Origin of the sequence: Pseudomonas sp. E6002, from assembly GCF_013385565.1 — a bacterium.
GTDB lineage: Bacteria > Pseudomonadota > Gammaproteobacteria > Pseudomonadales > Pseudomonadaceae > Aquipseudomonas.
The window spans coordinates 57,522-171,622 of sequence record NZ_JACAPT010000023.1 but is presented as its reverse complement, the minus strand read 5'-3'; the positions used below and the strand labels follow the sequence as shown (position 1 = coordinate 171,622).

Sequence of the window (114,101 nt, the reverse complement as noted above, 5' to 3'; positions counted from 1 at the left end):
CTGCTGGTCCCACAGGCGCGTGCCAAGGCCTCGGGTAAAGCTCAGGGGCGACGGTTGATAAGTGGTCATCAGGCAGGCGGCGGTCATGGCATCAGGCTCCAGTGCATCGTAGTGATGGCACCAGTATCGTTAGCCACCCGAGCTGGATAAACTGCACAACACTGCGATCACTTTAAATCAGGGCTTGATAATGGATCTGTTCCAGGCGATGACGGTGTACGTAAAAGTGGTGGAAGCCGGCAGCATGACGGCGGCAGCGCAGGCGTGCGGCATGTCCACCACCATGGTCGGCAATCACCTGCGCGCGCTGGAACAAAGGCTGGGGGTCAGCCTGCTCAAGCGCACCACGCGCAAGCAAAGCCTGACCGAGTTTGGCGGGATTTATTACCAGCGTTGCCTGGAGGTGCTGGGCCTGGTGGCCGACTCCGAGCAGATGGCCGAACAAGCCAACAGTGACGTACCCAAGGGCCTGCTGCGGATCACCGCACCACCGGCCTTTGGCACCGAACGCCTGGCACCGGCGCTCAGCGAATTTTCCCAGCGCTACCCACAGATCAAGCTGTACGTGGTGCTGAGCAACCAGCGGATGGACATGGTCGACAGCGGCTTCGACGTGGCCATCCGCTTGGGCGACCTGGACGCGCCAAGCCTGATTGCCCGCCCCATGCAGGATTACACCATCACCCTCTGCGCCTCTGCGGAGTACCTGGCGCGCCGTGGCACACCTCAACGCCCCGATGATCTGCAGCAACATGACTGCCTGGCGTTCGCTTACCCGGCGACCGACGATTGGCGCAACGCCGACAAGTTGTGGCGAATGCGCGGCGCAGAGGGCGAAGTGGAAATTCCGGTTTCCGGCTCATTGACCATCAACAGTTCGCAGGCCTTGCGCCAGGCTGCCCTGGAAGGCATGGGCATCGTGATGCTGCCTGACGCCCTGGTCGAGCCAGACCTGCGGGCCGGGAAACTGGTGGCATTACTGACGGACTACCAACTGCCCAGCCGGCCCATGCATTTGCTGTACGCCCAGGACCGCTATCGCCTGCCCAAGCTGCGGGCGTTCGTGGATTTCGTCATGGAGAAATGGGCGCGCTAGAGGCTCACCCCCAGCTCGATCAAGCGCTCCCGGGTCTGCGCGGCAGACACGTGGTGAATCCCCTGCCAACCCAGCGCAGTAGCCGCCTCGGTATTGCCGGCTACGTCGTCAATAAACACCACTTCACCCGGCTGGATATCCGGCAAATGGGCGCGCACCTGCGCCAGGCTGGCGTGGTAAATAGCAGGATCGGGCTTGATCAGCTTGATTTCGCCGGACACCACAATGTCGCGAAAATACTGCAGGAAGGGATAGTGGGCGCGGGCATAGGGAAAGGTCTCGGCGGACCAGTTGGTCAGGCCGAACAGCGGCATCTTCGCCTCATGCAACGCTTCGAGTATCGCCACGCCCTCCGGCAATGAACCACGCAGCATCTCGTGCCAGCGGTCGTAGTACGCCTGAATCAAAGGCTCGTGCTGCGGATGTTCGGCGATCAGCGCGCGGGTGCCCTCAGCCAGACTGCGCCCGGCGTCCTGCTCGGTGTTCCAGGCCTGGGTGCAGACGGTGTCCAGGAACCGTTGCCGCTCCCGGTCGTCGGTAATCAGCTGGCGGTAGAGATGGTGCGGGTTCCAGTCGAACAGGACACCGCCGAAATCAAAAACGACTGCACGAATCGTCATGTAGATCCTCCGTTAGCGTGGGTGTGATAACGGCCGCAGTCTGGCATGACGCGCACAAAAAAGCGGCCCCTGGAGGCCGCTTCTTCGTTACCGCAAGCGCTTAAGCCTGAATCAGGCCCTTGATCTTCACGGTCGGATTCACGTCAGCGTCGTAGTCCACGCCGTCGATCTCGAAACCGAACAGGCGCAGGAATTCCGCCTTGTAGCCGGCAAAATCGCTGATCTCGTTGACGTTGTCATCGGAGACCTGATTCCACAGGGCCGCTACCGCGTCCTGGACCTTAGGCTCAAGTTCCGCGAGGTCGGCACGCAGGCGGCCGTCGGCGTCGAGCTTGGGCTCTTTGCCATACAGGCTGTCCTTGAACAGGCCGTAGACCTGCTCGATGCACCCTTCGTGGGTGCCCTGCTCTTTCATCACTTTAAACAGCAACGACAGGTACAGCGGCATGATCGGGATCGCCGAGCTGGCCTGGGTAACCACAGCCTTGAGTACCGACACACGGGCGTCGCCTTTCAGCGCCGCGAGGTTTTCGCGCAGGGTCAGGACTTTCTTGTCCAGGTCCTTCTTGGCTTCGCCGATGGAGCCGTTCCAGTAGATGTCCTGGGTCAGCTTCTCGCCGAGGTAGGTGAACGCAGTGGTCTTGGCGCCTTCGGCCAACACGTCGGCGTCACGCAGGGCGTCGATCCACAGCTGCCAGTCTTCGCCGCCCATGACTTTCACGGTGCCGTCGATTTCTTCCTGGGTGGCCGGCTCGAGGGTGGTGTCGACCACGACGCCCTTGTCGGTGTTGATGCCGCGCAGGGTCACAGCCTTGCCGATCGGCTTCAGGGTGGAGTTGTGCACCACGCCTTGCGGGTCGGTACGGCGTGGCGCGGCCAGGCTGTAGACCACCAGGTCGATCTTGCCGAGGTCTTTCTTGATGGTTTCGATGGTCAGGCGCTTGATCTCGTCCGAGAACGCATCGCCGTTGATGCTCTTGGCGTACAGGCCTTTTTCCAGCGCAAACTTCTCGAAGGCGGCGCTGTTGTACCAGCCGGCAGAGCTGAGCTTGCCTTCTTCGCCTTCTTTCTCAAAAAACACGCCCAGGGTGTCGGCGCCGCAGCCAAAGGCAGCGCTGATGCGCGCGGCCAGGCCGTAGCCGGTGGAAGCCCCGAGGACCAGCACCTTTTTCGGGCCGCCTTCAATGGCACCGTGTTCGGTCACGTAGTCGATCTGCTCTTTGACATTCGCTTCACAGCCAACCGGGTGAGCGGTCACACAGATAAAGCCACGAACCCGCGGTTTGATGATCATAAAATTTCTGCCTCTTCCAAGGTGCCGAAGGCCAATGGTGGCCATTACAGCGTCAATCGTACGGGTCTATGACGCCCGGAAAACCGAAGCGTCACGATAGTCGCAAATCTTCTGTTCACAAAATGCTATCCGCAACACCGCCAGCCTGGCCATCCGCCGAGGCATTTTAGGGGGACAGCGGTAAAAATCTGTGCAGTGACTTCACAAATTTCCAGCATTTAAAACGCCACGTGAGGGCGATAACACCCTATCATGACCATATTATTTCGATATGTTTCGGCTCGGGCATGATGCCCACGGGTTGACTGACTCCTTTGCCTGGCCTGCCAGTCAACCGCGGACGGTTTTGAAGCAATCGAAAACCGTCTGATGGAGCCCAGTTTCATGAGTAAGAGTGTCATCCGCAAACGCCTGGCGTCCGCCGCCTGGGTCCTTGGCGTCTTGCTGTTCATTTATTGCTTCCCCAAGACCACCCTGGTGTTTCTGCTGCTGGTGGTGTTCTGCGGCCTGTACGATTTCCTGCGCAATGGCCTGTACGACGGCGCGACCATCAAGAAGTATTTCATCGGCAACGGCCGCAATACCTGGTTGCTGGCGCCGTTCAACACGCTGTTTGACCTGTTGAGCCAGCGCAATCGCCACGTTTATAAAATGAACGACCTGCCGCCGGCCTGGCGCGAAGACCTGCAAAAGGTGATCGACGACGCCATGGCCAACAAAGACGAGATCATCCAGTACCTGGACGAGCGCATGGCCGAGAAAAAACGCGGCATGCTGTTTTTCCAATGGTACGGCCGCCCGATCGAGACCACCCTGGATATCCCGCAACTGCGGGAAAAACTGCCCTACGTGAAAACCATCGGCGTGTCGGTATTCAACGAAAACCGTTCCACCTCGTTTCACTTCGGCCCGCTGCGCATGATGTTCCGCGTGCTCTACAACATGGCACCGGCGCCCCATCACGACGGCGTCTACATCCAGGTCGGCAAGCACAAACACTACTGGCACGATGATCCGCTGTTTATCTTCGATGACACGCTGATGCATGCCTCCTTCAACAAGAACGACGCCAAGCGCTACTGCCTGTTCATCGACATCGTGCGGCCAACCCTGGTGCCGTCGGTGCTCAACGGCCTGATCGCGGCCTTTGCCGGAGCAGTCTTTACCCTGCGTCGGTTTTTCTACAAAAACTGGAAGCTGATTCAGTAACTTCTGCGGCATGATGGTGCGCGACGGTGTTTGCGCTCGGCTCCAGTGCCGGGGAAAATGCCAGTCCAATGCGACCGAAAACGGCGCGCACTATCCTCAAGCCACTGGCCATGCCTGGTCCGGTGGCTGTGCTTTCAGGGAATCAGAATGCCCCAAAGACAAGTCATCAATGCCTCCGTAAGCCCTAAAGGCAGCCTTGAAACGCTGTCGCAACGTGAAGTCCAGCAACTGAGCGAAGCCGGTACCGGCAGCATCTACACCCTCTTCCGTCAATGCGCCCTGGCCATCCTCAACACCGGCGCGCACATCGACAACGCCAAGACCATCCTCGACGCCTATAAAGATTTCGAAGTGCGCATCCACCAGCAGGACCGTGGCGTGCGCCTGGAACTGTTGAATGCACCGGCTGACGCGTTCGTCGATGGTGAAATGATCGCCAGTACCCGGGAGATGCTGTTCAGCGCCCTGCGTGACATCGTCTACACCGAAAACGAACTGGACAGCCAGCGCATCGACCTGAGCAGCTCCCAGGGCATCACCGACTACGTGTTCCACCTGCTGCGCAACGCCCGCACCCTGCGCCCGGGCGTCGAGCCGAAGATCGTGGTGTGCTGGGGCGGGCACTCGATCAATACCGAAGAATACAAATACACCAAGAAAGTCGGCCACGAGCTCGGCCTGCGCAGCCTCGACGTATGCACCGGCTGCGGCCCCGGCGTGATGAAAGGCCCGATGAAGGGCGCGACCATTTCCCACGCCAAGCAACGCATTACCGGCGGGCGCTACCTGGGCCTGACCGAACCGGGGATCATCGCCGCCGAGGCGCCGAACCCGATCGTCAATGAGCTGGTGATTTTGCCGGACATCGAAAAGCGCCTGGAAGCCTTCGTGCGCGTCGGCCACGGCATCATCATCTTCCCGGGCGGCGCCGGCACCGCCGAAGAGTTCCTGTACCTGCTGGGCATCCTGATGCACCCGGACAACCGCGACGTGCCGTTCCCGGTGATCCTCACCGGGCCGAAACACGCCGCGCCGTACCTGCAACAGCTGCACGCGTTTGTCGGCGCGACCCTGGGCGAAGCGGCGCAGGCTCATTACCAGATCATCATTGATGACCCGGCTGAGGTGGCACGGCAGATGACCGTCGGCTTGAAAGCGGTCAAACAGTTCCGCCGCGAGCGCAACGACGCGTTCCACTTCAACTGGCTGCTGAAGATCGACGAGGGCTTCCAGCGCCCGTTCGACCCGACCCACGCCAACATGGCCAGCCTGCAACTGAGCCACGCGCTGCCGCCCCATGAACTGGCGGCCAACCTGCGCCGGGCGTTCTCGGGGATTGTGGCGGGCAACGTCAAGGACAAGGGCATCCGCCTGATCGAGCAGAACGGGCCGTATGAGATTCATGGCGACCCGGCGATCATGAAACCGCTGGATGAGTTGCTGAAGGCGTTCGTAGAGCAGCACCGGATGAAACTGCCAGGCGGCGCCGCCTACGTGCCGTGCTACCGCGTGGTGCAGTGAGTCAGCGCTGAACCGCTACGCACTTGATCTCCAGCAGCAAGCCTGGGTTGGCCAGTTCTGATACGCCAATGACCGTCCAGGCGCACAACCCGCGAGGGAACAGGCGGTTTTTCACTTCACGGAAAACCGCCATGTGCTCGCTCATGTTCACGTGGTAGGTGGTCATGTCGACCACGTCTTCAAACGTACAGCCCCCCTCCTCCAATACCAGGCGCAGGCTCTCCCAGGCGGCGACGAACTGTGCCTCGGGATCGGTGATGACTTCCAGGTGTTCCGTGCGGCCCACCTGCCCTGCGCAGTACAGGGTCTTGCCGACTTTTACGGCCGGGACGTAGCCGGCGCGCTCGACGATGGGGTGCATGGAGGTGGGGATGATGAGGTGGCGGTCGGTCATATGTTGTATCTCTTAAGGCTGGTTTCAGGCGTGTCGACGGGAAACGTTCGGACTATCGTTTTACCTGTTCCGACCCACCCACGCCAGATGAGTAACCTATGGACCAATGGATCTTGCCCTCCACTATTCCTTACCCTAAGGTAAGGAGTATCACGAGAGAGGCTTTCAACATGGCTACCGCCACACTCACTTCAAAAGGCCAAATAACCATTCCCGTTCAAGTCAGGGCCGCACTTGGGCTGAACACTGGCGACCGGGTCGAATTCGTCGAAATGGAAGAGGGCAAGTTTGCGATCATCGCGGCCAGCAAGACTGTGTTGGACCTCAAAGGGCTGATCCGCAAACCCGCCAAGCCCGTCAGCATCGAAGAAATGAACCTGGCCATCGCTGCACAGGGAGCCAAAGCACGATGATTGGACTGGATACCAATGTGCTGGTGCGTTACGTCACCCAGGATGATCCCGTCCAATCGCCAAAGGCATCCAGACTGATCGAGTCGCTCACCACTGCCTCGCCGGGTTTTGTCAGCCTGGTTTCAGTAGTGGAATTGGTGTGGGTCCTGCAGTCCAGTTACCAGTCAGCCAAGAGTGAAGTGGTTGCGGTCCTGGAGACGCTGCTGCGTACCCGCGAACTGACCGTAGAGCACGCCGACGTTATCTGGCAGGCACTCCGGCGATTTACAAGCACCAGGGCCGATTTCGCCGACTGCCTGATTGAACGCTGCGCCCACGCAGCAGGCTGTGAATATACGGCGACATTTGATGTCAGCGCGGCCAAGGCTACCGGCATGCGGCGGCTGACCTGAGGCGTCGCGTTGCAGAAGCGTCAAGGCTTTGGTAGAAAATGCCCTTACTGACTTTATCCAGAGACAAGACCAACGTGCGCACGCTTTTTCTCGCCGGCCTGGCATTAACGTCCCCATTGACCCTCGCCGAAGCCATCGCCTGGCCCGACCTGCCCGACACCTGCTTCGTCAGCGGTCGCTCCGCTACCAGTCAGGATGTGGATACCGGTTGTGCGGCGTTTCTGATCAATGTGAAGGGCAAGGCGGCAGGCACGCCGATCAAGCTGGATATCCCGCAGTACGCCATGCATGTCGACGAAGGCACCGGCAAGGAAACACCGGTGATCCTCATCCAGGCGGAAGAGAATGGCGATGTTAAAGCGGTAGGTTACAAGGAGCTTGGCACCGGCCAGTTGGGCGCGGCGCTGCTCAGGGAAGTTCGGCTTCTGGGTACGAAGAAGCCGATTTAAGCCATCGGATAACGGTCAGCGAACCCAACCGCCGCCCTGCCAGTGATAGCCGTCGTTACGCTGCTCCCAATGCGGGTGAACATAACGATAACCTGGCCGTACCGGCTCCCAGTGGCCGTGAACCGCCACATAGCGCCCGCCTTCCCAACGCCAGTAGCCACGCGACCACAGGTAACCTGGCCGCCCTTCGGGCTCGACCTCGATGACCTGCACCGGCGGCGGTTGCGGCGCGACGACTTCTACATATTCACGCTGCACCGGTCGTCGATCATGCACGACCCGCTCCTCTACACACCCGGAAGCCGCGACGACCAAAGCCGCCAATGCCGCATAACGTAACAACATACAGAATCCTCGGGCGTAACCGCCCAGCGTTTATACCGGTAAAAAAAATGCCCCCTTGTTCCAGCCGCGCTCCTGCTTGGCCATAAGACTTTTTAACAGGTGCCAACTGTCAGCTTGCTGAACCCACGGGCAGACAGCAGGTAAAGAAAAACTGACCTTTTCAAGAGGCACAGACTGCGACCGGCTGTTTCAGTCGCACCAGAATCAGCCCGGCCACCACCACGGCGATCCCTGCATATGTCGACGCATGAATCTCATCGCCAAACATCAGTGCCGCCCACACCAGTGTCACGGGAGGCTCCAGGTACACCAATGTCGCCACATGGGTAGCCGTCATTACGCGCAACAACATCCACAGGCTCAGGTAAGCCACGAAAGTAGAGAACACCGTCAGCCAAACGATGGAGATCAATACGTCGGGGGTCCGCGGAATGCTCAGCGTATCGGTGTACAGCACCGCTGCAGCAAAGCCGATCAAGGTCAGCAACGACTGGACAAACAACGCCAGGCTCAGGCCGCCGGAGTCAGTGCGGGCCGCCCGCCGTTCGTACAGCGTGGCCACGGTCAGACCGAGTGCCGACACCAGGGGCAATGCATACATGACCCACCCGACTTCGGCCCCGCTGTTGCGGTATTGCCCGAAGATGACGATCGACACGCCGGCAAAACCGATCATCAACCCCAGCCACTGCCAGCCGCCGCTGCGTTCGGCGTGGCTACCCGATGACAGCGCCGCCGTCATCAATGGCTGCAGGGCCGCGATGATCGCCGCAATCCCCGGCGGCAAACCGTTCTGGATCGCCACGTAGACACAGGTCAAATAGAGAAACTGCGAGAGGAAACCCACCACCGCGTGATGGCGGATCTGTGCCCAGGAAACCTTCAGCAGCCGCACGTTCAAAAACAGCGCCAGGCACAACGACACCAGCAAGAAACGCCAGAACAGCACGTTGAACACGCCATCACTCCGGGTCGCCAGTTTCGCGCCGATAAACCCCGAACTCCACGACAGCACGAACACCGCCTGTAACAGCAGCCGCCCCACGGTTGATCGCTTCATTGAGCCTCCGGTTCGCTTGATTGACCAAAAGGCTAAGTGCCGCGCATGATTCTGTATATTTGAATAATCTGTACCACTAATCCTTAAAAGTGGAATCATGAGCAAACAACTGAATATTGATCTGTTGCGCACTTTCCACGCGGTGGCGCGCTTCCAGCGATTCAACGAAGCGGCCAATCATGTGCACCGCAGTGCCTCGACGGTGACCACGCAGATCCAGAAGCTCGAAGACCAGGTCGGCCAACGCCTGTTCAGCCGCAGCAACCAGGGGGTTGAACTGACGATGTACGGCAAAAAACTCCTGGGCGAAACCACCGAATTCCTCAAGAGCCACGACCGCTTGCTGGCCTCCCTCACGCCGCAACGCATGCAGGGCAAGATTCGCCTGGGTTTGCCTGATTCTTACGCGCCAGACTTCATGCAGGAGTTCCTGCCCCGCCTGGTCGCCGACAACCCACTGCTGGAACTGGAGGTAGAAGCGCGCTCCAGTGGCGAACTGCTCACGCTGTTCGCCAGCAGGCAGCTGGACCTGGCCCTGATTGTCAGCGCCCAGCCGTTGGAACAAGGCGAGCGCCTGGGAGAAATCCAGCCGCTGTGGGTGGCCGCCGAACACTTCAGCTGCCCACCGCAGGCGCCACTGCCGATTGCCGTGCAACTGACAGGTTGCCCTTATCGCGCTGCAGCGATTCGAGCGCTGAAGGAGCACGGCACTTACTATCGGGTGCTGCTGGAAAGCGCGAGTTCGCCCGCTGTTGAAGCGTGTATCCGCAGTGGCATGGCGGTGGGGTTGGTGGAAGAAAGCCGCATGGGTAAGGGATTGACGCGCCAGATTGCTGGAGCTGAACTGCCGCCGCTGCCGCTGCATCACCTGTACCTGCTTGGCGACAGCAGCAACCTGTTGGCACTGCATCTGTATGAGCAGGTCAAGGCCGGCTTCAGCGTCTAGGGTGGTCCGAAACGCAACAGCACCGCATCGACAAATCGCCGCAGCTTGGCGGTGCGCTGGCGATTCGCGGTGTAGAGCAAATGCATCTGCCGACTTGGCGCCTCATAGTCCGGCAGCACTCGCACCAACTCACCGCTCTTGAGCGCCGAGCGTAAGAAATCCTCAGGCCCCAGCACAACCCCGAAACCATCCCGCGCGGCCGACATCAAGGCCCGGCTTTCATTCACGTGCAGGCGGCTGGCGACCTGGGCCTTGTGCAGGACGGCGCCTTGGTAGAACGACCATTCGCGATCAGCCGGACGTGACCAGTAGGCGTATCCCAGGCACTCGTGGTGTTCAAGGTCAGCGGGCGTCAGCGGCGTGCCGCGCTCGGCCAGGTATTTGGGTGCCGCACAGACCACCAGGCGGTAGGGCTGCAGCGGCCGGGCCGTGAGGCTGCTGTTCGCCAGCGGGCCGATACGGAACGCCACTTCGTAGCCCTCCTCCACCAGGTCGACAAACCGGTCGGTCAGGTGCAGGTCGATTTCCACCTCGGGGTTGTCGCGTAAAAATTCGGTCACCAGTGGCATCAGGCTGTAGGAGCCAAAAGTCACTGGGGCGCTGATCTTGAGCTTGCCCCGTGGTGTGTCATTCATGATCTGGGCGAGGGAGTCTGCGGCCTCTGCCTCTGTCAGGATATGTTTGCAGCGCTCGTAGTACGCGCTTCCCAACTCCGTCAGGCTTTGCCGGCGTGTGGTGCGGTTGAGCAGGCGTGCGCCCAGCCGCCGCTCCAGCGCCGCCACATGCTTGGCTACCATCTGCGGCGACATTCCCAGGCGTTCGGCAGCACGGGCGTAGGACCCCAGTTCGGCAGCCATCACAAAGGCACTCATGCTTGAAAGGCGGTCCATCATTCACCACTCCCAGTAACAACACCAAGACCAGAACGGCCATTTATCCTCATCCAGTAGCCAATCATCATAACGTCTCTCTCAACTCAGGAGCACCGACATGAAAATTGGCATTATCGGAGCAGGCTTTATCGGACGCGCCGTTGCGCAGTTGGCGTTGGCGGCCGGCCATGAAGTGATGTTGAGCAACTCCCGCGGCCCGCAGTCGATGAGCAGCGTGCTGAGTGGCATTCGTGGGGTTCAAGTGGGTACTGCGCAAGACGCCGCGCAATTTGGCGAACTGGTCCTGCTGGCGATTCCGTTCGAACATTACCGCAGCGTGCCGGCGCAGTGGCTGGAAGGCAAAACCGTGATGGATGCCAACAACTACTACCCGAACCGCGACGGCCATATTCCCGTGCTCGACCGCTTTGAAACCACCACCAGCCGGTTGGTGGCCGAGCACCTGTCGCAATCAAATGTGGTGAAAGTGTTCAACGCTATCCTGGCGCCGGACCTGACCCAGGATGCTCGCAGCCGCGGCGCACCCGACCGGCGCGCGCTCCCGGTCGCGGCGGATGACCCGGCAGCCAAGGCGCAAGTCATCGCCCTGCTGGACGAGATCGGCTTCGACGCAGTAGATGCCGGTGGGCTGGATGAGAGCTGGCGGTTTGAACGCGCCAAGCCGGCGTACTGCATACCTCTGGATAAAGAGGGACTGAAGGCAGCGTTGGCAGCTGCAGAGCGGCAGGTCGAAGTACCCGCTCATTGGTGACACCTGCAAAAAAGCCCGCTGACCGTCACCGGTTCAGCGGGCTTTTTACGTTGCGCAGGCCCTGAATCAGGACCTCACCAACGTCTTACAGCGCGAGGTCAGAAGCTGGCTTGCTCGGCTCAGCCGCAGGCTTTGCAGCCTCGGTGGCTTTCGGAGCAGTCAGCTGCGGAATCGCAGGTGGAGGCGTCAGCTGCAGAATGTTGGCGGTGTAGGCCCATTCTTTAGCCACAGCTTCAGGGCTGTCGTTCAGCTTGGTGCCGTAGCTAGGCACGATCTGGTGCAGCTTTTCCTGCCAGGCCGGGGAAGCAACCTGTTCCTTGAACACTTTCTGCAGCACGGTCAGCATGATCGGAGCCGCGGTGGACGCGCCTGGCGATGCACCCAACAGGCCGGCGATGGTGTTGTCGGCGGAGCTGACCACTTCGGTACCGAGTTTCAGGACGCCGCCCTGCTCTTCGTCACGCTTGATGATCTGCACACGCTGACCGGCCTGCCACAGGCGCCAGTCTTCTTTCTTGGCGTTCGGGAAGTACTCTTGCAGCGCCTTGAAGCGGTCGTCATCCGACAGCATCAGTTGGCCGGCGAGGTACTCGACCAGTGGGTATTCGCGGATACCGACTTTGGTCATTGGCCAGATGTTGTGGGTGGTGGTGCTGGTCAGCAGGTCCAGGTACGAGCCTTCTTTCAGGAACTTGGTCGAGAAGGTAGCGAATGGGCCAAACAGAATCACGCGCTTGCCATCCAGCACGCGGGTGTCCAGGTGCGGAACCGACATCGGCGGTGCGCCAACGGAAGCTTTACCGTAGGCCTTGGCCAGGTGCTGCTCGGCAATCGTTGGGTTATCGGTGACCAGGAACGAACCACCAACAGGGAAACCCGCGTATTCCTTGGCTTCAGGAATGCCCGACTTCTGCAGCAGGTGCAGTGCACCGCCGCCCGCGCCGATGAACACGAACTTGGCGTCGGTTTCAGTCTTGGTGCCGTCTTTCAGGTTCTTGTAGCTGACACGCCAGGTGCCATCGGCGTTCTTGGTGATGTCCTGCACTTCGCTCGACAGTTTCAGGTCGAACTTCGGCGTAGTTTGCAGGTGAGCGACGAACTGGCGCGTGATCTCGCCGAAGTTCACGTCCGTACCGATCGGGGTCCAGGTGGCCGCGATTTTCTGGTTCGGGTCACGCCCTTCCATCATCAGCGGAACCCATTTGGCGATTTGCGCCGGGTCTTCGGAGTACTGCATGCCGGCGAACAGCGGGCTCGCCTGCAGCGCTTCGTAACGCTTCTTCAGGAACTTGATGTTGTCATCCCCCCACACGAAGCTCATGTGCGGAGTGGAGTTGATGAACGAACGTGGGTTCTTCAGGACGCCCTGCTGAACCTGCCAGGACCAGAACTGACGGGAGATCTGGAACGCTTCGTTGATCTCGACCGCTTTCGGGATCTCAACGTTGCCGTTCTTGTCTTCCGGGGTGTAGTTCAGCTCAGCCAAAGCCGAGTGACCGGTACCGGCGTTGTTCCAGCCGTTGGAGCTTTCTTCGGCCACGCCATCGAGGCGCTCGACCATCTCCATCGACCAATCCGGTTGCAGCTCATTGAGCCACACACCCAGGGTTGCACTCATGATGCCGCCGCCGATCAGCAGCACATCGACTTTCTTTGCCTCTTCCGCGTGAACGGAAGTGATCCCCATCGACAAAGCCAGCCCCAGCAGGGCAGTGTTTACTTTTTTAAACATCAGTAGCACCTATGATAAAACGCCATCCGCCCCACTGCCCCTGATCATGGGCAACCCTCAATCACGCTGCGCCAGGCAACGCACCGCGGGGTGTGCACATTCATTCGGGGACCGCAGGGTGGGCACACAAGGCCGACGTATCGACCTCACTTTTATGTCCCTTCTGCGCTGACTTCTTATCATTATTGGCTTCAGCTACCTGGGCGCCAGCTAACCACCGGGACGTATACGGGTGTACGTACTCGATAGAGGCTAGACCAAGATGGCGCGCAGAATATCACGCTCGGCGCCTTATATGGACTCAGCGGTCGGGCGGCCATCAGTTCGCCAGTTTTTAAGATTCGTCTCATGTGCCTCTAAAACACAGCATTGCACTATGGATTGGCTTACCTGACGGGTAGGCAGACAACCTTCCTTCTCTTAAAAGAGGCACTGCAATGCTGAACAAACTGAGCCAACTCACCCTCGCCTGCGGCGCTTGCTGGTTGCTGGCCGGCACCGCTCAGGCGGCGGACGGGCAGATCGAATTCACCGGTTCCGTCACCGATAACGCCTGCACCATCACCACCGGCGACGTGAACAAGTCGGTGACTCTGGACCCGGTGCGCATCGCTGACTTCGCGCCCACCGTGGGTTCGGTGCTCACCGATAAAGCCAAGCCGTTTTCCATCAGCCTGGACAACTGCAGCACCGCGACCCGTAAAAACGTCGCGATCACCTTCAGCGGCCAGCAAGACGCCAGCGACCCGACATTACTGGGCCTGACCGGTGAAAACCAGGTGCGCGGCATCGCGATCCAGATCACCGACTCCCGTAACGGCAACAAACTGCCACTGAACACGCCGACCGCCGATTACGACCTGCGTGCACAGTCCAATACCTTCGACTTTACCGCTGCCTACGTGCGCACCGTCGCCGACACCACCACCGGTGAAGGCGACGACGCGGTGACCACCTCCGGCATCAGCACCGGTCAGGTGCACGCGCTGGCCAGCTTCGACGTTACCTACAAGTAATTGCTCGTCAACACCGTGGGCCAGGCGTTCGCGCGCCGGCCCGCGGGCTTCCGGAGGTCCCCCTGTCATGCGTTTGAAAGTCTATCTTCTGCTCGCCCTGCTGCCGCTCTGGCACAGCGCCGCCAACGCCGCCGTCACCGTCGGCGCCACGCGACTGATCTACGACGGCGCTTCCAACGAAGCCAACCTGAGCGTCAGCAACCGCGACGACACCTCGCCTTACCTCGTGCAGTCCTGGGTCAGCCACTTCGGCAGTGGCAACGAGGAAAGCGTCGATAACTTTATCGTCACGCCGCCGCTGTTCCGGCTGGATGCCGACAAGGAAAATATCCTGCGCATCATTTTTACCGGTGGCCCAGAAGTGCCCCAGGACCGCGAAAGCCTGTTCCTGATGAACGTCAAGGCAATCCCGGCCATGAGCGACGATCAAAAAGGCAAGAACGTGCTGCAGATCGCGCTCAAGACCACGATCAAACTGTTCTACCGCCCGGCCGGCCTCAAAGGTTCGCTCAAGGACGCGGTGGCGCAAGTGAACTGGAAGGCCCAAGCGGGTGCATTGGCCGTCAATAACGCCTCCAAGCTGCACGTGGTGGTCAGCGAACTGAAGCTCAACGGCCTGCCGATCACCCAGGCGCCGGATGTGCTGCGCCCAGGCGAAGCGCGTGAGCTGCCGATCCAGGCAAAGGCCGGCGATGAAGTGCAACTGAGCTACATCGATGACTACGGCAGCATCGTGACCGCCCCCGTCATCCGCATTCACTGATACCCACGCGACAACCCCGGAACGCCTTTTCAGGAACGACCATGCTCCGTTCATTCCCATTCATGCGCCGTCGGGCCGTGAAGGCTTTCGGCTGCCCGCTCGTGGCCGCCGCCGCCTTGCACCTGGCCCCCGCACACGCCGGCTACGAGTTCGATGCGTCGTTTCTCGAAATCGGCGGCGGGCAGAGTTCGGCCGCTGTGAAACAACAGGTCAGCGCCATGAGCGACGGCCAGTTGCCGGGGATTTACCGGGTGGATATCCAGCTCAACCAGCGCTCGATCGAACAGCGTGATGTGCGTTTCATCCGCGCCACCGGCACCCAGGAACGCTCGAGCACCGGCCTGTTCCCCTGCCTGGATGTCGAGTTCTTCCGCGCCCAGGGCGTGGCCGACACGGCCCTGCAAAACCGCACCGACGCCGACCCCACCTGCATTGCGTTCGATCAGGGCCTGGCCGGCGTGAGCTACGACTACGACTTCAACCGCCAGATCCTGTCGATTGAAATCCCACAGGCCTACCTGGGCAGCATCCCTTTTGAAGTGCGCCGTCGGCAATGGAGTAACGGCGAACAGGTGGCCTTCACCAACTACAGCTTCACCGGCAGCACCGTGGAGTCCGATACCGGCCGCCGCCAGGACCAGTTCGGCAGCCTGAGGAGCGGCGTGAATGCCGGGGCCTGGCGCCTGCGCAATTTTTCGACCTGGCAAAAAGGCAGCACCACGCCCGGGCGCTGGGAGTCGCTGGAAACCTACGCCCAGCGCGACATGGGCAATATGATGGCGATCGCCACCCTGGGCGATTCCACCACCGAAGGCGACCTGTTTGACGCGATCCCCTATCGCGGGCTGGGCATCGCCTCTGATCTGGACATGCTGCCCGACCAGGCCCGCGAATTCGCCCCGGTGATTCGCGGCATTGCCAATGGCCGCTCGCGGGTGATCATCCGCCAGCGCGGCTATGTGATCCATGAGCAATGGGTGCCGTCGGGGCCGTTCGCCTTGACCGACCTGTACCCCACCGCCAGCAATGGCGACATCGAAGTCACCGTGGAAGGCCCGGACGGCCAGCGCCAGGTCTACACCCAGTCGTTCTCGTCGGTGCCCTACATGCTGCGCGAAGGCCAGCAAAGCTATTCGGTATTCGCCGGCCAATACCGCCCGGCGCAATCGTCCTTTGTGCAGCAAACCCCAACATTTATCCAGGCCTCCCTACGACGCGGTTTGAGCGGCAGCACCACGCTGTTTGGCGGCAGCCTGCTGAGTAATCAATACAACGCCGGCCTGCTGGGTTTTGCCCACGACTTTGCCGGCTTTGGCGCGATCTCGGTGGACGTGACCCACGCCCGCAGCGACGCCGTGGCCCGGGAGAAAACCACGTCCAGCGGCCAGTCGTTTCGCTTTCGCTATTCCAAGTCCCTGGCGGCCACCGACACCAACTTCAGCCTGATCGGCTACCGCTACTCCACCGGCGGCTACTACTCGTTCAACGAAGCGCTGAACAGCCGCAGCACCGAGCAAACCCTGGACACGTACCGCAGCGGCCACATGAAAAGCAACTTCACCGCCAACGTGTCGCAGCAATTGGGCGGCTACGGCGGGGTCTATGCCAACGTGTCGAAAACCGCCTACTGGGACAAGAGCAAGGCCGACACCTCGATCCAATTGGGATACAGCGCGAGCGTCGGGGACATTTCCTACTCCCTTGGGCTGGGCCTGAACAAAGGCGCCAACAGCGACGACCGCAGCCTGTCCCTGAGCATCAGCATGCCCCTGGGCGGCACGCGCAGCCAGCGCGTTACGGCCAACATGAACCAGAGCGCGCGGGGCTCGGCATCACGCACCGCGACCCTGAGCGGCAACGCGTTCGAGGACGATACGCTGGCCTACAGCGCGGGTGTGTCGCAGCAAGTCAGCGGCGCGCAACGCCAGACCGGCGGCACCTTCGCCGCGCAATACGACGCGCCCAACGCGATTGTGCGCGGTGCCTATAACGAGACCACCGGCAGCCGCCAACTGGACATGGGCGTCGAAGGTTCGGTGGTGGCGTATGGCAGCAACCTGATGTTCAGCCAGCCATTGGGCGAAACCAATGTGATCGTCGCCACACCGGGCGCCGCCGACGTGGGCATCAGCAACAAGCGCGGTGTGCGCACCAACAGCAATGGCTACACCGTGGTGCCGCAGGCCCTGCCCTATCGCAAAAACCGCGTGTCGCTGGACACCCAGTCGATGCCGTCTGACGTCGACATCGCCGAGCCGGTGCAGGAAGTCACGCCAAACCGCGGCGCGTTTGTACTGGCCGACTTCGACACCCGGCGCGGCCAACGCATCCTGTTTCGCATCAGCGACACCCTTGGCGAAGCAGCGCCGTTTGCCGCCCGCGCCGAATTGCTTGCCCCGGATGGCCGCGCCCTCGGCAACACCCTGGTGGCCGACAAAGGCCGCGCGTTCCTGACCGGCGTGCCGCCCGAGGCGCGGTTGTTGGTCAGCGTCGACGGCCAGCCGTGGTGCAGCCGTGAATTGAAGCTGGACGAAACAGCGCCTGCCGACGGCGGCATCACCCAAATGAATATTCAATGTGAGCGCGCGGCCGGTGGGTCGGGTGCCAAGGATTCCTGACATGATCGTTAAAGCAACACATAAGGTGCGTGGACGGCTGATGCTTGCGCTGTTGTGCGCAGTATTGAGCTGCCTTTCACAACAGGCGCAAGCGTTGGTCGAAGGGAATCTCAACTGCACAGTGCCAGGCGTTCCGAGCGGCGGCTACACGTTTACACCGGGCCAGGCGATCAGGATCGTCTTCGAGGGCACGTGCACCGTTCGCCGCGCATTCCCCTATTCAGCCGGTTTAAATACGCGAATCAACTACATGAGCGGCCCGAATCAAGCCCCGTTGAGATGGTCCGACCCGTATAACAACATCTATTTATACGATCTGAATATCGGCCAATACAGCCGCAATTGCCTGGGCGGCTACTGCCGGCCTCTACCCCTTAATACTGTGGTGCCTTACCGCTACATTCTGGTGGGCACAGCACCCCAAACTGCAGGCACACGTTGGATAGGGGTGTTGCTGGGCGTTACCTCGGAAAACTGGCTGGGTTATGGCGAGTGGTTTCTTAACACAGGGTTTTCATACACCGTAGTCCCGCCTGCCTGCAGCCTGAGTTCACCCGGCAGCGTCAACCTGCGTTTCGGCTCTATCAGCAACAGCGACCTCAATAACCAGATGCAGTCGACCACAGTGTCAATTAAATGCTCGGCGCAGATGCGAGCCAACGTCTACCTGCTTCCAAACCAGACGGTAGTCAGCCCTACTACCGGTGTGACGCGCACCTCGCTGGCAGGTTTGAACATGCAGGCGCTGTGGACCGACACCCTGAACCCGGTGAACTTCACTACCCCGCGCTTTATGCAGTTACGCGTGGGCAGCAATGACGTAAACCTGAGCTTCAAGCCACAACTGGCGGCCGGGCAATCACCGACGGGTGCGTTTCAGAGCCAATACACGCTGAACATCGACTATCAATGAGGGCCTTGCCATGAAAACTCCACTGCTCGCCCTGATGCTGCTCAGCAGCACCGCTCACGCTGCCGACGTGGTGAATATCACCGTCAGCGGCACCCTCACCCGCCCACCGTGCGTATTGAGTACCGGCACAACCCTGACCGCCGCATTTGGCGACGTGCGTACTGACCAGGTGGCGACCACCGGCACTGTGGAAGTGCCGGTGCGCTTGAAGTGCTCGTCGGGTTCTTCGCTAAATGTCAGCTTCACGTCCAATAACGGCACCTACACCTCCACCGTGGCCAAGACCACGGCGGATAACCTCGGTGTGTCGTTGCTGTGGGCGGACAACACGGCGGCAAACCTCAATGGCACCGTCAAGAAATACACCAACCTCAGCGGCGACGTGGATATCAGCCTCAAGGCGCAACTGGTCGAACGCGGCACGCTGGCGCCGGGCGCGTTCACCTCGTCGATGGTCATGACCCTCAATTACCTATGAAAGCGCTCGCCTGGATGCTGCTGGCCGTAGCCAGCACCGCCCTTGCGCAAGCGGCGGAAGAAGCGCAGATCGACGTCAGCGGCAAGCTGACCGCACCGCCGTGCACCGCAAGGTTTCCGAGTACGCAACAGGTGGACCTGGGCAAGGTCAACCTCAACCAGTTGGCCGACGGCAGCACCGTCGCCACCGATGTGCCGCTGGTCTTCGACTGTCAGGCGGGCGCTCAGGTCGAGCTGAGTTTGTCGGCGGGCATGGCCCGGGCCCTCACCGTCAGCCCGGTGCTGCTCACCAATCTCCCATCCCTGGGGTTGCAGGTGCAACTGCGTGACAAGACCGACAAGCCGGGGATCGGCCTGGGCCAAACCGGCACCTGGCCGGTAGAAGACGAACCGTTGGCGCTGACCCTGCGCGTCAAGCCCGTGTCCCTGGGCGAGCTGCCCGAGGCGGGTAGCTACAAAGCCACCCTGTTGATGCAGATGACGTACCGCTGATTACTGAAACTGCCGGGCTTCGATGCAATAGGTCAGCAGCGCCTGGTCACTGTCCACCTCCAGCTTGCGCATGGCCGAAATCTTCTGCGCGCTGACGGTCTTGTTGCTGCGGCTCAACTGCCGCGCGATATCGCTCACGCTCATGCCCGTCACGAATAAACGCAGCACTTCCATCTCCCGTGGCGACAGGCTCTGGAAGCGCGCCTGCACCTGGGTCACATTGGCCAAGACCGAAGTCGCGGCGGGCTCCGGTGCGCGGTAACTGCGCTGGGCACTGATCGCGCCGAGGGCCTTTTCGATCTCGCCGTGCAGGTGGTTCTTCTGGATCACCCCGGCCACACCCAACTCCTGCAAGCGGGTGAGAATCAGGCTGTTGGAAATCATGGTCAGCACCAGCACCTGGGTCGCGGGAAAGTGACGCAGGATGTACTCGATCAGCTTCAACCCATCGCCATAGGTGTCGTCACCCGGCATGTTGAAATCGGTGATCAGGACTTGCGGCCGGTGCTTGCGCAACTGCTCGATCAGTTGACTGGAACTGACCGCCTCGCCCACCAGGCTGTAGCGTGAATCACGCTGCACAATTTCGCGCACGCCCACCAGTACGATCGGGTGGTCATCGGCGATCACAACGTTCATTTCTCGCATTCTTTATCTTCCTTGTAATGGGCTTTCATCAAGTTTGCGACTCTGCCAGCAAGCACTGCGCAACCGCTGTAAGCCGTGCGCACACGCCTCGAATCTGCGTGGTGGCGTATGTATCCAGCGGTGCGTCGTACAGGGTGTTCTCCCATGCCTGACAAGCGCTGGACAGTTCCCCGGCACGCACACTGGCCAGCGCGCCGTTGAGGCTGTGCAAACGCTCACGTACGAGGGTGGCATCGCCGGCCGTCAGGCCTTGTTCGATCTGCTGCACATCCACCAGCAACGTGTCGGCCATCAGTTGGCGCATGGCCGGGGAAAGCTCGATCCAGCCTTCGCGGTCCCGGTCCACCTGCACCACCGGCAAGGCCGTGGCTCGCCGGCAGTGCGCCATTAACGCCTGGCGCAGCATGCTCAGGCTCAGCGGTTTGACCACCCACGCGTTCATGCCCACCGCCAGGCAACGCTCGCCCTCCTCGCGCAGGGCATTGGCGGTGACGCCGATGATCGGCACCTGGACGCCTTGTTCACGCAACGCGCGGGCCAGGTCGTAGCCGTTGAGGCGCGGCATATTGATGTCGGTGATCACCAGGTCGAACGGCTGCGAACCCCAGATTTGCAGCGCATGCTCGCCGTCACGCGCTACGGTGGGGTGGGCGCCAAGGGCCTCGAGCTGTTCTTGCAGCACGGCCTGGCTGACCGGGTTGTCTTCGGCGACCAGCACGCGCACGTTCAGGCACGGTGCGTCCAGGCACGGCGGCATCGGCGGTTGTTCCGCAGAGGGCAGGGTTTCCTGAAGCACCGGCAAGGTGATGAACAGCGAAAAACTGCTGCCCAACCCTGGCTCGCTGACCACGCGCATGCTGCCGCCCATCAACTCACTCAAGCGCGAGCAGATAGACAGGCCCAGGCCGGCGCCATTGCCGTCCTGGTCGCCCGCTACCTGATAAAACGGCTTGAACAACTGGTCCAGCGCCTTTTCCGGAATGCCCACGCCGGTGTCAGTGACCTGCCATTGCAGGGTCACTTTATCGTCAAGTAGTTGCTGCACCATCAGGCGCAAACGCACGCGCCCGGAGTCGGTGAACTTGATCGCGTTGCCCAGCAGGTTATGCAGGACCTGCCGGATGCGGCCAGCATCGCCAAGCAGTTGCGGCGGTAGCAGCGGGTCGATCTCGGCATCGATCTGCAAGCCTTTATTGCGCGCGGTCGCGCTGAACGCCAACACCGATTCCGCCACCAACTGGCCCGGGCTGAACGGCGCCGCTTCCACGGCCATTTGCCCGGATTCGATTTTCGATACATCCAGTACGTTGCTGATCAACTGGAACAGCACAGTGGACGAACCCTGGATAATTTCCAGGTAGTGGCGCTGGCGCTCGCTCATGTCGGTCAGGGCCATCAGTTCCAGATTGCCGAGCACGCCGTACAGCGGGGTGCGGATTTCATGGCTCATGGTTGCCAGGAACACGGTTTTGGCCTCGTTGGCTTCGGTGGCTTCCTGGCGCGCCTGGGTCAGCAACTGGGCTTCGTCCACGTGTCGGGTGATGTCGTTGCAGCCGCAGAGGAACACGTCCTCACCTTCGTACCGCGCCGCCACCACCACGACCTGCAAGTACCGCCCCTCCACCGCCAGGCACATCTCGCCGGGGGTGTCCGGGCCATCGTTGGCCTTGAGCACGTCGAGCAGCGGTGCGGTGCCCTGCAATTGCAGCGCGCGCTGGTTTTCCAGGAGTAACTGGTGATCGCTGCGGCGCACTACGCACAATCCCACCGGGGCGTTGTGCAGCATGATGCGGTTGAATGCCTCGCTCTCGAACAGACGCTCCTGCGCGCGTTGCGCCGGGCTGACGATGCGGGTCTTGTACCAATGGTTGATCCACCAGCCCAGCAGCACGGCCGCCAGAAACGTCAGGCCAAGGCCCAGCAGCGGCCATTTGGCGTAGCGCAGGAAATCCTGATAGCTGATGGCGTACAGGCCGGTCCAGTGCTCGCCACCCTCGCTGAGCATCTTGAAGCGCAAACCCTGGCTGTTGAAGCTCAGGCCCAGGGGCGCCATGTGTTCATCGCCGAGGCTGCCGAGCAACACGTCGCCCTGGGGCGAGATCAGGGTGAACTGGTTGTAGACCGACAGTTGCAGTACTCGCTCGATTTCGTCGACCTGCGAGGTGTCCACCACCGCCGCCAGCGTGAGCAGGCCCTGAGGCTGATTGGCCGGCAATACGGCGGCAGGCGCGTCGAGGCCGATCATCGCGACCACGCTGCGGCTGTTCTGGTACAACTGCGGCGGCGCACGCATCCAGCGCACGCGGCTGTCGGTCAGCAGGAGGCTTTGGCTCTGTTGCAGTTGCTGCAAGCGGCTCACCACGTCGCGGTACTGCTCGCGCAACAATGGCTGGTGCTGGCGCAAGCCGCCCACGCCGGGCACGGCCAGGCTGGCGACGGCATTGGGGGTGAACACGAACAGCTGCGGCGAGGCGTAAAACGAGCTGGCCCAGTAGCCGCCGTAGTAGTCAGTCAGTTGCACGCCAAACGCCAGTGCCCGGCGCGTGTCATCCGCCGAGAACGTCTCGGCGTGGGACAAGGTGAAGGGTAGCGACATCGCAAACCCCTTGGCCTGCAACACCACCTGCCCGCCTTCGTGCTGCAACTCCACCACCGAGGTCGACTGCACGGCCGGCAGCGGCGGCGCGTTGCTGCGGCTGTAGCCACTGGCCACGTTGCGCAGGAACGCCTCGTGCTCATGGATGATCTCCACCACGCGGGCGAAGTGGAACTCGACCTTTTCCTGTTCAGCGTCGAGCAACCGCGACACCGCCCAATAGCAACTGCTGGACAGCAACAAGGCGAGCCCCGTGAGCAATAACAGGGCTTTGTTCAAGCGTTGAGAGCTTTGCGCCAGCTTGTCCAGGCGCAGACTTGCATGTTTCATCGTCAGTACCGCAGAAGCCTGAATCAGGATATGGGGCCTATGCTTGATCCCGGCATTGGCCAATAACGCCCGGCTGACCGGGCGACCCTTCCTTCGGGCTTCTTGACTGTGTGACCCTGGCCACTCACATAAGTGCTGGCGCAGGGCCATCCTCGATTAACAGGGCGCTGAATTTTTCCGCCGCCACGGCATGGGAGATCAGGAAACCCTGCACCTGATCGCAGCGGATACGCCGCAACACCGCCAGCTCCGCCTGGGTCTCGGCGCCCTCGGCGATGGTGGTCAGCCCGAGTTTGCGGCCCAGCTCGACAATGCTTTGCAAGGCCGACGCCAGGCTTTCGTTCTCGGCACAGCCATGCACCAGTGACCGGTCGATCTTGACCTCGTTGAACGGCGTCGACACCAGGTTGAAGTAGGAACTGAACCCCTTGCCGAAGTCATCCTGCGCCAACCCAAAGCCCATCATGCGCAAGCGACATGCTCCAGCGTAGTAGTTACTGGGCAGCCGTGTGGTGGAGCTTTCCATCAATTCGAAGGTAATTTGCCGGGGTTCGGCGTCGCGGCTTTGCACCTGGGCAAGCAGGCGGTCGACCAGGTCGCTCTGGTCGAGCAAATGCGTGGGCAGGTTGATCGACACCGGCAGCCGGTAACCGAGTTGCGCCCACTGGGCCTGGGCGATGAGGGTTTGGCTGAGAATGCAGGTGAGCAAGCGGGTTTCCAGGTCAAGGCGCTCGATGTCGTCAAGAAACGCGCCGGGCATCAATAACCCTTCCACCGGGTGCACCCAGCGTGCCAGGGCTTCGGCGCCCACGATGCGCCCGTCATGCAGGGATTTTTTCGGCTGGAACCACGCCTGGATTTCACCATTGGCCAAGGCGCGCTCAAGGTTCTCCCGGGCATGGCTGACACCCCGGTGGCAACACGGCGTGCGCGCCTGCTCGGCGAGTTTGTCGAGGCAATCGCGCAGGGTGCGCACCTCGCGTTCGCGCACCGGCTTGGAGATTAGCCCGGCGACGGTCAGGCCGAGGTTCCCGGCCACCTGCCCGGCGCCCACCAGCATGCGCCGCGACGCCACGCTCATCAGCGCCAGCGCAGGCGGCGCGTGCATGCGGGCCAAGTGCTGGATCAGTTGCACACCGTCCATCCCCGGCATCATCAAGTCGCTGAGCAGCAGATCGTAGCGCTGTCGGGCCAGGCGTTGCAGCGCGGTGGCGCCATCCCAGACCACATCGACGTCAAACCCGCCGATGGCCTGGAAGACGTTGATCAAGTACTCATGCTGGAAAGGATGGTCTTCCACGATGAGTACGCGATAGGCGCTCAAAGCACCCTCCTCTGATAGCGATGCAGGCACTGGTAGAGGGCGCGCAGGGTGAACGGCTTGACCAGGCAATGATCCATGCCAGCGTTCAGGCAGCGCTCGGCTTCGTCGAGCATCGCGTTGGCGGTGGCCCCGATGATCGGCAGTGAGCAACCCAGGCGACGCAGTTGTTCGGTGAGTTCATAGCCGTTCATGCGTGGCATGTTGACGTCGGTGAGAATCATGTCGAACGCGGTATCACCCCACAATGACAGCGCTTCAATGCCGTCGCCGGCCAGCACCACGCTGCAGCCGAGCTCTTCCAACTGGTCGCGCAGGATCAACTGGTTGATCAGGTTGTCTTCGGCCACCAGCAGGCGCAGGTTGAGGCTGAACTCGGTGGGCTTCTCGCTGATCCTCGGCGACAACAACTCTTCGCTGCCCTGGGCGCGGCTGACCGCGCGGTTGAGCGCCTGCAGGTTGTTCAGGCCGATCTGCCAGGGATAAGCGCCATGCTCGTCGACCGCGGCCATCACCCGCGGCCCGGACCAATGCAGCAACTGGTCGGGCTCGGTCGGGCCGGGATACAGCTCGACCAATACCGCGCCGGGGTCGGCCTCGGCGGACTCCGGCGCACCGAGTTGCGCGCGCGCGCCCCAGCGACGCAACCAGCCGCCAACACTTTCCGCCAGCTCACGCACCGGCGACACCACATACACCCGCTCGCCGAGCAGCGGCTGCGCCCAGGGAGCCTGGTCGTCGTCGTTGACTTGCTCCAGCGGCAAGGTGAAGGAAAAGCTGCTGCCCAGGCCCGGTTCGCTGACCACCCGCAAGGTGCCGTTCATCAAGTGCATCAGGCGCTTGCAGATCGACAAGCCCAGGCCGCTGCCGGCGACCACATTCGCATTGCCGCTGACCTGGAAGAACGGCTCGAACAGGTACCGCTGGTCTTCCTCGGCGATGCCCTTGCCGGTGTCGACTACCTGCCACTGCAACATCGTGCGCTCGCCTTCACGGCTTTCCAGGCGCAGACGCAAGACAATCCGGCCGCTTTCGGTGAATTTCAGCGCGTTGTTCAGCAGGTTATTCAGGATCTGGCGGATGCGTGTGACATCCCCGCTCACGTGGTCGGGCAACTGCGGGTCGAGGCAGGCGAACAACTGCAGGCCCTTGCTTTGGGCGGCGCCTGCGTAGCCCTGGATCACTTCCTGCACCAACTCGATCGGTGAGAACGTGCTGAACTCTAGGGACAGTTGTCCCGCTTCGATTTTCGACACGTCCAGCACATCGCAGATCATTTGCAGCAAGTTCGCCGACGAGCCCTCGATGGCATTCAGGTAGCCACGCTGCTGGCTGTTAAGGTCGGTGCGCGCAAGCAATTCCAGGGTGCCCAGCACGCCATACAATGGCGTGCGGATTTCATGGCTCATGGTTGCCAGGAACAGGGTCTTGGCCTCATTCGCCGCGTCCGCCAGCGTGCGCGCCTGCTGCAGGGCCAACTCCACCTGCTTGCGTTCGGTGATGTCGCTGAAGGCGCAGATCAGCACCTCCTCACGCTGGTAACGGGTTGGCGCGAAACTCAGGTACAGGTGACGACCGTCGGCCATTTGCAGCTCGTCGGTGCTGCTTTGTTCCGACTCATCGAACGCGCGGCGAATCCAGCCGTGACACAGTTGCTGGCGCTCGTGGCCGTTGCCCAGCCATTGCCGGGACAGGGGGTTTTCCAGCACTACCTCGCCGTCGCTGCGGCGCAGCACGCACAAGGCCACTGGCGCGATGCGAATCACCGCACTGCTGAATGCCTCACTCTCCACCAGCGCTTCGATGCGATTGGCTGCCGGGATAATCAAACGCTGATCGATGCGCCGCACCAACCGCACCATCAACAAGCTGGCCGCTGCGCACAACAGCAGGCACAGCAACAACGGCATGGCCAGGCTGGGCAACAGTGAACTCAGCTCCAGGCTGTAGACGATCTGCCACTGGGAGTAACCCAGGTGCTTGCGAATGGCCAAGCGATCCGGCAGCCAGCGGCTGCCTTCCCAACCAAAGCTGGCCGTGGCGTGATACTGGCGCAGCACCTGCGCAGCCGACGGTTGATGAGGCGTGCTGCTGAAAATCAGCTGCCCGGCGCCGTCAAGCAACATGAAGTCCCCGGCTTTTTCATGCTGCAGGGCGTTGATCAGGTCCGGGCCGTCCACCTCCAGCCCGAGCCAACCCGACGTGGGGCTACGGTCGTCGAGGCGGGTGAAGATGTATAGCGGTGAATCCAGGCGGCTCTGCTCAGTCAGCCACAACTCATCGCTGACCGAGACCTTGCCGGTGTCCACCGCCATCAACCGCTGCAATACCGGCTGCGGCACATTCTCCGGGGCCGCCCCAACGGTAAACAGGCGCTCCACCACCGGCTCGGCGCGCTGCGCGACGTAGATCAGGTTGACCTGGTTGACCTGCAGGTAATCAAGCAGGCGCCTAGTCAGCCAAAGGCTCCAGATATTGCCCGCCTCGCCCAAGGTGATGTGCAACTCTTCGGCCGGCACATTATTGAGGTTGCCCACGGGTGGCGTGACATGACGAACCGTCGACAGGCCGAGGCTTTTGAGCAGCGTCTGGCGGCTGACAAAAAAACTCTGCGCATCGGAAATCGCCTCATTCATATAACTGCGCCGTAGCGAAATTTCCTCATTCAACGCCGCACGCAAGTAGCTGTAGGCACCCACATACACGCCGAGCACCAATGCCAGGGCAAACAGCCGCAACAACTTGCGCGCGGCCTTGGGCGTCGAAAAAGAAGAGTCGAGTGGTTGCAGGAAATGTTTGAGCTTCATCGCCAAAAGAGTAAGCGTGGCGAGAGGGTAGTTGAATAAGACGGATCTCAAAGCCCCGCACTGCTTGCGCCGATGGAACTCTCGCGCAACACGCTGTTCTAGACACCTTCGTCGCTGCTTGCGTAGCATCGGCGGCTGTCCTTCGTGCACTTCATCAAACAGAGTTACCCATGACTATCCAGCAAACACCCGGGCACGTGCTGCCCGCGCGCAGCGCCGCCAAAATGGAAGCGGCCATGGCCGTGGGCGCCTTTGCGATCGGCACCGGCGAATTCGCCATCATGGGGCTGATGCCCGACATCGCCCACAACCTCAATCTCAGCGAACCGCAAGTGGGCCACGCCATCAGCGCCTATGCGCTGGGCGTGATGGTCGGCGCCCCGCTGCTGGCCATCCTCGGCGCCAAGTTGCTGCGTAAACACATGCTGCTATTGCTGATGGGCCTTTATGCCCTGGGCAACCTCGCCACGGCGTTTACCCCAACCTTCGGTTCGCTGGTGGCCTTCCGCTTTATCAGCGGCCTGCCCCACGGCGCCTACTTCGGCATCGCCGCCGTGGTCGCCTCCAGCATGGTGCCCAACGACAAACGCGCTGGCGCCGTCGCCCGCGTGATGATGGGCCTGACCCTGGCCATGCTGCTCGGCAACCCCATCGCGACCTTCCTCGGTCAACACTTGGGCTGGCGCTCGGCGTTCGCGCTGGTCAGTGCCATCGCCCTGTGCACCATCGCGCTGGTCTGGCAATTCGTACCGGACCGCCACGACGAACCCCGCAGCGACCCGCGCAAAGAACTGCGCGCCTTCACCAAACCGCAGGTGTGGATGGCGCTGTCCATTGGCGCTATTGGTTTTGCCGGGATGTTCTGCGTATTCAGCTACCTGGCGCCGACCATGCTCGAAGTGACCAAAGTCTCGCCGCAGTGGATCCCATTCGGTCTGGCCGCGTTTGGCGTAGGCGGCATCATCGGCAACATCGCCGGCGGCAAGCTGTTTGATCGCCTGCAATTTCGCGCAGTGGGCTGGATTATGGTGTGGTCGATGGCCGTGCTGATTTTCTTCACCTTCGCCGCCAGCTCGCTGTGGAGCGTGCTGCTGGGCATCGGCCTGGTCGGCACCATGATCGCCATGGCCGCGCCGCTGCAAATCCGCTTGATGGACATTGCGCATGAAGCACCGAGCCTGGCGGCGGCGTCCAACCACGCGGCGTTCAACCTGGCGAATGCGCTGGGGCCGTGGTTCGGTGGGATGGCGATTACGGCGGGGTATGGGTGGACCAGCACGGGCTACATTGGCGCGGCTACGGCGCTGGTAGGCTTGGGCATCTACCTGATCGCCCGCCGTATGAAAGGCGGTCACTAAAGCCCTCCCACGATCCAATGTGGGAGCGGGCTTGCTCGCGAAAGCGGTGGGTCAGTCACTGAGTAAATGACTGCCCCACCCGCTCAGTCAGTCATCATGCATCAACCCCGAACCATACTCCCCGTAACTGCTCCCCAGCGCGTTGCCGCCAAAGTTCATCTTGGCGGCCTTGCTGGGGCTGTGGTCGCCAAACGCCTGGCATCCCCCTGAATAACAAGGGTCGCTACTCATGCCAGATGAACCCGACGAACAAGCGGCCAAGAGCAACGTGCCTGCGACCATCACGACTTTGACGAGATTGGAGATCATTTTTCAGTTCCCTTTGGACTGGAGGCGTATGGGTCCTCTCTTAAGGAGGATCCTAGACCTCAAAAGCGCAGGGAATTATGAAACTTTGCTGGATGACAGTATGCGTTCAGGTTGCCGCCTTGGGGTAAGGCGGCAGGGTTCGGCATCAGGCGGTGGCCGTGCTGCCTACAGGCGCGACTTGCTCCAAGGCTCGGTCAACGAGTAGAGCACTCAGGTCGATTAGCTGCTGGATGCCCAAGACTATGGCGCGATGGGGCTCATCGAGGTCGAAAGCCAAGGTCGCGGCCATTTGGTTGGCGGATTCCAGGTTTTCAGCGGCGTTGGCTAGGAGAGTTTCGGTGTCTATGTCAGGGCTGACGACGAATAGGTTGTTGCTTGACTGGTCGGCGGGTGCATCTTCATCAGATGACGGCAAGTAATGATGGATAGCACGCTGAGCCGCAGCTTGAAGCTTGGCGTCAGTGGGTGCAGCAGTTGAGGCATGAGGCGGATTCGGCGTGACTTTGTACATGGCGAAGCTCCTTAACTATTCAGGAACTGCCAATCTCACTTCCACATGAGGGTGGCAGCTGTACGCAGGTGTGGAAGACCAGGGCTAAGGACCCGGCGCACCGAAGTGCCCCGCGCACAGCCGCCAAAACACATGATACAGGCGTGAAAAAACGCCGGCTGGTGTTTATAGGCGATTGCGTCTTAGCTGGTACGGACTTCCACATCCGGCCGCTGTTTTTCCAGCGGTTTGAGGAGGTTAGCGATGCGAAGTCTGAGGGGCAAGCTGAAAAAAGCGTGGGAAATTTCCCGGAGATTTTCGGACCACTTTTTCTCAGAACACACATCAAGTAACATTTCCACGAGAAAAGGGGACAGATTTATTTACTATTGATCTAGCCTCGCACGATCAACCCCAGCCCCTCCAACCCATTCCTGATAAACTGCTTACCCTTCGCAATCTCCATCCCAGATCCCAATGCCCTCAGACATAGCGCCACCGCAAGCCCTGTCCCATCGCTTCAGCGTTGCACCCATGATGGATTGGAACGACTAATCCTAAAACCCTTAAAAAACGGGCACTAGAGCACCTTCGCCACCCACCTGTACCACTTTCGTACCAGCACTACTCCCGCTCACTTACACCGCCTCCCTTTTTCGCTGGCTTTCGCAAATCCGAGAGCTGCCACTGCTATGCTTGATTTCTCTCAAAACGAGCCGCATACCATGGCAAGCGAATACTCACTGACGGACGTGCTGGAACGGATTTATCAAAATCAAATGGCCCTGGAAGCCGCCTTGATGGAGCTGACTCTTTGGGCTGGGCAGCAAAACGCTTTAGAAGTGGGTAAGAATGTTCGAGGGGCGCATCACACGATTGGTGAAAACGCGGGCCACATAAAACAAGGCTTGGCTCGATTGGAAAGGGCAGACCGCACCTAAATGTCAGTTATCAGCCAAGAGCAGTCATTCATTGCTCTACAAAATCAGGGACGATTCACAGTTCAATCTACTCACCGATAACAAATGAGCCACTATCATGGAAGGTATCCCAACCAAACAAACCAAAAATCGCCGCCCCCAAACGTGGTCGCGGAACGAGTTGATACTAGCTCTTGACCTTTTCATGCGTCACCCAGGAGAAAATCTTTCAGAAGATCACTCCGATGTTGTAGAACTGTCCAACTTCTTGAAACGGATGGGGGAGCTAATGGGGTGGTCTATGCCCCAAAATTTCCGTAGTCCAAATTCGATTGGAATGAGGCTTGCGAACTTCAGCCATCTCGATCCCTCGCACATAAACGCGGGTCTTCAGGGGCTTCCCAATGGGGGCAAAGGGTGCGAACTCGTATGGAAAGAGTTTTTCGGTTTCCCCGATAGATTAGCGTCAGAAGCCGCGACTATCCGAGCTGAAGTGGAAGCGGGCCATATCAACTTAATTAGCCACAATTCGGCCACAACGACAGTAACGAGTTATATCACCCGCCTCTGTCAAAATGGATCCAATTGGCAGTACCCCACCAGGAGCGCAGCCGAAGCATCCAATACTTTTTTCTCAAGACACAGCTACGGCCATGAGGAATGGCTTTTTCGATTCGAATGGCAAATTGGCGGCTGGCAATATGGTTTTCTTCAAGGAGTAAATAAGGGCTGGGAGTCACGGCTAGCCCGTGGTGAGCGTGCAGGTGATGTAGTGCTTTACACCCTTACTCCCGATGGGCGCCGCTATGTGGCCCGCATTCGCCATATCGAGTTCCTAGATGAAGCACAGGGCATTGCGGCCTTGGATCACTACAAGCGCGTAGGGTGGTATGACCGCATGCTGGAGGAAATAGACATAGTAGATGGTGACAGGAATGGCTTAGGAAACGGTGAATGGGCCCCTTACGTATTGAATGTTCGTTTTCGCCCAGAAGATGTTGAGTGGTATCCGCCAAACACATTTGCCAAGGCTGGGGATCCCGTGCAGCACTACAATCGATATCAGCTCTTTGAACTCAATCACGAAGATTCCCTGCCAGAAACAGTTAATACACGCCGTCCGGCGCGGAAAGGACAGAATCTCCCTCCCATTCAAGATAGCTATTTCAGGAGTGGCAGTTCCGGACGAGAGTGCTCGCCAGAGCATGGAATAATGCAGGCTACCCTGCATGAAGAGCTGAAGATTGAATACCCTGAGGCTAGCATCGTCTTTGAAGAAAATTTTGTAGATGTCACCGTAACAACGAAAATGGAGAAAATCCTCTTTGAGGTTAAATCAGATTTCTGCACCCGCAGAGTTTTGCGCTTGGCAATTGGTCAACTGCTCGAGTACGCGTACTACTGGAATGAGTTACCAGAAAAAGCGGTTAGGCTGGTTGCGGTTGGTCGGACTGCACTGAGTCCTGAGGACGAGACATATCTCAGATACCTGACGGGAAAATTGAACCTCCCCCTTGAGTATCGCCAGGTCAAGCTGCCGTCTGAGACTTAAGAATGTCTCTAAATCAGTGCCGATGCTCAATCCCATCGGCACTCCTGGAGGCCTTCTCGCTTTTTGATGATGGATTGGAACTACTAATCGTGCAGAGCCTGAAATCCGTGGCATTAAAGCCCTCTCAGAGAAGGCTATACCACTTTTTTACCATCTGCCGTTTCTTCCCTCAGAAAAAATACTTTCTTAAGGCCCCTTCTAGTGGCATTCTGCCCCCCCAACGAACAGACCCAAGCTCGCTTAGAAAAGCTAATGGTGTGACTTATCGGAGCTTTAATTATATTAAACTCCAAAAAATCTAGCCCTACAAACTATAAGACACGGAATTCACATGTCAGCAAAAGTATTAAAGAAATTTGATAGAAGATTTGAATTAAACGAAGAAAGCATTAGAAGAATTTATTCCGACATCAAAAAAAGAGTTCCAGAGGAAAATCATAAGGAAATCATATTTGAGATTTTCAGAGAAGACTCTCTCATTTATAGGACATCTGAGATAGACAGAATCATGTCTGAGGACAACGATTCAACTCGAAAAATAAAAAGCATAAAAATCGAGTACACTGATAACAACCTCAAACTAGAAATATCCTTCGACTCTGAAAATGGCACTCAATTTAGCGTATCCGGGGAAGATAGAGACGCGGTATATCTCCTATCCTCAGAACTGAAAGAATACATACAAAAAGAAGTAGCAAACATCCCTACCCCTAGCGCACCAGTACATAAAATCTTTGTATTTTCATTCACAATAATAGCGCTAATTTTGCTCGCATATCTTTTAACAAAAATCAACAACACTGAAAACACAGAAATCTTGAAATCAATATTAGAAAGCAACGACACAAATGAAAAAATTAATTACCTGATAAACTCAAGAGATTCAAAACAAAATGTCTCCAAACCGTTATTTATCATGTTTGTGCTGCCAATACTTCTATCACTTCAACTACTAATACCTTTCAGAAAAATTTTTTACTTTCTCTATCCTGGCAATATATTTCTTTTTGGCAAACAAATCAGCATCATTGCCAACAGAAGGTCTACGTCGAAGAATATTTTTTGGGGAGGAATAGTCGCATTCATCATCGCCATTTCAACCGGGTATTATTTTTTCTGGCTAGCCAAGTAATTTACCATTAAAAAATGGCCTGTGATATATGAGCATGCACACCTCCCCCTTTGCTATTTTTTTCAGCGAGGGGGAACATTAAAGAGGGTATTAGGGGCACATGACGAATTCCGAAGCAATGAAAGTCTCTTGTCTTGTTCCAAAGCATAAAAGGATTGGAGGCCGTAAAACACACCTCCCAAACATTAGAGACACATGCCTCACAGACTGCGCTATTTCCCTCGTTAGCCCTGAAAAAACAACATGCTAATTTCCCGTTGGTTCTCCGTCATCCGCATGATGGATTGAAACTACTAAATTCAGGAGTCTTTAAAAACATGGCCTTCGGAAACCTTCAACTATTCTCGTACCAATTCTGTACCTCCAAGGCCCGCCCCTCTTGTTATGAGGTAATAGCCGGCTACGCTCTGTGGGTGACTGCTTTACATGAGGCAGATAACGGCCAGAAGCGAAAGCTGAAACATTTCATTGCAATAAGTGGCTTTTCGATATAAAACGCGCGAACCACCTCAACACACTTCCTCAACACTCGATAAATATTAATAAAACATACTAATAAAGGATAAACAATATGTTTTCTTCTAACATTAACGAAGATGAAATTAGAAAACGCATTTTGGATTTCCGGGCCCTCGCGCAAAAAGGAATCAGCGATAAGGACTGTATAAACGCTGTATCTTCAATCTTTGGAAATGTGTACTCATATGTCACAGAAACCAGAACATACGAACAAGGAACAACCTTTTTCCGCGCAAGGGCAATTCCGTCGAATGATACTATTACTCCACCCCGAACAATCCAAAAAGTTGGTGATGCCTGGGAACCACCCCCGCATATAGTTAAAGTGCAAGGGCGACTTAACTCGATCAACCAAAGCATTTTATACTGCTGTGCGGGCGATCCTAACTTGGCAATTGATGAAGCCAGAGCAAGAGATCACACGCATGTCGCAATTATGGTCTATAGGTCGTCCCGACCAATAAGCGTTGCGGTTCTCGGTGATTATAACGGATCAACGCTACCGAAAGATCATAGATCAAATTTGTTTTATTCGTTTTTAGACGAAGAATTTTCAAGAGTTGTACCGACTGGTGAAGAGGCGTGCTACTCCATTACTCGTGCAATCGCCGACACCTATTTTAACTATCCAGGACAAGATGCTTGGTGCTACCGTTCCGTTCAGTCACCAGAAAAATTCAACGTGGCTTTTCTGCCTGGAAGATCAAAATTCAAACTAGATTTGATCGGAGTATTGATTTGCGATCTTAGTGCGTCATCCAATGACGCTCTGAGCGTCAAATTCGTTGTTGATTTCGACAAGAACTCAGGAGACGCCCGCTATCATACAATTGGCTCAGAGGAGCAAAAAAAAATATTTCCTGAGATATCATAAAGGTAAGAACAGCCACCCTCCAAGCCAGCCAAATGCGATATCTCCTGAGCCCCCTCGTTTGTGAGGAGGCTTATTTTCTCTTGAAATGACGGGGTCGTACGGCGACGACAGAGAGATTCGAAAGTACCCGCACCCTCAATCGCTAAGCCGATGCCCCTGAATACAAGGGCTCAAGGGGAAAGGGGACAGATTTATTTAATATTGATCTAGTCTCGCGCGATCAACCCCAGCCCCTCTAACCCATTCCTGATAAACTGCTTACCCTTCGCAATCTCCATCCCAGATCCCAATGCCCTCAGACATAGCGCCACCGCAAGCCCTGTCCCGTCGCTTCAGCGTTGCACCCATGATGGATTGGACAGACAGACACTGCCGCTTCTTCCTGCGCCTTCTCTCCAAAAACGCCCTCCTCTACACCGAGATGGTCACCACCGGCGCGATCCTCCACGGCGACCACGAACGCTTCCTGCGCCACAACGAGGCCGAGCATCCACTCGCCCTGCAGTTGGGCGGTAGCGTCCCCGCCGACCTGGCCGCCTGCGCCCGCATGGCCCAGGACGCCGGTTACGACGAGGTGAACCTCAACGTCGGCTGCCCCAGCGACCGGGTGCAAAACAACATGATCGGCGCGATCCTGATGGCCCACCCGGCCTTGGTGGCGGATTGCGTTAAGGCAATGCAGGACGCCGTCTCGATCCCAGTAACGGTTAAGCACCGCATCGGCATCAACGGCCGGGACAGTTACGCCGAGCTGTGCGATTTCGTTGGCCAAGTGAAGGACGCGGGCTGCACCAGTTTTACCGTGCATGCGCGAATCGCCATTCTGGAAGGGCTGTCACCGAAGGAAAATCGGGACATCCCGCCCTTGCGCTACGACGTTGCCGCCCAGTTGAAGCAGGATTTCCCTGAACTGGAGATCATCCTCAACGGCGGCATCAAGACCCTCGAACAGTGCCAGGAGCATCTGCAGACCTTCGATGGCGTGATGCTGGGCCGCGAGGCTTATCACAATCCGTATTTGCTGGCCGAGGTGGATCAGCAGCTGTTTGGCAGCACGACACCTGTGATCACCCGCGCCGAGGCGTTGGCGCAGTTGCGTCCTTATATTGCCGAACACCTGGCGACAGGTGGCTCGATGCATCACATCACGCGCCACGCGCTGGGGCTGGGGACGGGTTTCCCGGGGGCGCGGAAGTTTCGGCAGTTGTTGTCGGTGGATATTCATAAGGCCAGTGATCCGCTGGCGTTGCTGGATATGGCCGGGGAGTTGTTGGAGGGGCGGTGATTTGGGTGTCAGTGGGTTTATTGGGTGGCTGACACGACGCCTTCGCGAGCAAGCCCGCTCCCACATTTGGATGGGGGGGGATGTCAGGAAGATGGGGCAAGGCTGCTCCCACCGTTTGATCGGGTGGTCATCGGGCAGTTGGGTTGAACCTGCTGGCTGTTTTGGCCTCCTATTGAGCATTGGCCGGTGATTCAAACGGCTGTTTTCAGGTTGTTGCCCTCGCAAACGATCGAATGCATTTGCGCCCTTGAGCGGCTGTCAGCGCTCGGGTAATGTCATCAGACCCACAGGACAGAGCACGCCCATGACTTCCAAGCTGGAACAACTCAAGCAATTCACCACTGTAGTAGCCGATACCGGCGATTTTTCTACCCTCGCCAAGCTCAAGCCGCAAGACGCCACTACCAACCCTTCCCTGCTGCTCAAGGCCGCGTCGATCCCAGGCTATGCCAAGCTGCTGGATGAGGCTGTTGCCGACTGCAACGGCGATGTAGGCCTGGCCAGCGACCGTTTTGCGGTAGCCGTCGGCCAGGAAATCCTGAAAGTGGTGCCCGGCCGCATTTCCACCGAGGTGGATGCCCGTCTGTCGTTCGACACTGACGCCGTCCTCAAGCGCGCCCATCGCCTGATCGACCTGTACGACAAGGCCGGCATTGGCCGTGACCGCGTGCTGATCAAGATCGCTTCCACCTGGGAAGGCATCCGCGCCGCCGAGCAGCTGGAAAAGGAAGGCATCCAGACCAACCTGACGCTGCTGTTCTCCTTCGCCCAGGCCGTGGCTTGCGCCGAAGCCGGCGTGTTCCTGATTTCGCCGTTCGTGGGCCGTATCTACGACTGGTACAAGAAGGCCAACGGTAACGATTACACCGGCTCCGAGGATCCGGGCGTGCAGTCGGTGACGCGCATCTACAACTACTACAAGGCCAATGGCTACAAGACCGTAGTAATGGGTGCAAGCTTCCGTAACCTGAGCCAGATCGAAGAGCTGGCCGGTTGCGACCGCCTGACCATCAGCCCGGACCTGCTGGAAAAACTCGCAGCCGACAACGGCAAGCTGGAACGCAAATTGTCGCCAGGCCATGCGGGCGAAGCTCGTGTGCACCTGACCGAAGCGCAGTTCCGTTGGGAATCCAACGAAGATGCAATGGCCACCGAGAAACTGGCCGAGGGCATTCGTCAGTTCGCCCGCGACCAGGAAAAACTCGAAGCGCTGTTGACCGCCAAGCTCTAAAAACGGCGGCGACAAAAAGGGCGGCACCTGTGAGGGTGCCGCCCTTTTTTTGTATTAGCCGATTTCGAGCCGAACTCAGTTAAAAATGCGGGAGGGGGCTTGCTCCCGAATACAGGTCCTCAGTCGCTACATTCACTACTGACCCGCCGCTTTCGGGAGCAAGCCCCCCTCCCACACTTTGACAGTGTTTCAGCTGGAAATTAGTGCCGCTCCAGCGCATTCACCAGGTCGTGGAACGCCTCGCGGTTGGAGTCGTTCAAGCCCATCAGGATCTTGTGGGCTTCCAGTACCTTGACCCGTACCACTTCCTCGGACTGGTCCTGGGACGGCAGGTCGGTCAGGCATTCCGGGCACGGGATCGGGCGGTCAACGATGTTGAACACTTGATCGAAGCCCATGGACTGCAACAGACGGGTGATGTCTTCGTGGGTGGTGACGACGGTCGGCAGCAGTCCGACCTTCTGCCGAGACAGAATGGACAACTTGGCCAACAGCCCAAGGGTGGTGCTATCGATGCTGCGGGTTTCGGTCAGATCGATCACGATCGCCGAGAAATTCAAGGCTGTGAAGATCCGCTCAATCGTCGCATCCAGCGCCGAACACAAGGTCAGGCGCACTTCACCGACAAACTTCAGGACAAAAGTCCCGTCTTGCTCGGCGAATTGGATTCTTCCGGTACTCATCAAAGATTCCTGCTCAACACCAATAGGGCGATATCATCCGGCATCTCCCCTAGCGTGGCCAATCCAAAAACCTGCCGCAGGCCATCCAGGCTGCCGCCCGCCGACCTGACCCGTTGGGGCAAGGCGGCTTCTTTCTCTTTGAGTGTAGGCTCTGGCAAAAGGTCCAGGATACCGTCGGACATCAGCGTCAGGCTGAACGTCGGCGGCAATTCCAGGATGTGGTCTTCGTAGGTGGCTTCATTGAACAAGCCAACCGGCAAACCACGCCCTTCCAGGTAGCGCACACTGTCTGGAGTGTATAAAACCGGCAATGGCAGGTGACCGCCAATGCTGTAGGTCAAAAGACCTGTTTCTTCATCAATCACGCCGCCGACCATCGTCACGTGCTTGCCCAGCTTGCAGCTGATCAGGCCCCGGTTGATGTGGCCCAGCACTTGCGAAGGGGTGAACTCCGGCAAGGTGCCATTGCGCTTGGACTCGAACAACAGCCGTGTAGTCATGAACTTCAACAACACGGTCACGAATGCGGAGGAGGCGCCGTGGCCGGAAACGTCGGCCAGGTAGAACGCGACACGCCGCTCATCAACGCGGAAGTAGTCGACGAAATCACCCGACAGGTACAGCGACGGGATGATCTGGTGGGCAAACTTGAACTCGTCGATGCTCCACGGGCTCACCGGCAGCATGTTCATCTGCACCTGGCGACCGGCGTTCTGGTCTTCCTGGAGCAGGTTCAGGCTGGCTTCGAGTTCGCGGTTGGCGGTTTCGAGCTTTTCACGGTAACGCTGGTTTTCCAGCAGCAGCCGTGCACGATCCAGGGCACGACGCACCGAGTGCTCCAGCACAGCCAGGTCTTCCAGGGGCTTGATCAGGTAGTCGGCAGCGCCGAGGCGCAAGGCCTCGACGGCATCGTTCATCACGCCGGCACCGGACACGACAATCACCGGCGTCTGCGGGGCGATGTCGGTCACCTGGCGGATCAGCTCAAGGCCGCCCACCTGGGGCATGCGCAGGTCGCAGATCACAAGGTCGGGCTTGTCGCGCTCGAATACCTGGAGACCCTGGAGGCCGTTGCTGGCCTGCAGGACGCTGAAGCCACTGTCTTCCAAATAGGCCGCAAGACTCGCGCGCACTACTTCGTCGTCATCGATTATCAGCAGCGTGGCACTGGTTTTCTGCATGTGGGCAAACGGCGCCAGAATTAGGTTGGCGTAGGCAGCTCGACAATGGCCGGGCTTACTACTGGATTCGCTTTCTAGCCTCTCTGTCCTACAAAACGCCGAGTTATTGCCGACGCACAAAGGTAAAGCAGAGGTGCCCTTCTAAGGCGCAGACGGTACTCCCATCCGCCAGGGGTTTCAAGCTCACGGCGATGGTCGCCGGGCGTCTTTACATCGCAAATCACCAGTAGTTATAAGAACACATAAAACCGCGACTTAAAGTAAGCACGTAACCCACGGATAAACCTCGAATGCCGCCCACAAAAAAGGCGACCCGAGGGCCGCCTTCTTCTTTCAAGCCTGGGGCTTAAAAGTCGTCTACAACCTTGCCATCCTTGACCTTGAACTCGCGATTCTGCAAGTAGGCGTTGCGGATGAAGGTGTATTTGTCGCCGCTGATCAGCTTCTCGGAGGACAGCAGGCTGGCACGCGTGTCGACGATATTCAGGCCGAAGGTGCTGTTGCGCCAGCCGATATCGTTCATGTAGCGGTACGGCTGGGTGTAGCTGTCCACGTATTTGGACGGCGCGTCACGCAGGGTGCTTGGGCCCAGCAGTGGCAGCATCACGTAAGGACCGCTGTCGACGCCCCAGTAGCCGAGAGTCTGGCCGAAGTCTTCGTCGTTGCGTTGCAGCCCCATTTTGGTGCCGACATCAACAAAACCCAGCACGCCGAACGTGGTGTTCATCAGCAAGCGAGCAGTGTCGACGCCTGCAGCGTGGGGCTTGAGTTGCAGCACGTCGTTGGCAAAGTTGCCGACGTCGCCGATGTTGCGGAAGAAGTTGTGGATCCCGTCCTGCACGAACTGCGGGGTCACGAACTGATAGCCTTGAGCCAATGGCTTGAGGGCATAGGTATCAACGGTATCGTTGAAGGTGAAGATCGGGCGGTTGACGCTTTCCCATGGATCATCTTCCGAGGCCGCCTGGGCTACGAAAGGAACCAGCAAAATACTCGCACATACGGACAGCTGAGCTAGACATTGGCTCCAGCGCATAGCTTGAACTCCTTGAATGGTCTGTCATGGGCGCTATGCCCTGAATGAGGCCGTCAGTATATGACGGAAGTGTCAGATTAGGCAGCCTTGCAGAAATGTCATTCAGCAAATGCACAAAATTCCTACAATTGCTGCGGGTGTAACTTGCTTGTCACCCAAGTCCGGTAGCGTCACTGCTATTTCAGGGACGTCGAAATGCCACACGCCGAGATTGTTAGTGCCAGCACCCCGTCCTTGACGGCCGTACTGTTCGGGCTTAGTGGCTGCCTGGTGGACTTTGGTTCCCAGGCCCGCGCCGATTCCGCGCCTTCCAGCGATACCCATGCCACTGTCGGCGCCCTGAAGATCCTGCGCAGCCTCGAAGAACAGCGCGTCCCTTGTGCATGGCTGGACGAGTTGCCGGCGTCGGTTTCCACACCGCTGGCCGCCGGGCTACCCCGCTGGATCAAGGCTGCCAAGCCCTCCTCCACCCGCTGGCCGGCGCCTCACGCCTGCTGGCAGGCCCTGATGGAACTGAATATCGAACGCCTGGAAGGCTGCGTCCTGGTCAGCGGCGAGCCACGCCTGCTGCAATCGGGGCTCAATGCCGGGCTGTGGACCATTGGCCTGGCATCCTGTGGCTCATTGTGCGGGCTTTCGCCGCAGCAATGGCAAGCACTCAGCGAGAAGGAACGCGAGCATAAGCGCGCCAAAGCCACTGTCGCGCTCTATGGCCTGGGCGTGCATTCGGTGATTGACCACCTGGGCGAACTGCAGACCTGCCTGGCCGACATCAGCCTGCGCCAGCTCAAAGGCGAGAAGCCCTGATCGAGATCATGCACAGTAGGCGCCAGTGGATTAATCTACAGGTCAGCCCATAGACCTTTCCCGGCGTGCCGCGGTCTATGTCAGTGCCTATCGATAAAAGGAAGAACGCCATGCCTGCCCGCGAACAACTGCAAGAACAGGTCAAAATTTTGCGCGAGCAATTGGATCAGAATCCAGAAATGCCCCTCGAACAGCGCGAAGAGCTGCAAACATTGATTGCTGAACTGGAAGTTCAGGAGCCACTGGAAGGTGCCATTCAGGATCCAAGCATCGCCGATGGTGTGAACCTGGCGGTAGAACGCTTCGAACTCGACCACCCGGGTATTGCCGGGACCTTGCGCAATATTGTGGTGACCCTGGGTAACATCGGGATTTAATAGCCCGACACCTATCAAATGTGGGAGCGGGCTTGCTCGCGAATGCGGTCCGTCAGCTGATACATATGCTGGCTGATACACCGCTTTCGCGAGCAAGCCCGCTCCCACATTTATTTTGGGTGAAGGCTACTGTCGAGCCAGCCGCAGGTTCTGGAACTGCAGATCTTCCGTACTGCGGTACGGGTTGATATCGAGCCCGCCACGCCGCACATACCGCGCATACACCGTCAGTTTCTCCGGCTTGAGCAAGCGCTGCAGGTCGAGAAAGATCCGCTCCACGCACTGTTCATGGAAGTCCGAATGCTGGCGGAAGCTCACCAGGTATTCCAGCAGGCTGGCATGATCCAGCGCCGCGCCGCGGTACTCCACCGCCACACTGCCCCAGTCAGGCTGGCTGGTCACCGGGCAGTTGGACTTGAGCAGATGACTGTGGACGCTCTCCTCCACCACGCGCGAATCGTCGCAACGCAGCAGTTCCGGGCGCGGGTGCTCGTAGTTGCTGACGGTAATGTCCAGGTCATCAATGCACACACCCGGCAACGCGACCACGCCTTCGGCTTCAACCTCGCCCAGGCTGCGGATGCGCACGCCAACCGGCTTGCCGGCCGCTGCACTCAGGTCGGTGCGCAAAGTCGCTTCAAGGCTTTGCACATCGGCAAACGCGGTTTGGTTCAGCGAGTTGAGGTACAACTTGAACGACTTCGACTCGATGATGTTCGGCGAGTCGGCCGGGATACTGAATTCACCGATGGCCACCACGGGTTTGCCGGATGGCAGCAGCCAGGACAGTTCGAAGCAGTTCCAGAAATCCACGCCTTTATACGGCAGGGTCTCGGCACTCAGGCCCAGCTCGGCCCACTTGGCGGCGCGAGGAATCGGGAACAGCAACGACGGGGTGTAGGTGGAGATGTATTCACTGGACTTGCCCAGCGGCGAATGTTCGGCTGCGGGATGCATGGCGGAAACCTGGCTAAATAAACGCCGCCATTCTACCCGCCTTTGCCCGTCAATGGCTTACTGGCTGACGGTCAGCTTGCCGACCATGCCCGCCTGGTAATGCCCCGGAATGTTGCAGGCAAACTCCAAGCCGGTGGCCTTGGTGAAGGTCCAGGTCAGCTCGGCGGTCTTGCCTGGCTCTACCAACACGCTGTTGGGGTCGTCGTGCTTCATGCCTGCCATATCACCATGCCCCATCGCACTGTGGTCCATTTTGCCCATGCCGGTCGCCGTCAGCATGCCGCTGGCCTGCATCTGCAGCATCTCTTTCTGATGCGCTGCGTGCATGGCGGCATCGCCAAGGTTGAATTCATGAAGCAACTGGCCTTTGTTGACCAGCACAAAGCGCACAGTCTCACCGGCTTTTACATCAATAGCCTTGGGCGAAAAGGAAATGTCCTGCAGCACCACTTCCACGGTGCGCGTGGCCTTGGCGGCGGGCGCGGCCTCACCGAAGGCGAAGGTTTCAGCCGGGGATGCCAGCACCGGAAGACTCATCGCCATCAGGCAGCCCGCCAACAACCAGGATTTACGTAAAAACATGCTCACACTCCAAAGGTTCGGAATCAGTCTGTGGGACACTTTACGAACGCGCCGCTGCCAGCCAGCTGACTGCCAGATTACAACTTTGTCAGCTTGAGCCGGCTGCCGGATGTGCGCGGTATAACGTCTGTGTTCCCGTAAAACCATGAGCCGCCCATGAAACTGCTGATCGTCGAAGACCAACCGAAAACCGGCCACTACTTGCGCCAGGGGCTGGCCGAGGCCGGGTTCAACACCGAGCTGGTGGCCGACGGCACCAGCGGCCAGCACCTGGCGCTGACCGGTGACTACGACCTGTTGATCCTCGATGTGATGCTGCCGGGCCGCGATGGCTGGCAGATCCTCCAGGCCGTACGCAACGCCGGGCTCGACATGCCGGTACTGTTCCTTACCGCGCGGGACGCCGTGGAAGACCGGGTGCATGGCCTGGAACTGGGCGCCGACGATTACCTGGTCAAGCCCTTCGCCTTCTCCGAACTGCTGGCCCGGGTGCGCAGCCTGTTACGCCGTGGCAGCAGCCCCCCCCAGGAAACCAGCCTGCAACTGGCCGACCTGCGCATGGACCTGATCCGCCGCCGGGTAGAGCGCGACGGCCAGCGCATCGACCTGACGGCCAAGGAGTTTTCCCTGCTGGAACTGCTGCTGCGCCGCCAGGGCGAAGTACTGCCCAAGTCGCTGATTGCCTCTCAGGTGTGGGACATGAACTTCGACAGCGACACCAACATCATCGAAGTCGCGATCCGCCGCCTGCGCCTGAAGGTCGACGATAACTTCCCCAACAAGTTGATCCACACCGTGCGCGGCATGGGCTACGTGCTTGAGGAGCGGTTCAGTTGATGAAACGGATTTCCCTGACCAGCCGCCTGGCACTGCTGTTTGCTGGCTGTACCGCCGTGGTTTCATTGCTGGCCGGCGTGCTGTTCAACCATGCCAGCGAGGCGCACTTTATCGAGCTGGACCAGCAGTTGCTCGACGGCAAGCTGATAGCGCTGCGCAGCACATTGCAAGGTGCCGACACGCCAGAACGATTTGCCTTACGAGAAACAACGCTGCGAGAAGAACTCAATCGCCAGCCTGACCTGGCCTTGCGCATCACCGCAGGCGATCAGCGCTGGTTCGACGGCGCTCCCGGCATCACCCTGCCCCAGGCGCCTGGCCTGCACAGCGTGCAGAACGCCGGCACCGATTACCGCGTGTACAACGCGCCGCTGATTCCTGGAAACACTGACTCGCCACGCCTGACGCTGATGCTCGACATCACCCACCATCAACACTTCCTGCAACGCATGCAGCATCTGATCTGGCTGACCGTCGGTCTCTCCGCCCTGGCCACCGCCCTGCTCGGCGCCTGGGCCGCCCGCAGCGGGTTGCGACCGCTGAGGCGCATGAGCGAAGTCGCCAGCGGCGTGTCTGCCCACTCCCTGACCCAGCGCCTGCCCCAGGAGCAAATGCCCGCCGAACTGGAGGAACTCGCCCAGTCCTTCAACGCGATGCTTGGCCGCCTGGACGATGCCTTCCAGCGCCTTTCGGCGTTTTCTGCCGACATCGCCCATGAACTGCGCACGCCACTGTCGAATTTGCTGACACAGACCCAAGTCATCCTCACGCAGCCACGGGCGCTGGAGGACTACCGCGAAGCCCTGCACAGCAACCTGGAAGAACTGCAATGGATGGCGCAGTTGGTCAACGACATGCTGTACCTGGCCAAGGCGGACCATGGGCTGCTGGTGCCCAAGCGCGAAACCCTGGTGCTGGCGGACGAGGTGGAGGCATTGCTGGAGTTTTTCGCACCGCTGGCGGAGGACGTCCAGGTGCGGCTGGTTCGGGAAGGCAACGCCAGCACTTCAGGTGACCGCAGCATGTTGCGCCGGGCGATTTCCAACCTGCTGGATAACGCGCTGCGGTTCACCCCGCCGGGTGGCGAAGTCAGCGTGCGGATCGTCGAGGGGATGCAAGGCGTGACGCTGAGTGTGGAAAACACCGGGGAAGGCATTCCCGAGGCATTGTTGCCACGGTTGTTTGACCGCTTTTACCGGGCAGATCCGGCGCGTCATGAAGGGAGCAGCGAGCATGCGGGGCTGGGTTTGGCGATTACCCAGTCGATTGTGCGGGCCCATGGGGGGCGGATTTTCTGTGAGTCGGGGGCGGGATGGGCGAGGTTTGTGATGGAGTTGCCGCAGGGGTATTGATGCAAGCTGTAGCGGCCCTTTCGCGAGCAAGCCCGCTCCCACATTTTGACCGAGTGCATTCAGGAAGAACGCGGTCAAAATGTGGGAGCGGGCTTGCTCGCGAAGGCGGTCTTAAGAATTACGAATACCTGAGGGCATGCGCCGGCTCAATCTTCGCCGCGCGATACGCCGGATAGATGGTCGCCAAAAAGCTCAACACAAACCCCGCCGAGCAAATCAGCAACACATCCCCACCCTGCAACTGCGAAGGCAGGTTGCTGACGAAATACACGTCCGAACTGAAGATATGCTGCCCGGTGACCCGTTCCAGCCAACCGACCAGTTCACTGACGTTCAGCGCCGCAATCACGCCGAGGATGCCACCGATCAAGGTACCGACGATCCCGATCACCGTCCCCTGCACCATGAAGATCGCCATGATCTGCCGCGGCGTGGCGCCAATGGTGCGCAGGATCGCAATGTCGGCGCCCTTGTCGTTCACCACCATGATCAAGGTCGCGATGATGTTGAACGCCGCCACCGCGACGATCATCAGCAACAGCAGGCCGATCATGGTTTTTTCCATCTTCATCGCGCTGAACAGGCTGCCCTGGGTGTGGGTCCAGTCGTCGGCCTTGTAGTCGGCACCGAGGCTGGCGGCGATATCCGCCGAGACCTTGGGTGCGGCATACAAGTCTTTCACCGCCAGGCGCACGCTTTGCACCTGGTTCGGCTCCCAATGCTGTATCTCGGCGGCGTCGGCCATGTGGATCAGGGCCATGGAGCCATCCAGCTCCGCGCCCACCTTGAACACACCCACCACGTTCAAACGCTGCATACGCGGGGTGATGCCACCGGGCGCACTGCTGATTTCCGGCACGATCAGGGTCAGCTTGTCACCGACGTTCAGGCGGAAACGCCGGGCGGTGATCTCACCGATGACCACACCGAACTCGCCCGGTTTAAGGTCTTCAAGATGACCCTGGACGATATGCTGGGCCACGATCGACACCTTGCCTTCCTGGGCCGGATCAACGCCACTGATCTCGATCGGCTGCATCGCGCCCTTGTAGGAGAGCATGCCGTCCATCTGTGTGAACGGTACAGCAGCAGTGACTTCCGGATTCTTCATCGCGGCATCTGCCACCGGCTGCCAGTCGCTGATGGGCTTCACGCCAACGATGGTCGCGTGGGGCACCATGCCGAGGATGCGTGAGCTCATCTCCCGCTGGAAACCGTTCATTACCGACAACACCACGATCATCGCCAGCACGCCGAGGGCGAGGCCGATCATCGAGGTCATCGAGATAAACGAAACAAAACGGTTGCGGCGCTTGGCGCGGGTATAGCGCGTGCCGATGAAAATCGATAACGGTCTGAACATTCGCGGGCACCGTTGAAAAAATAGAAAACCCGGCGCCGGGCGCCGGGCTTGAAACAGGTCAGATGGCGACCAGATGACCTTCCTGCAGGTGCAACACACGGTCCATCTGGCGGGCCATGCTCATGTCATGGGTCACCACCAGGAACGCGGTGCGCATCTGGGTGCTCAACTCCAGCATCAAGTCCTTGATGCCCTGGGCGGTGTGGGAGTCGAGGTTGCCGGTCGGCTCGTCGAGCATCACCAGGCCCGGGTTGTTGACCAGGGCACGGGCAATCGCCACACGCTGGCGCTCGCCGCCGGACAACTCAGCCGGTTTGTGCTCCAGGCGATGACCCAGGCCGACGCGCTCCAGCAACGCCTGGGCACGCTGGCGTGCTTCCGGGATCGCGGTCTTGCCGATCAACAGCGGCATGCAGACGTTTTCCAGGGCGGTGAACTCGGGCAGCAAGTGGTGGAACTGGTACACAAAACCCAGCGAACGGTTGCGCAACTGGCCACGGGCCTTCTCGCCCAGGGCCGACAACTCTTCGCCGGCCAGCCAGACGCTGCCCTGGGACGGCGTATCAAGGCCGCCCAACAGGTTGAGCAAGGTACTTTTACCGGAACCGGAACTGCCGACGATCGCCACGCGTTCGCCCGGGTGCAGTTCCAGCTGCAGGTTGGACAGCACCACCACGGACTCCGGGCCTTCCTCGTAGGATTTGCCCAGGTTGCGGCAGCTCAGGATTGCTTTTTCACTCATGCCCGATTCACTCATAACGTAAAGCCTGCGCCGGCTGGGTACGTGCCGCGCGCCAGGCTGGATACAGGGTGGCAAGGAAACTCAGGACCAACGCGGCGCCGCCGACCATCAATACGTCCTGGCTCTGCACCTGGGACGGCAAGTAGTCGATGAAGTAGACGTCGGAGTTCAAGAATTTGTGGCCGATCAACACTTCCAGCCCGGCGATAGCAGCGCTGACGTTCAGCGCGGCGAGAATCCCCACCACGGTGCCGATCAAGGTGCCGACGACGCCGATCACCGTGCCCTGGACCATGAAGATCGCCATGATCTGCCCCGGCGTGGCGCCAAGGGTGCGCAGGATCGCGATGTCGCCCTTCTTGTCGTTCACCACCATCACCAGCGTGGAGATGATGTTGAAGGCGGCGACGGCGACGATCAGCAGCAACAGCAAGCCGATCATGGCTTTTTCCATGCGGATGGCCTGGTACAGGTTGCCGTGGGTACGGGTCCAGTCGCGGGCGTAGTACTGGTTTTCACCCAGGTGCTGGGCGATTTCCCACGAGGTACGCGGCGCGTCGAACAGGTCGTTGAATTTCAGGCGCAAGCCCTGGACCTGGTCCGGCTTCCAGCGATGCAGGCGGGCCAGGTCGGTCAGGTTGGTCAGGCCCAGGTAGCCGTCGATCTCACCGGCGCCGACATGGAAGATGCCGACCACGGTAAAGCGCTTCATGCGCGGGAACATGCCCGCCGGAGTCACGGTGACTTCCGGCGCGACGAAGGTCAGCTTGTCGCCGATGCCCACGCCGAGCTTGGCCGCCGCCTTGTCGCCGATAGCGATGCCAAAGCTGCCGGGCGACAAGTCGTCCAGTTTGCCCTGCTGCATGAAGTTATCGATGATCGAGACATTGCGTTCCTGCGCCGGGTCGATGGCATTGAGCAGGACTTTCTGCACCTTGCCGTCGTTGGTCAACAGGCCCTGCATCTGGGTGAAGGGCGCAACCGCCAGCACTTTGGGGTTCTGCTTGACCTTCGCGGCCAGGCTTTGCCAGTCGCTGATGGGCTCACCCGACTCGATGGTCGCGTGGGGCACCATGCCCAGCACGCGGGTGCGCATCTCATGATCGAAGCCGTTCATCACCGACAGCACCACGATCATCACGACAACGCCAAGGGCGAGCCCGATCATCGAGGTCAGGGAAATGAACGACACAAAATGATTGCGACGTTTTGCACGGGTATAACGCGTGCCAATAAATACGAAGAGAGGTCTGAACATGTCGGGGCTTGTTCGGAGGAAAAGAAGACGTCCTTGTGGCGGGGTCAGGTAAGCAGCTTTACACTCAGACCATCACCGCTGCCTTGGGTTCGCCATGTCGACATTAGATGAAGAAGATCGCCGCGAATACTACCGTATCGAGGACATGATCGCACTGGAAATTACCCCACTGTCGGGCCCGGAAGCGCTGAGCAAGGAAGTGTTGCTGGATGATTCGCCGCTGTTCAATCTGCTCAGCGAGTTGCACCTGAGTGAATTTGAATCCCAGCACTTGCTGCGCCAGATCGGCGAGCGGGACCGCACCCTGGCCGCCTTCCTCAAAGTGCAGAACAAACGCATGGATTTGCTCAGCCAGATCATGGCGCAAAGCCTGCTGGGCGAGATCGGTACGCCGCAGCCCGTGGTCATTTCCGAAGGCGGCATCGAGTTCCTGAACCCCACGGCGATCCAGCCCGACAGCCACCTGGCGGTCAAGCTGGTGCTGATGCCGCAAGCCCTCGGGCTGTTGCTGCGAGCCAAGGTTACCCATTGCGATGCCAAGACCGGTGGCTTTGAAATCGGCACGGAATTCGAAGCCATGACCGATGCCCAACGCCAGTTGCTGGCACGCTATATCCTGCAGAAACAGGCCCAGGAACGGCGCCTGGCGCGGGAAAAAAGCGACGAATCCGACACCTGAATACGATCATTGAATGGCGCGTCGCGTCATCCATCCAGCCAGGAACCCTGGCGTAAAGGAGCAACTGTGACCCTGATTTATGGCCACCGCGGTGCCAAAGGCGAAGCACCGGAAAACACCCTGACCAGCTTCCAGGAATGCCTCAAGCACGGCGTGCGCCGCTGCGAACTGGATTTGCACCTGTCCATGGACGGCGAGCTGATGGTCATCCACGACCCGACGCTCAAGCGCACCACCGACCGGCGCGGCAAGGTCGTCGAGTATTCAGCCGCCGACCTGGTCAAGATGGACGCGCGCAAAGGCGGCCCGGGCTGGGTCAACCCTTGCCCGATCCCGCGCCTGGAAGAGCTGTTCGAACAGTGCGACTTCGACCACTGGCAACTGGAAGTCAAAAGCGCATCGCGCACCCGTGCGGCAACCACCGTGCTGGCGATCCGTGAAATGGCTCAGCGTTTCGGGCTGATGGACAAGGTCACCGTGACCTCAAGCTCGCGGGAAGTGTTGAAAGCGGCGCTGGACCTCACCCCGGACCTGTCCCGCGGGCTGGTAGCCGAATACGCCTGGCTCGACCCGTTGAAGGTCGCGGCCAACTATGGCTGTGAGATTCTGGCGTTGAACTGGACGTTGTGCACCCCTGAGCGTCTGGAAAAAGCCCAGCGCCAGGGTTTGCACGTGTCCGTGTGGACCGTCAACGAACCCGCGCTGATGCGCAGGCTCGCCGACTTCGGCGTAGATAGCCTGATTACAGACTTTCCCGGTTTGGCCACTGCCACCCTCGGGAATTACTGAAATCGGTCTCCCCGGCCGGCTCAGGCCACCGGCCGGAGCCACTCAAAAAAGCCGGTTGAGGCCGTCGTAGGCCGCTACCCGATAGGCTTCAGCCATGGTCGGGTAGTTGAACGTGGTGTTGACGAAATACTTGAGGGTATTCAGCTCACCCGGCTGGTTCATGATCGCCTGGCCGATGTGCACGATCTCCGACGCCTGATAGCCGAAGCAATGCACGCCCAGCACTTCCAGAGTCTCGCGGTGGAACAGGATCTTCAGCATGCCCTGGGGCTCACCGGCGATCTGCGCACGCGCCATGCTCTTGAAGAACGCCTTGCCGACTTCATAAGGCACCTTGGCCTTGGTCAGTTCGTGCTCGTTCTTGCCGATCGAGCTGATCTCGGGAATCGTGTAGATCCCGGTCGGCACGTCGTTGACGTAGCGCCAGCTGCCGTTGTCGACAATGCTGCCAGCGGCCGAGCGGCCCTGGTCATGGGCGGCACTGGCCAGGCTTGGCCAGCCGATCACGTCACCGGCACCGTAGATGTTCGGTACGCAGGTGCGGTAGTTCTCGTCGACTTCGATCTGGCCACGGCTGTTGACCTTGACCCCGATGTTTTCCATGCCCAGCTTGTCGGTGTTGCCGGTTCGGCCGTTGCACCACAGCAAGGCGTCGGCCTTGATCTTCTTGCCGGATTTCAGGTGCAGGATCACACCGTTGTCCAAGCCTTCGACCCGCTCGTACTCTTCGTTGTGGCGCACGGTGATGTTGTTGTTGCTGAAGTGGTAACTCAACGCCTGGGAAATTTCCGAGTCGAGGAAGCTCAGCAACTGGTCGCGGTTATCCACCAGCTCGACCAATACACCCAGGCCGCTGAAGATCGAGGCGTATTCACAGCCGATCACGCCGGCGCCATAGATGATCAGTTTGCGCGGGGTGTGGCCCAGGCTGAGAATGGTGTCGCTATCGTAGATACGCGGGTGGTGGAAATCGATATCCGCCGGGCGATACGGACGCGAGCCGGTGGCGATGATGATGTGCTTGGCTACCAGCTTCTCGACCACGCCGTTGGCGCAGACCACTTCGACGGTTTGCTCGTCGGCGAAGCTGCCGGTGCCGAAGAACAGGTCGACGCGGTTACGGGCATAGAAGCCGGTACGCGAGGCAACCTGTTTGGAAATGACTTTTTCAGCGCTCTTGAGCACGTCCGGGAACGAGAACCAGCGCGGCTCACCAATGGCCCGGAACATCGGGTTGGTGTTGAACTGCATGATCTGGCGCACCGAGTGACGCAAGGCCTTGGACGGGATGGTACCCAGGTGGGTGCAGTTACCGCCGACCTGGCGACGGCTATCGACCATCGCCACCTTGCGCCCTGCTTTGGCGGCGTTCATCGCCGCACCTTCTCCAGCTGGGCCGGAACCCAGTACCACCACGTCGTAGTTGTAGACAGCCATGCGTACTCCTCAGAACAGGCCAGGGCGCACGGTTGGACGCCTGGCTAAATCATGCCGCGGCCAGCGGTCATGAAGGATCAATGTGGCTCAAGTGTGTGAGCCGGGGCACAGTCTATAGAACGCTCAACGTCGCGCACATTAACCCTTGGTCGCGTCGTAGGCCAGTTTTGCCTTTACTACACGGCGCTCGTTATTGAATTAACCTGTAGGCAAGCACCTTTTCAGGACTGGCCATTATGAAGCATGTCGTCATTTGTTTATTGCTGATGTTTTCGGTCCCGGTTCTGGCGAATGAGGCTGATCGCCTCAAACAAGCCGATTTTCCGGCGCAATCTCATCAACTGGTGCTGAAAAACCAGGCCGTCCTGACCTACCTGTGGGCAGACGTCTATGCGGCGGCATTGTTCGCCCAGGCTGACCTGAGCGCCAAACAAGCCCTGGATCAGCAAAAAGACCTGCGCCTGGAGCTGTATTACTTTCGCGATATCGACCGCAACGATGTGATCAAGGCCGCCACCGCCACCCTCGAACGTCAGCAAACACCCGCCACCCTCGCCCGCCTGAAGCCTGAACTGGATCAATTGCACAAAAGCTTCCGCAACATCCGCAGCGGCGACCGTTATGCGCTGGACTTCCAACCTCAGCGCGGCCTGAACCTGGAAATCAACGGCACGGTGGTGTTCAGCAGTCGCAATGACGAACTGGCCAAGGCTTATCTCGGCATCTGGCTGGCACCAAAAGGCTTGTCCGACAGCCTGCGTAGCACCCTCCTCAACTGATCGCAAAAACCCTGTGGGAGCGGGCTTGCTCGCGAATACGGTGTGTCATTGGCTCATAAGCTGACTGACACACCGTTTTCGCGAGCAAGCCCGCCCCCGCATTGGATTTTCATCACCGGGAGTCCTGCGGCAATTTGCCAGCTTGCTATCGGTTTTTTGTTGCCTGTGGTGGCTTATACACATATCGTTACAAAACTGTTCAGCGCCAGCCTCGTGCCAAGGCTTTAACAGCAAGGACGGTTGCGACCAGGGATTACTAATAAGATAGCCAAAATGAGTGCATGACATGTCCACTACAACGGGCAAGGGCAAGGCGATCTTTCGCGTTGTCAGCGGTAACTTCCTTGAGATGTTCGACTTCATGGTCTACGGCTTCTACGCCACGGCCATTGCCAAGACATTTTTCCCCACCGACAGCGCGTTCGCGTCCCTGATGCTGTCCCTGGCGACCTTTGGTGCCGGGTTCCTGATGCGTCCGCTGGGCGCGATTTTCCTCGGTGCCTATATCGACCGTCACGGCCGTAAAAAGGGCCTGGTGATCACCCTGGCGATGATGGCCGCCGGTACCGTGCTGATCGCCTGCGTTCCCGGGTATGCCACCCTGGGCGTCGCGGCGCCGTTGCTGGTGCTGTTCGGCCGCCTGCTGCAAGGCTTCTCCGCCGGTGTCGAACTGGGCGGCGTGTCGGTGTACCTGGCGGAAATCGCCACTGCAGGCCGTAAAGGCTTCTTCGTCAGCTGGCAGTCCGCCAGCCAGCAAGCCGCCGTGGTATTCGCCGGCCTGCTGGGCGTAGGCCTGAACCACTGGCTCAGCCCGGAAGAAATGGGTGACTGGGGCTGGCGCGTGCCGTTCCTGATCGGCTGCCTGATCGTGCCGGTGATCTTCGTGATTCGTCGCTCCCTGGAAGAAACCCCGGAATTCCAGGCGCGCAAACACCGCCCTACCCTGCAGGAAATCGTCCGCTCGATCGGCCAGAACTTCGGCATCGTCATCGCCGGCATGGCGCTGGTGGTGATGACCACCGTGTCGTTCTACCTGATCACCGCCTACACCCCGACCTTCGGCAAGGCCGAACTGCACCTTTCGGACTTCGACGCGCTGCTGGTCACCGTGTGCGTCGGCATCTCGAACTTCATCTGGCTGCCGGTGATGGGGGCGGTGTCCGACAAGATCGGGCGTAAACCCCTGCTGCTGGGGGCGACTATTCTGGCGATCCTCACCGCTTATCCAGCGCTGTCCTGGCTGGTGGCCAATCCGAGCTTCAGCCATCTGCTGATCGTGCTGCTCTGGCTGTCGTTCCTGTATGGCTCGTACAACGGCGCGATGGTTGTAGCGCTGACCGAAATCATGCCAGTAGAAGTGCGCACCACCGGTTTCTCCCTGGCCTATAGCCTGGCAACGGCGACCTTTGGTGGTTTCACACCAGCGGCGTGTACCTACCTGATCCATGTGCTGGACAACAAGGCCGCACCGGGCATCTGGCTCAGCGGCGCGGCGGTGCTGGGCTTGATCGCCACATTGATTCTGTTCAAGGGCAACCGGCATGAACTGCGTACCGCGCAGGCTTCGATAGTCGGCGGCGCTTGATGGATCGCTATCGCAGGCAAGCCAGCTCCCACATTTGAATGTATTCACACATCAACATGTGGGAGCTGGCTTGCCTGCGATGAGGCCGGTACAAGCAACACAAAAACAACAGACATAAAAAAGCCCCGAACCAGTCGGGGCTTTTTCATTTACCGCTGATGCTTAGCGCGGGAATGCTGGCGGGTTAACCCCAGCCATGTCTTCCATCACGCGAACCACCTGGCAGCTGTAACCGAATTCGTTGTCGTACCAGACGTACAGAACAACGCGGTTGTCTTGAGTGATGGTCGCTTCAGCGTCCACCACACCGGCGTGGCGCGAGCCCACGAAGTCGGTGGAAACCACTTCCTGCGAATTGACGAAGTCGATTTGCTTGTGCAGATCGGAGTGCAGCGCCATGTAGCGCAGGTACTCGTTCATCTCTTCACGGGTGGCGGCTTTCTCAAGGTTCAGGTTGAGAATGGCCATCGACACGTTCGGCGTCGGAACACGGATCGCGTTACCGGTCAGCTTGCCGGCCAGCTCAGGCAGGGCCTTGGCAGCAGCGGTGGCAGCACCGGTCTCGGTGATCACCATGTTCAGCGCGGCGCTACGGCCACGGCGATCGCCCTTGTGGAAGTTGTCGATCAGGTTCTGGTCGTTGGTGTACGAGTGAACCGTTTCAACGTGACCGTTAACGATGCCGAACTTGTCATTCACAGCCTTCAGCACCGGCACGATGGCGTTGGTGGTGCAGGAAGCGGCGGACACGATCTTGTCGTCAGCGGTGATTTCACCGTGGTTGATGCCGTGCACGATGTTCTTCAGCTTGCCCTTGCCAGGCGCAGTCAGGACAACGCGGTCGATACCCGGGCACGCCAGGTGCTGGCCCAGGCCCTCGGCATCACGCCACACACCGGTGTTGTCCACCAGCAGTGCGCCCTTGATGCCGTACTGGGTGTAATCCACCTCAGACGGGTTCTTCGCGTAGATCACCTGGATCAGGTTACCGTTGGCGGTGATGGTGTTGTTTTCTTCGTCGATGACGATGGTGCCGTTGAACGGACCGTGGACCGAGTCACGACGCAGCAGGCTCGCGCGCTTGGTCAGGTCGTTTTCAGCACCTTTACGCACCACGATGGCACGCAGGCGCAGGCCGTCGCCGCCACCGGTTTTTTCGATCAGGATGCGCGCCAGCAGGCGGCCGATACGACCGAAACCGTACAGCACAACGTCGGTGCCTTTGCGGGCTGCGGCGTTTTGCTGGCCAACCACGTCGGCCATTTCTTCACGTACGAACTGCTCGGCGGTGCGGCCAGCGCCTTCCTTGCGGAATTTATAGGCCAGCTTGCCCAGGTCTACCGAAGCCGCGCCGAGCTTGAGCTCGCTCATGGCTTTAAGCAGAGGGAATGTTTCGTGGACGGAGAGTTCGCTATCGTCGGCAGAACGATGGCGAGCAAAGCGATGAGCCTTGAGAATCGCGATGACTGATTGGTTGATCAGGCTGCGGCCATAGATCGAGCTCACCACGTTGTTATTGCGGTATAGCTGACCGATAAGCGGAATCATCGCTTCAGCGAGTGCTTCACGGTCGATCCATTCACCAAGACACTGGTCGGGCTTCTGAGTCACGGGAACCTTCCACATGTAGGGGCAGAAAAAAGGGGCTACATTATGCCGCCCGACCGCCCTCGGAGCAATGCGCGGCCCGCAACAAAACCCCTTGCAAAAAAATATCGCCCCTCTGCAGCCCAGTAAATACGCGGCTTCCAGCGCACCCCCTGTTGGACCAATGTGACAAAGTGTCCGTAACCCTCCGAAACATACACCGATTTCGGCACTACATAATGAGTCAAAAGGCACCTTTGTTTGTCTTAGCCACTACATTTCCTACAAACCGTAATAGGCTCAGTCAGCAACTGACAGGCGGCACTCCGGGCCGTTACAATTACCGACTTTGTCGCAACGCTTGGAGCTCAACCTTCCGTGCCCGTTCTGCGTCTACCGCTTCTCCCTGCCGCGGCAGGTAAACAGCACTGGGGCAATCTGCCCGGTGCCGCCCTGAGCCTGGCCATCGCCGAGGCTGCCAGCGCTGCCAAGCGCTTTACCCTGCTGCTCACCGCCGACAGCCAAAGTGCCGAGCGGCTGGAACAGGAGCTGAGTTTCTTCGCCCCCGATTTGCCGGTACTGCATTTCCCGGACTGGGAAACCCTGCCCTACGATCTGTTCTCGCCGCACCAGGACATCATTTCCCAGCGCATCGCCAGCCTGTACCGCTTGCCGGAACTGGCCCACGGCGTGCTGGTGGTGCCGATCACCACGGCCCTGCACCGCTTGGCACCGACCAAGTTCCTGCTGGGCAGCAGCCTGGTGCTGGATATCGGCCAGAAGCTCGATGTGGAGCAAATGCGCACCCGGCTTGAGGCCAGCGGCTATCGCTGCGTCGACACGGTGTACGAGCACGGTGAGTTCGCCGTGCGTGGCGCGTTGATCGACCTGTTCCCGATGGGCAGCAAACTGCCCTACCGGATCGACCTGTTCGACGACGAAATCGAAACCCTGCGCACCTTCGATCCGGAAAACCAGCGCTCCATCGACAAGGTGCAGTCGATCAAGCTGCTGCCGGCCCGGGAGTTCCCGCTGCAAAAAGACGCGGTCACGCGCTTCAAGGCACGTTTCCGCGAGCGCTTCGACGTGGATTTCCGTCGCTGCCCGATCTTCCAGGACTTGAGCAGCGGGATTACCCCCGCCGGTATCGAGTACTACCTGCCGCTGTTCTTCGACGAAACTTCCACGCTCTTCGATTACCTGCCCCAGGACACCCAGGTGTTCTCGCTGCCAGGCATCGAACAGGCAGCGGAGAATTTCTGGAATGACGTGCGCAATCGTTATGAAGAACGCCGCGTCGACCCCTCCCGTCCTTTATTGCCACCGGCCGAGCTGTTCCTGCCGGTGGAGGACTGCTTCGCCCGCCTGAAAAACTGGCCGCGAGTAGTCGCCAGCCAGCAGGACGTGGATGCAGGCGCCGGCCGCGAGCGCTTTCCGGCGCAAGCGCTGCCGAACCTGGCGATTGAAGCCAAGGCTAACCAGCCGCTGGAAGCGCTGTCGAATTTCCTCGGTGACTTCCCCGGCCGCGTGCTGTTTACCGCCGAGTCCGCCGGGCGCCGCGAGGTGCTGCTGGAGTTGCTGGAACGCCTGAAGCTGCGGCCGAAAACCGTCGACAGCTGGCCGGACTTTGTCGCGAGCAAGGATCGCCTGGCGATCACCATCGCACCGCTGGACGAAGGGCTGCTGCTGGACGACCCGGCCCTGGCACTGATTGCCGAGAGCCCGCTGTTCGGTCAGCGGGTGATGCAGCGCCGCCGCCGCGAAAAGCGCGCCGATGCCAACAACGATGCGGTGATCAAGAACCTCACCGAGCTGCGCGAAGGCGCGCCGGTGGTGCATATCGACCACGGCGTGGGCCGTTACCTGGGCCTGCAGACCCTGGAGATCGACAACCAGGTGGCCGAATTCCTCACCATGGAATACGCCGAGGGCGCCAAGCTTTATGTGCCCGTGGCCAACCTGCACCTGATCGCCCGCTACACCGGCAGCGACGACGCCCTCGCGCCGTTGCACCGCCTGGGCTCCGAGACCTGGCAGAAAGCCAAGCGCAAGGCCGCCGAACAGGTACGCGATGTGGCCGCCGAGTTGCTCGACATCTATGCCCGCCGCGCCGCCCGCGAAGGTTATGCGTTTGCCGACCCAAAAGCCGACTACGCCACCTTCAGCGCCGGCTTCGCCTTCGAAGAAACCCCGGACCAGCAAACCACCATCGACGCCGTGCGCGCCGATATGCTGGCGCCCAAGCCGATGGACCGCCTGGTGTGCGGCGACGTGGGCTTCGGCAAGACCGAGGTGGCAATGCGCGCAGCGTTTATTGCGGTGCACGGCGGCCGCCAAGTGGCGATCCTCGTGCCGACCACCCTGCTCGCCCAGCAACACTACAACAGCTTCCGCGACCGCTTTGCCGACTGGCCAGTGACCGTGGAAGTGATGAGCCGCTTCAAATCGGCCAAGGAAGTGAATGCGGCCATCGCCGACCTGGCGGAAGGCAAGATCGACATTGTCATCGGCACTCACAAACTGCTGTCGGATGACGTGAAGATCAAGAACCTCGGGCTGGTGATCATCGACGAAGAGCACCGCTTCGGGGTTCGCCAGAAAGAACAGCTCAAGGCCCTGCGCAGTGAAGTCGACATCCTGACGCTCACCGCCACGCCGATTCCGCGCACGCTGAACATGGCGGTGTCGGGCATGCGCGACCTCTCGATCATCGCCACGCCGCCGGCGCGCCGGTTGTCGGTGCGCACCTTCGTCATGGAGCAGAACAAAAGCACGGTCAAGGAAGCCCTGCTGCGTGAGTTGCTGCGCGGCGGCCAGGTGTACTACCTGCACAACGATGTAAAAACCATCGAGAAATGCGCCGCCGACCTCGCCGAACTGGTGCCGGAAGCACGGATCGCCATCGGCCACGGGCAGATGCGCGAGCGCGAACTCGAACAGGTGATGAGCGACTTCTATCACAAGCGCTTCAACGTGCTGATCGCCTCGACCATCATCGAGACCGGCATCGACGTGCCGAGCGCCAACACCATCATCATCGAGCGCGCCGACAAGTTCGGCCTGGCGCAGCTGCATCAGTTGCGCGGCCGGGTCGGGCGCAGTCACCACCAGGCGTATGCCTATCTGCTGACACCGCCGCGCCAGCAGATCACTTCCGACGCCGAGAAGCGCCTGGAAGCGATCGCCAACACCCAGGACCTCGGCGCCGGCTTTGTGCTGGCCACCAACGACCTGGAAATCCGCGGCGCCGGCGAACTGCTGGGCGACGGCCAGAGCGGGCAGATCCAGGCCGTCGGCTTCACCCTGTATATGGAAATGCTCGAGCGCGCGGTGAAGTCCATCCGCAAGGGCGAACAACCGAACCTCGACCAACCGCTGGGTGGCGGCCCGGAGATCAACCTGCGCCTGCCGGCGCTGATCCCCGAAGACTACCTGCCGGATGTGCACGCGCGACTGATCCTGTACAAGCGCATCGCCTCGGCCACCGACGAAGAAGGTCTCAAGGACCTTCAAGTGGAGATGATCGATCGCTTCGGCCTGTTGCCGGAGCCGACCAAGAACCTGGTGCGCCTGACCCTGCTCAAATTGCAGGCGGAGCAACTGGGCATCAAGAAGGTCGACGCAGGCCCGCAAGGCGGGCGTATCGAGTTCGAAGCGCAGACGCCGGTGGACCCACTGGTGCTGATCAAGCTGATTCAGGGCCAGCCCAATCGCTACAAGTTCGAAGGGGCTACGCTGTTCAAATTCATGGTGCCGATGGAACGCGCCGAAGAACGCTTTAATACACTGGAGGCGCTGTTTGAGCGCCTCATCCCGAAATCTGCTTGAAGGACGCCCCAATGCGCCTGTTCCGCATTTTGAGCTTGTTGTTGGTGGTCGTTGCGCCTTCGGCGTTCGCCGACAGCCCGTACCTGGTGGAGATGATCCTGGTGCGCCAGAACGCCGAGCCGGTGATCAACAGCCGTGCGGCGCCGGAAAACTGGGACGCCGGCGCACCACGCCTGGGGACTGACAAAATGAGCCCGCCACGACTGGGCAATATTGTCGAGAAGCTGCAAGCCAGCAGCGACTACACCGTATTGCTGCACAAGTCCTGGGAACAGAATCTCGGTGAGCAACCGGTGAAGCTGGCCATCAGCGATGGCCAGGAACAGTTCGGCCAGTTCCCCATCGAAGGCACCCTGAACCTGCAGCTTGGGCGCTTTACCGATATCGACGCGGACTTCTGGGTAAACCAGTTCGACGCCAACGGCAGCGTCATCGCCAGCGAACACCTCAGCCAGCAAGACGTGCGCACCAAGAACAACCAGCTCAACTACCTGGACGGCGGCCACCTCGCCCTGCTGATCAAGATCACTTCGCTGACCGCCAAGCCGCCCAGCGCTCCACCGCCCGATGTCCAGGACTGATCCAGCACCATGCCCCTGACGTCGTCGTTGACCAAACCCCTGGCCCCTTCGTGGGCCAATCGCTTTAAAGAGCAAAGCCTCGAGCGTGGCCGACGCTACGCCCTGGAAAACCGCGTGCGTATCGTCGAGTCCGGCGACAGCACCATCATTGCCAGCTGCGAAGGCTCGGGTGGCAATGTCTACCGCCAGACCATCTCCCTGCGCGAATCCGCCAAGGGCACGCTGATCCTGGTGGACAGCCGCTGCACCTGCCCCGTGCACACCAACTGCAAACACATCGCCGCCGTGTTGCTCAAGGTCCAGGAAACCCTGGCCTACCCGGCGGCGGCCCAGGATGCCGAGTTGCTGGAGAAGCTCCAGGCGGTGCTGGATAACCGCGTGGTGCTGCCGCAAGTGGTGATGGAAGACGTGCAGCCGGTGCCACGCTTGTGGCTGGCGAGTATCGAGTTCAGTGCCTTCGAACCGCGCAACGGCAAGATGCAGCGTTATATCCAGCATCGCGCGGCGTTGTCCTTCAACTATTTGGGCAACTACGTCAGCGGCCAGAAGAACGCCGACATTATCGTGCGCCAGGAACAGCAGAGCCTGCGGATCAAGCGCCACCCCGAGGTGGAGCAGCAGTTTCGCGAACAGCTGCGCCTGCTGGGCTTCAAGATCGCCACCCGCCAGAGCAAGGCCCTGCCGGAAAGCGCCGGCGAGCTGTTCGAGATGGTCAATGACAGCGCGTGGCTGAACTTCACCCTGAATGCCTCGCCGAACCTGCGCGCCCAGGGTTGGGAACTACAGATCGACGAAGATTTCGGTTTTGACCTGAGCGCCGTCGACGACTGGTACGCCAGCGTCGACGAGATGCCGGAGCGCGACTGGTTCGACCTGGAGCTGGGGATCATCGTCAACGGCGAACGCCTGAGTCTTCTGCCGATCCTGTTGAACCTGATGCGCTCCCACACCGAGATCCTCAACCCGGAAAAACTCGCCCGGCGCCGTGATGACGAACTGATCCTGGTGAACATTCCCGGCCTGCCCAACGGCCACGGCCCGCTGCAAGTGGCGCTGCCTTATGGCCGGCTGAAACCGGTGCTGGCAACCCTGGGCGAGTTCTACCTGCAAGAGCCCGGCACCACCGCGCTGCGCCTGGCCAAGGCCGACGCGATTCGCCTGAACCCGCTGGAAGACCTGCCGCTGCAATGGGAAGGCGGCGAAAAGATCCGCAACTTCGCCCAGCGCCTGCGGGACATCAAGGATTTCAGCTGCGAAGCGCCGGAAGGCTTGAACGCAACGTTGCGCCCTTATCAACTGGAAGGCCTGAGCTGGATGCAGTCGCTGCGCCAACTCGACGTCGGCGGGATTCTCGCGGATGACATGGGCCTGGGCAAAACCCTGCAAACCCTGGCGCATATTCTCAGCGAGAAAATCGCCGGACGCCTGGACCGCCCGTGCATGGTGGTGATGCCCACCAGCCTGATCCCGAACTGGCTCGACGAAGCGGCGCACTTCACGCCGCAGCTCAAAGTCATGGCGTTGTACGGCGCGGGGCGCAAGAAACATTTCCCTCAGTTGCAGGACTACGACCTGCTGCTGACCACCTACGCCCTGCTGCCCAAGGACATCGAGCAACTGGCCGCCCTGCCCTTGCACGTGCTGATCCTTGACGAAGCGCAGTACATCAAGAACCCCAACAGCAAGGCCGCCCAGGCGGCCCGCGAGCTGAACGCCCGCCAGCGCCTGTGCCTCAGCGGTACACCGCTGGAAAACCACTTGGGCGAGCTGTGGTCGCTGTTCCACTTCCTGCTGCCGGGTTGGCTGGGGGACGTGAAGAGCTTCAACCGCGATTACCGCGTACCGATCGAAAAGCGCGGCAGCGATGTGCGATTGCAGCACCTTAATGGTCGGATCAAGCCGTTCCTGCTGCGTCGCACCAAGGAGCAGGTGGCGACCGAGCTGCCGCCCAAGACCGAGATCATCCACTGGGTCGACCTCAACGAAGCCCAACGCGACGTGTACGAAACCATGCGCCTGGCGATGGACAAGAAAGTCCGCGACGAGATTACCCGCAAGGGTGTGGCGCGCAGCCAGATCATCATCCTGGAGGCGCTGCTCAAGTTGCGCCAGGTGTGCTGTGATTTACGCTTGGTCAATGATGCAACCCTGCCGGCAAAGGGTAGTAGCTCGGGCAAACTCGACAGCTTGATGGAGATGCTCGAAGAGCTGTTTGCCGAAGGCCGCAGGATTCTGCTGTTTTCCCAGTTCACTTCGATGCTGAGCCTGATCGAGGCCGAGTTGAAGAAGCGCGGCGTGGCTTATGCGCTTCTTACCGGTCAGACGCGGGATCGGCGCACGCCGGTGAAAGACTTCCAGAGCGGCAAGCTGCAGATCTTCCTGATCAGCCTGAAGGCAGGCGGCGTCGGACTTAACCTGACGGAAGCCGACACGGTGATTCACTACGACCCGTGGTGGAACCCGGCCACGGAGAACCAGGCCACCGACCGTGCGTATCGCATCGGCCAGGAGAAGCCGGTATTTGTGTACAAGATGATTGCCCGGGGCACCGTGGAAGAGAAAATCCAGCATTTGCAGCAGGAAAAGTCTGATCTGGCGGCGGGCGTTCTGGATGGGCGGACGACGGGGGATTGGAAGTTGGGGAATGAGGATATCGAGGCGTTGTTTGCGCCGTTGCCTCACAAGCAAGAGAAGCGCTGACTGTTAGATCGCCTTCGCGAGCAAGCCCGCTCCCACATTTGACCGCATATACCCTGGAGGAATGCGGTCGGATGTGGGAGCGGGCTTGCTCGCGAAGGGCGCACCGCAGTTGTCAGTCGATCAACTGAGCATCCCGCAGCGCACCCAACGCCGCCAACCAACGCGGATCCTGCTTGTACTCGGTCGACTCCACCGCCTGGCCACGCATCCGCGCGATACGCGCCGACGGCGTGACCTTCATGCGCTGGGCAGCACTCAGGGCCAGCTCGGCGGCGGCGCGGTCGTTGCACACCAGGCCCATGTCGCAACCGGCAGTCAACGCCGCCTCAATACGACTGGCAGCATCACCGACCACATGAGCCCCCGCCATCGACAGGTCGTCACTGAAGATCACCCCGTCGAACTGCAACTCGCCACGCAGGATGTCCTGCAACCAGCGCCGGGAGAAGCCGGCCGGTTGCGCGTCCACTTGTGGATAAATCACATGGGCCGGCATGACGGCTGCCAGTTGCTTGCTCAGGCGCGCGAAAGGCACCAGGTCATTGGCGCGAATCTGTTCCAGGCTGCGCTCGTCGTTGGGAATGGCGACGTGGGAATCGGCTTCGGCCCAGCCGTGGCCGGGGAAGTGCTTGCCGGTGGCCGCCATACCGGCGCTGTTCATACCACGGATGAAGGCGCCCGCGAGCACGGCGGCGCGCTCGGGATCGCCTTCGAAGGCGCGAGTGCCCACGACGGCGCTGCGTTGGTAATCGAGGTCCAGCACCGGGGCGAAGCTCAGGTCCAGGCCAACCGCCAGCACTTCGGTTGCCATGATCCAACCGCACTGCTCGGCCAGTTGCTCCGCATTCGGGTTGTCGGCCAAGGCACGCATCGCCGGCAGACGCACAAACCCCTGACGCAAGCGTTGCACTCGGCCGCCTTCCTGATCGACCGCCAGCAACAGGTCCGGGCGCACGGCGCGAATCGCCGCGCTCAATTCACGCACCTGCCGAGGATGCTCGATATTGCGTGCAAAAATGATCAGGCCGCCCACCTCGGGCTGACGCAACAAGTGGCGATCCTCAGCCGTCAGCCAGGTGCCGGCAACGTCCACCATCAAAGAGCCTTGCAGGGCTTGGGTCATATAGCTTCCTTAAATAACGCACGCAGCCCGAAGCCCCCGCGAGATCGCATCGCCAGGATTGAATCTGGAGACGGACGCTCAGCGAGCGCAACGGGCTGTGGATAAATAGCTGAAATCGGCATGGGCGGCTAGCTTAGCGGATGCAAGCGGCCGCGCACACCCGGGAGGGGTTAAACCTTGGCCGGGACCGGTACTGACTTGCTGCGCGGGCGCAATTGGGCGGCGGCCATGGCCTGGTCGGTGACGCCGGTTTCGGCACGCATGCCGGCGGCGAGAAACGGCACCATCAGGCGCATGACCTGCTCGATGGAGGTGTTGACGCCGAAGTCGGTCTCGGCAATCGCACGCAGTGCCTTGATCCCGGACATGCTGAATGCCGCGGCACCGAGCATGAAGTGCACGCGCCAGAACAGTTCGATTGGCGGGATACGCGGGGCGGCTTCGTTGACCAGCAACATATAGCGGCGGAACACCTTGCCGTACATGTCTTCAAGGTAGCGGCGCAGGTGGCCCTGGCTCTGGCTGAACGCCAGGCCCAACAGGCGCATGAAGATCGACAGGTCGTTGCCGCTGCGTGGCTGAACCACCAGGGCTTGTTCGACGAGGATCTCCAGCAGGTCTTCCAGGCTTGGCTTGTTTTCAGGCTTGGCCTGGCGACGCTCCAGCTCACGGTCGAGGCTGATGCAGAAAGGCCCCAGGAAACGTGAGAACACGGCCTGGATCAGCGCCTTCTTGGAGCCGAAATGGTAGTTCACTGCCGCCAGGTTGACCCCGGCCTTGCTGGTAATCAGCCGCAATGAAGTTTCAGCAAATCCTTTTTCCGCGAACAACTGCTCGGCAGCATCGAGAATGCGTTCAACGGTTTCCGACTGGGCCATGGCTACTCCGCCTGACAAACACTTGTTTGAAACATACGTTTCAAGCTATGTCTTGTCAAGCCTGCAGGTCGGTTTGCGGCTGGCCGGTCAGCTATTTCATGGCCATTTAATCACATTCGCCAAGGTCTGTAGGCAGCGCTGTCTCCAGTGTGTAGGACAGGTGATAAATGACCGTCCAGCGGAGTGACTGAAAACGGTGATTGCCAAGCGCAGTCCACTGTATATAATCCCAGTCACTGTATAAAAAGACAGAGCGATCAACATGCTAAAACTGACGCCACGCCAAGCTGAGATTCTGGCTTTTATCAAGCGCTGCCTCGATGACAACGGCTACCCGCCGACCCGGGCGGAAATTGCGCTGGAACTGGGATTCAAGTCACCCAACGCCGCTGAAGAACACCTCAAGGCCCTCGCCCGCAAAGGCGCGATCGAGATGACCCCGGGTGCTTCACGCGGTATTCGTATCCCTGGCTTCGAAGCCAAGGCCGACGAGTCGACACTGCCGATCATCGGCCGCGTCGCAGCCGGTGCGCCGATCCTGGCGCAACAGCACGTCGAGGAATCCTGCAACATCAACCCGACCTTCTTCCATCCCCGCGCCGACTACCTGTTGCGGGTCCATGGCATGAGCATGAAGGACGTGGGCATTTTCGACGGCGACCTGCTGGCCGTCCACACCACACGTGAAGCCCGCAATGGCCAGATCGTCGTCGCCCGTATCGGCGATGAAGTGACGGTCAAACGCTTCAAGCGCGAAGGCAGCAAGGTCTGGCTCCTGGCCGAGAACCCCGAATTCGCGCCGATTGAAGTGAACCTGAAGGATCAGGACCTGGTGATTGAAGGCTTGAGCGTCGGCGTTATTCGCCGCTAACGGAGGCATCATGCAGTTCCTACAGACCCCACAACACACTCAACTGTCGCTGTTTGAGGCCTTTATGGCCCAGCCCCTTGCGCCCATCCTCAAGGAAGTGGTCGAAGCGCCCTGGAGCGCCGAACCCGAGGCGTTCAGTGAACTGTCGTTGCGCGGTGCTGCCGGGAACTGCCTGAGCCTGTTGGCGCCGATCCTTCGCGAACTGAGCGAGGAACAGGACGCCCGCTGGTTGACGCTGATCGCCCCGCCATCCAGCCTGACCCAGGCCTGGTTGCGGGATGCCGGCCTGAACCGCGAACGCATCCTGTTGCTGCAACCCCGTGGTGCTCAAAGCGCCCAGCAGTTGACCTGCGAAGCCTTGCGCCTGGGCCGTAGCCATACGGTGGTCAGCTGGCTGAACCCGCTGACCACAGCGGCCAGGCAGCAACTGATCAGCGCCGCCCGCACAGGTGATGCGCAAAGCTTGAACATTCGGTTGGGATAAAACGATACGCGGGTAACTGACAGCTGTCAGGATCCGCCATGACGCGAGGCTTCTTCAGAATTGAGAAGCCGATCTGCACAATTGAAGCCTGTAAAAAAGTCGACAGACGGACTCAGTGAAGAATCCGCGGGCCGTCTTCCTTTTCCGGTTCGCCTTCAGCCAGGCGCCCCGCCATCTGCACACCTACGCTCAACATGGCTTTTGCCACTTCCACGTGCTGGCCCTGTAGGAACGCTTTTGCGTCCTCGGAAAAATCCAAGATCACCAGAGAACCCTCGTCCTCAGCCCGGCGCAGCTCGATTCGGCCGTCGGGCAACTCAACAATTTCCAGAAAGGACGTTGGCATAAAAGTCTGTTCTCCACGAAAGGCCGGCATTATATCAGTCTTGTGGCGAGCGGGCTTGCCCGCATTGGGCTGAGCCGCGGCCCTCCGACAGCTGACACTGCCAGGCCTGAAAAGCCTTGGGGCTGCTTTGCAACCCAGCGGGAGCAAGCTCCCTCGCCACAAGAGCGGTAGTTGTCAGCGAGAAGCCTTCAGCACTCGTTCAATCCATCCCGAAACCGAATGGCCAACTTCTTCAGCTCCTGCCGCCAGCTTTCCAGCTCTTCCCGGCTCAACGGCTCGGGTCCTTCTTCGTCCAGGCTTACGGCCACGATCAGCGGCTGGGTCACATCGCCTTTGGGCGTGTGCTTCACCCGTGGCGGTTGGAACATCTCCGCGTGGGCTACCAGCAAGCGCGCCAGCCAACTGTCCGGGCTTTGCGCCATCTCCACCAGTTCGGCCAACTCCGGGATGGCCATGGACTCCAGCACATCCCGGTGGATAATCATTTCCGCACGCGGCGAGCCGGCCTGCGGCAGACGGTAGAACCCGGCGATCTCATGGCATAAGCCAAGCAAGGCGCCATAGAGGTGGAACAGCGCGGCTTCACGCCCGGCCTGTACCAGCGCGATAGCGTTCATCTCCTTTCCTTCCTCGGCACGGCCAAGGGCTTCCAGGGACAAACCCGCGAAGTAAATTTTCTGGTTGGTACGGGTATAGAGTTCGTTGGCCATGAAGGCAGTCTCCACAACGAATAAGGCGTGATGCTGGCTGAACAGTGTCACGGATCAGCCAAGGCCACTGCAAGCGCAAAAAAAAGGCCGCCTATCAAGGCGGCCTTTGTGCATGTAGCTGATCGTATCAAGCGCCCTGGCGCTTGTCCTCGACCTTCCACTTGCCACCGTCGTAGAACGCTTTCCAGCCGGTAGGCTTGCCTTCAACCTCGGTCTGCACGTACTGCTCCTTGGTCTTGCGGCTGTAGCGGATTACGGACGGACGACCGTCCGGGTCCTTCTTCGGCGCTTCGCAGAGGAAGTGGTACTTCGGATCGATCTCGTCCTTGTGGGGCACGATCTCCATCACCAGCGGTGCACGGGTCTCACGGTTTTTCGGGAACTGGCTGGCAGCCAGGAACAGCCCCGAAGCACCATCACGCAGGATGTAGGTGTCGTTGACCTTCTCGCACTTGAGCTCAGGCATCTTCACCGGGTCCATCTTCGGCGGCGCCGCGTCACCGCTTTTCAGCAGTTTGCGGGTGTTCTTGCACGTCGGGTTGGTGCAACCGAAGAACTTGCCGAAACGGCCGGTCTTGAGCTGCATCTCGCTGCCGCACTTGTCGCATTCCAGGCTCGGGCCTTCGTAGCCCTTGATGCGGTAAGTGCCTTCTTCGATCTCGTAGCCGTTGCAATCCGGGTTGTTACCGCAGATGTGCAGCTTGTGCTTCTCGTCCAGCAGGTAGGCATCCATTGCCGTGCTGCAGATCGGGCAACGGTGCTTGCCACGCAATACCAGAGACTCGGATTCACCCTCGTCATCGGCCGCGATTTCATCGCCCGGCACCAGGTTGACGGTGGCCTTGCAGCGCTCTTTCGGCGGCAGGCTGTAACCCGAGCAACCGAGGAATACACCGGTGGAGGCGGTACGAATCTGCATCGGGCGGCCGCAAGTGAGGCACGGAATGTCCGTCATCACCGGCTGGTTGGCCCGCATGCCGTTCTCGGCGCTTTCAGCCACTTCAAGTTTCTTCTTGAAGTCGCCGTAGAACTCGTCGAGCACGTTTTTCCAGTCGCGTTCGCCCTGGGCCACGTCATCGAGGTTCTCTTCCATGCCGGCGGTGAAGCCGTAGTCCATCAGGTTGGAGAAACTCTCGGACAGGCGCTCGGTGACGATGTCACCCATCTTTTCCGAGTAGAAACGACGGTTGTGCAAGGCCACGTAGCCGCGGTCCTGGATGGTGGAGATGATCGCCGCATAGGTCGAAGGACGACCGATACCGCGTTTTTCCATCTCCTTGACCAGGCTCGCTTCCGAGTAACGCGCCGGCGGCTTGGTGAAGTGCTGGGACGGGTCGAGCTTGATCAGCTTCAACACATCGCCCTGCGCCATGTCCGGCAGTACATCGTCGTCGCCCGGCTTGGCGATTTGCGGCATCACGCGGGTGTAACCGTCGAACTTGAGGATACGGCCCTTGGCACGCAGCTCGAAGTCACCAGCACCCACGCTGACAGTCGTCGACAGGTATTGCGCCGGCAGCATCTGGCACGCCAGGAACTGGCGCCAGATCAGCTCGTAGAGGCGCTCAGCGTCGCGCTCCATGCCGCTCAGCTTGCTTGGCTCGGTATTGGCGTCGGAGGGACGAATCGCTTCGTGAGCCTCTTGTGCGCCTTCCTTGCTGCTATAGACGTTCGGCTTCTCCGGCAGGTACTTCTTGCCGAATTCGCTTTCAATATAAGTACGCGCCATCGCCACCGCGTCTTGCGACAGGTTGGTGGAGTCGGTACGCATATACGTGATGTAGCCCGCTTCATACAGGCGCTGGGCCATCATCATGGTCTTCTTCACCCCGAAGCCCAGGCGGTTGCTCGCGGCCTGTTGCAGGGTGGAGGTGATGAACGGCGCCGACGGCTTGCTGCTGGTGGGCTTGTCTTCACGCTTGACGATGCTGTAGCTGGAAGCCTTGAGCTTCTCCAGCGCGGCCATGGCCTGGGCTTCGTTGAGCGGCTTGAAGGCCTCGCCTTTCTCGCGGGCCACTTCAAAGCGTACGTTGTTGCCCTTGGCAGTGCCCAGGTCAGCGTGCACTTCCCAGTATTCTTCGGGGTTGAACGCACGAATCTCGCGTTCACGCTCCACCACCAGCTTTACCGCAACCGATTGCACACGGCCGGCGGACAGGCCACGGGCGATTTTCGCCCACAGCAGCGGCGAGACCATGTAACCCACGACACGGTCGAGGAAGCGACGCGCCTGTTGGGCATTGACGCGGTCAATGTCCAGTTCGCCCGGCTTGGAGAAGGCTTCCTGGATCGCCTTCTTGGTAATTTCGTTGAACACCACGCGCTTGTAGCGGCTGTCGTCACCCCCGATGGCTTCCCGCAGGTGCCAGGCAATAGCCTCCCCTTCGCGGTCCAAGTCGGTTGCGAGATAGATGGTGTCAGCATCCTTGGCGAGCCGGCGCAGCTCTTCGATGACCTTTTCCTTGCCCGGGAGGATCTCGTACTTGGCTTTCCAGCCATGATCGGGATCGACACCCATGCGCGAGACCAGCTGCTTGCGCGCTTTCTCTTTAGGCGTGAGCACCGGACCTTCGCCCGCAGCCGCCTTGCCGCGCTTGGCGGCAGGCTCCTTGCTGGCGCTAGCCGAACCGCTGGTGGGCAGGTCTCGGATATGGCCGATACTCGACTTCACCACGTACTCGTTACCCAAGTACTTGTTGATGGTCTTGGCCTTAGCCGGGGATTCCACAATGACCAGCGATTTGCCCATGGATCGGAAAATTCCTGAATTCGAGAAGTGAAAGGCGGTTGGCGCCTGACGCGGCAACGCTATATATAGTGGCAACAAGGTGAGGTCAAGCGCAGCATTCTGCGCGGCCTGCCTTTATTGCGCGGAAAAAAGGCTGGCTTCGGCCTGCATCAAAGCAAAGCGCGGGACCTGTTCGCCGTCAACTTCGACGGTCTCAAGGAACATGCTCAAGGGACGCACCCAAAAGCCGTAATCGCCATACAGTGCTTGGTAGAACACCACTTCCTCTTCGGTCTCGGAATGCCGCGCCACATTAAAAACGCGGTACTGCGGACCTTTATAATGCTGGTAGAGCCCTGGTTCGACTTTCATGCTCTGGCCCTCTTACAAAATTTGTTAAAAAAAAATATAAAAAATTCCAAAAAACAAAAACCGGGGCACTGGGCCCCGGCTTCCGTCAACGAAACGTTTAGATACGTTCGAAGACGGTGGAGATGCCTTGGCCGAGGCCAATGCACATGGTTGCAACCCCAAGGTTGCCGCCATTTTGCTTCATCACGTTAAGCAACGTGCCGGAGATACGAGCGCCGGAACACCCAAACGGGTGACCCAAGGCAATCGCGCCGCCGTGCAGGTTAACCTTCTCGTTCATCTTGTCGAGCACTTTCAAATCTTTCAGCACTGGCAGGGCCTGTGCGGCGAAAGCTTCGTTGAGCTCGAAGAAGTCGATGTCGGAGATAGTCAGGCCTGCGCGCTTCAATGCTTTTTGTGTGGCCGGTACTGGACCATAGCCCATGATTGCCGGGTCCACACCTGCGACTGCCATCGAACGAATCACGGCCATCGGCTGGATACCCAGGTCCTGGGCACGCTGGGCCGACATCACGATCATGCACGAAGCACCGTCAGTGATCTGCGACGAAGTACCGGCTGTCACGGTGCCGCCCTTTGGATTGAAGGCCGGCTTCAGGGCCGCCAGGCTTTCCAGGGTGGTGTCCGGACGAATGGTTTCGTCGTAGTCGAACAGTTTCAGGAAACCGTTCTCGTCGTAGCCGTTCATCGGGATGATTTCATCCTTGAACTTGCCTTCCACGGTTGCCTTGTGGGCCAACTGGTGGGAACGCAGGCCGAATGCATCCTGGGCTTCGCGGGTAATGCCGTGCATTTTGCCGAGCATTTCAGCGGTGAGGCCCATCATGCCCGAGGCTTTCGCCGCGTACAGGGACATGTGCGGGTTCGGATCCACACCGTGCATCATGCTGACGTGGCCCATGTGCTCCACGCCGCCGACCACGAACACATCACCGTTACCGGTCATGATCGCTTGGGCAGCGGTGTGCAGCGCGCTCATGGACGAGCCACACAGCCGGCTGACGGTCTGGCCGGCAGCGGTGTGCGGGATCTGCGTCATCAGGGAAGCCATGCGGGCGATGTTCCAGCCCTGCTCCAGGGTCTGGTTGACGCAGCCCCAGATCACGTCTTCGACTTCGTTCGGATCGACCTTGACGTTGCGTTCCAGCAATTTGCTGATCAGGTGCGCCGACATGTCTTCGGCACGGGTGTTGCGGTGCATGCCGCCCTTGGAGCGGCCCATCGGAGTACGACCGAAGTCGACAATCACGACGTCTCTTGGATTCAAGCTCATAAATATTCTCGCTCTAGTCGTCTGGGCACTTAACCGAAGAAGCTCTGGCCGTTCTTGGCCATCTCGCGCAGCTTCGCAGTCGGGTGGTACAGCGGGCCCAGATCAGCGTATTGATCAGCCAGGGCAACGAACTCGGCCACACCGATGGAATCGATGTAACGCAGCGCACCACCACGGAATGGAGGGAAACCAATACCGTAGACCAGGCCCATGTCGGCCTCGGCTGCGGTTTCAACGATGCCGTCTTCCAGGCAACGCACGGTTTCCAGGCACAGGGCGATCATCATCCAGTTGACGATGTCCTCGTCGGACACTTCACGCTGTTCGTAGATGACCGGCGCGAGTACTTCGTGAACCGATGGGTCGGCCACTTTCTTCTGCTTGCCCTTCTTGTCGGTCTCGTAGGCGTAGAAGCCCTTGCCATTTTTCTGGCCCAGGCGCTTGGCTTCGTAGAGCGCGTCGATCGCCGAGCGGCGGTCGTCTTTCATGCGGTCCGGGAAGCCTTCAGCCATTACGTCGCGACCGTGGTGGCCGGTGTCGATGCCGACCACGTCCATCAGGTACGCCGGGCCCATTGGCCAGCCGAATTTTTCCATGACCTTGTCGATGCGCACGAAGTCCACACCGGCGCTGACCAGCTTGGCGAAACCGCCGAAGTACGGAAACAGTACGCGGTTGACCAGGAAGCCCGGGCAGTCATTGACGACGATCGGGTTCTTGCCCATTTTCTTGGCGTAGGCAACGGTGGTGGCAACGGCCAGCTCGCTGGACTTCTCGCCACGGATCACTTCCACCAGCGGCATCATGTGCACCGGGTTGAAGAAGTGCATGCCGACGAAGTTTTCCGGACGCTTGAGGGCCTTGGCCAGCAAGGTGATGGAAATGGTCGAGGTGTTGGACGCCAGGATCGTGTCTTCTTTCACCTGGGCTTCAACTTCAGCCAGTACCGCCTGCTTGACCTTCGGGTTCTCGACAACCGCTTCGACCACCAGGTCGACGTGGCCGAAATCACCGTAGGACAGGGTCGGACGAATGCCGTTAAGCACTTCAGCCATTTTCGCTGCAGTCATGCGGCCTTTATCAACGCGGCCTACTAGCAGCTTCGCGGCTTCTGCCAGACCCTGCTCGATGCCGTGCTCGTTGATGTCTTTCATCAGGATCGGCGTGCCTTTGGACGCCGACTGATAGGCGATACCGCCGCCCATGATACCGGCGCCGAGTACGGCAGCCTGTTTCACGTCGCGAGCGATTTCGTCGTAGGCCTTGGCCTTTTTCTTCAGTTCCTGATCGTTCAGGAACAGACCGATCAAGCTCTGCGCGGCAGAGGTCTTGGCCAGTTTGACGAAACCAGCGGCTTCGACTTCCAGGGCTTTGTCGCGACCGAAGTTCGCGGCCTTCTGGATGGTCTTGATCGCTTCAACCGGCGCCGGGTAGTTCGGGCCGGCCTGGCCAGCCACGAAACCCTTGGCGGTTTCGAACGACATCATCTGTTCGATGGCGTTGAGCTTGAGTTTTTCCAGCTTTGGCTGACGCTTGGCCTTGTAGTCAAATTCGCCGCTGATGGCGCCCTTGATCAGGTTCAGCGCGGCTTCTGCAAGCTTGTCGGGAGCCACCACAGCATCCACGGCGCCGACTTTCAGCGCGTCTTCAGCACGGTTTTCCTTGCCGGCGGCAATCCACTCGATGGCATTGTCGGCACCGATGATGCGCGGCAGGCGCACGGTACCGCCGAAGCCTGGGTAGATGCCCAGCTTGACTTCCGGCAGGCCGATTTTCGCGGTGGCCGACATCACGCGGAAGTCGGCGGCCAGGCACATTTCCAGACCGCCGCCCAGGGCGATGCCATTGATCGCGGCAACGGTCGGCACGTTGAGGTCTTCGAAATCGCTGAAAATCTTGTTGGCTTCGAGGTTGCCAGCCACAAGCTCGGCATCGGGCAGCTTGAAGTTGTCGACGAATTCGGTGATGTCAGCGCCGACGATGAACACGTCCTTGCCGCTGGAGACGATCACGCCCTTGACCGAAGCATCTGCTTTGATGGTGTCTACGGCCTGACGCAATTCATTCAGGGTTAGACGGTTGAACTTGTTGACGGACTCACCCTTGAGGTCGAATTTCAATTCGACGATGCCACTTTCAAGAGCCTTAACCGTGATGGCTTTACCTTCGTAAATCATCAACTGATCTCCACGATATGGAAGCTGAACAGTACACGTCGGACGCAGGATTCAGCGTAGGCACTGACGTTACCGTCGATGCTAACGCCAAGTTGCCAGGCACACCCGCCAACGCGATAGTCGGGATTCTGTACGAACGGTCTGAAAGACAAACGCTCAATTCATACGCCCGTTTGATTTGGGTACGTCACCTTCAGCCAAATCCGACGAATTGTCAATCGCTCGAAAGGGCCGCAAAAACGCGACTTTTCAGTCATTTCAGAACCTGGGGCAGCCGGCATCGCCCCGCCGATGTTTAATCATTCGCGAAATCAATAATGTGAATTTTGATTTAAAGGGCTGTACAGAACCGAATATGCGGCTAGGCTAGCGGCACGTAAAACGAATTACCGGCCTGCCTGGCCAACTCCAGCCCGATGATGCTTTCGGGCTTTTTAATGCCCGCAGGAATCTCAGGCCAGCGCCTTGAGCACCGCGTCAATGTCCTGCAACACGCTCAACTCGCCCTTCTCGCCCCAGTACAGGGTGATCATTTGCTTGTCGGCTTCGACTTTGTAGACGTTCGCCGGCAGCGTCGCAAAATGTGGCAACAACTTTTCATCGACGCAGGTTTCCTGCCACTGATTGACCCAAACCCCCGGCTCCAACTGCCAGTAACTCCAGGTCACCCGCGTGGTGCCACGCCGTGGCCGGTGATACTGGGCACACGGGCTTGGCGGCTCGTGCTTGAGCCAGTGCGGCCATTCCTGGGGCGTCAGTTGCATGGCCAGGCCAATGCGCCGCGCCTCCATGCGCAAAGCCATGCGCCCGCTCGAATGGCGCGAAGGACGCAGCCACGCCAGGGGGCTTAAAACCAGCGCAAGGATTGACACCACTATCCAGACCGTCATATGTGTACTCCCGAATTTCTTGATGAGCGGATTTGACCTGACGCAACCCCATCCGCTTGAAACCAGCCATACTGAACTTATCGCTTTCCCTTGGAGGACTCCTCATGCCCTACGAACATATTCTGGTCGCCGTGGACCTGACCGAAGAATGCGACCCCGTGATCAAGCGGGCCGTAGGCCTTGCAGGCGACTCGGTGAAGCTGTCCCTGGTGCATATCGTCGAACCGATGGCCATGGCCTTTGGCGGCGATGTGCCGATGGACCTTTCCCAACTGCAACAGCAGCAGTTCGACCAGGCCAAGGAACGCCTTGACCGGCTGATCAACAAATACCCTGCCCTGAAAAAAGACCAGAGCCACCTGACCTACGGCCAGCCGCGCCAGGAAATCCACCACCTGGCCAAGGAGCAAGGTTGCGACCTGATCGTGGTCGGCAGCCACGGCCGTCACGGCCTGGCCTTGCTGCTGGGCTCAACCGCCAATGACGTGCTGCACGGCGCACCTTGCGATGTGCTGGCCGTGAAACTGGTCAAGAGCTCGTAAGACCAACGGCAATCCAATGTGGGAGCGGTCTTGTGTGGGAGCGGGCTTGCTCGCGAAAGCGGTGGATCAGTCGACAAATATATGGACTGACACACCGCATTCGCGAGCAAGCCCGCTCCCACATCTGAACCGCGTTTCATACAAAAAACCCGGCGCTCATACAAATGAGCGCCGGGTTTTTTATTGCGCTTGATTCACTCAGGCATCCAGCTCGGCCCAGCGTTCAACCAGGGCTTCAAGCTCGCTGTTAAGCTGCTCGAGGGATGCAATCACCTTGGCGGTTTCTGCAGCCGGACGCAGGTAGAAACCCGCGTCAGCCATTTCAGCTTCAACGGCAGCAATCTGCTGTTCCTTGGCGTCGATATCACCCGGCAGTGCTTCCAGCTCACGTTGCAGCTTGTAGCTGAGCTTCTTCTTCGCAGCAGGTGCTTCCTGGGCTGGTGCCGGAGCAGCAGCCACTGGAGCAACCACGGCCGAGGTCAAGTCAGCCTTGCCGGACTTGCTCTCGGTCACGCCCAGCAGGCGCGGCGAGCCGCCCTGGCGCAGCCAGTCCTGATAACCACCGACGTATTCACGCACCTTGCCTTCGCCTTCGAAGACCAGGGTGCTGGTGACCACGTTATCGAGGAATGCCCGGTCGTGACTGACCATCAGCACGGTGCCGTTGAAGGTCAGCAGGACCTCTTCCAGCAGTTCCAGGGTTTCCACGTCGAGGTCGTTGGTCGGTTCGTCGAGTACCAGCAGGTTGGCTGGCTTGCTGAACAACTTGGCCAGCAGCAGGCGCGCACGCTCACCACCGGACAAGGCCTTGACCGGCGTACGTGCACGCTGCGGGCTGAACAGGAAGTCGCCCAGGTAGCTCAGCACGTGGCGGCTCTGGCCGTCGATGTCGATAAAGTCGCGACCTTCGGCGACGTTGTCGATCACGGTTTTTTCCAGGTCCAACTGGTGGCGCAACTGGTCGAAGTAGGCCACGTCGATGCGCGTGCCCTCTTCCACGGTACCGCTGGTGGGTTGCAGGCCGTTGAGCATCAGCTTGAGCAAGGTGGTCTTGCCGGTACCGTTGGCGCCGAGCAGGCCGATACGGTCGCCGCGCTGCAGGACCATGGAGAAGTCCTTGATCAGGAACGGGCCGTCCGGGTGATGGAAGCTGACGTTTTCCAGGACCATCACTTGCTTGCCCGACTTGTCGGCGGTGTCCAGCTGGATATTGGCCTTGCCGGTGCGTTCACGGCGCTCGCTGCGCTCGACACGCAGGGCTTTCAGGGCACGTACGCGGCCTTCGTTACGGGTGCGGCGGGCCTTGATGCCCTGGCGGATCCAGACTTCTTCCTGGGCCAGCTTCTTATCGAACAGGGCATTGGCGGTTTCTTCCGCAGACAGCGCGGCTTCCTTGTGCACCAGGAAACTGGCGTAGTCGCCGTTCCAGTCGATCAGGCCACCACGGTCCAGTTCGAGGATGCGGGTTGCCAGGTTCTGCAGGAAGGAACGGTCGTGCGTGATGAACAGCACGGCGCCCTGGAAATCCTTGAGGGCTTCTTCAAGCCAGGCGATTGCGCCGATGTCCAGGTGGTTGGTCGGTTCGTCGAGCAGCAACAGATCCGGTTCGGAAACCAGGGCCTGGGCCAGCAGGACGCGGCGACGCCAGCCGCCGGACAATTCGGCGAGGGTCTTGTCGGCGGGCAGTTGCAGGCGACTCAGGGTGCTGTCGACCAATTGCTGCAAGCGCCAGCCGTCGCGGGCTTCGAGGTCTTGCTGGACGTGCATCAGCTTGTCCAGGTCGGCTTCGGTGACGCAGTTCTGCGCCAGGTGATGGTATTCGGCGAGCAGTGCGCCCACGCCGTCGAGGCCTTCGGCAACCACGTCGAACACTGTCCGTCCGTCGGCCACCGGCAATTCTTGCGGCAATTCGCCAATCTTGAGGCCCGGGGCGCGCCAGACAGAGCCGTCATCGGGCTTCTGGTCGCCTTTTACCAGCTTCATCATGCTGGACTTGCCGGTGCCGTTGCGGCCGATGATGCACACCCGCTCACCACGGGCGATCTGCCAGGACACCTTGTCCAACAACGGCATAGCGCCGAAAGCAAGGGACACATCGCTGAATTTGAGCAGGGTCATACGCTTCTCCAAAAACTGGGCGCGCATTCTACCTGACTTAGGGCTCGAGGCGGCCGGCATTTTCGCCGCTGACACGTTCTGTTGGACATTTCAGATGAACTTGAACGAAGCGACCGGCAAAGCTTTCACCGGTTGCGGGCAAAAGGCTAAGCTAGGGGCAATCAGTGTCGGCGACGTCGGCACTAGTCCAGATTCCTCTGCACGGACGTCTCATGCGCAGTCGCCTTTTCAGCTTTTTATCTTGTCTGCTTCTTTCTGCCACCGCCGTTCAATCTGCCCAGGCCGTGGACCTCACCACCCAACGTCAATATTACGATGAAGCCAAACGAGCCCTCGCCAAAGGCGACAGCGGCCCGTATTTCCAATACAGCCAGGCCCTGGCCGACTACCCGTTGACGCCGTACCTCGCCTACGACGAGCTGACCGCGCGGCTGAAAACCGCCAGCAACGAGGAGATCGAACAATTCCTCGCCAAGAACGGCGACCTGCCCCAGGCCAACTGGATGAAACTGCGCTGGTTGCGCTGGCTGGCCGACCGTGGCGACTGGCAAACCTTTGAAAAGTACTACGACGCCAAACTCAATTTCGTCGAACTGGACTGCCTCCATGGCCAATTCCAGCTGACCCACAACCAAAAAGCCGAAGGTTATAAAACCACCGAGAAGCTGTGGCTGACCGGTAAATCCCAGCCTGCGGCCTGTGATGCCACCTTTGGCCAGTGGGCCGCCGACGGCCAACTGACCGAACAGAAGATATGGGACCGCGCCAAGCTGGCCGCCGAAGCCCGCAACTATCCGTTGGCCAACAGCCTGGTGAAGACCCTGCCGACCCTCGGCGCCCAGGGCCGCCTGATGGTGGACGTGGCGCAGAAGCCCGACATGCTCGGCGACCCATCGCGCTTCCTGCCGGCCAACGAAGCCATGTCCGATGCCGTAGGCCTGGGCCTGCGCCGCCTGGCACGCCAGGACCCGGACAAGGCCATGGCCCTGCTCGACGGTTATGCCAGCAGCATGCACTTCTCTCGTGACGAAAAAGTGTCGATCGCCCGGGAAATCGGCCTGACCCTGGCGCGTCGCTACGACCCGCGCGCCCTCGACGTGATGACCAAATACGATCCGGAACTGCGGGACAACACCGTTTCCGAATGGCGCCTGCGCCTGCTGTTGCGCCTGGCCCGCTGGGAAGACGCCTACCAGTTGACCCGCAAGCTGCCCCAGGATTTGGCCACCACCAACCGCTGGCGCTACTGGCAGGCCCGCAGCCTGGAACTGGCAGAGCCGAAGAACCCGCAAGCCCTGGTGATGTACAAGGGCCTGGCCAAGGAGCGCGACTTTTACGGCTTCCTGGCGGCGGATCGCTCCCAGTCCCCGTACCAACTGAACAACAAGCCACTAGTGATGAGCCAGGCGCTGATGAACAAGGTACGCAACACACCGGGCGTGCGCCGCGCCCTGGAGTTCTACGCCCGTGGCCAGATCGTTGATGGCCGCCGCGAGTGGTACCACGTCAGCCGGCATTTCAACCGCGACGAAATGGTCGCCCAGGCCAAGCTGGCCTATGACATGAAGTGGTACTTCCCGGCGATCCGCACCATCAGCCAGGCGCAGTACTGGGACGACCTGGACATCCGCTTCCCGATGGCCCACCGCGACACCCTGGTGCGCGAAGCCAAGGTCCGCGGCGTGCATTCCAGCTGGGTATTTGCGATCACCCGCCAGGAAAGCGCCTTCATGGACGACGCGCGCTCCGGCGTCGGCGCCACCGGCCTGATGCAACTGATGCCCGGTACCGCCAAGGAGACTGCGCGAAAGTTCAGCATCCCGCTGGCTTCGCAGCAGCAGGTGCTCGACCCGGACAAGAACATCCAGCTCGGCGCCGCCTACCTGAGCCAGGTCCACGCCCAGTTCAACGGCAACCGCGTGCTCGCCACCGCTGCCTACAACGCCGGCCCGGGCCGTGTACGCCAATGGCTGCGCGGCGCCGATCACCTGAGTTTCGATGTGTGGGTGGAAAGCATCCCGTTCGACGAAACCCGCCAGTATGTGCAGAACGTGCTGTCTTATTCGGTGATCTACGGGCAGAAGCTCAATGCACCGCAGCCGCTGGTGGATTGGCATGAGCGGTATTTTGATGATCAGTAAGGGGTGCAGCTGCAAGCAACAAGCTTGAAGCTGAAAGAAAAGTGCCCGCATTGAAAGATGCGGGCTTTTTTATGGCACTGCCGGGGACTCGCTTTGCACCGCTTCTGCCAGCGCAAGGTTCAAGGCTTGCAGCATGAACTCGACAAAGGGAGTTGCCTCTGCCTGCTGGTCCGCCGCCGACAATGCGGCGTAATAAGCGTCCTGCTGCTCGCGAATCACCGCCTCTACCGGCAAGTAAGCCAGCACCGGGCGCCACTGACTGAGAATCAGGGTTTGCCATAAGCGGCCCATGCGCCCGTTTCCATCGGCAAAAGGATGGATAAACTCGAATTCGTAGTGAAAGACGCAACTGACGATCAGTGGATGCCAGTCAGAGGCGGACTGCCACTTCAGCAAATCATCAACCAAATGCGTAACACGGCTCGCCGGCGGCGCCATGTGCACCAACTGTTCGCCCCGATAGATCCCTACGCCCGCCTGACGAAACCGACCCGCATCGTCGATCAATCCATACATCAATAACTCATGGGCACGCAGCAGGTCCGCACGTTCGCCCGGTGCCCACTGCGGCATAGACTCGTAAGCGGAAAAAGCGTTGCGTACTTCCTGAATCTCCCGGGGCAAGCCCAGCACACGCTTGCCTTCCAGCACAGCGGTCACCTGTTCGACACTCAGGGTATTGTTCTCGATGGCCAGCGAAGCCTGAATCGTACGAATCCGGTTGCCACGCCTCAATTGCGGAGTCTGCCGGTTGTCGTCGCCAGCTGAAAGCTGACCAATCTGCTCACTGATATCAGCAACCAGACTCAACATCTTGGCAGTCAGGGTCAACGGAGGTTGATAACGGCTCATATCCTCATCCAAGTCTGTAACGAAAGCCAACATAATGCCCTAAGGGACGGTCGCACCACAGCCTTAATGCCTCAATCAACGTCAGTGCCATCACTGAACTGCAACGCCGCCAGCCGTGCATACAGCGGATTGCTGGCGATCAGTTGCTGATGCGTCCCCACCGCCACCAGCTTGCCCTGGTCCATCACGGCAATCCGGTCGGCATTCTTCACGGTGGCCAGCCGGTGGGCTATGACCAGGGTGGTGCGCCCTTCCATCAACTGCGGCAGCGCCTGCTGGATCAGGTGTTCGCTCTGGGCGTCCAGCGCGCTGGTGGCTTCGTCCAGCAGCAGGATCGGTGCATCCACCAACAAGGCCCGGGCGATGGCCAGGCGTTGGCGCTGGCCGCCGGAGAGGCCCATGCCGCCGTCGCCCAGGTGGGTCTGGTAGCCGTCGGGCATTTGCAAAATGAAGTCGTGAGCGTGGGCGATGCGCGCCGCCTCCTCGACCTGGGCAAAGGTGGCCGTCGGATTGCCGTAGCGGATGTTCTCCTCAACGCTGCCGAAAAACAGCGCCGGGCTCTGGGACACCAGGGCGAAACAGCGGCGCAGGTCCAGCGGATCCAGCTCGGTCAGCGGGTGGCCTTCAAGCAGGATGCGGCCTTGCTGGGGATCGTAGAAACGCAGCAACAGATCGAACATCGTCGATTTACCCGCACCGGACGGACCGACCAGGGCCAGGGTTTCGCCTGCATTGATGCTCAGGCTCAAGCCGTCGATAGCAAAACGATCCGGGCGCGACGGATAGGAGAAGCGCAAATCCTGGATTTCCAGGCGGCCGCTGACCCGCTCCGGCAACTTGATCACGTTGGCTTCGGGCGCCTTGATCTCATTGCTCGACTGCAGCAATTCGCCAATCCGCTCCGCCGCACCGGCGGCGCGCTGCAACTCGCCCAACACTTCACTCAAGGTACCGACGGCACTGCCGACGATCAGGCTGTAGAACACGAACGCCGCCAGCTCACCACCGGAAATGCGCCCGCCGATCACGTCCATGCCGCCGACCCAGAGCATCACGCCCACGGCGCCCAGCACCAGCATGATCACCAGGGTAATCAGCCAGGCGCGCTGCACGATGCGTTTGCGGGCGGTGGTGAACGCCTCTTCCACCGTCAGCGCGAAGCGCTGTTCGTCCTGGACCTGGTGGTTGTAGGCCTGCACGGTCTTGATCTGGCCGAGGGTCTCGGACACATAGCTGCCGACATCGGCGATGCGATCCTGGCTCTGGCGCGACAGGCTGCGCACCCGGCGGCCGAAGATCAGGATCGGCGCCAGCACCAGTGGCAGCGCTATCACGACGATGCTGGTGAGCTTGGGGTTGGTGACAAACAGCAGCACGATCCCGCCGATCACCATCAAGGCGTTGCGCAGGAATAGCGACAGCGAGGAGCCGATCACCGATTGCAGCAAGGTGGTGTCGGTGGTCAGCCGGGACTGGATTTCCGAGCTGCGATTGTTTTCGTAGAAGCCCGGATGCAGGTAGATCAAGTGGTTGAACACCTGCCGCCGGATGTCCGCCACCACCCGCTCGCCGATCCACGACACCAGGTAAAACCGCGCAAAGGTGCCCACCGCCAGGCCCAGCACCAGGATCATGAACAGACCGATGGATTGGTTGAGCAGGTGCGGCGACTGGGTCATGAACCCCTGGTCCACCAGCAGGCGAATACCCTGGCCCATGGACAAGGTAATGCCGGCGGTGACGATCAGCGCCAACAAGGCGCCCAGGGCCTGCCAGCGGTAGGGAGCGACGAAGCGACTGGCCAGGCGAATCGCGCGGCGTTGACGGGCTGAGAGCATGGAGGGTTTCACCTGAAGGTTGGAGACGGGAACCTGCATAGCTACATGGGGGGAACTTGAGCGAATCACAATGAGTCAGGTTAATTATGCTCACCGAACCTAGGCCCTAGAGGCTATCGGTCTAAGGACCGGCTGGAAATTTGTATCGGTTTCTGCTGGACTGGGCATTCGATCTGCGGGCCGCGCAAGGAGTTGTAACAACGCGGTCACGCGGGGGTTTTAAAGTAGGTACACAACCTGATGAGGAGACGGGCCATGTCCTTGCAAAACAGCAGCAACGCCAAAATTCAAGTGATCCGCCAACCGCAGCAATTGCCTTGCTCGTATATCGACGCTCAGGGCCGCGAAGTGCAAATCACCGAAGAAATGATCCAGAGCGCGTGCGCCGAACTGGAACAGAAATTGGTCAAGCCTGCCAAGCGAGGCTGATTCGCCCACGCTCTCTTAAACCCGGCCTTGATGGCCGGGTTTTTTGTGCCTTCAGATTGCCTGTGCGCCCAATGCTGCCACGATGCTCGACAAGGCGGCAGACTCGCCGTTGATCCGCACTTTCAAGCCGTCAATCTCACGCCGCTCGGGGTAGTGCTTGCGCAATAGGTCGAAGGCCTTGCGCTGCTCATCCACTGTGCCTACCAGGCTGCGGCGGAAATCCGCGTCATCACGGCGCGGGTCGTACACGCTGCGGCACAGGGTCGCCAGGGCCCAGGCCGGATCGGTATTGGCATTGAGGCTGACTTCGGCCAGCCACGGCTCCGGCAGCAAGTCGCTCAATTGAATCGTCGGGTCCTGACCAAGATGCCGGCAAAACGCCTGATAGATCTGCGCCGTGCCGCGCTGCTTGCCGTCCAGGCTGTAGCCGGCGATATGCGGGGTGGCCAGCACACACAGGTCGGCCAGGTCGACGTCCACCTGCGGCTCGCCTTCCCACACATCCAGCACGGCCTGCAGGTCTTCGCGCTCCAGCAGCACCTCCTTGAGGGCGGCGTTGTCCACCACCGGGCCGCGGCTGGCGTTGATCAGCCAGGCACCGGGCTTCAGCTGGTTGAGGCGCTCGCGGTCGAACAAGTGCCAGGTGGAGCCGTTGCCGGATTTGTTCAGCGGCGTGTGCAGACTGATCACATCGCACTGCTCGACGATCTGCTCCAGGCTGACGTAATCACCGTCCTCGGCGATCTGCCGGGGCGGGTCGCACACCAGCACGTTCCAGCCCAACGCCTTGAGCACCTTGACCAGACGCCCGCCGACTTCACCGGCCCCCACCACACCGTAGGTGCGCTGGGCCAGGTCGGCGCCTTCGATCTCGGCCAGGGTCAGCAGGCTGCCCAGTACATAGTCGACCACGCCACGGGCATTGCAGCCGGGGGCGCTGGACCACTGGATGCCGGCGCGCTGGAAGTAATCGAGGTCGAGGTGATCAGTGCCGATGGTGCAGGTGCCGACAAACCGCACCGGCGTGCCTTCGAGCAACGCCCGGTTGACGTTGGTCACTGAACGCACCAGCAGCACATCGGCCTGCTCGATCGTCGCGCGGTCAATGGACCGGCCCGGAACCCGGCGAATCTCGCCGAATCCTTCAAAGAATGCATCGAGCAGCGGGATATTTTCGTCGGCAACAATCAGCATGGCAGGCTCCTTTCACGGATCAGCAGTGTACAGCGGTTTTCCTTGTGGCGAGGGAGCTTGCTCCCGCTGGAGTGCGCAGCGCTCCCAAATGCAGCACCGTGTTTTTTCAGGTACACATCGGTTGCCCGTTATGGGGCTGCTGCGCAGCCCAGCGGGAGCAAGCTCCCTCGCCACAGCAAGCTCCCTCACCACAGCAAGCGCCCTCGCCACAAAACGCTGCATTTGCGCGGGGATGTGTTTACAAATCCACAACACAGGTTTTTTCCTGACCAACACGTCAAGGCGTAGAATGCGCCGTCCTGCGCTCCCCCTATCGGACATCTGTACGTGAACACTGCCACAACCACCACCGCCCTTTCTCGCCCCGCCCGCGTCAGCCTTGAAGTGCGCAACCTGCTGGCCCTGGCGCTGCCGATCATGATCGGGCAACTGGCGACCACCGCCATGGGGTTCGTCGATGCCGTGATGGCCGGGCGTGTCAGCTCCCGAGACCTGGCGGCGGTCGCCCTGGGCAACTCCATCTGGATCCCGGTGTACCTGCTGATGACCGGCACCCTGTTGGCCACCACGCCGAAAGTCGCCCAGCGCTTTGGCGCCGGCACCCACGGTGAAATCGGCCCGCTGGTGCGCCAGTCGATGTGGCTGGCACTGGTGGTGGGAATTACCGCGCTGCTGTTGCTGATCAGCGCCGAACCGATCCTGCACCTGATGAAGGTCGATCCCGAGTTGATCAAGCCCTGCATGGGCTACCTGCACGGCATCGCTTCGGGCATGCCGGCCATTGCGTTGTATTACGTGCTGCGCTGCTTCAGCGACGGGCTGGGGCGAACGCGGCCGAGCATGGTCATGGGCCTGTGCGGGCTGGCGCTGAATATTCCGCTGAACTATGTGTTTATCTACGGCCACTTCGGCGTGCCGGCCATGGGCGGCATCGGTTGCGGCTGGGCCACGGCGATCGTGATGTGGGTGATGATGCTCGGCCTGGCCGCCTGGACCCGCTGGGCACCGGTGTATCAGAGCAGCGAGCTGTTCAAGCGCTTTGACTGGCCGCAATGGTCGGTGATCAAGCGTGTGTTGAGCATTGGCTTGCCCATCGGGATCGCGGTGTTTGCCGAGTCGAGCATTTTTGCGGTGATCGCGCTGCTGATCGGCAGCCTCGGTGCCACGGTGGTGGCCGGACACCAGATCGCGCTGAACTTCAGCTCACTGGTGTTCATGATCCCCTACTCCCTGAGCATGGCGGTCACCGTGCGCGTGGGCCAGGCCCTGGGCCGTGGCGAACCCCGTGAGGCGCGCTTTGCCGCAGGTGTCGGAATGGGCACCGCGCTGGTGTATGCCTGCCTGTCCTGCAGCCTGATGCTGCTGTTTCGCGAACAGATTGCCACCATCTACACCCAGGACCCGCTGGTGATCCAGGTGGCGGCGATGCTGATTGTGTTTGCGGCGCTGTTTCAGTTCTCGGACGCGATCCAGGTCACGGCCGCCGGCGCACTACGTGGTTACCAGGACACTCGGGTGACCATGGTGCTGACGTTGTTTGCGTATTGGGGCGTGGGCTTGCCGGTGGGCTACGCGCTGGGGCTGACCGAGTGGCTGGGCCAGGCCCGAGGCCCGAGCGGCTTGTGGCAGGGGCTGATCGTGGGCCTGAGCTGTGCCGCGGCGATGTTGGTGATCCGCCTGGTGCGCAGCGCACGCAAGCGGATTCGCCGGGCTTAAGCCGATTTCTTGCGGATCCAGTATAGGTAGGTACCGGCCTGCTCCTGCTGGTCCACCAGTTCATGGTCGAGAAACACGCAGAACTTGGGGATGTCGCGACGGGTCGACGGATCGGTCGCGATCACCTTGAGCAAGCCACCGGGCGCCAGGTCGCGGATGTGCTGGTGCAGCATCATCACTGGCTCCGGGCAGTTGAGGCCGGTGGCGTCGAGGACGGCATCGACGGGTAAATCAGGGGTCAGGCTCATGGTTTACTCCTAAACAGGCCGGCATTTTAACGGTAACGCGGGGCGCCAGGTAGCCAGCGGCGCCCTCGGTTTTTTCGCGAGCAAGCTCGCTCCTACATTGAGCAGCGTTTACCGGGCCTTTGGCTTCTTCACATCCAACCGGCGCAAATGGCAGGTCACTTCTTCACGGTCGTGGTACAGCTGCTTGCAGCCGATCTCCACCCGGATGCCACGTTCCTTGAAGCCTTCCGCGATGCGTTCAAGCAGGCGCTTCACTTCGGCATAACGCTGCTTCATCGGCAACTTCAGGTTGACCACTGCTTCGCGGCAATGTCCCTCGCCGATCCAGGTTTCCAACAGGGCCGCATTGCGCGCCGGTTTCTCGACGATGTCGCACACCATCCAGTCCACCGGCTGCTTGGGGGTGTAGATGAAGCCGTCGGCCATCAAGTGCTGCACCAGCCCGGTGTCCATCAGGCTTTCGGCCATCGGGCCGTTGTCGATGGCGGTCACCAGCATGCCGCGGTTGACCAGTTGCCAGGTCCAGCCGCCAGGCGCTGCGCCGAGGTCGACGCCGGTCATGTCGCTGTGCAGGCGCTCGTCCCACTGATCACGGGGGATAAAGTGGTGCCAGGCCTCTTCCAGCTTCAAGGTCGAGCGGCTTGGCGCGTCCCGCGGGAATTTGAGGCGCGGGATGCCCATCGGCCACATGGCCGAGTTGTTTGACTCGGCCAGGCCCATGAACACTTCGCGGCCGCTCTTGAAGGTCAACAGCAGGCGCGGCTTGCTGGCGTCTTCCACCAGTTTGCCGGCGGCCATCAGCGCCTTGCGCAAGTGAACTTCGAATTTCTTGCAGAAGTTCGACAGCTCCTTGCCGTCATTGGTGTCGACCATTTCCAGCCACAGGCTGCCGCACACCGGGAAATCCCGCAGGTGCGCGAGGATCACGCTGATACGGTCGGTTTCCGGCAAGTCGATGAACACCCCGCGCGCCCACTGCCTCGGGAAGATCAGCTCGGCAAAGCGTTGGCCGCGCATCAGGCGCTGGGCGCCGTCTTCTTCGGTGCAGACAAATTCGGCGCAGGCGCTGCCGGTCTTGGCCTTGGCATAGCCCGAAACGTTCAGGCGTGCGGCGTGTTCCGCGATCTCGGAACAGACTTCGCCTTCAAAACCCGGGCGGCAGTGCATAAAAAGGGTGTTCATCAACTCTCCTGGATCACGGGCTTGCTATAGCGCAATGCCTGTCATGAAAACGCGCGCATGATAGCCGAGTTCGGAACCTTGGACTTATTGATAGAGTCCAGTAATTAGCCAGCTACTTAAAACAGGGCTAATTTGTAAGCTCTGTTCGTCCCGTCAGGTCCGTAGCCGTGCGGACCATAAGGAGTCATGTAATGTCATCCCTTGATAGTCTGAGAACCCTTAAAACCTTACAGATCGACGACAAGACCTATCACTACTTCAGCCTGCCCGAAGCCGCCAAGAGCCTGGGTGATCTGGACAAGCTGCCGATGTCCCTCAAGGTGCTGCTGGAAAACCTGCTGCGCTGGGAAGACGAAAAGACCGTCACCGGCGCCGACCTCAAGGCCATTGCCGCCTGGCTCAAGGAGCGCCGCTCCGACCGCGAGATCCAATACCGCCCCGCCCGTGTGCTGATGCAAGACTTTACCGGCGTGCCCGCCGTGGTCGACCTGGCCGCCATGCGCGCCGCCGTGGCCAAGGCCGGCGGTGACCCGCAACGCATCAACCCGCTGTCACCGGTGGACCTGGTGATCGACCACTCGGTGATGGTCGACAAGTTCGCCACCACCGGCGCCTTCCAGGAAAACGTCGACATCGAAATGCAGCGCAACGGCGAACGCTACGCCTTCCTGCGCTGGGGCCAGAGCGCCTTCGACAACTTCAGCGTAGTGCCACCGGGCACCGGCATCTGTCACCAGGTCAACCTGGAATACCTCGGCCGCACCGTGTGGACCAAGGATGAAGACGGCCGCACCTATGCCTTCCCCGACACCCTGGTCGGCACCGACTCCCACACCACCATGATCAACGGCCTCGGCGTATTGGGCTGGGGCGTGGGCGGGATCGAAGCGGAAGCCGCGATGCTCGGGCAGCCGGTGTCGATGCTGATCCCGGAAGTGATCGGCTTCAAGCTCACTGGCAAGCTGAAAGAAGGCATCACCGCCACTGACCTGGTGCTGACCGTCACCCAGATGCTGCGTAAAAAGGGCGTGGTCGGCAAATTCGTCGAGTTCTATGGCGACGGCCTGGCCGACCTGCCTTTGGCCGACCGCGCGACCATTGCCAACATGGCCCCGGAGTACGGCGCCACCTGTGGCTTCTTCCCGGTGGATGAAGTAACCCTGGACTACCTGCGCCTGTCGGGCCGTCCTGCAGAAACCGTCAAACTGGTGGAGGCCTACACCAAGGCCCAGGGCCTGTGGCGCAATGCAGGTCAGGAGCCGATCTTTACCGACAGCCTGGCGCTGGACATGGCCAGCGTCGAAGCCAGCCTGGCCGGGCCGAAACGTCCGCAGGACCGTGTCTCGCTGCCTAACGTCGGCCAGGCCTTCAGCGATTTCCTCGACCTGCAATTCAAGCCCACCAACAAGGAAGAAGGCCGCCTGGAAAGCGAAGGCGGCGGCGGTGTTGCGGTGGGCAACGCCGACCTGATCGGTGAAGCCGACTACGACTTCGAAGGCCAGACCTATCGCCTGAAAAACGGCGCGGTGGTGATCGCGGCCATTACCTCGTGCACCAACACCTCCAACCCGAGCGTGATGATGGCGGCGGGACTGGTGGCGAAAAAGGCCGTGGAGAAAGGACTGAAGAGCAAGCCCTGGGTGAAAACCTCCCTGGCGCCGGGCTCCAAAGTCGTGACTGATTACTACAAAGCGGCAGGCTTGACCCAATACCTCGACAAGCTGGGCTTCGACCTGGTGGGTTATGGCTGCACCACCTGTATCGGCAACTCCGGGCCGCTGCCCGAGCCGATCGAAAAAGCCATCCAGAAAGCCGACCTGGCCGTGGCCTCGGTGCTCTCGGGCAACCGTAACTTCGAAGGCCGGGTGCATCCCCTGGTGAAAACCAACTGGCTGGCCTCCCCGCCCCTCGTGGTGGCCTATGCCCTGGCCGGCACCGTGCGCATGGACATCAGCAGCGAACCACTGGGCACCGGCTCTGACGGAAAACCGGTGTACCTGCGGGACATCTGGCCCAGCAGCAAGGAAATCGCCGACGCCGTTGCGCAAGTCAGCACCCAGATGTTCCACAAGGAATACGCCGAGGTGTTTGCCGGTGATGAACAGTGGCAGGCCATTGAAGTGCCGCAGGCTGCAACCTACGTGTGGCAGAAGGACTCCACCTACATCCAGCACCCACCGTTCTTCGACGACATCGGCGGCCCGCTGCCGGTGATCGAAGACGTCAAGGGCGCCAACGTGCTGGCATTGCTGGGGGACTCGGTGACCACCGACCACATCTCCCCCGCCGGCAACATCAAGACCGACAGCCCGGCCGGCAAATACCTGCGCGAGCAAGGCGTCGAACCGCGGGACTTCAACTCCTACGGCTCGCGTCGCGGCAACCATGAAGTGATGATGCGCGGCACCTTCGCCAACATCCGCATCCGCAACGAAATGCTCGGCGGCGAGGAAGGCGGCAATACGATCTACATCCCTACCGGCGAGAAAATGCCGATCTATGACGCCGCCATGAAATACCAGGCCTCGGGCACCCCGCTGGTGGTGATCGCCGGCCAGGAATACGGCACCGGCTCAAGCCGTGACTGGGCGGCCAAGGGCACCAACCTGCTGGGGGTCAAGGCGGTGATCGCCGAGAGTTTCGAGCGGATTCACCGTTCCAACCTGGTGGGCATGGGCGTGCTGCCCCTGCAGTTCAAGCTGGACCAGAACCGCAAGGCACTCAAGCTGACCGGCAAGGAGAAGATCGACATCCTCGGGCTGACCCACGCCGAGATCGAGCCACGCATGAACCTGACGCTGGTGATCACCCGTGAGGATGGCAGCAGCGAGAAGGTCGAAGTGCTGTGCCGCATCGACACCCTCAATGAGGTCGAGTACTTCAAGGCCGGCGGGATCCTGCACTACGTGTTGCGGCAGTTGATTGCCTCGTAACTGACACGCGCTACCCAAAACACCGCCTTCCCTGGCGGTGTTTTCATTTTTACCGTCGGTGACGCTCGGTATACTGCCGCCCTCAGATTTTGACTGTCACAAGGATTCCCCATGCTTGCATTGCCATGGCTGTACCTGGCGCTTCTTTCCATCGGCTATGTACTTGCCTTGAGCTACGGGCAATTGGGGTTAATGGCGGCGCTTTCCGTCGCCATGCTGCTGTTGGCCGGGTTTGCCGTGCGGCAACAGCGAAACCCGTGGGTACGCTATCTGGGCCACGGGCTGTTTATCGTGCTGGCGCTGGGGCTGGCGATGCATTGGCTGCCCGGGTTCTACAACGGTCGCGGGATCGCGCCGCAGCGCTTTACGGACGACGCCGTGCCTTTCTCGATGTACCTGAACCAGGACAAGCCGCTGATTGGCTTCTGGCTGCTGCTGGCCTGCCCGTGGATTGTTGCGCGCCGGTCCCTGCGCCTGTCGATCTATGCCACCGCCCTGGCGTTGACACTGACGGCGATTGCCGCCCTGGGCGGCGCTGCGTTGCTGGGCGTCATCAGTTGGGCCCCGAAGTGGCCGGAGCAGGCCTGGCTGTGGGTGTTGAATAACCTGCTGCTGGTGACCCTGGTGGAGGAAGCGCTGTTCCGCGGTTATATCCAGGGCGGCCTGAGCCGACGGTTCAAGCAATTGCCCTATGGTGAAAACCTCGCCCTGCTGTTGGCCGCCCTGCTGTTCGGCCTGGTACACCTGGGCGCAGGCTGGCAGTGGACCCTGCTGGCGACCATCGCAGGCCTGGGCTACGGCCTGGCGTATCGCTTTGGCGGATTGGGCGCGGCGATCGTTACGCACTTCGGGCTGAACCTGCTGCATTTCGGGTTGTTTACCTATCCGATGCTGGCGGGCTGAGGCTGCGCCGATTGTTGCAAAAAATAAGTTAAATAAAACCCCGCGACGGTCGACAACCTGTCAAAGCCTTGCGGATTGAACAATCATGCGTAATAACCAACCCGTTACCCAGCGCGAACGTACCTTCCCCGCTCAGCAACGGTTGATCTCCACCACGGATGCCAAAGGCGTGATCACCTACTGCAACGACGCCTTCGTCGAGATCAGTGGGTTTTCCCATGACGAACTGCTGCGTGCCCCGCACAACCTGGTTCGTCATCCGGATGTGCCGGCGGCAGTGTTCGCACACATGTGGTCCACGCTCAAACAAGGCTTGCCATGGATGGGCATCGTCAAGAACCGCTGCAAGAGCGGTGATCACTATTGGGTCAACGCCTATGTGACACCGGTCTTCGACGGCAACCAGGTGATCGGCTACGAGTCGGTGCGGGTCAAGCCCACCGCCGAGCAGATCCGCCGTGCCGAAGCGCTTTACCAGCGCATCAACCAGGGCAAGCCGGCCATCCCGCGCCGCGACAAGTGGCTGCCGGTGTTGCAGGACTGGCTGCCGTTTATCCTGGTCAGCCAGTTGAGCTTCCTGATTGGCGTCTGGCTCAATTCCCACTGGGGCTTTGCCCTGGCAGCGGCGCTGTCGGTACCGCTGGGCCTGTTGGGCCTGAGCTGGCAACAACGCGGGCTCAAGCGCTTGCTGCGCCTGGCCGAACAGACCACCTCAGACCCGCTGATCGCGCAGATGTACACCGACAGCCGCGGCGCCCAGGCGCGCCTGGAAATGTCGATCCTCAGCCAGGAGGCGCGCCTGAAGACGTGTCTTACCCGTTTGCAGGACACGGCTGAACACCTCAACTCCCAGGCGGCGCAGTCCAATACCCTGGCGCATAACAGCTCCAGCGGTCTTGAACGCCAGCGCGTGGAAACCGAACAGGTGGCCACCGCGGTCAACCAGATGGCCGCGACGACTCAGGAAGTCGCCAGCCATGTGCAACGCACCGCCGATGCCACCCAGGAAGCCAATCGCCTGACCGGGCGTGGCCGTGATATCGCCGGCGAAACCCGCGAGGCGATTCAGCGCCTGTCGGTGGCCGTGGGCGAGACCGGCGTGACCGTGACCCAACTGGCCAAGGACAGTGACGAAATCGGTGGCGTGGTGGATGTGATCAAGGGCATCGCCGACCAGACCAACCTGCTGGCACTGAACGCGGCCATCGAAGCGGCCCGTGCCGGGGAGATGGGTCGCGGCTTTGCGGTGGTGGCCGACGAAGTGCGGCAACTGGCCCAGCGCACCAGCGAGTCCACCGGGCAGATTCATGCGCTGATCGCCAAGCTGCAACAGACCGCCAGCGCGGCCGTACAAACCATGGACGCCGGGCATCGCCAGGCGGAAGAAGGTGTGGCACGGGTGATGGAAGCGGATCAGGCGCTGATCGGGATCAGCGAGGCGGTGGCGCACATCACTGATATGACGGCGCAGATTGCGGCGGCGACCGAAGAGCAGAGCTCGGTGGCGGAAGAGATCAGCCGTAATATCAGCACCATTGCGCTGCTGGCGGACCAGACGTCGGAACAGGCGTTGAATTCGGCGCAGTTGAGTGAAGAGCTGACGCATACCGCCAATACTCAGTATTCGCTGGTAGAGCGGTTTAACCGGTAAACCGCTTTCGCGAGCAAGCCCGCTCCCACATTTGGAATGCATTTCAAATGTGGGAGCGGGCTTGCTCGCGAAAGGGCCCTATCAGGCGCCGAGAAACCCGGCCACCTTCACCGCCGCAGCCTCCAAATGCTGCTCATGACTGAACCCCGAAGCCTTCAACGGCTTCAAATCATGATCCCCCGCCACCAGCCACATCACCTCGATGCTCGGCGACAACACATACCCCTCCACCGCCGCCCGATTGCCCAGTGCATCCCGCTCACCCTGCACAATCAACGTCGGCGTCTTCAGCCCGGCCAGGTGCTCGGTCCGTGGCTTCTCCGGCTTGCCCACCGCATAGAACGGATAACCCAGGCACACCAGCGCGTCCGTACCCAATTCATCCGCCAACAAACTGGCCATCCGCCCGCCCATGGACTTGCCGCCAACGGCCAGTTTCCCAGCGACATGACGTCGCACCTCGGCATACACCTCACGCCAGCATTCCAGCAGTTTCGGCGCCGGGTTCGGCGGACGTTTACCGCCATCCACACGACGCTGGGCCATGTACGGAAACTCGAAGCGCAATACGTTCACGCCATGCCCCGCAAGGCGTGCAGCCATGTCTTCCATAAAGCCCGAGTCCATTGGCGCGCCCGCGCCGTGGGCCAGGATCAGCGTCGCGGGCGTACGCGCGATAGACCCTGTCGCGGCATTCCACAACCAGCCGCGTTCCCGCACACACTGCGCCCATTGATCCCCGTCAATACTGGCCTTGTGCTCTTTGCCCATGCTTGCCTCGCTTTTTAGTCTGCCTATAACTCCAGCCCAAGTGCCGCATTTGCTTGGGTTGAACCGTGGATGGGGAACCATGAACACTACTTTAAGTACCGCCTATAACTACAAGGTGGTCCGCCAATTCGCCATTATGACGGTGGTGTGGGGCATCGTCGGCATGGGGCTCGGGGTTTTTCTCGCTGCCCAGTTGGTATGGCCCGAACTCAACTTCAATTTGCCCTGGACCAGTTTCGGCCGCTTGCGCCCGCTGCACACCAACGCGGTGATCTTTGCCTTTGGCGGTTGCGCGCTGTTTGCCAGCTCCTTCTACTCGGTGCAACGCACCTGCCAGACCCAATTGTTCGCGCCAAAGATCGCGCAGTTCTGCTTCTGGGGCTGGCAGCTGGTCATTGTGCTGGCCGCGATCACCTTGCCGCTGGGCTACACCAGCTCCAAGGAATACGCCGAGCTGGAATGGCCGATCGACATCCTGATCACTATCGTCTGGGTGGCCTATGCCATCGTGTTCTTCGGCACGGTGATGAAGCGCAACACCAAGCACATCTACGTCGGTAACTGGTTCTTCGGTGCGTTCATCATCACCGTGGCCATCCTGCATATCGTCAACAACCTGGAAATCCCGGTCAGCCTGACCAAGTCCTACTCGCTGTACGGCGGTGCGACGGATGCCATGGTGCAGTGGTGGTACGGGCATAACGCGGTAGGCTTTTTCCTCACCGCCGGCTTCCTCGGGATGATGTACTACTTCGTGCCGAAACAGGCCGAACGTCCGGTGTATTCCTATCGCCTGTCCATCGTGCACTTCTGGGCCCTGATCACCCTGTACATCTGGGCCGGCCCGCACCACTTGCACTACACCGCGCTGCCGGACTGGGCACAGTCCCTGGGCATGGTGATGTCGCTGGTACTGCTGGCACCGAGCTGGGGCGGGATGATCAACGGGATGATGACCCTGTCGGGCGCCTGGCATAAGTTGCGCAGCGACCCGATCCTGCGATTCCTGGTGGTTTCCCTGGCCTTCTACGGCATGTCGACCTTTGAAGGGCCGATGATGGCGATCAAGACGGTCAACGCCCTCTCCCACTACACCGACTGGACCATCGGCCACGTACACGCCGGGGCGCTGGGTTGGGTAGCGATGATCTCCATCGGCGCGCTGTATCACATGATCCCGAAAATCTTCGGTCGCGAGCAGATGTACAGCCTCGGCCTGATCAACGCGCACTTCTGGCTGGCCACCATCGGCACCGTGCTCTACATCGCCTCGATGTGGGTCAACGGCATCGCCCAGGGCCTGATGTGGCGTGCGGTCAACGAAGACGGCACCTTGACCTACTCCTTCGTCGAAACCCTGGTGGCCAGCCACCCAGGCTTCATCGTGCGACTGGTGGGCGGGGCGATCTTCCTCAGCGGCATGTTCCTGATGGCTTACAACACTTGGCGCACCGTGCGTTCGGCACAACCCGCCGAAGTCGCCGCTGCGGCGCAGATGGCCTGAGGAGTCGATGATGAAACACGAAACCATTGAAAAGAACGTCGGCCTGCTGATGCTGCTGATGGTGCTCGCCGTGAGTATCGGCGGCCTGACCCAGATTGTGCCGCTGTTCTTCCAGGATGTGACCAACAAGCCGGTGGAAGGCATGAAGCCCTACACCGCGCTGCAACTGGAAGGTCGCGACATCTATATCCGCGAAGGCTGCGTACAGTGCCATTCGCAGATGATCCGCCCGTTCCGCGCCGAAACCGAGCGTTATGGCCACTACTCGGTGGCCGGTGAAAGCGTGTGGGATCACCCGTTCCTGTGGGGCTCCAAGCGCACCGGGCCGGACCTGGCCCGCGTCGGCGCGCGCTACTCGGACGACTGGCACCGCGCGCACTTGTACAACCCGCGCAACGTGGTACCGGAATCGAAGATGCCGGCGTACCCATGGCTGGTCACCGCCCCGGTCGACAGCAGCCACACCGAGACCAAGCTCAAGGTGATGCGCACCCTCGGCGTGCCGTACACCGACGACGACATCGCCGGGGCCGTGGCCTCCCTCAAGGGCAAGACCGAGATGGACGCGCTGGTTTCGTACCTGCAAGTGCTCGGCACTGCCATCAAGAGCAAGAGGTGAGCCATGGGATTTGAATTCGACGCTGGAACCATCCGCGGGCTTGGCACGCTGGTCGTGGCCATCGCCTTCATCGGCCTGTCGCTGTGGGTGTTCAACTCCCGGCGCAACGCAGAGTTCGCCGAGGCGTGCCTGCTGCCGTTTGCCGATGAACCGCTACCGCCAACCCCCGACGCTCAAGAAGAGCCTGCAACAAGGAGCAACCGGCCATGACTACCTTCTGGAGTACATGGATCTGTGTACTGACCCTCGGCAGCCTGATCGGCCTGACCTGGCTGTTGATCGGCACCCGCAAGGGCGAGACCAAGGGCAGCGTGGACCAGACCATGGGCCACGCCTTCGACGGGATCGAGGAGTACGACAACCCGCTGCCACAATGGTGGTTCATGCTGTTCGCCGGCACCCTGGTGTTTGCCGTCGGCTACCTGATCCTCTACCCGGGCCTGGGTAACTGGAAAGGCGTATTGCCGGGCTATGAAGATGGCTGGACCCAGACCAAGGAATGGGACAAGGAGATGGCCAAGGCCGACGCCAAATTCGGGCCGATCTTCGCCAAATTCGCGGCCATGCCGGTGGAAGAAGTCGCCAAGGACCCACAGGCGCTGAAAATGGGCGGCCGCCTGTTCGCCTCCAACTGCGCGGTGTGCCATGGCTCGGACGCCAAGGGCGCCTACGGCTTCCCGAACCTTGCAGACAACATCTGGCGCTGGGGCGGTTCGGCGGATGCAATCAAGATGACCATCATGAATGGCCGTCATGCCGCGATGCCGGCCTGGGGTGAAGTGCTGGGTGAGGACGGTGTGAAGAACGTCGCAGCCTATGTGCGCCATGAATTGGCAGGCCTGCCGCTGCCGGCGGACAGCACCGCGGATGTCGCCGCGGGCCAAGTGGCATTCAGCACCACCTGTGTCGCCTGCCACGGGCCGGAAGGCCATGGCGTGGAAGCCATGGGCGCGCCGAACCTGACGCAGCCAGGTGGCTTTATCTACGGCACCAGCCTGGCGCAGTTGCAGCAGACCATTCGCCACGGCCGCCAGGGCCAGATGCCTGCGCAGGAAGTACTGCAAGGCAATGACAAGGTGCACCTGCTGGCCGCCTATGTTTACAGCCTGTCCCACAATGCTGATGGCGCAACGCCTGACAGCCAACCCGAGTAATCCTGCACCACCCAAAAGCCGCGCCTGATTCAGGCGCGGCTTTTTTGCGACCCATTGTCGCACCCTTCCGATCGCTGACTTTCCCCTCCTGCCATTCGGGTCTACGCTTGTTTGCACAGTGGACTGGCATTGGCCGGTCGACGGCCGACTTGCACTCGATGGGTTGAAACATTTCTGCTCGATGACAGGCGCAAAGGCTGGTACCTACCGGCTGTCGTGCCACTGGCCATTCGTCACCCGAGCTGCTTGTTTACACACACTCAGTTACAAGTACCTTCGACCCGTTTAAAATCCTGTCCAAGTCGTCAGCTTTTAACCCTGAATTTTGTCCTTACGCCAAACATGGAAAGGGCGCAGAATCTGGTTTGGAACGCATTGATGCAGGTCACCTTGCGTTGCAATGGAATCTTGCTTTCTCCATACTTGCGACCGATTTTTACCCTATAAAAAAACTAAACCGTGGAACCTTAGAATGAGCACAGCAATCAGTCCGACTGCTTATAACTATAAGGTAGTCCGCCAGTTCGCCATCATGACGGTGGTCTGGGGGATCCTTGGCATGGGGCTCGGCGTTTTCATTGCCTCGCAACTGGTTTGGCCAGAGTTGAATTTTGGCCTGCCATGGACGACATTTGGACGCCTGCGCCCGTTGCACACCAACCTGGTGATTTTCGCCTTCGGTGGATGTGCACTGTTTGCCACTTCTTACTACGTCGTGCAGCGAACCTGCCAAACGCGACTGATTTCCGATGCACTGGCGGCCTTTACCTTCTGGGGTTGGCAAGCGGTCATCGTGGGCGCGATCGTCACCCTGCCGCTGGGCTACACCACCACCAAGGAATACGCCGAGCTGGAATGGCCGATCGCCATTTTGCTGGCGATTGTCTGGGTGACCTACGCAGTGGTGTTCTTCGGCACCATCGTCAAGCGCAAGACCAAGCACATCTATGTCGGCAACTGGTTCTACGGGGCATTTATCCTGGTGACGGCGATGTTGCATATCGTCAACCATGCGTCCTTGCCGGTCAGCTTCTTCAAGTCCTACTCGGCCTACGCCGGTGCGACGGACGCAATGATCCAGTGGTGGTACGGCCACAACGCCGTAGGTTTCTTCCTCACCACCGGCTTCCTGGGGATGATGTACTACTTCGTGCCGAAACAGGCCGAGCGTCCGATCTACTCCTATCGCCTGTCCATCGTGCACTTCTGGGCCCTGATCACCCTGTACATCTGGGCCGGTCCGCACCACCTGCACTACACCGCATTGCCGGACTGGGCCCAGTCCCTGGGCATGGCGATGTCGATCATCCTGCTCGCGCCAAGCTGGGGCGGCATGATCAACGGCATGATGACCCTGTCGGGCGCCTGGCATAAATTGCGCACCGACCCGATCCTGCGGTTCCTCGTGGTCTCCCTGGCGTTCTACGGCATGTCGACCTTCGAAGGCCCGATGATGGCCATCAAGACGGTCAACTCGCTGTCCCACTACACCGACTGGACCATCGGCCACGTACACGCCGGCGCCCTCGGTTGGGTAGCGATGATTTCCATCGGCGCGCTGTACCACATGATCCCGAAACTGTTCGGCCGTGCGCAGATGCACAGCGTCAGCCTGATCAACACCCACTTCTGGCTGGCCACCATCGGTACCGTGCTCTACATCGCCTCGATGTGGGTCAACGGCATCACCCAGGGCCTGATGTGGCGTGCAATCAACGATGACGGCACCCTCACCTACTCCTTCGTCGAAGGGCTGCAAGCCAGCCATCCGGGTTACATCGTGCGCGCCCTGGGCGGTGCGATCTTTGCCAGCGGCATGCTGTTCATGGCCTACAACGTGTGGCGCACCGTGCGTGCCTCCGACCCTGTAGAAGCCGAAGCCGCTACCAAGATCGCCGTTGTGGGAGCTCACTGATGAAGCATGAAGTAGTCGAGAAAAATATCGGCCTGCTGGCCTTCTTCATGGTCATCGCCGTGAGTATCGGCGGCCTGACCCAGATCGTTCCGCTGTTTTTCCAGGACGTGACCAACAAGCCGGTGGAAGGCATGAAGCCGCGCACCGCCCTTGAACTGGAAGGCCGCGACGTCTACATCGCCAACGGTTGTGTCGGCTGCCACTCGCAGATGATCCGCCCGTTCCGCGCCGAAACCGAACGCTACGGCCACTACTCGGTCGCCGGTGAAAGCGTGTGGGACCACCCATTCCTGTGGGGTTCCAAGCGTACCGGCCCGGACCTGGCCCGGGTCGGCGGTCGTTACTCCGATGACTGGCAGCGTGCGCACTTGTACAACCCGCGCAACGTGGTGCCCGAATCGAAAATGCCGGCGTACCCGTTCCTGGTCGAAAACAAACTCGACGGCAAGGACACCGCCAAGAAGATGGAAGTCTTGCGCACCCTGGGCGTGCCCTACACCGACGAAGACATCGCCGGCGCGGCAGCGGCCGTGAAGGGCAAGACCGAAATGGACGCACTGGTGGCCTACTTGCAAGGCCTTGGCACCATCATCAAAAGCAAACGGTGATCTGGATGGATATCGGGATGATTCGAGGCCTGGGCACCGTTGTCGTGATGGTGGCCTTTATCGGCCTGGCCTTGTGGGTGTTCAGCCCCAAGCGCAAGTCGGAGTTTGAAGACGCGACGTTGCTGCCCTTCGCGGATGATCCCGAAGCCATCAAGCACGTCGTGGAAGCGTCTAGGAGTAACAAAGAATGACTACGTTCTGGAGTCTGTACGTCACAGTCCTCAGTCTGGGTACCATTTTCGCCCTGACCTGGCTGCTGCTGTCGACCCGCAAGGGCCAGCGCGCCGAGCAAACCGATGAAACCGTCGGCCACTCGTTCGACGGCATCGAGGAGTACGACAACCCGCTGCCCAAATGGTGGTTCATGCTGTTCGTCGGCACCATCATCTTCGCCCTCGGTTACCTGGCGCTGTACCCTGGCCTGGGCAACTGGAAAGGCCTGCTGCCGGGCTACAACTACCTCGACAACGACAAGCAAACCCCATTTGCCAATGGCCAGACCGGCTGGACCGGCGTGCACGAATGGGAAAAGGAAATGGCCAAGTCGGACGCCCGGTTCGGGCCGATCTTCGCCAAGTTCGCCGCCATGCCGATCGAAGAAGTGGCCAAGGACCCGCAAGCCTTGAAGATGGGTGGCCGCCTGTTCGCCTCCAACTGCTCGGTGTGCCACGGTTCCGACGCCAAGGGTGCCTACGGCTTCCCCAACCTGACCGACGCCGACTGGCGCTGGGGCGGCGACCCGGCCACCATCAAGGAAACCATCATGAAGGGCCGCCACGCGGTGATGCCGGCGTGGGCCGAAGTCATTGGCGAGCAAGGCGTGGCCGATGTGGCCGGCTTTGTGGTGACCAACCTCGATGGCCGCAAATTGCCGGAAGGCGCGAAGGCAGACGTGGCCAACGGCGAGAAACTCTTCGCCGCCAACTGCGTGGCGTGCCACGGTCCCGCCGGTAAAGGTACACCCGCCATGGGCGCGCCTGACCTGACCCACCCTGGCGCGTTCATCTACGGTTCGAGCTTCGCGCAACTGCAGCAGACCATCCGTTATGGCCGTCAAGGCCAGATGCCTGCGCAGGAGCAGTTGCAGGGCAATGACAAGGTGCACTTGCTGGCGGCCTATGTTTACAGCCTGTCCCATGGAGACAAGGCAGCTGAGGAGCAGTAAGCATTAAAACCAAAAAGCCCCGCGCAGCCAATGCTGCGCGGGGCTTTGGTAATGGGGCATTGGTGGAACTCAACTTACCCCGAGGACGAGGCGTTACCGTTCTTCATGCACTTGGTCCATTCTTTTAATAGCAGCGTTGATCGCCCCCCGATCAGCCGATTTAGACCAATCCGTCAGTCCTAACTGTGCCACTAACTCAGGACGACTCAAGATTTCCCGCGCGACCATCGCTTCATCTGGGCCGCGATCATGACGCGTCCCATCCGCGATGTTCTTCAGTGAAGCGTAAGTCACACCCTCCCTGCGATCAATCCCACCCCAACCGCGCTCCGGGTAATAGGTGTCATATTCATTCAGGAGCTTTTGCGCCAGTTCTTTATCACTCATCGTGGCCAGGGGAAACCCCATATTCTGACCCACGGTTATGATACTTTCACGATCGATTTTGCCATCGTGCTTATGCTTTCCGTACCCATCGAGTTTCTCCATGAGTACAGGATTTTCCAGCAGCGAACGGGCAAAATTCATGTCGTCACTGCTGTAGCCACTCTGCGCAGAGGCATACGCAACCTGTCGTAGAGAGTCGCGGGTGATGTAGTCTGGTTGCGCAGGGTCGGCATACTTATCAAAGTTTCTGAGTAGACGGTCGGCCACCCGATAATCATTCCAACTACTGAATTGCTCTACGCTGATGCCAGAGGATACTGGCAGCGTCGAAGCCGATGGTGGAACGGCTCCAACATTATGCGTGTCATTAGCACGTTGAATGGTCATTGGTTTCCTCGATTTGAATAACGTCAAAACAAAATAAATTTATCGGCGCGCAAGAGACCTAGGCATAACGCTCAACAATTGCTCATCAAAGGTTTCATCGTGGTAACGCTGCGCGCTGCTACAAAACATTGCCGAACACTGATCCTGACTTGATCTCAACGTCGGCATTTCCTGCGTGGCAATAACGCGATCAGCGTTCCTACAACAAACGTTTCATTCTGTGTAAACAAAGGCTCGTTTGGGCCTAAGAACTGTTATCGCAGAAGCGTCAGCTTCCTAACCAATCGTTGTAGGTTATTTAACAGCGCAAAAAGCAGTTATAAAAACGCCACCACACCGGCCCGTAGACCTCTCCTGATTTACTTACTCAACACCAGGAAGTCGCAAGGGAAACGGCAGGGTGCACTTGCTGGCGGCGTATGTTTCGGACTGTCCCATGGGAACAAGCCGCCAGACGCCGTGTGAGGAAAAGCGGTGAAAAAAAACGGCCCCGCCAGTGGAGATTGGCGGGGCCGTTTTGTTTTCAAGTCGAAAAAGTCGTCACCGCCAGCAACGCATCTACATTTGAGATTGATCAAGAAAACCGCAGGTAGTAACGTGACTACATTCGTACTCCATACGGAGGTTAGCCCCCATGACCATCACCACCATTTCCAGCCGTGAATTCAATCAAGACACAAGCGGTGCCAAAAAAGCCGCCCGCCAAGGCCCGGTTTTTATCACTGACCGGGGCAAGCCTGCCCATGTACTGCTAAGCATTGAGGACTACCAAAAACTGACAGGCCTCAATGCCGACATCGTTGACCTGTTGGTGATGCCAGAAGCGGCAGATATCGAGTTCGAAACCGAACGCGCCGTGATCACTCATCGACCCGTGGACTTCACTTGATGTATCTACTCGACACCAACGTCATCTCTGAACTGCGCAAACCCCAGGCCGATGCCAAGGTCGTCGCCTGGGCCAAAAGTGTCATCGCGCCACGGATGTATATTTCAGCCATTACCTTGAAGGAACTGGAAACAGGAGTCCTGCGAATGGAGCGGCGTGATCCCGCCCAGGGGAAGGTTTTGCGCACATGGCTCAAGCGCCATGTCATGCCGGCGTTTGATGCCAGAATCCTGCCGATTGATGCAGCAGTTGCCCTGCGCTGTGCCAGCTTGCATGTGCCAGACCAAGCCAACGAAAGTGACGCGCTGATCGCTGCAACCGCGCTGGTTCATGGGCTGACAGTGGTCACGCGCAACACTGGCGACTTTCAATCCAGCGGCGTCGCGCTGATCAATCCATGGGACGAATGACCGGTAAGGCTGCGAAAACCGTCCATACTTCACAAGTCAATTGACCCAGATCACGTACACCATCAATTGATTTCCCCCAACGCGACCAAAGGTCGCACCCGTCGAAGGGTGTCAGGGGCGTATCATTAGGCCACTGCAACACCCCTATTTTGACCCCGGCTGGCACGTACTGGCCGAGGCAAATCTCCACTGCCGTGGGATGCAATGATGAGCAACCAGATTCCGGTACATGACGTTACCCCGCCTGCCAAAAATTCGAATAACACCGTCGATCTCTACGCATCGCGGGAGAAAATCTACACCCGTGCCTTCACCGGCTTGTTCCGCAATCTGCGGATGCTCGGGGGTGCCGGTTTGTTCCTGCTCTACTTCGGCACCGTGTGGCTGAACTGGGGTGGCCACCAGGCTGTCTGGTGGAACCTGCCGGAGCGTAAATTCTTCATTTTTGGCGCGACTTTCTGGCCCCAGGATTTCATCCTGCTGTCGGGCATCCTGATCGTGGCGGCGTTTGGCCTGTTCTTCATCACCGTGTATGCCGGCCGCGTCTGGTGCGGCTACACCTGCCCGCAAAGCGTGTGGACCTGGATCTTCATGTGGTGCGAAAAGGTCACCGAAGGCGACCGCAACCAACGCATCAAGCTGGACAAGGCGCCGATGAGCGCCAACAAGTTCCTGCGCAAGTTCGGCAAGCACAGCCTGTGGCTGATCATCGGCTTCGTCACCGGCATGACCTTTGTCGGCTACTTCTCGCCGATCCGTGAACTGGTGTTCGATTTCTTCACCGGCCAGGCGGATGGCTGGTCGTATTTCTGGGTCGGCTTCTTCACCCTCGCCACCTACGGCAACGCCGGCTGGCTGCGCGAGCAGGTGTGCATCTACATGTGCCCGTATGCGCGTTTCCAGAGCGTGATGTTCGACAAGGACACGATGATCGTTTCCTACGACCCGCGCCGTGGCGAAGTCCGTGGGCCGCGCAAAAAAGGTATCGACTACAAGGCCCAGGGCTTGGGGGACTGCATCGATTGCACGATGTGCGTGCAGGTGTGCCCTACCGGCATCGACATCCGTGACGGCCTGCAGATTGAATGCATCGGCTGCGCGGCCTGCATCGACGCCTGCGACAACATCATGGACAAGATGGAATACCCGCGCGGGCTGATCAGCTACACCACCGAGCACAACCTGTCCGGGCAGAAAACCCATAAGCTGCGCCCGCGCCTGATCGGTTATGCCCTGGTGCTGCTGGCGATGATCAGCCTGTTGGTGGCCGCCTTCTTCGTGCGCTCGCTGGTGGGTTTCGACGTCAGCAAGGACCGCGTGCTGTACCGCGAAAACGCCGAGGGCCGGATCGAAAACGTCTACAGCCTGAAGATCATGAACAAGGACCAGCGCGACCACACCTACGTGCTTGACGCCGCAGGCCTGCCAGACCTCAAGCTGCAAGGCCGGCGCGAGATCAAGGTAGCGGCCGGGGAAATCTTCAGCATGCCGGTGGAGTTGTCGAGCGCACCGGAACAACTGCCGTCGAGCACCAACGAGGTGAAATTCATCCTCAGGGATGCCGATGACGACAGCGTCCACATTGAAGCCAAGAGCCGATTCATCGGCCCACAAGTCCGTTAATAGAGAGCCGAACAATGCCCGCAGCTACTGCCGCAAGCCCCTGGTACAAGCACCTCTGGCCCTGGATCATCATTGGGATCCTGACCTGCTCGGTGACGTTGACCTTGTCCATGGTGACCATCGCGGTGAACAACCCCGACAACCTGGTCAACGACAACTATTACGAGGCCGGCAAAGGCATCAACCGTTCCCTGGACCGCGAACTGCTGGCCCAGACTCTGCAACTGCGGGCCAAGGTGCACCTGGACGAGTTGACCGGCGAAGTCGAATTGCACCTGACCGGCAACAGCGGGCCCGGCACCCTGGAGCTGAACCTGATTTCGCCGACCCAGCCGGAGAAGGATCGCAAGATCATCCTGACCCGCAGCGACAGCGAGCCCGGCCGCTACATCGGCCAGGTGACCGACAAGGTCGAAGGCCGCCGCTTCGTCGAGCTGCTAGGGGTGGAAGGCGACCGGACCTGGCGTATGTTTGAAGAAGAACAGGTCAGCCATGACAAGGACTTGCTGCTGGGCGACGAGCCGCTGCAGGGTGCTGAAGACCTGAAAAAATAGAGCGTCACCTGTTTGATCGTTCCCACGCTCTGCGTGGGAATGCATCCCGTGACGCTCCGCGTCACAAGAGCGGACGCGGAGCGTCCAGCGAAGCGTTCCCACGCAGAGCGTGGGAACGATCATCGGAACTGAGCCATGACCACCCCGACCCCTTGCTACCACTGCGCCCTGCCCGTGCCGCCCGGCAGCCGGTTCACTGCCGTGATCCTCGGCGAGCCCCGCGAGCTGTGCTGCCCGGGCTGCCAGGCGGTGGCCGAGGCGATTGTCGCCGGTGGCCTGGAAAGCTATTACCAGCACCGCAGCGAAGCCTCGGCCAACCCCGAGGCGCTGCCGGTGCAACTGGTGGACGAGCTGGCGCTGTATGACCGTGCCGATGTGCAAAAGCCTTTCGTGCGCCACGACGGTGACCTGTCGCAAGCCACACTGTTGATGGAAGGCATCAGTTGCGCCGCCTGTGGCTGGCTGATCGAAAAACACCTGCGCAGCCTGCCCGCCGTGGCCGAGGCACGCCTGAACCTGTCCAACCACCGCCTGCACGTGCGCTGGGCCGACGGGCAATTGCCCCTGAGCCAACTGCTCGGCGAATTGCGTCACATCGGCTACGCCGCCCACCCGTATCAAGCCGACCGTGCCGCCGAACAACTGGCCAGCGAAAACCGCCTGGCCCTGCGTCAACTGGGGGTGGCCGGGCTGCTGTGGTTCCAGGCGATGATGGCGACGATGGCCACCTGGCCGGAATTCAATATCGACCTGAGCCCGGAGCTGCACGTGATCCTGCGCTGGGTCGCGATGTTTCTGACAACGCCCATCGTGTTCTACAGCTGCGCGCCGTTTTTCAAGGGGGCGATGCGCGACCTGCGCACCCGCCACCTGACCATGGATGTTTCGGTGTCCCTGGCCATTGGCGGTGCCTACCTGGCCGGAATCTGGACCGCCATCACCGGCACCGGCGAACTGTATTTCGATGCAGTCGGCATGTTTGCCCTGTTCCTGCTGGCCGGGCGTTACCTGGAGCGTCGCGCCCGGGAACGCACGGCGGCAGCCACCGCGCAGTTGGTCAACCTGTTGCCGGCCTCGTGCCTGCGCATGAGTGCCGACGGGCAAAGTGAACGGATCCTGCTCAGCGAACTGGCCCTGGGCGACCGGGTACTGGTGCATCCGGGGGCGGTGCTGCCGGCAGACGGCATCATCCTCGACGGCCAGTCGAGCATCGACGAATCGCTGCTGACCGGCGAGTACCTGCCGCAACCACGCCAGGTCGGCGATGCCGTCACTGCCGGCACCCTCAACGTCGAAGGTGCGCTGACCGTCGAAGTCCGCGCCCTGGGCCACGACACGCGCCTGTCGGCCATCGTGCGCCTGCTGGAGCGGGCCCAGGCGGAGAAACCCCGGCTGGCGGAGATCGCCGACCGCGCCGCCCAATGGTTCCTGTTGTGCTCATTGGTCGCCGCTGCGGTCATCGGCCTGGTGTGGTGGGAGCTGGATTCGTCACGGGCGTTCTGGATCGTCCTGGCGATGCTGGTTGCGACCTGCCCTTGCGCCCTCTCACTGGCAACACCCACCGCCCTGACGGCAGCCACCGGCACCCTGCACAAACTCGGCCTGCTGCTGACCCGCGGTCACGTGCTGGAAGGCCTGAACCAGATCGACACGGTGATTTTCGACAAGACCGGCACCCTTACCGAAGGTCGCCTGGCGTTGCGCGCGATCCGCCCGTTGAGCCTGCTGGGCAGCGACGAGTGCCTGAGCCTTGCGGCGGCGCTGGAGCAACGTTCGGAACATCCGATCGCCCGCGCATTCGGCCGCGCGCCGTTGGCGGCGGATGAAGTGCTCAGCACGCCGGGCCTGGGCCTGGAAGGCCGCGTCGGTGACCGCCGGTTGCGCATTGGCCAGCCGGGTTTTGTTTGCGAACTGAGCGGCTGCGCCCTCCCCGCCTCGCCGAAGGAAGCCGGCCAATGGCTGCTGCTGGGCGACACCGACGGCGCCCTGGCCTGGTTTGTCCTGGATGACCGCCTGCGCAGCGACGCGCCCGCCTTGCTCGCCGCCTGCAAGGCACGCGGCTGGCGCACGTTGCTGCTGTCGGGAGACAGCTCGCCGATGGTTGCCAGTGTCGCCGCCGAGCTGGGCATCGACGAAGCCCATGGAGGCCTGCGCCCCGATGACAAGCTGCAAATGCTGCAACAGCTGCACAAGGAAGGCCGCAAGGTGCTGATGCTCGGCGATGGCGTCAACGATGTGCCGGTACTGGCCGCCGCCGATATCAGCGTGGCCATGGGCTCGGCCACCGACCTGGCCAAGACCAGCGCCGACGCGGTGTTGCTGTCGAACCGCCTCGACGCCCTGGTGCAAGCCTTTACCCTGGCCCGGCGCACCCGCCGGGTAATCATTGAAAACCTGCTGTGGGCCGGGCTGTACAATGGCCTGATGTTGCCGTTTGCCGCCCTCGGCTGGATCACTCCCATCTGGGCGGCGATCGGCATGTCCCTCAGTTCGTTGACCGTGGTGCTCAATGCCCTGCGCCTGACTCGCATGCCGAGCACGCCAGCCGTGAGCCCCGCCCCCGTAACCCGCCCGCTGCCGGCATGAGCCGCGCGGGCATGGAGTGCAGATGCCAGCTCTTTACGTGATGATCCCGGCGGCGCTGTTGATCGTGGCCATCGCCATTTACATCTTCTTCTGGGCGGTGGACAGCGGCCAGTACGACGACCTCGATGGCCCGGCCCACAGCGTGCTGTTCGATGACCAGGACCCGAACCACCTGGCGGCCGTCGATGAAGCCAACGGCCCTGAACAACCGCCCAAGCCGAAAGATCCGCCCCATGCTTGAACTGGCGCCCCTGCTGGTCTCGGCGGTGATCCTCGGCCTGCTGGGCGGCGGCCATTGCCTGGGTATGTGTGGCGGCCTGATGGGCGCGCTGACCCTGGCGATTCCCAAGGAGCAACGCAGTCGGCGCTTTCGCCTGCTGCTGGCCTACAACCTGGGGCGCATCCTCAGCTACGCCACCGCCGGCTTGCTGATCGGCCTGGCCGGCTGGGCCGTGGCCAACAGTCCGGCAGCGATGTTCATGCGCATCCTCGCCGGGCTGTTGCTGATCTGCATGGGCTTGTACCTGGCTGGCTGGTGGAGCGGCCTGACCCGTATCGAAAGCCTCGGGCGCGGCCTGTGGCGCCATATCCAGCCGGTTGCCAACCGTTTGCTGCCGGTGTCCAGCCTGCCCCGGGCGTTGCTGCTGGGTGCGCTCTGGGGCTGGTTGCCGTGCGGGTTGGTCTACAGCACGTTGCTGTGGGCGGCCAGCCAGGGCAATGCGCTGGACAGTGCGGTGCTGATGCTCGCGTTCGGCCTTGGCACCTGGCCGGTACTGCTGGCCACGGGCTTAGCCGCTGATCGAGTCACCGCGTTATTGCGCAAACGCAGCGTGCGGATGGCCGGTGGCCTGCTGGTCATGCTGTTCGGCATCTGGACCTTGCCCGGGCCGCACCAGCACTGGCTGATGGGCCACTAGATCGCCATGTGGCATAGCGCCGCTCCCCGTTGATGCAAATCAAGATGGCTTCCCCACCCAGCCCCTAGACTCGGCCCACTAGCCTATCCGGGGGAACGCCCGCATGCTCGACGCCATTCGTTGGGACACTGATCTGATTCACCGCTACGACCTGGCGGGGCCACGCTACACCTCGTACCCCACCGCCGTACAATTCGACAGCCAGGTCGGCACCTTCGACCTGCTCCACGCCCTGCGCGACAGCCGCAAGGCCGTACGGCCCCTGTCGCTGTATGTGCATGTGCCGTTTTGCGCCAACATTTGCTACTACTGCGCCTGCAACAAGGTCATCACCAAGGACCGCGGTCGGGCTCACGCCTATCTGCAACGCCTGGAGCAGGAAATCCAGTTGGTGGCGTGCCACCTCGACCCCAAACAGCCGGTCGAGCAGCTGCACTTCGGCGGCGGCACCCCGACCTTTCTCAGCCATGACGAGCTGCGTCAGGTCATGGGCCGCCTGCGCCAGCACTTCAACCTGCTGGACGATGACTCCGGCGACTACGGGATTGAAATCGACCCGCGGGAAGCCGACTGGGCGACCATGGGCCTGCTGCGTGAACTGGGGTTCAACCGCGTCAGTATCGGCCTGCAGGACCTGGACCCCGAAGTGCAGCGTGCGGTGAACCGCCTGCAAAGCCTGGAAGAAACCCGCGCAGTGATCGACGCAGCGCGCACCCTGCAGTTTCGTTCGATCAATATCGACCTGATCTACGGTTTGCCCAAGCAGACACCGATGAATTTCGCACGCACCGTGGAAGAAGTCATCAGCCTGCAACCGGACCGCCTCTCGGTGTTCAACTACGCACACCTGCCGGAACGGTTCATGCCCCAGCGACGGATCAACACCGACGACCTGCCCTCCCCGGCGGAAAAACTGCTGATGCTGCAAACCACCATCGAGCAGTTGACCCGGGCGGGCTACCGCTACATCGGCATGGACCACTTTGCCCTGCCGGACGACGAATTGGCCGTCGCCCAGGAAGAAGGCACGCTGCAACGCAACTTCCAGGGCTACACCACCCACGGGCATTGCGATTTGATCGGGCTTGGGGTGTCGGCGATCAGCCAGATCGGCGACCTGTACTGCCAGAACAGCAGCGACCTGAACCACTACCAGAACGCCCTCGCCGGCGCGCAACTGGCCACCAGCCGTGGATTGTTATGCACCACGGATGACCGGTTGCGACGGGAAGTGATCCAGCAGTTGATCTGCACGTTCAGCCTGAATTTCGAGAAGATCGAACAGGCCTTCAACATCGATTTTCGCGGCTATTTCGACGAGCTCTGGCCGCAACTGGAGGCGATGACCGAGGACGGACTGATCGAACTCGACCCACAGGGCATCCGCGTATTGCCGGCGGGGCGCCTGCTGGTACGCTCGGTGTGCATGGTGTTCGATGCCTATCTGGAGCACCAGAATCGGCAACGATTTTCGCGCGTAATCTGAACCTGTCCTACTTCGCCAGCAGGGCCATCGCTTCCAGCTGCGACTCGGGAGACTCGTCCTTCAAGGCCTTGGTCAACTGCGATTGGGCCGTCATCAAGCCGGCCTGCAATGTCGCGATATCACTCTGCAAGGCGGCCACTCTTGCCTGCCTTGCCTGCGGGGTCTTTGAGGCGTCGGACATGGCAGCTGAGAGCTGAGCCATCTTCTCGGCGAGCTGTTTTCTCATCTCGCGAATCATTTTCAACAGCTGCTTGATGTTGTCTTTCAGGTTGCTGTCGTCAATGTCCTTGTTGGAGTTGGTGCTGGCCTTGGAGGCTTTCAGCCCCGCCCCCGAGATATCCACCACCAGTCCTTGGGGCTTGGTGTCAGTGGCCCGATCGGTAGAAGACGCTTGGTCTTTATCGTCTGCAGCGGGGTCTTTTTTCGCATCAGGCACGGTTAGCGAAGAAACAATGGCAGGGTTGGTTGCGCCAATGGAAAGCATGATCTGAGCCTCCAGCTCTAGGAGTGACAATCTTGTATCGACCTCGATACAAAATTCTTTATACCGCTGCTGCTTTTCTGTACACGCTGGCCTGATTGCCCCCCGGTGCGTTACCCTTACGTCTTATGTGTGTTTTCCCACAAGGATTTAAGAAATGTCCGAGCCAGTTAAACTGCGCGCTCATAGCCAGGCTCATTGCAAGGATTGCAGCCTGGCCCCCCTGTGCCTGCCACTTTCGTTGAATCTGGAAGACATGGAAGCGCTGGACGAGATCGTTAAACGCGGTCGCCCACTGAAAAAAGGCGAGTTCCTGTTTCGCCAGGGCGACAAGTTTGACTCCGTTTATGCAGTACGTTCTGGCGCGCTGAAAACCTTCAGCCTGAGCGATGGCGGCGAAGAACAGATCACCGGCTTCCACCTGCCGAGCGAACTGGTCGGACTGTCGGGCATGGACACTGAGATTCACCCCGTGTCGGCCCAGGCCCTGGAAACCACATCGGTGTGTGAAATCCCGTTCGAACGCCTGGATGAACTGGCCCTGCAGCTGCCGCAATTGCGTCGCCAGCTGATGCGCGTGATGAGCCGGGAAATCCGCGACGACCAACAGATGATGCTGCTGTTGTCGAAGAAAACCGCCGACGAGCGTATTGCCACTTTCCTGGTCAACCTCTCCGCACGTTTCCGCGCGCGGGGTTTCTCGGCCAACCAGTTCCGCCTGAGCATGTCGCGCAACGAAATCGGCAACTACCTGGGCCTGGCGGTGGAAACCGTGTCCCGGGTATTCACCCGCTTCCAGCAGAACGAGTTGATTGCGGCCGAAGGCAAGGAAGTGCATATCCTCGACCCGATCCAGCTCTGCGCATTGGCTGGCGGTTCGCTCGACGGTTGATCCAGACGCTTGCGGCCGAGCCAATCGGCTGGGCCGCAGGTATACTTCGAGTCCGCTTTCCTCCCCAGGACTCCTCGACGATGGTCTTCGATTCGTTCGACATCAAATCCCTGATTCGCCCAGTCATCGACTTCCCCAAGCCTGGGGTGATCTTTCGCGATATCACGCCGCTGTTCCAGTCGCCCAAGGCCTTGCGCCTGGTAGCCGACACCTTCGTACACCGCTACGTCGAAGCCGACTTCACCCACATCGGCGCGATGGATGCCCGGGGCTTCTTGATCGGTTCGATCATTGCCTATCAGTTGAACAAACCGCTGATCCTGTTCCGCAAGCAAGGCAAATTGCCGGCTGACGTGCTGGCCGAGAGTTACCAGACCGAATACGGCGAAGCCTTCCTGGAAGTGCACGCCGACAGCCTGTGTGAAGGTGATTCGGTGCTGATGTTCGATGACCTGATCGCCACCGGCGGCACGCTGATCGCAGCGGCCAACCTGGCGCGGCGCATGGGCGCACGGATTTTCGAAGCGGCGGCGATCATTGACCTGCCGGAGCTGGGTGGGTCCCAGCGCCTGGAAGACATGGGCATTGCGACGTTCTGCCTGACGCAGTTTGCCCTGACAGACCAATAACCCGGGATTCGTGTGGCGAGTGAGCTTGTGTGGCAGGGAGCTTGCTGTGGCGAGGGAGCTTGCTCCCGCTGGAGTGCGCAGCGCTCCCAAAGATCTTGGGGCCGCTACGCAGCCCAGCGGGAGCAAGCTCCCTCGCCACAGCTCCCTCGCCACAAAAGCGCTTTCTACAAGCCCATCTGCTTGCTGATGATTTCGTTCATCACTTCCCGAGTCCCGCCACCGATGGACAGGATGCGGTTGTCGCGATACAGCCGCTCCACCAGGTTGCCGCGCATGTAGCCCTGGCCGCCGAGGATCTGCACGGCATCAAAGGTCACGCGGTCGGCGGTGTCGGTGGCGAGGTTCTTGGCCATCGAGATCTCCTTGATCACACTCTTGCCCGCGGCCATCTTGGCGGCCTGGCGGTAGGTGAATTCCCGCGAGACCTCCACCGCCGTGGCCATTTCCGCCAGGCGATGCTTGAGCACCTGGAACTTGCCGATGGGTTTGCCGAAGGCCTCGCGCTGGGCCGCCCACTTCAGGCTTTCCTCCAGGGCCATCTGCGCAGTCATATTGGCCATCAGGGCCAGGGCCAGGCGCTCGCTCTGGAAGTTGCCCATGATGCAGGCGAAACCCATGTTCTCGGCGCCGATCAGATTGCCTACGGGTACGCGGCAATCATCGAAGAATAATTCGGCAGTGTCCGACGCCCACCAGCCCATTTTCTTCAGCGGTGTACCGGTGGTGAAACCAGGCGTGCCCTTTTCGATCAACAACAGGCTGATGCCGGCAAAGCCCGGCCCACCGGTACGCACGGCGACGGTGTAGAAGTCGGCACGCTGGCCGCTGGTGATAAAGGTTTTGCTGCCGCTGACACGGTAATGGTCGCCGTCGCGCACAGCACGGGTCTGCAGGCTGGCGACATCGGAGCCGCCACCGGGCTCGGTGACCGCCAGGGCGGCGATCTTCTCGCCGGATAACACCTGCGGCGCCACACGATCGCGCACCTCGGGCCGGGCCCATTTGACGATGGGCGGCAAGCCGATATCCAGCGAGCCCAACCCTGCCACTACTCCGCCGGAGCCGCAGCGCATCAGTTCTTCGCTGGCGGCGACCTTGGCGAACAGGTCACCTTCGTGGCTGCCTCCAAGGGCTTCGGGGTAACCGATGCCCAGGATCCCCGCCGCACCGGCCTTGAGGTACAGCTCCCGGGGGAAGCTTTCCGCTTCCTCCCACTGCTCGATGCCCGGCAACATCTCGCGCTCGACGAAACGACGCACGCTGTCGCGGACCAATTGGTGGCTGGGGTCGAAGTATTCCTGATAGGCAGACATCGGCAAGCTCCACGGGACGGTAGAGCGAACTTACCAAGCGCTTGCTTGGTTATCAAGCAAGAGGAAAGACTCGTGAACGCCACAAAACAAATGTGGGAGCGGGCTTGCTCGCGAATGCGGTGTATCAGTCGCCAGATGCATTGACTGAACCACCGCATTCGCGAGCAAGCCCGCTCCCACATTTTGTTCTGCGGTGTTTGTTACAGGGCGATCGGCTTACGCCCGGCAAACGAATGCGCCAGGGTCCCGCCATCCACCAGTTCCAGCTCGCCACCCAGCGGCACGCCGTGGGCGATGCGCGAGGTAATCAGGCCTTTGTTGGTCAGCAGCTGGGCGATGTAATGGGCCGTCGCTTCGCCTTCCACCGTAGGGTTGGTGGCCAGGATCACCTCGACGAACGTGCCCTGCTCCTCGATTCGCGTCACCAGTTGCGGAATACCAATCGCCTCCGGCCCCAGCCCGTCCAGCGGCGACAGGTGGCCCTTGAGCACAAAGTAGCGCCCGCGGTAACCGGTCTGCTCCACCGCGTAGACATCCATCGGCCCTTCGACCACGCACAGCAGCGTGTCGTCGCGACGCGGGTCGGCGCATTGCGGGCACAGCTCTTCCTCGGTCAGGGTGCGGCACTGGCGGCAGTGGCCAACCCCTTCCATCGCCTGGCTCAGGGCCTGGGCCAGTCGGGAGCCGCCGCTGCGATCACGCTCCAGCAGTTGCAGCGCCATGCGCTGGGCGGTTTTCTGACCCACACCTGGCAAAGTGCGCAGGGCGTCGATCAGTTGACGAATCAGGGGGCTGAAGCTCATGGGGAAAGGTCCGACAAAACAACGAGACGCGGTTTATACCCGCGCCTCGGATTAGCGTCAAATGCTCAATCTTGTGCGACCCGCACCACCAACTTGCCGAAGTTGCGCCCCTCCAGCAAACCGATAAAGGCTTCAGGTGCCTGCTCCAGGCCTTCCACCACGTCCTCGCGGAACTTGATCTTGCCATCCCGCACCCACGGCGCCATGGCACTGAGGAATTCCGGTTGGCGGTCGCCATAGTCGTCGAACACGATAAAGCCCTGGATCCGCACACGCTTGGTCAGCAAGGTACGTTGCAACGCCGGCAGCCGGTCGGGACCGCTGGGCGCTTCGTGGGCGTTATAGCCGGCGATCAGGCCACACAAGGGAATGCGCGCCTTGGCATTCAGCAGCGGCACGACCGCGTCGAATACCTTGCCGCCGACGTTTTCGAAGTAGATATCGATGCCCTTGGGGCAGGCCTGGGCAAGCTCCTCGGCAAAGTTGTCGCTCTTGTGATCGACACAGGCATCAAAGCCCAGCTCGTCCACCACATAGCGGCACTTGTCGGCGCCACCCGCCACACCGACCACCCGCAGCCCCTTGATCTTCGCCACCTGGCCCACCACCGAGCCCACCGCACCGGAAGCGGCCGCCACCACCAGGGTTTCCCCGGACTTGGGCTGGCCGATATCGGTGAGGCCCATATAGGCGGTCATGCCGGGCATACCCAGCACACCCAGGGCCATGGACGGGCTGGCCAGTCCCTTCGGTACCGGGATCAGGTTGCGCCCATCGGAGATGCTGTGGCTCTGCCAGCCGGTGGAACCGACCACCAAGTCACCCACCTCGAACTTCGGATTGCGGGACTGTTCGATGCGGCTGACAGCGCCACCGGTCATCACTTCGTCGATTTCTACCGGTGCGGCGTAGGACGGCGCATCACTCATGCGCCCGCGCATGTAGGGATCCAGGGACAGGTAAAGGGTCTTCAGCAAAACCTGGCCGTCGGCCAGTTCCGGCAGCGCGACGCGCTCCAGGCGAAAGTTTTCCGGCACCGGTGCGCCGTGGGGGCGTGAGACCAGCACAATGCGCTGGTTGAGGGTCAATGCTTCGGACATCAGCGAGGCTCCTTCTATCGGTGATTGAATTCAACGGTATAGGGTGCAGACCCCAACACAGGGTCCAGGGTTCGACAAAACTCTCGCAGTAGCCGTTGTCGAGCGCCAGCGAGACTACGTTAGCCGCACCGCTGCTTTCATGCCAGACGTGGGACCGAGTCGCTGCCGACGCAGCCTCGCTGGCGCTCGACAGCTGCTACGGGTATGGAAAATAGCCGGCCAAAAAAATGCCAGGCGCGGGGCCTGGCATTTTCGGTGCTGCTTGCCGATCAGAACGGCAGCTTCATGCCCGGTGGCAGTTGCATGCCAGCGGTCACGCCGGACATCTTGTCCTGGCTGTTGGCTTCGATCTTGCGCACGGCGTCGTTGACGGCCGCGGCAAACAGCGCCTCGAGCATTTCCA

104 protein-coding genes and 1 pseudogene (2 of these 105 cut by a window edge) are annotated in these 114,101 nt (G+C 60.3%); 59 read left to right on the top strand and 46 right to left on the bottom strand.

All coding sequences use genetic code 11. From position 1 onward, the window contains the following. Positions 1–87, bottom strand: the 5' portion of a protein-coding gene (locus HX815_RS19440; RefSeq protein WP_102368414.1) for an aspartate aminotransferase family protein. Its footprint begins 1,083 nt before the window's first position; only the first 87 of its 1,170 coding nucleotides appear in the window; the start codon lies at positions 85–87; the stop codon falls past the left edge of the window. 103 nt (positions 88–190) lie between these two features. On the opposite strand from HX815_RS19440, the gene HX815_RS19435 reads away from it, so the two are divergent. Then, positions 191–1,096: a LysR family transcriptional regulator gene (locus HX815_RS19435; protein ID WP_102368413.1), complete on the top strand. Its 906-nt coding sequence runs from the start codon at positions 191–193 to the stop codon at positions 1,094–1,096. Here HX815_RS19435 and HX815_RS19430 read toward each other — a convergent pair. Further along, positions 1,093–1,716, bottom strand: a complete 624-nt coding sequence (locus HX815_RS19430) for an HAD family phosphatase (protein ID WP_102605621.1) — start codon at positions 1,714–1,716, stop codon at positions 1,093–1,095. The genes HX815_RS19435 and HX815_RS19430 overlap by 4 nt on opposite strands. Before the next feature lie 100 nt (positions 1,717–1,816). Further along, on the bottom strand, positions 1,817–3,010 hold the full coding sequence (gene fabV / locus HX815_RS19425) for an enoyl-ACP reductase FabV (protein ID WP_003218863.1): 1,194 nt from the start codon (positions 3,008–3,010) through the stop codon (positions 1,817–1,819). Positions 3,011–3,394: 384 nt separating this feature from the next. Between fabV and HX815_RS19420 the strand changes: the two genes are divergently transcribed. After that, a complete protein-coding gene (locus HX815_RS19420) occupies positions 3,395–4,219 on the top strand; it encodes an aspartyl/asparaginyl beta-hydroxylase domain-containing protein (RefSeq protein ID WP_177008102.1) in 825 nt (274 codons plus the stop codon). A 147-nt stretch (positions 4,220–4,366) separates the two neighbouring features. Further along, positions 4,367–5,740, top strand: coding sequence for a nucleotide 5'-monophosphate nucleosidase PpnN (ppnN, locus tag HX815_RS19415; RefSeq protein ID WP_003218868.1), 1,374 nt, complete (start codon positions 4,367–4,369; stop codon positions 5,738–5,740). 1 nt (position 5,741) lies between these two features. Here ppnN and HX815_RS19410 read toward each other — a convergent pair whose 3' ends face one another. Further along, on the bottom strand, positions 5,742–6,134 hold the full coding sequence (locus HX815_RS19410; protein WP_003218870.1) for a RidA family protein: 393 nt from the start codon (positions 6,132–6,134) through the stop codon (positions 5,742–5,744). A 98-nt stretch (positions 6,135–6,232) separates the two neighbouring features. Here HX815_RS19410 and HX815_RS19405 point away from each other — a divergent pair, with 98 nt between their 5' ends. The 3 genes from HX815_RS19405 (at position 6,233) to HX815_RS19395 (ending at position 7,388) form a co-directional block, all read left to right on the top strand. Then, positions 6,233–6,547 (top strand): AbrB/MazE/SpoVT family DNA-binding domain-containing protein, encoded by a 315-nt coding sequence (locus HX815_RS19405; protein ID WP_003218872.1) that lies wholly within the window; start codon positions 6,233–6,235, stop codon positions 6,545–6,547. After that, positions 6,544–6,939 (top strand): PIN domain-containing protein, encoded by a 396-nt coding sequence (locus HX815_RS19400; RefSeq protein ID WP_003218874.1) that lies wholly within the window; start codon positions 6,544–6,546, stop codon positions 6,937–6,939. The genes HX815_RS19405 and HX815_RS19400 overlap by 4 nt, the downstream gene beginning before the upstream one ends. Before the next feature lie 74 nt (positions 6,940–7,013). Further along, positions 7,014–7,388 carry a hypothetical protein gene (locus HX815_RS19395; RefSeq protein WP_032899669.1) on the top strand — a complete coding sequence of 125 codons (375 nt, stop codon included), beginning with the start codon at positions 7,014–7,016 and terminating at the stop codon, positions 7,386–7,388. Positions 7,389–7,403: 15 nt separating this feature from the next. Here the strand turns inward: HX815_RS19395 and HX815_RS19390 are convergent, their stop codons facing one another. Together HX815_RS19390 and HX815_RS19385 are read right to left on the bottom strand one after the other, a co-directional pair. Next, positions 7,404–7,733, bottom strand: coding sequence for a YXWGXW repeat-containing protein (locus tag HX815_RS19390; RefSeq protein ID WP_023659079.1), 330 nt, complete (start codon positions 7,731–7,733; stop codon positions 7,404–7,406). A gap of 160 nt (positions 7,734–7,893) precedes the next feature. Then, positions 7,894–8,793 carry a DMT family transporter gene (locus HX815_RS19385; RefSeq protein WP_177028731.1) on the bottom strand — a complete coding sequence of 300 codons (900 nt, stop codon included), beginning with the start codon at positions 8,791–8,793 and terminating at the stop codon, positions 7,894–7,896. A 97-nt stretch (positions 8,794–8,890) separates the two neighbouring features. Here HX815_RS19385 and HX815_RS19380 point away from each other — a divergent pair, with 97 nt between their 5' ends. Further along, the gene (locus HX815_RS19380; RefSeq protein ID WP_134325972.1) at positions 8,891–9,739 is read left to right on the top strand and encodes a LysR substrate-binding domain-containing protein; all 849 of its coding nucleotides are present in this window, start codon (positions 8,891–8,893) and stop codon (positions 9,737–9,739) included. Here the strand turns inward: HX815_RS19380 and HX815_RS19375 are convergent. Further along, the gene (locus HX815_RS19375; protein ID WP_173406091.1) at positions 9,736–10,632 is read right to left on the bottom strand and encodes a LysR family transcriptional regulator; all 897 of its coding nucleotides are present in this window, start codon (positions 10,630–10,632) and stop codon (positions 9,736–9,738) included. The genes HX815_RS19380 and HX815_RS19375 overlap by 4 nt on opposite strands. Before the next feature lie 97 nt (positions 10,633–10,729). Here HX815_RS19375 and HX815_RS19370 point away from each other — a divergent pair, with 97 nt between their 5' ends. Then, positions 10,730–11,383 (top strand): NADPH-dependent F420 reductase, encoded by a 654-nt coding sequence (locus HX815_RS19370; RefSeq protein ID WP_008437644.1) that lies wholly within the window; start codon positions 10,730–10,732, stop codon positions 11,381–11,383. An 85-nt stretch (positions 11,384–11,468) separates the two neighbouring features. Here the strand turns inward: HX815_RS19370 and mqo are convergent, their stop codons facing one another. After that, positions 11,469–13,115 carry a malate dehydrogenase (quinone) gene (gene mqo, locus HX815_RS19365; RefSeq protein WP_003218888.1) on the bottom strand — a complete coding sequence of 549 codons (1,647 nt, stop codon included), beginning with the start codon at positions 13,113–13,115 and terminating at the stop codon, positions 11,469–11,471. A gap of 437 nt (positions 13,116–13,552) precedes the next feature. Here mqo and HX815_RS19360 point away from each other — a divergent pair, with 437 nt between their 5' ends. From HX815_RS19360 to HX815_RS19335, 6 genes are all read left to right on the top strand, one after another. Further along, positions 13,553–14,131, top strand: coding sequence for a fimbrial protein (locus HX815_RS19360; RefSeq protein ID WP_003218890.1), 579 nt, complete (start codon positions 13,553–13,555; stop codon positions 14,129–14,131). Positions 14,132–14,198: 67 nt separating this feature from the next. Beyond that, complete coding sequence (locus tag HX815_RS19355) at positions 14,199–14,894, top strand: molecular chaperone (protein WP_003218892.1); 696 nt, start codon at positions 14,199–14,201, stop codon at positions 14,892–14,894. Between the two features lie 41 nt (positions 14,895–14,935). Next, entirely contained in the window at positions 14,936–17,512 is a 2,577-nt protein-coding gene (locus HX815_RS19350) for a fimbria/pilus outer membrane usher protein (RefSeq protein WP_177028730.1), read from the top strand. A gap of 1 nt (position 17,513) precedes the next feature. Further along, positions 17,514–18,425, top strand: a complete 912-nt coding sequence (locus HX815_RS19345; RefSeq protein ID WP_236260813.1) for a fimbrial protein — start codon at positions 17,514–17,516, stop codon at positions 18,423–18,425. A gap of 10 nt (positions 18,426–18,435) precedes the next feature. Beyond that, positions 18,436–18,903, top strand: coding sequence for a fimbrial protein (locus HX815_RS19340; protein WP_003218898.1), 468 nt, complete (start codon positions 18,436–18,438; stop codon positions 18,901–18,903). Further along, positions 18,900–19,394 (top strand): fimbrial protein, encoded by a 495-nt coding sequence (locus tag HX815_RS19335; protein ID WP_003218900.1) that lies wholly within the window; start codon positions 18,900–18,902, stop codon positions 19,392–19,394. Before HX815_RS19340 ends, HX815_RS19335 begins: the two co-directional genes overlap by 4 nt. On the opposite strand, the gene HX815_RS19330 is transcribed toward HX815_RS19335, so the two are convergent. From HX815_RS19330 to HX815_RS19315, 4 genes are all read right to left on the bottom strand, one after another. Further along, entirely contained in the window at positions 19,395–20,042 is a 648-nt protein-coding gene (locus HX815_RS19330; protein WP_017477281.1) for a response regulator, read from the bottom strand. It lies immediately after the preceding gene. Between the two features lie 28 nt (positions 20,043–20,070). Then, on the bottom strand, positions 20,071–22,968 hold the full coding sequence (locus tag HX815_RS19325) for an ATP-binding protein (protein ID WP_087693699.1): 2,898 nt from the start codon (positions 22,966–22,968) through the stop codon (positions 20,071–20,073). Between the two features lie 124 nt (positions 22,969–23,092). Further along, the gene (locus HX815_RS19320; protein WP_177028729.1) at positions 23,093–24,292 is read right to left on the bottom strand and encodes an EAL domain-containing protein; all 1,200 of its coding nucleotides are present in this window, start codon (positions 24,290–24,292) and stop codon (positions 23,093–23,095) included. Continuing rightward, positions 24,289–27,096, bottom strand: a complete 2,808-nt coding sequence (locus tag HX815_RS19315) for an ATP-binding protein (protein ID WP_134325968.1) — start codon at positions 27,094–27,096, stop codon at positions 24,289–24,291. Before HX815_RS19315 ends, HX815_RS19320 begins: the two co-directional genes overlap by 4 nt. A gap of 170 nt (positions 27,097–27,266) precedes the next feature. Here HX815_RS19315 and HX815_RS19310 point away from each other — a divergent pair, with 170 nt between their 5' ends. Next, positions 27,267–28,454, top strand: coding sequence for an MFS transporter (locus HX815_RS19310; RefSeq protein WP_087693663.1), 1,188 nt, complete (start codon positions 27,267–27,269; stop codon positions 28,452–28,454). A gap of 87 nt (positions 28,455–28,541) precedes the next feature. Here the strand turns inward: HX815_RS19310 and HX815_RS19305 are convergent, their stop codons facing one another. Both HX815_RS19305 and HX815_RS19300 read right to left on the bottom strand, forming a co-directional pair. Beyond that, complete coding sequence (locus HX815_RS19305; protein ID WP_177028728.1) at positions 28,542–28,763, bottom strand: hypothetical protein; 222 nt, start codon at positions 28,761–28,763, stop codon at positions 28,542–28,544. Positions 28,764–28,908: 145 nt separating this feature from the next. Further along, a complete protein-coding gene (locus HX815_RS19300) occupies positions 28,909–29,274 on the bottom strand; it encodes a DUF6124 family protein (RefSeq protein WP_177028727.1) in 366 nt (121 codons plus the stop codon). Positions 29,275–29,978: 704 nt separating this feature from the next. On the opposite strand from HX815_RS19300, the gene HX815_RS19295 reads away from it, so the two are divergent. From HX815_RS19295 to tal, 6 genes are all read left to right on the top strand, one after another. Further along, a complete protein-coding gene (locus HX815_RS19295) occupies positions 29,979–30,194 on the top strand; it encodes a hypothetical protein (RefSeq protein WP_177028726.1) in 216 nt (71 codons plus the stop codon). A 97-nt stretch (positions 30,195–30,291) separates the two neighbouring features. Further along, positions 30,292–31,725 (top strand): hypothetical protein, encoded by a 1,434-nt coding sequence (locus HX815_RS19290; protein ID WP_177028725.1) that lies wholly within the window; start codon positions 30,292–30,294, stop codon positions 31,723–31,725. 331 nt (positions 31,726–32,056) lie between these two features. Further along, positions 32,057–32,857 carry a hypothetical protein gene (locus HX815_RS19285; protein ID WP_177028724.1) on the top strand — a complete coding sequence of 267 codons (801 nt, stop codon included), beginning with the start codon at positions 32,057–32,059 and terminating at the stop codon, positions 32,855–32,857. Positions 32,858–33,428: 571 nt separating this feature from the next. Continuing rightward, a complete protein-coding gene (locus tag HX815_RS19280) occupies positions 33,429–34,250 on the top strand; it encodes an RES family NAD+ phosphorylase (protein ID WP_177028723.1) in 822 nt (273 codons plus the stop codon). Positions 34,251–34,539: 289 nt separating this feature from the next. Further along, entirely contained in the window at positions 34,540–35,535 is a 996-nt protein-coding gene (gene dusA / locus HX815_RS19275) for a tRNA dihydrouridine(20/20a) synthase DusA (protein ID WP_177028722.1), read from the top strand. Between the two features lie 304 nt (positions 35,536–35,839). Next, positions 35,840–36,766, top strand: a complete 927-nt coding sequence (gene tal, locus HX815_RS19270; protein ID WP_008437618.1) for a transaldolase — start codon at positions 35,840–35,842, stop codon at positions 36,764–36,766. A 200-nt stretch (positions 36,767–36,966) separates the two neighbouring features. On the opposite strand, the gene rssC is transcribed toward tal, so the two are convergent. The 3 genes from rssC to HX815_RS19255 all read right to left on the bottom strand — a co-directional run bounded on the left by rssC (position 36,967) and on the right by HX815_RS19255 (position 39,666). Next, positions 36,967–37,449, bottom strand: coding sequence for an anti-sigma factor antagonist RssC (gene rssC, locus HX815_RS19265; protein WP_003218919.1), 483 nt, complete (start codon positions 37,447–37,449; stop codon positions 36,967–36,969). Further along, positions 37,449–38,630 (bottom strand): two-component system response regulator RssB, encoded by a 1,182-nt coding sequence (gene rssB, locus HX815_RS19260; protein WP_003218921.1) that lies wholly within the window; start codon positions 38,628–38,630, stop codon positions 37,449–37,451. The genes rssC and rssB overlap by 1 nt, the downstream gene beginning before the upstream one ends. A 346-nt stretch (positions 38,631–38,976) precedes the next feature. After that, positions 38,977–39,666: a VacJ family lipoprotein gene (locus tag HX815_RS19255; protein ID WP_008437615.1), complete on the bottom strand. Its 690-nt coding sequence runs from the start codon at positions 39,664–39,666 to the stop codon at positions 38,977–38,979. 195 nt (positions 39,667–39,861) lie between these two features. On the opposite strand from HX815_RS19255, the gene HX815_RS19250 reads away from it, so the two are divergent. Beyond that, positions 39,862–40,473, top strand: a complete 612-nt coding sequence (locus HX815_RS19250; protein WP_003218927.1) for a hypothetical protein — start codon at positions 39,862–39,864, stop codon at positions 40,471–40,473. 110 nt (positions 40,474–40,583) lie between these two features. Further along, positions 40,584–40,850, top strand: coding sequence for a DUF4404 family protein (locus HX815_RS19245; protein WP_177028721.1), 267 nt, complete (start codon positions 40,584–40,586; stop codon positions 40,848–40,850). A gap of 126 nt (positions 40,851–40,976) precedes the next feature. Here HX815_RS19245 and queF read toward each other — a convergent pair whose 3' ends face one another. Beyond that, a complete protein-coding gene (gene queF / locus HX815_RS19240) occupies positions 40,977–41,807 on the bottom strand; it encodes an NADPH-dependent 7-cyano-7-deazaguanine reductase QueF (protein WP_076017252.1) in 831 nt (276 codons plus the stop codon). 57 nt (positions 41,808–41,864) lie between these two features. Beyond that, on the bottom strand, positions 41,865–42,389 hold the full coding sequence (locus tag HX815_RS19235) for a plastocyanin/azurin family copper-binding protein (RefSeq protein WP_003218934.1): 525 nt from the start codon (positions 42,387–42,389) through the stop codon (positions 41,865–41,867). Between the two features lie 156 nt (positions 42,390–42,545). Between HX815_RS19235 and HX815_RS19230 the strand changes: the two genes are divergently transcribed. Continuing rightward, on the top strand, positions 42,546–43,226 hold the full coding sequence (locus tag HX815_RS19230) for a heavy metal response regulator transcription factor (RefSeq protein WP_003218936.1): 681 nt from the start codon (positions 42,546–42,548) through the stop codon (positions 43,224–43,226). Then, complete coding sequence (locus HX815_RS19225; RefSeq protein ID WP_177028720.1) at positions 43,226–44,578, top strand: heavy metal sensor histidine kinase; 1,353 nt, start codon at positions 43,226–43,228, stop codon at positions 44,576–44,578. The genes HX815_RS19230 and HX815_RS19225 overlap by 1 nt, the downstream gene beginning before the upstream one ends. A gap of 118 nt (positions 44,579–44,696) precedes the next feature. Here HX815_RS19225 and HX815_RS19220 read toward each other — a convergent pair whose 3' ends face one another. The 3 genes from HX815_RS19220 to HX815_RS19210 are packed head-to-tail and all read right to left on the bottom strand — an operon-like array spanning position 44,697 to position 47,941. Continuing rightward, entirely contained in the window at positions 44,697–45,941 is a 1,245-nt protein-coding gene (locus tag HX815_RS19220; protein ID WP_003218940.1) for a lipoprotein-releasing ABC transporter permease subunit, read from the bottom strand. Between the two features lie 58 nt (positions 45,942–45,999). Further along, the gene (lolD, locus tag HX815_RS19215) at positions 46,000–46,683 is read right to left on the bottom strand and encodes a lipoprotein-releasing ABC transporter ATP-binding protein LolD (RefSeq protein ID WP_003218941.1); all 684 of its coding nucleotides are present in this window, start codon (positions 46,681–46,683) and stop codon (positions 46,000–46,002) included. Positions 46,684–46,690: 7 nt separating this feature from the next. Further along, the gene (locus tag HX815_RS19210) at positions 46,691–47,941 is read right to left on the bottom strand and encodes a lipoprotein-releasing ABC transporter permease subunit (RefSeq protein ID WP_003218943.1); all 1,251 of its coding nucleotides are present in this window, start codon (positions 47,939–47,941) and stop codon (positions 46,691–46,693) included. A 94-nt stretch (positions 47,942–48,035) separates the two neighbouring features. Between HX815_RS19210 and HX815_RS19205 the strand changes: the two genes are divergently transcribed. Both HX815_RS19205 and HX815_RS19200 read left to right on the top strand, forming a co-directional pair. Next, positions 48,036–48,620: a PilZ domain-containing protein gene (locus HX815_RS19205; RefSeq protein ID WP_003218944.1), complete on the top strand. Its 585-nt coding sequence runs from the start codon at positions 48,036–48,038 to the stop codon at positions 48,618–48,620. Between the two features lie 66 nt (positions 48,621–48,686). Continuing rightward, positions 48,687–49,409 carry a glycerophosphodiester phosphodiesterase family protein gene (locus HX815_RS19200; RefSeq protein WP_003218946.1) on the top strand — a complete coding sequence of 241 codons (723 nt, stop codon included), beginning with the start codon at positions 48,687–48,689 and terminating at the stop codon, positions 49,407–49,409. A gap of 42 nt (positions 49,410–49,451) precedes the next feature. Here the strand turns inward: HX815_RS19200 and sthA are convergent, their stop codons facing one another. Further along, on the bottom strand, positions 49,452–50,846 hold the full coding sequence (sthA, locus tag HX815_RS19195) for a Si-specific NAD(P)(+) transhydrogenase (protein ID WP_003218947.1): 1,395 nt from the start codon (positions 50,844–50,846) through the stop codon (positions 49,452–49,454). Between the two features lie 236 nt (positions 50,847–51,082). On the opposite strand from sthA, the gene HX815_RS19190 reads away from it, so the two are divergent. Both HX815_RS19190 and HX815_RS19185 read left to right on the top strand, forming a co-directional pair. Then, entirely contained in the window at positions 51,083–51,625 is a 543-nt protein-coding gene (locus HX815_RS19190) for a chalcone isomerase family protein (protein WP_177028719.1), read from the top strand. Between the two features lie 286 nt (positions 51,626–51,911). After that, positions 51,912–53,210 (top strand): MFS transporter, encoded by a 1,299-nt coding sequence (locus HX815_RS19185; RefSeq protein ID WP_177028718.1) that lies wholly within the window; start codon positions 51,912–51,914, stop codon positions 53,208–53,210. 162 nt (positions 53,211–53,372) lie between these two features. Here the strand turns inward: HX815_RS19185 and HX815_RS19180 are convergent, their stop codons facing one another. After that, the gene (locus tag HX815_RS19180) at positions 53,373–54,836 is read right to left on the bottom strand and encodes a glyceraldehyde-3-phosphate dehydrogenase (protein ID WP_177028717.1); all 1,464 of its coding nucleotides are present in this window, start codon (positions 54,834–54,836) and stop codon (positions 53,373–53,375) included. A gap of 339 nt (positions 54,837–55,175) precedes the next feature. Between HX815_RS19180 and mfd the strand changes: the two genes are divergently transcribed. The 3 genes from mfd to HX815_RS19165 are packed head-to-tail and all read left to right on the top strand — an operon-like array spanning position 55,176 to position 61,906. Next, positions 55,176–58,625 carry a transcription-repair coupling factor gene (gene mfd, locus HX815_RS19175; RefSeq protein WP_003218956.1) on the top strand — a complete coding sequence of 1,150 codons (3,450 nt, stop codon included), beginning with the start codon at positions 55,176–55,178 and terminating at the stop codon, positions 58,623–58,625. An 11-nt stretch (positions 58,626–58,636) separates the two neighbouring features. Next, a complete protein-coding gene (locus HX815_RS19170) occupies positions 58,637–59,206 on the top strand; it encodes a CsiV family protein (protein ID WP_003218957.1) in 570 nt (189 codons plus the stop codon). 9 nt (positions 59,207–59,215) lie between these two features. Continuing rightward, positions 59,216–61,906 carry a DEAD/DEAH box helicase gene (locus tag HX815_RS19165; protein ID WP_003218960.1) on the top strand — a complete coding sequence of 897 codons (2,691 nt, stop codon included), beginning with the start codon at positions 59,216–59,218 and terminating at the stop codon, positions 61,904–61,906. A gap of 112 nt (positions 61,907–62,018) precedes the next feature. Here HX815_RS19165 and nagZ read toward each other — a convergent pair whose 3' ends face one another. Then, positions 62,019–63,029, bottom strand: a complete 1,011-nt coding sequence (nagZ, locus tag HX815_RS19160) for a beta-N-acetylhexosaminidase (RefSeq protein ID WP_177028716.1) — start codon at positions 63,027–63,029, stop codon at positions 62,019–62,021. Between the two features lie 170 nt (positions 63,030–63,199). After that, the gene (gene psrA / locus HX815_RS19155) at positions 63,200–63,907 is read right to left on the bottom strand and encodes a transcriptional regulator PsrA (RefSeq protein WP_003218964.1); all 708 of its coding nucleotides are present in this window, start codon (positions 63,905–63,907) and stop codon (positions 63,200–63,202) included. 262 nt (positions 63,908–64,169) lie between these two features. Between psrA and lexA the strand changes: the two genes are divergently transcribed. Together lexA and sulA are read left to right on the top strand one after the other, a co-directional pair. After that, positions 64,170–64,778, top strand: a complete 609-nt coding sequence (lexA, locus tag HX815_RS19150; protein WP_003172575.1) for a transcriptional repressor LexA — start codon at positions 64,170–64,172, stop codon at positions 64,776–64,778. A 10-nt stretch (positions 64,779–64,788) separates the two neighbouring features. Further along, positions 64,789–65,262 (top strand): SOS-induced cell division inhibitor SulA, encoded by a 474-nt coding sequence (gene sulA / locus HX815_RS19145; RefSeq protein WP_003218967.1) that lies wholly within the window; start codon positions 64,789–64,791, stop codon positions 65,260–65,262. 112 nt (positions 65,263–65,374) lie between these two features. Here sulA and HX815_RS19140 read toward each other — a convergent pair whose 3' ends face one another. The 7 genes from HX815_RS19140 to HX815_RS19110 all read right to left on the bottom strand — a co-directional run bounded on the left by HX815_RS19140 (position 65,375) and on the right by HX815_RS19110 (position 73,758). Then, positions 65,375–65,608 carry a hypothetical protein gene (locus HX815_RS19140; RefSeq protein ID WP_003218969.1) on the bottom strand — a complete coding sequence of 78 codons (234 nt, stop codon included), beginning with the start codon at positions 65,606–65,608 and terminating at the stop codon, positions 65,375–65,377. 188 nt (positions 65,609–65,796) lie between these two features. Next, positions 65,797–66,318, bottom strand: coding sequence for a DUF6586 family protein (locus HX815_RS19135; RefSeq protein WP_003218971.1), 522 nt, complete (start codon positions 66,316–66,318; stop codon positions 65,797–65,799). Positions 66,319–66,445: 127 nt separating this feature from the next. Continuing rightward, positions 66,446–69,067, bottom strand: a complete 2,622-nt coding sequence (topA, locus tag HX815_RS19130; protein ID WP_003218973.1) for a type I DNA topoisomerase — start codon at positions 69,065–69,067, stop codon at positions 66,446–66,448. A 114-nt stretch (positions 69,068–69,181) separates the two neighbouring features. Further along, on the bottom strand, positions 69,182–69,418 hold the full coding sequence (locus HX815_RS19125) for a DUF1653 domain-containing protein (RefSeq protein WP_003218976.1): 237 nt from the start codon (positions 69,416–69,418) through the stop codon (positions 69,182–69,184). A 97-nt stretch (positions 69,419–69,515) separates the two neighbouring features. After that, complete coding sequence (gene fadA / locus HX815_RS19120; RefSeq protein WP_003218978.1) at positions 69,516–70,691, bottom strand: acetyl-CoA C-acyltransferase FadA; 1,176 nt, start codon at positions 70,689–70,691, stop codon at positions 69,516–69,518. Between the two features lie 29 nt (positions 70,692–70,720). Next, positions 70,721–72,868, bottom strand: a complete 2,148-nt coding sequence (gene fadB / locus HX815_RS19115) for a fatty acid oxidation complex subunit alpha FadB (RefSeq protein ID WP_003218979.1) — start codon at positions 72,866–72,868, stop codon at positions 70,721–70,723. A 452-nt stretch (positions 72,869–73,320) separates the two neighbouring features. Next, positions 73,321–73,758, bottom strand: coding sequence for a hypothetical protein (locus tag HX815_RS19110; protein WP_003218981.1), 438 nt, complete (start codon positions 73,756–73,758; stop codon positions 73,321–73,323). Positions 73,759–73,862: 104 nt separating this feature from the next. Between HX815_RS19110 and HX815_RS19105 the strand changes: the two genes are divergently transcribed. Then, positions 73,863–74,300, top strand: coding sequence for a universal stress protein (locus HX815_RS19105; protein ID WP_003218985.1), 438 nt, complete (start codon positions 73,863–73,865; stop codon positions 74,298–74,300). 198 nt (positions 74,301–74,498) lie between these two features. Here the strand turns inward: HX815_RS19105 and HX815_RS19100 are convergent, their stop codons facing one another. Then, positions 74,499–76,418, bottom strand: a complete 1,920-nt coding sequence (locus HX815_RS19100; protein ID WP_003218986.1) for an ATP-binding cassette domain-containing protein — start codon at positions 76,416–76,418, stop codon at positions 74,499–74,501. A gap of 212 nt (positions 76,419–76,630) precedes the next feature. Here HX815_RS19100 and HX815_RS19095 point away from each other — a divergent pair, with 212 nt between their 5' ends. After that, complete coding sequence (locus tag HX815_RS19095; RefSeq protein WP_008437594.1) at positions 76,631–78,559, top strand: transglycosylase SLT domain-containing protein; 1,929 nt, start codon at positions 76,631–76,633, stop codon at positions 78,557–78,559. A gap of 87 nt (positions 78,560–78,646) precedes the next feature. Here HX815_RS19095 and HX815_RS19090 read toward each other — a convergent pair. Next, positions 78,647–79,411, bottom strand: a pseudogene (locus HX815_RS19090) (Fic family protein); the annotation flags it as partial. 71 nt (positions 79,412–79,482) lie between these two features. Then, the gene (locus tag HX815_RS19085) at positions 79,483–81,288 is read right to left on the bottom strand and encodes an ABC transporter transmembrane domain-containing protein (protein WP_177028714.1); all 1,806 of its coding nucleotides are present in this window, start codon (positions 81,286–81,288) and stop codon (positions 79,483–79,485) included. Between the two features lie 216 nt (positions 81,289–81,504). On the opposite strand from HX815_RS19085, the gene HX815_RS19080 reads away from it, so the two are divergent. Next, positions 81,505–81,678 (top strand): PA1571 family protein, encoded by a 174-nt coding sequence (locus tag HX815_RS19080; RefSeq protein ID WP_003218992.1) that lies wholly within the window; start codon positions 81,505–81,507, stop codon positions 81,676–81,678. 51 nt (positions 81,679–81,729) lie between these two features. On the opposite strand, the gene pdxB is transcribed toward HX815_RS19080, so the two are convergent. After that, entirely contained in the window at positions 81,730–82,872 is a 1,143-nt protein-coding gene (gene pdxB / locus HX815_RS19075; RefSeq protein ID WP_008437589.1) for a 4-phosphoerythronate dehydrogenase PdxB, read from the bottom strand. Between the two features lie 327 nt (positions 82,873–83,199). Between pdxB and HX815_RS19070 the strand changes: the two genes are divergently transcribed. After that, positions 83,200–84,588, top strand: coding sequence for an MATE family efflux transporter (locus HX815_RS19070; protein ID WP_003218996.1), 1,389 nt, complete (start codon positions 83,200–83,202; stop codon positions 84,586–84,588). Here HX815_RS19070 and tusA read toward each other — a convergent pair. Together tusA and rlmM are read right to left on the bottom strand one after the other, a co-directional pair. After that, complete coding sequence (tusA, locus tag HX815_RS19065; RefSeq protein ID WP_003218998.1) at positions 84,585–84,836, bottom strand: sulfurtransferase TusA; 252 nt, start codon at positions 84,834–84,836, stop codon at positions 84,585–84,587. The two genes, HX815_RS19070 and tusA, sit on opposite strands and share 4 nt — an antisense overlap. Positions 84,837–84,944: 108 nt before the next feature. Then, a complete protein-coding gene (rlmM, locus tag HX815_RS19060; RefSeq protein ID WP_003219000.1) occupies positions 84,945–86,018 on the bottom strand; it encodes a 23S rRNA (cytidine(2498)-2'-O)-methyltransferase RlmM in 1,074 nt (357 codons plus the stop codon). A 191-nt stretch (positions 86,019–86,209) separates the two neighbouring features. Between rlmM and acnA the strand changes: the two genes are divergently transcribed. The 3 genes from acnA (at position 86,210) to HX815_RS19045 (ending at position 91,505) form a co-directional block, all read left to right on the top strand. Beyond that, entirely contained in the window at positions 86,210–88,951 is a 2,742-nt protein-coding gene (gene acnA / locus HX815_RS19055; protein WP_177008122.1) for an aconitate hydratase AcnA, read from the top strand. Between the two features lie 111 nt (positions 88,952–89,062). Then, the gene (locus HX815_RS19050; protein WP_003219003.1) at positions 89,063–89,854 is read left to right on the top strand and encodes a CPBP family intramembrane glutamic endopeptidase; all 792 of its coding nucleotides are present in this window, start codon (positions 89,063–89,065) and stop codon (positions 89,852–89,854) included. Between the two features lie 85 nt (positions 89,855–89,939). Further along, positions 89,940–91,505 (top strand): PAS domain-containing methyl-accepting chemotaxis protein, encoded by a 1,566-nt coding sequence (locus tag HX815_RS19045; RefSeq protein ID WP_003219005.1) that lies wholly within the window; start codon positions 89,940–89,942, stop codon positions 91,503–91,505. Positions 91,506–91,586: 81 nt separating this feature from the next. On the opposite strand, the gene HX815_RS19040 is transcribed toward HX815_RS19045, so the two are convergent. After that, the gene (locus HX815_RS19040; RefSeq protein ID WP_177028713.1) at positions 91,587–92,276 is read right to left on the bottom strand and encodes an alpha/beta family hydrolase; all 690 of its coding nucleotides are present in this window, start codon (positions 92,274–92,276) and stop codon (positions 91,587–91,589) included. Positions 92,277–92,355: 79 nt separating this feature from the next. Between HX815_RS19040 and ccoN (HX815_RS19035) the strand changes: the two genes are divergently transcribed. The 8 genes from ccoN (HX815_RS19035) (at position 92,356) to ccoP (HX815_RS19000) (ending at position 99,241) form a co-directional block, all read left to right on the top strand. Then, positions 92,356–93,780, top strand: coding sequence for a cytochrome-c oxidase, cbb3-type subunit I (gene ccoN, locus HX815_RS19035; RefSeq protein WP_003219009.1), 1,425 nt, complete (start codon positions 92,356–92,358; stop codon positions 93,778–93,780). Between the two features lie 10 nt (positions 93,781–93,790). Beyond that, positions 93,791–94,399, top strand: coding sequence for a cytochrome-c oxidase, cbb3-type subunit II (gene ccoO / locus HX815_RS19030; protein ID WP_003219010.1), 609 nt, complete (start codon positions 93,791–93,793; stop codon positions 94,397–94,399). A gap of 3 nt (positions 94,400–94,402) precedes the next feature. Beyond that, on the top strand, positions 94,403–94,609 hold the full coding sequence (locus HX815_RS19025) for a cbb3-type cytochrome c oxidase subunit 3 (protein ID WP_003219012.1): 207 nt from the start codon (positions 94,403–94,405) through the stop codon (positions 94,607–94,609). Then, a complete protein-coding gene (gene ccoP, locus HX815_RS19020; RefSeq protein ID WP_003219014.1) occupies positions 94,606–95,553 on the top strand; it encodes a cytochrome-c oxidase, cbb3-type subunit III in 948 nt (315 codons plus the stop codon). Before HX815_RS19025 ends, ccoP (HX815_RS19020) begins: the two co-directional genes overlap by 4 nt. Positions 95,554–96,025: 472 nt before the next feature. Beyond that, the gene (gene ccoN, locus HX815_RS19015; protein WP_003219015.1) at positions 96,026–97,468 is read left to right on the top strand and encodes a cytochrome-c oxidase, cbb3-type subunit I; all 1,443 of its coding nucleotides are present in this window, start codon (positions 96,026–96,028) and stop codon (positions 97,466–97,468) included. Further along, positions 97,468–98,076, top strand: a complete 609-nt coding sequence (gene ccoO, locus HX815_RS19010; RefSeq protein ID WP_003193167.1) for a cytochrome-c oxidase, cbb3-type subunit II — start codon at positions 97,468–97,470, stop codon at positions 98,074–98,076. The genes ccoN (HX815_RS19015) and ccoO (HX815_RS19010) overlap by 1 nt, the downstream gene beginning before the upstream one ends. 5 nt (positions 98,077–98,081) lie before the next feature. Continuing rightward, the gene (locus HX815_RS19005; protein WP_008437575.1) at positions 98,082–98,267 is read left to right on the top strand and encodes a CcoQ/FixQ family Cbb3-type cytochrome c oxidase assembly chaperone; all 186 of its coding nucleotides are present in this window, start codon (positions 98,082–98,084) and stop codon (positions 98,265–98,267) included. Next, positions 98,264–99,241, top strand: coding sequence for a cytochrome-c oxidase, cbb3-type subunit III (gene ccoP / locus HX815_RS19000; protein ID WP_003219020.1), 978 nt, complete (start codon positions 98,264–98,266; stop codon positions 99,239–99,241). The genes HX815_RS19005 and ccoP (HX815_RS19000) overlap by 4 nt, the downstream gene beginning before the upstream one ends. 93 nt (positions 99,242–99,334) lie before the next feature. Here the strand turns inward: ccoP (HX815_RS19000) and HX815_RS18995 are convergent, their stop codons facing one another. Next, on the bottom strand, positions 99,335–100,015 hold the full coding sequence (locus tag HX815_RS18995) for a hypothetical protein (protein ID WP_023659084.1): 681 nt from the start codon (positions 100,013–100,015) through the stop codon (positions 99,335–99,337). Positions 100,016–100,649: 634 nt separating this feature from the next. Between HX815_RS18995 and HX815_RS18990 the strand changes: the two genes are divergently transcribed. The 8 genes from HX815_RS18990 (at position 100,650) to hemN (ending at position 108,480) form a co-directional block, all read left to right on the top strand. Then, positions 100,650–100,904, top strand: coding sequence for a type II toxin-antitoxin system Phd/YefM family antitoxin (locus HX815_RS18990; RefSeq protein WP_003219024.1), 255 nt, complete (start codon positions 100,650–100,652; stop codon positions 100,902–100,904). Beyond that, positions 100,904–101,314, top strand: a complete 411-nt coding sequence (locus HX815_RS18985; RefSeq protein ID WP_087694843.1) for a type II toxin-antitoxin system VapC family toxin — start codon at positions 100,904–100,906, stop codon at positions 101,312–101,314. Before HX815_RS18990 ends, HX815_RS18985 begins: the two co-directional genes overlap by 1 nt. A gap of 207 nt (positions 101,315–101,521) precedes the next feature. After that, on the top strand, positions 101,522–102,937 hold the full coding sequence (ccoG, locus tag HX815_RS18980; protein WP_003219028.1) for a cytochrome c oxidase accessory protein CcoG: 1,416 nt from the start codon (positions 101,522–101,524) through the stop codon (positions 102,935–102,937). 14 nt (positions 102,938–102,951) lie between these two features. Then, complete coding sequence (locus tag HX815_RS18975; protein ID WP_008437568.1) at positions 102,952–103,491, top strand: FixH family protein; 540 nt, start codon at positions 102,952–102,954, stop codon at positions 103,489–103,491. A gap of 135 nt (positions 103,492–103,626) precedes the next feature. Next, positions 103,627–106,077, top strand: coding sequence for a heavy metal translocating P-type ATPase (locus HX815_RS18970; RefSeq protein ID WP_177028712.1), 2,451 nt, complete (start codon positions 103,627–103,629; stop codon positions 106,075–106,077). 22 nt (positions 106,078–106,099) lie between these two features. Beyond that, positions 106,100–106,318, top strand: coding sequence for a cbb3-type cytochrome oxidase assembly protein CcoS (gene ccoS / locus HX815_RS18965; protein WP_003219033.1), 219 nt, complete (start codon positions 106,100–106,102; stop codon positions 106,316–106,318). Then, entirely contained in the window at positions 106,311–106,994 is a 684-nt protein-coding gene (locus HX815_RS18960) for a sulfite exporter TauE/SafE family protein (RefSeq protein ID WP_003219035.1), read from the top strand. The genes ccoS and HX815_RS18960 overlap by 8 nt, the downstream gene beginning before the upstream one ends. A 103-nt stretch (positions 106,995–107,097) precedes the next feature. Beyond that, complete coding sequence (gene hemN / locus HX815_RS18955; RefSeq protein ID WP_177028711.1) at positions 107,098–108,480, top strand: oxygen-independent coproporphyrinogen III oxidase; 1,383 nt, start codon at positions 107,098–107,100, stop codon at positions 108,478–108,480. A 7-nt stretch (positions 108,481–108,487) separates the two neighbouring features. Here the strand turns inward: hemN and HX815_RS18950 are convergent, their stop codons facing one another. Beyond that, positions 108,488–108,964: a hypothetical protein gene (locus tag HX815_RS18950; RefSeq protein WP_003219041.1), complete on the bottom strand. Its 477-nt coding sequence runs from the start codon at positions 108,962–108,964 to the stop codon at positions 108,488–108,490. A 154-nt stretch (positions 108,965–109,118) separates the two neighbouring features. On the opposite strand from HX815_RS18950, the gene fnr reads away from it, so the two are divergent. Both fnr and HX815_RS18940 read left to right on the top strand, forming a co-directional pair. Next, positions 109,119–109,853 (top strand): fumarate/nitrate reduction transcriptional regulator Fnr, encoded by a 735-nt coding sequence (fnr, locus tag HX815_RS18945; RefSeq protein ID WP_003219044.1) that lies wholly within the window; start codon positions 109,119–109,121, stop codon positions 109,851–109,853. 80 nt (positions 109,854–109,933) lie between these two features. Then, positions 109,934–110,482, top strand: coding sequence for an adenine phosphoribosyltransferase (locus HX815_RS18940; RefSeq protein ID WP_003219046.1), 549 nt, complete (start codon positions 109,934–109,936; stop codon positions 110,480–110,482). A gap of 164 nt (positions 110,483–110,646) precedes the next feature. Here the strand turns inward: HX815_RS18940 and HX815_RS18935 are convergent, their stop codons facing one another. From HX815_RS18935 to HX815_RS18920, 4 genes are all read right to left on the bottom strand, one after another. Beyond that, positions 110,647–111,795 carry an acyl-CoA dehydrogenase family protein gene (locus HX815_RS18935; protein WP_003219047.1) on the bottom strand — a complete coding sequence of 383 codons (1,149 nt, stop codon included), beginning with the start codon at positions 111,793–111,795 and terminating at the stop codon, positions 110,647–110,649. 200 nt (positions 111,796–111,995) lie between these two features. After that, positions 111,996–112,598, bottom strand: coding sequence for a recombination mediator RecR (gene recR, locus HX815_RS18930; protein WP_003219049.1), 603 nt, complete (start codon positions 112,596–112,598; stop codon positions 111,996–111,998). 65 nt (positions 112,599–112,663) lie between these two features. Next, the gene (locus HX815_RS18925; RefSeq protein ID WP_003219050.1) at positions 112,664–113,698 is read right to left on the bottom strand and encodes an NADP-dependent oxidoreductase; all 1,035 of its coding nucleotides are present in this window, start codon (positions 113,696–113,698) and stop codon (positions 112,664–112,666) included. Between the two features lie 269 nt (positions 113,699–113,967). Further along, positions 113,968–114,101, bottom strand: the 3' portion of a protein-coding gene (locus tag HX815_RS18920; RefSeq protein WP_003193199.1) for a YbaB/EbfC family nucleoid-associated protein. Its footprint extends 205 nt past the window's final position; only the last 134 of its 339 coding nucleotides appear in the window; its start codon lies beyond the right edge, outside the window; it ends in the stop codon at positions 113,968–113,970.

Excerpts from the sequence above, each read along its gene's own strand:
- HX815_RS19435 (WP_102368413.1), top strand. The coding sequence starts at position 191 with ATGGATCTGTTCCAGGCGATGACGGTGTACGTAAAAGTGGTGGAAGCC.
- HX815_RS19430 (WP_102605621.1), bottom strand. The coding sequence starts at position 1,716 with ATGACGATTCGTGCAGTCGTTTTTGATTTCGGCGGTGTCCTGTTCGAC.
- fabV (WP_003218863.1), bottom strand. The coding sequence starts at position 3,010 with ATGATCATCAAACCGCGGGTTCGTGGCTTTATCTGTGTGACCGCTCAC.
- HX815_RS19420 (WP_177008102.1), top strand. The coding sequence starts at position 3,395 with ATGAGTAAGAGTGTCATCCGCAAACGCCTGGCGTCCGCCGCCTGGGTC.
- ppnN (WP_003218868.1), top strand. The coding sequence starts at position 4,367 with ATGCCCCAAAGACAAGTCATCAATGCCTCCGTAAGCCCTAAAGGCAGC.
- HX815_RS19410 (WP_003218870.1), bottom strand. The coding sequence starts at position 6,134 with ATGACCGACCGCCACCTCATCATCCCCACCTCCATGCACCCCATCGTC.
- HX815_RS19405 (WP_003218872.1), top strand. The coding sequence starts at position 6,233 with ATGGACCAATGGATCTTGCCCTCCACTATTCCTTACCCTAAGGTAAGG.
- HX815_RS19400 (WP_003218874.1), top strand. The coding sequence starts at position 6,544 with ATGATTGGACTGGATACCAATGTGCTGGTGCGTTACGTCACCCAGGAT.
- HX815_RS19390 (WP_023659079.1), bottom strand. The coding sequence starts at position 7,733 with ATGTTGTTACGTTATGCGGCATTGGCGGCTTTGGTCGTCGCGGCTTCC.
- HX815_RS19385 (WP_177028731.1), bottom strand. The coding sequence starts at position 8,793 with ATGAAGCGATCAACCGTGGGGCGGCTGCTGTTACAGGCGGTGTTCGTG.
- HX815_RS19380 (WP_134325972.1), top strand. The coding sequence starts at position 8,891 with ATGAGCAAACAACTGAATATTGATCTGTTGCGCACTTTCCACGCGGTG.
- HX815_RS19375 (WP_173406091.1), bottom strand. The coding sequence starts at position 10,632 with ATGATGGACCGCCTTTCAAGCATGAGTGCCTTTGTGATGGCTGCCGAA.
- HX815_RS19370 (WP_008437644.1), top strand. The coding sequence starts at position 10,730 with ATGAAAATTGGCATTATCGGAGCAGGCTTTATCGGACGCGCCGTTGCG.
- mqo (WP_003218888.1), bottom strand. The coding sequence starts at position 13,115 with ATGTTTAAAAAAGTAAACACTGCCCTGCTGGGGCTGGCTTTGTCGATG.
- HX815_RS19360 (WP_003218890.1), top strand. The coding sequence starts at position 13,553 with ATGCTGAACAAACTGAGCCAACTCACCCTCGCCTGCGGCGCTTGCTGG.
- HX815_RS19355 (WP_003218892.1), top strand. The coding sequence starts at position 14,199 with ATGCGTTTGAAAGTCTATCTTCTGCTCGCCCTGCTGCCGCTCTGGCAC.
- HX815_RS19350 (WP_177028730.1), top strand. The coding sequence starts at position 14,936 with ATGCTCCGTTCATTCCCATTCATGCGCCGTCGGGCCGTGAAGGCTTTC.
- HX815_RS19345 (WP_236260813.1), top strand. The coding sequence starts at position 17,514 with ATGATCGTTAAAGCAACACATAAGGTGCGTGGACGGCTGATGCTTGCG.
- HX815_RS19340 (WP_003218898.1), top strand. The coding sequence starts at position 18,436 with ATGAAAACTCCACTGCTCGCCCTGATGCTGCTCAGCAGCACCGCTCAC.
- HX815_RS19335 (WP_003218900.1), top strand. The coding sequence starts at position 18,900 with ATGAAAGCGCTCGCCTGGATGCTGCTGGCCGTAGCCAGCACCGCCCTT.
- HX815_RS19330 (WP_017477281.1), bottom strand. The coding sequence starts at position 20,042 with ATGCGAGAAATGAACGTTGTGATCGCCGATGACCACCCGATCGTACTG.
- HX815_RS19325 (WP_087693699.1), bottom strand. The coding sequence starts at position 22,968 with ATGAAACATGCAAGTCTGCGCCTGGACAAGCTGGCGCAAAGCTCTCAA.
- HX815_RS19315 (WP_134325968.1), bottom strand. The coding sequence starts at position 27,096 with ATGAAGCTCAAACATTTCCTGCAACCACTCGACTCTTCTTTTTCGACG.
- HX815_RS19310 (WP_087693663.1), top strand. The coding sequence starts at position 27,267 with ATGACTATCCAGCAAACACCCGGGCACGTGCTGCCCGCGCGCAGCGCC.
- HX815_RS19305 (WP_177028728.1), bottom strand. The coding sequence starts at position 28,763 with ATGATCTCCAATCTCGTCAAAGTCGTGATGGTCGCAGGCACGTTGCTC.
- HX815_RS19300 (WP_177028727.1), bottom strand. The coding sequence starts at position 29,274 with ATGTACAAAGTCACGCCGAATCCGCCTCATGCCTCAACTGCTGCACCC.
- HX815_RS19295 (WP_177028726.1), top strand. The coding sequence starts at position 29,979 with ATGGCAAGCGAATACTCACTGACGGACGTGCTGGAACGGATTTATCAA.
- HX815_RS19290 (WP_177028725.1), top strand. The coding sequence starts at position 30,292 with ATGGAAGGTATCCCAACCAAACAAACCAAAAATCGCCGCCCCCAAACG.
- HX815_RS19285 (WP_177028724.1), top strand. The coding sequence starts at position 32,057 with ATGTCAGCAAAAGTATTAAAGAAATTTGATAGAAGATTTGAATTAAAC.
- HX815_RS19280 (WP_177028723.1), top strand. The coding sequence starts at position 33,429 with ATGTTTTCTTCTAACATTAACGAAGATGAAATTAGAAAACGCATTTTG.
- dusA (WP_177028722.1), top strand. The coding sequence starts at position 34,540 with ATGCCCTCAGACATAGCGCCACCGCAAGCCCTGTCCCGTCGCTTCAGC.
- tal (WP_008437618.1), top strand. The coding sequence starts at position 35,840 with ATGACTTCCAAGCTGGAACAACTCAAGCAATTCACCACTGTAGTAGCC.
- rssC (WP_003218919.1), bottom strand. The coding sequence starts at position 37,449 with ATGAGTACCGGAAGAATCCAATTCGCCGAGCAAGACGGGACTTTTGTC.
- rssB (WP_003218921.1), bottom strand. The coding sequence starts at position 38,630 with ATGCAGAAAACCAGTGCCACGCTGCTGATAATCGATGACGACGAAGTA.
- HX815_RS19255 (WP_008437615.1), bottom strand. The coding sequence starts at position 39,666 with ATGCGCTGGAGCCAATGTCTAGCTCAGCTGTCCGTATGTGCGAGTATT.
- HX815_RS19250 (WP_003218927.1), top strand. The coding sequence starts at position 39,862 with ATGCCACACGCCGAGATTGTTAGTGCCAGCACCCCGTCCTTGACGGCC.
- HX815_RS19245 (WP_177028721.1), top strand. The coding sequence starts at position 40,584 with ATGCCTGCCCGCGAACAACTGCAAGAACAGGTCAAAATTTTGCGCGAG.
- queF (WP_076017252.1), bottom strand. The coding sequence starts at position 41,807 with ATGCATCCCGCAGCCGAACATTCGCCGCTGGGCAAGTCCAGTGAATAC.
- HX815_RS19235 (WP_003218934.1), bottom strand. The coding sequence starts at position 42,389 with ATGTTTTTACGTAAATCCTGGTTGTTGGCGGGCTGCCTGATGGCGATG.
- HX815_RS19230 (WP_003218936.1), top strand. The coding sequence starts at position 42,546 with ATGAAACTGCTGATCGTCGAAGACCAACCGAAAACCGGCCACTACTTG.
- HX815_RS19225 (WP_177028720.1), top strand. The coding sequence starts at position 43,226 with ATGAAACGGATTTCCCTGACCAGCCGCCTGGCACTGCTGTTTGCTGGC.
- HX815_RS19220 (WP_003218940.1), bottom strand. The coding sequence starts at position 45,941 with ATGTTCAGACCGTTATCGATTTTCATCGGCACGCGCTATACCCGCGCC.
- lolD (WP_003218941.1), bottom strand. The coding sequence starts at position 46,683 with ATGAGTGAAAAAGCAATCCTGAGCTGCCGCAACCTGGGCAAATCCTAC.
- HX815_RS19210 (WP_003218943.1), bottom strand. The coding sequence starts at position 47,941 with ATGTTCAGACCTCTCTTCGTATTTATTGGCACGCGTTATACCCGTGCA.
- HX815_RS19205 (WP_003218944.1), top strand. The coding sequence starts at position 48,036 with ATGTCGACATTAGATGAAGAAGATCGCCGCGAATACTACCGTATCGAG.
- sthA (WP_003218947.1), bottom strand. The coding sequence starts at position 50,846 with ATGGCTGTCTACAACTACGACGTGGTGGTACTGGGTTCCGGCCCAGCT.
- HX815_RS19190 (WP_177028719.1), top strand. The coding sequence starts at position 51,083 with ATGAAGCATGTCGTCATTTGTTTATTGCTGATGTTTTCGGTCCCGGTT.
- HX815_RS19185 (WP_177028718.1), top strand. The coding sequence starts at position 51,912 with ATGTCCACTACAACGGGCAAGGGCAAGGCGATCTTTCGCGTTGTCAGC.
- HX815_RS19180 (WP_177028717.1), bottom strand. The coding sequence starts at position 54,836 with ATGTGGAAGGTTCCCGTGACTCAGAAGCCCGACCAGTGTCTTGGTGAA.
- HX815_RS19170 (WP_003218957.1), top strand. The coding sequence starts at position 58,637 with ATGCGCCTGTTCCGCATTTTGAGCTTGTTGTTGGTGGTCGTTGCGCCT.
- HX815_RS19165 (WP_003218960.1), top strand. The coding sequence starts at position 59,216 with ATGCCCCTGACGTCGTCGTTGACCAAACCCCTGGCCCCTTCGTGGGCC.
- nagZ (WP_177028716.1), bottom strand. The coding sequence starts at position 63,029 with ATGACCCAAGCCCTGCAAGGCTCTTTGATGGTGGACGTTGCCGGCACC.
- psrA (WP_003218964.1), bottom strand. The coding sequence starts at position 63,907 with ATGGCCCAGTCGGAAACCGTTGAACGCATTCTCGATGCTGCCGAGCAG.
- lexA (WP_003172575.1), top strand. The coding sequence starts at position 64,170 with ATGCTAAAACTGACGCCACGCCAAGCTGAGATTCTGGCTTTTATCAAG.
- sulA (WP_003218967.1), top strand. The coding sequence starts at position 64,789 with ATGCAGTTCCTACAGACCCCACAACACACTCAACTGTCGCTGTTTGAG.
- HX815_RS19140 (WP_003218969.1), bottom strand. The coding sequence starts at position 65,608 with ATGCCAACGTCCTTTCTGGAAATTGTTGAGTTGCCCGACGGCCGAATC.
- HX815_RS19135 (WP_003218971.1), bottom strand. The coding sequence starts at position 66,318 with ATGGCCAACGAACTCTATACCCGTACCAACCAGAAAATTTACTTCGCG.
- topA (WP_003218973.1), bottom strand. The coding sequence starts at position 69,067 with ATGGGCAAATCGCTGGTCATTGTGGAATCCCCGGCTAAGGCCAAGACC.
- HX815_RS19125 (WP_003218976.1), bottom strand. The coding sequence starts at position 69,418 with ATGAAAGTCGAACCAGGGCTCTACCAGCATTATAAAGGTCCGCAGTAC.
- fadA (WP_003218978.1), bottom strand. The coding sequence starts at position 70,691 with ATGAGCTTGAATCCAAGAGACGTCGTGATTGTCGACTTCGGTCGTACT.
- fadB (WP_003218979.1), bottom strand. The coding sequence starts at position 72,868 with ATGATTTACGAAGGTAAAGCCATCACGGTTAAGGCTCTTGAAAGTGGC.
- HX815_RS19110 (WP_003218981.1), bottom strand. The coding sequence starts at position 73,758 with ATGACGGTCTGGATAGTGGTGTCAATCCTTGCGCTGGTTTTAAGCCCC.
- HX815_RS19105 (WP_003218985.1), top strand. The coding sequence starts at position 73,863 with ATGCCCTACGAACATATTCTGGTCGCCGTGGACCTGACCGAAGAATGC.
- HX815_RS19100 (WP_003218986.1), bottom strand. The coding sequence starts at position 76,418 with ATGACCCTGCTCAAATTCAGCGATGTGTCCCTTGCTTTCGGCGCTATG.
- HX815_RS19095 (WP_008437594.1), top strand. The coding sequence starts at position 76,631 with ATGCGCAGTCGCCTTTTCAGCTTTTTATCTTGTCTGCTTCTTTCTGCC.
- HX815_RS19085 (WP_177028714.1), bottom strand. The coding sequence starts at position 81,288 with ATGCAGGTTCCCGTCTCCAACCTTCAGGTGAAACCCTCCATGCTCTCA.
- HX815_RS19080 (WP_003218992.1), top strand. The coding sequence starts at position 81,505 with ATGTCCTTGCAAAACAGCAGCAACGCCAAAATTCAAGTGATCCGCCAA.
- pdxB (WP_008437589.1), bottom strand. The coding sequence starts at position 82,872 with ATGCTGATTGTTGCCGACGAAAATATCCCGCTGCTCGATGCATTCTTT.
- tusA (WP_003218998.1), bottom strand. The coding sequence starts at position 84,836 with ATGAGCCTGACCCCTGATTTACCCGTCGATGCCGTCCTCGACGCCACC.
- rlmM (WP_003219000.1), bottom strand. The coding sequence starts at position 86,018 with ATGAACACCCTTTTTATGCACTGCCGCCCGGGTTTTGAAGGCGAAGTC.
- acnA (WP_177008122.1), top strand. The coding sequence starts at position 86,210 with ATGTCATCCCTTGATAGTCTGAGAACCCTTAAAACCTTACAGATCGAC.
- HX815_RS19050 (WP_003219003.1), top strand. The coding sequence starts at position 89,063 with ATGCTTGCATTGCCATGGCTGTACCTGGCGCTTCTTTCCATCGGCTAT.
- HX815_RS19045 (WP_003219005.1), top strand. The coding sequence starts at position 89,940 with ATGCGTAATAACCAACCCGTTACCCAGCGCGAACGTACCTTCCCCGCT.
- HX815_RS19040 (WP_177028713.1), bottom strand. The coding sequence starts at position 92,276 with ATGGGCAAAGAGCACAAGGCCAGTATTGACGGGGATCAATGGGCGCAG.
- ccoN (WP_003219009.1), top strand. The coding sequence starts at position 92,356 with ATGAACACTACTTTAAGTACCGCCTATAACTACAAGGTGGTCCGCCAA.
- ccoO (WP_003219010.1), top strand. The coding sequence starts at position 93,791 with ATGAAACACGAAACCATTGAAAAGAACGTCGGCCTGCTGATGCTGCTG.
- HX815_RS19025 (WP_003219012.1), top strand. The coding sequence starts at position 94,403 with ATGGGATTTGAATTCGACGCTGGAACCATCCGCGGGCTTGGCACGCTG.
- ccoP (WP_003219014.1), top strand. The coding sequence starts at position 94,606 with ATGACTACCTTCTGGAGTACATGGATCTGTGTACTGACCCTCGGCAGC.
- ccoN (WP_003219015.1), top strand. The coding sequence starts at position 96,026 with ATGAGCACAGCAATCAGTCCGACTGCTTATAACTATAAGGTAGTCCGC.
- ccoO (WP_003193167.1), top strand. The coding sequence starts at position 97,468 with ATGAAGCATGAAGTAGTCGAGAAAAATATCGGCCTGCTGGCCTTCTTC.
- HX815_RS19005 (WP_008437575.1), top strand. The coding sequence starts at position 98,082 with ATGGATATCGGGATGATTCGAGGCCTGGGCACCGTTGTCGTGATGGTG.
- ccoP (WP_003219020.1), top strand. The coding sequence starts at position 98,264 with ATGACTACGTTCTGGAGTCTGTACGTCACAGTCCTCAGTCTGGGTACC.
- HX815_RS18995 (WP_023659084.1), bottom strand. The coding sequence starts at position 100,015 with ATGACCATTCAACGTGCTAATGACACGCATAATGTTGGAGCCGTTCCA.
- HX815_RS18990 (WP_003219024.1), top strand. The coding sequence starts at position 100,650 with ATGACCATCACCACCATTTCCAGCCGTGAATTCAATCAAGACACAAGC.
- HX815_RS18985 (WP_087694843.1), top strand. The coding sequence starts at position 100,904 with ATGTATCTACTCGACACCAACGTCATCTCTGAACTGCGCAAACCCCAG.
- ccoG (WP_003219028.1), top strand. The coding sequence starts at position 101,522 with ATGAGCAACCAGATTCCGGTACATGACGTTACCCCGCCTGCCAAAAAT.
- HX815_RS18975 (WP_008437568.1), top strand. The coding sequence starts at position 102,952 with ATGCCCGCAGCTACTGCCGCAAGCCCCTGGTACAAGCACCTCTGGCCC.
- HX815_RS18970 (WP_177028712.1), top strand. The coding sequence starts at position 103,627 with ATGACCACCCCGACCCCTTGCTACCACTGCGCCCTGCCCGTGCCGCCC.
- ccoS (WP_003219033.1), top strand. The coding sequence starts at position 106,100 with ATGCCAGCTCTTTACGTGATGATCCCGGCGGCGCTGTTGATCGTGGCC.
- HX815_RS18960 (WP_003219035.1), top strand. The coding sequence starts at position 106,311 with ATGCTTGAACTGGCGCCCCTGCTGGTCTCGGCGGTGATCCTCGGCCTG.
- hemN (WP_177028711.1), top strand. The coding sequence starts at position 107,098 with ATGCTCGACGCCATTCGTTGGGACACTGATCTGATTCACCGCTACGAC.
- HX815_RS18950 (WP_003219041.1), bottom strand. The coding sequence starts at position 108,964 with ATGCTTTCCATTGGCGCAACCAACCCTGCCATTGTTTCTTCGCTAACC.
- fnr (WP_003219044.1), top strand. The coding sequence starts at position 109,119 with ATGTCCGAGCCAGTTAAACTGCGCGCTCATAGCCAGGCTCATTGCAAG.
- HX815_RS18940 (WP_003219046.1), top strand. The coding sequence starts at position 109,934 with ATGGTCTTCGATTCGTTCGACATCAAATCCCTGATTCGCCCAGTCATC.
- HX815_RS18935 (WP_003219047.1), bottom strand. The coding sequence starts at position 111,795 with ATGTCTGCCTATCAGGAATACTTCGACCCCAGCCACCAATTGGTCCGC.
- recR (WP_003219049.1), bottom strand. The coding sequence starts at position 112,598 with ATGAGCTTCAGCCCCCTGATTCGTCAACTGATCGACGCCCTGCGCACT.
- HX815_RS18925 (WP_003219050.1), bottom strand. The coding sequence starts at position 113,698 with ATGTCCGAAGCATTGACCCTCAACCAGCGCATTGTGCTGGTCTCACGC.